This is a genomic window from Pigmentiphaga sp. MLSB6-MA01 (assembly GCF_058793475.1).
In genome coordinates this window covers 1-113,025 of record NZ_JBXAFV010000016.1, presented here as the reverse complement: position 1 = coordinate 113,025, position 113,025 = coordinate 1, and the positions used below count along the sequence as shown (strand labels likewise).

100 protein-coding genes, 1 tRNA gene and 1 pseudogene (1 of these 102 only partly in view) are annotated in these 113,025 nt (G+C 67.3%); 37 read left to right on the top strand and 65 right to left on the bottom strand.

The window, feature by feature from the left end; genetic code table 11:
• Positions 1-216, top strand: partial view of an amidohydrolase family protein gene (locus AC1Q6E_RS23415; protein WP_296555883.1) — the 3' end only. The gene continues 981 nt to the left of window position 1, outside the view; only the last 216 of its 1,197 coding nucleotides appear in the window; the start codon falls outside the window, past its left edge; its stop codon occupies positions 214-216.
• Positions 217-227: 11 nt separating this feature from the next.
• Entirely contained in the window at positions 228-1,619 is a 1,392-nt protein-coding gene (locus AC1Q6E_RS23410; protein WP_492573604.1) for an MmgE/PrpD family protein, read from the top strand.
• 99 nt (positions 1,620-1,718) lie between these two features.
• On the opposite strand, the gene AC1Q6E_RS23405 is transcribed toward AC1Q6E_RS23410, so the two are convergent.
• The 10 genes from AC1Q6E_RS23405 to AC1Q6E_RS23360 form a co-directional block, all read right to left on the bottom strand.
• Positions 1,719-2,480 carry an IclR family transcriptional regulator gene (locus AC1Q6E_RS23405; RefSeq protein ID WP_366058603.1) on the bottom strand — a complete coding sequence of 254 codons (762 nt, stop codon included), beginning with the start codon at positions 2,478-2,480 and terminating at the stop codon, positions 1,719-1,721.
• Between the two features lie 118 nt (positions 2,481-2,598).
• Positions 2,599-3,993, bottom strand: coding sequence for an MmgE/PrpD family protein (locus AC1Q6E_RS23400; protein ID WP_296555887.1), 1,395 nt, complete (start codon positions 3,991-3,993; stop codon positions 2,599-2,601).
• Positions 3,990-4,625, bottom strand: a complete 636-nt coding sequence (gene leuD / locus AC1Q6E_RS23395; protein WP_152792956.1) for a 3-isopropylmalate dehydratase small subunit — start codon at positions 4,623-4,625, stop codon at positions 3,990-3,992. The genes AC1Q6E_RS23400 and leuD overlap by 4 nt, the downstream gene beginning before the upstream one ends.
• 10 nt (positions 4,626-4,635) lie before the next feature.
• Positions 4,636-6,063: a 3-isopropylmalate dehydratase large subunit gene (leuC, locus tag AC1Q6E_RS23390; protein ID WP_152792957.1), complete on the bottom strand. Its 1,428-nt coding sequence runs from the start codon at positions 6,061-6,063 to the stop codon at positions 4,636-4,638.
• 23 nt (positions 6,064-6,086) lie between these two features.
• Positions 6,087-7,067, bottom strand: coding sequence for a Bug family tripartite tricarboxylate transporter substrate binding protein (locus AC1Q6E_RS23385; RefSeq protein WP_152792958.1), 981 nt, complete (start codon positions 7,065-7,067; stop codon positions 6,087-6,089).
• 39 nt (positions 7,068-7,106) lie between these two features.
• Positions 7,107-7,892, bottom strand: a complete 786-nt coding sequence (locus tag AC1Q6E_RS23380) for an SDR family NAD(P)-dependent oxidoreductase (protein ID WP_296555891.1) — start codon at positions 7,890-7,892, stop codon at positions 7,107-7,109.
• The gene (locus tag AC1Q6E_RS23375; RefSeq protein ID WP_152792960.1) at positions 7,889-8,860 is read right to left on the bottom strand and encodes a Bug family tripartite tricarboxylate transporter substrate binding protein; all 972 of its coding nucleotides are present in this window, start codon (positions 8,858-8,860) and stop codon (positions 7,889-7,891) included. The genes AC1Q6E_RS23380 and AC1Q6E_RS23375 overlap by 4 nt, the downstream gene beginning before the upstream one ends.
• Positions 8,857-10,224 carry an MmgE/PrpD family protein gene (locus AC1Q6E_RS23370; RefSeq protein WP_152792961.1) on the bottom strand — a complete coding sequence of 456 codons (1,368 nt, stop codon included), beginning with the start codon at positions 10,222-10,224 and terminating at the stop codon, positions 8,857-8,859. Before AC1Q6E_RS23370 ends, AC1Q6E_RS23375 begins: the two co-directional genes overlap by 4 nt.
• A 31-nt stretch (positions 10,225-10,255) precedes the next feature.
• Positions 10,256-11,644, bottom strand: a complete 1,389-nt coding sequence (locus tag AC1Q6E_RS23365) for an MmgE/PrpD family protein (RefSeq protein WP_492573603.1) — start codon at positions 11,642-11,644, stop codon at positions 10,256-10,258.
• A gap of 18 nt (positions 11,645-11,662) precedes the next feature.
• On the bottom strand, positions 11,663-13,264 hold the full coding sequence (locus AC1Q6E_RS23360; protein WP_152792963.1) for a rhodanese-like domain-containing protein: 1,602 nt from the start codon (positions 13,262-13,264) through the stop codon (positions 11,663-11,665).
• Between the two features lie 230 nt (positions 13,265-13,494).
• On the opposite strand from AC1Q6E_RS23360, the gene AC1Q6E_RS23355 reads away from it, so the two are divergent.
• Positions 13,495-14,460 carry a tripartite tricarboxylate transporter substrate binding protein gene (locus AC1Q6E_RS23355; protein ID WP_152792964.1) on the top strand — a complete coding sequence of 322 codons (966 nt, stop codon included), beginning with the start codon at positions 13,495-13,497 and terminating at the stop codon, positions 14,458-14,460.
• 48 nt (positions 14,461-14,508) lie between these two features.
• On the opposite strand, the gene AC1Q6E_RS23350 is transcribed toward AC1Q6E_RS23355, so the two are convergent.
• Positions 14,509-16,014, bottom strand: coding sequence for a fumarate hydratase (locus tag AC1Q6E_RS23350; RefSeq protein ID WP_492573602.1), 1,506 nt, complete (start codon positions 16,012-16,014; stop codon positions 14,509-14,511).
• Between the two features lie 63 nt (positions 16,015-16,077).
• A complete protein-coding gene (locus tag AC1Q6E_RS23345; protein ID WP_492573601.1) occupies positions 16,078-17,052 on the bottom strand; it encodes a Bug family tripartite tricarboxylate transporter substrate binding protein in 975 nt (324 codons plus the stop codon).
• Between the two features lie 103 nt (positions 17,053-17,155).
• Here AC1Q6E_RS23345 and AC1Q6E_RS23340 point away from each other — a divergent pair, with 103 nt between their 5' ends.
• Positions 17,156-18,064, top strand: coding sequence for a LysR family transcriptional regulator (locus tag AC1Q6E_RS23340; RefSeq protein WP_492573600.1), 909 nt, complete (start codon positions 17,156-17,158; stop codon positions 18,062-18,064).
• Here the strand turns inward: AC1Q6E_RS23340 and AC1Q6E_RS23335 are convergent.
• From AC1Q6E_RS23335 to AC1Q6E_RS23320, 4 genes are read right to left on the bottom strand one after another with little or no spacing between them, the layout of a single operon-like run.
• Complete coding sequence (locus AC1Q6E_RS23335) at positions 18,061-19,464, bottom strand: FAD-binding oxidoreductase (protein ID WP_152792968.1); 1,404 nt, start codon at positions 19,462-19,464, stop codon at positions 18,061-18,063. The genes AC1Q6E_RS23340 and AC1Q6E_RS23335 overlap by 4 nt on opposite strands.
• 19 nt (positions 19,465-19,483) lie before the next feature.
• Positions 19,484-20,248 carry an ABC transporter permease gene (locus AC1Q6E_RS23330; RefSeq protein WP_152792969.1) on the bottom strand — a complete coding sequence of 255 codons (765 nt, stop codon included), beginning with the start codon at positions 20,246-20,248 and terminating at the stop codon, positions 19,484-19,486.
• Between the two features lie 6 nt (positions 20,249-20,254).
• Entirely contained in the window at positions 20,255-21,061 is an 807-nt protein-coding gene (locus tag AC1Q6E_RS23325; RefSeq protein WP_152792970.1) for an ABC transporter ATP-binding protein, read from the bottom strand.
• Positions 21,054-22,070, bottom strand: a complete 1,017-nt coding sequence (locus tag AC1Q6E_RS23320) for an ABC transporter substrate-binding protein (RefSeq protein ID WP_492573599.1) — start codon at positions 22,068-22,070, stop codon at positions 21,054-21,056. Before AC1Q6E_RS23320 ends, AC1Q6E_RS23325 begins: the two co-directional genes overlap by 8 nt.
• Before the next feature lie 289 nt (positions 22,071-22,359).
• On the opposite strand from AC1Q6E_RS23320, the gene thiS reads away from it, so the two are divergent.
• Genes thiS through AC1Q6E_RS23305 form a run of 3 tightly spaced genes read left to right on the top strand, consistent with a single transcriptional unit; the run spans position 22,360 to position 24,188 of the window.
• Positions 22,360-22,560, top strand: coding sequence for a sulfur carrier protein ThiS (gene thiS, locus AC1Q6E_RS23315; protein ID WP_124690894.1), 201 nt, complete (start codon positions 22,360-22,362; stop codon positions 22,558-22,560).
• A 13-nt stretch (positions 22,561-22,573) separates the two neighbouring features.
• Positions 22,574-23,353, top strand: a complete 780-nt coding sequence (trmB, locus tag AC1Q6E_RS23310) for a tRNA (guanosine(46)-N7)-methyltransferase TrmB (RefSeq protein ID WP_492573598.1) — start codon at positions 22,574-22,576, stop codon at positions 23,351-23,353.
• 49 nt (positions 23,354-23,402) lie between these two features.
• Entirely contained in the window at positions 23,403-24,188 is a 786-nt protein-coding gene (locus tag AC1Q6E_RS23305) for a helix-turn-helix domain-containing protein (protein WP_296555904.1), read from the top strand.
• Here the strand turns inward: AC1Q6E_RS23305 and AC1Q6E_RS23300 are convergent.
• The 3 genes from AC1Q6E_RS23300 to AC1Q6E_RS23290 form a co-directional block, all read right to left on the bottom strand.
• A complete protein-coding gene (locus AC1Q6E_RS23300; protein WP_492573597.1) occupies positions 24,125-25,348 on the bottom strand; it encodes a CaiB/BaiF CoA transferase family protein in 1,224 nt (407 codons plus the stop codon). The genes AC1Q6E_RS23305 and AC1Q6E_RS23300 overlap by 64 nt on opposite strands.
• 137 nt (positions 25,349-25,485) lie before the next feature.
• Positions 25,486-26,709 carry an IscS subfamily cysteine desulfurase gene (locus AC1Q6E_RS23295; RefSeq protein ID WP_296555905.1) on the bottom strand — a complete coding sequence of 408 codons (1,224 nt, stop codon included), beginning with the start codon at positions 26,707-26,709 and terminating at the stop codon, positions 25,486-25,488.
• A gap of 116 nt (positions 26,710-26,825) precedes the next feature.
• The gene (locus tag AC1Q6E_RS23290; protein WP_492573596.1) at positions 26,826-27,818 is read right to left on the bottom strand and encodes a zinc-dependent alcohol dehydrogenase family protein; all 993 of its coding nucleotides are present in this window, start codon (positions 27,816-27,818) and stop codon (positions 26,826-26,828) included.
• Between the two features lie 202 nt (positions 27,819-28,020).
• Between AC1Q6E_RS23290 and aqpZ the strand changes: the two genes are divergently transcribed.
• Together aqpZ and AC1Q6E_RS23280 are read left to right on the top strand one after the other, a co-directional pair.
• On the top strand, positions 28,021-28,716 hold the full coding sequence (gene aqpZ / locus AC1Q6E_RS23285; protein ID WP_296555907.1) for an aquaporin Z: 696 nt from the start codon (positions 28,021-28,023) through the stop codon (positions 28,714-28,716).
• 76 nt (positions 28,717-28,792) lie between these two features.
• Positions 28,793-29,152 carry a VanZ family protein gene (locus AC1Q6E_RS23280; RefSeq protein ID WP_492573595.1) on the top strand — a complete coding sequence of 120 codons (360 nt, stop codon included), beginning with the start codon at positions 28,793-28,795 and terminating at the stop codon, positions 29,150-29,152.
• A gap of 141 nt (positions 29,153-29,293) precedes the next feature.
• Here AC1Q6E_RS23280 and AC1Q6E_RS23275 read toward each other — a convergent pair whose 3' ends face one another.
• Positions 29,294-30,307: a hypothetical protein gene (locus AC1Q6E_RS23275; RefSeq protein WP_152799452.1), complete on the bottom strand. Its 1,014-nt coding sequence runs from the start codon at positions 30,305-30,307 to the stop codon at positions 29,294-29,296.
• 567 nt (positions 30,308-30,874) lie between these two features.
• Positions 30,875-31,135, bottom strand: a complete 261-nt coding sequence (locus tag AC1Q6E_RS23270) for a helix-turn-helix domain-containing protein (protein WP_492573594.1) — start codon at positions 31,133-31,135, stop codon at positions 30,875-30,877.
• Between the two features lie 220 nt (positions 31,136-31,355).
• On the opposite strand from AC1Q6E_RS23270, the gene AC1Q6E_RS23265 reads away from it, so the two are divergent.
• Positions 31,356-31,922: a hypothetical protein gene (locus tag AC1Q6E_RS23265; protein WP_492573593.1), complete on the top strand. Its 567-nt coding sequence runs from the start codon at positions 31,356-31,358 to the stop codon at positions 31,920-31,922.
• A gap of 13 nt (positions 31,923-31,935) precedes the next feature.
• On the opposite strand, the gene AC1Q6E_RS23260 is transcribed toward AC1Q6E_RS23265, so the two are convergent.
• The 9 genes from AC1Q6E_RS23260 to AC1Q6E_RS23220 all read right to left on the bottom strand — a co-directional run bounded on the left by AC1Q6E_RS23260 (position 31,936) and on the right by AC1Q6E_RS23220 (position 42,753).
• Positions 31,936-32,403 (bottom strand): HNH endonuclease signature motif containing protein, encoded by a 468-nt coding sequence (locus AC1Q6E_RS23260; protein ID WP_492573592.1) that lies wholly within the window; start codon positions 32,401-32,403, stop codon positions 31,936-31,938.
• 165 nt (positions 32,404-32,568) lie between these two features.
• Positions 32,569-33,717, bottom strand: coding sequence for a hypothetical protein (locus AC1Q6E_RS23255; RefSeq protein ID WP_492573591.1), 1,149 nt, complete (start codon positions 33,715-33,717; stop codon positions 32,569-32,571).
• A 637-nt stretch (positions 33,718-34,354) separates the two neighbouring features.
• The gene (locus AC1Q6E_RS23250) at positions 34,355-35,374 is read right to left on the bottom strand and encodes a site-specific integrase (RefSeq protein ID WP_492573590.1); all 1,020 of its coding nucleotides are present in this window, start codon (positions 35,372-35,374) and stop codon (positions 34,355-34,357) included.
• Positions 35,375-35,487: 113 nt separating this feature from the next.
• Positions 35,488-35,562: transfer RNA gene (locus AC1Q6E_RS23245), tRNA-Val, on the bottom strand.
• Positions 35,563-35,624: 62 nt separating this feature from the next.
• The gene (gene dnaQ / locus AC1Q6E_RS23240) at positions 35,625-36,338 is read right to left on the bottom strand and encodes a DNA polymerase III subunit epsilon (RefSeq protein ID WP_492573589.1); all 714 of its coding nucleotides are present in this window, start codon (positions 36,336-36,338) and stop codon (positions 35,625-35,627) included.
• Positions 36,339-36,488: 150 nt separating this feature from the next.
• Complete coding sequence (locus AC1Q6E_RS23235; protein WP_152799456.1) at positions 36,489-39,596, bottom strand: efflux RND transporter permease subunit; 3,108 nt, start codon at positions 39,594-39,596, stop codon at positions 36,489-36,491.
• Between the two features lie 10 nt (positions 39,597-39,606).
• The gene (locus tag AC1Q6E_RS23230; RefSeq protein ID WP_152799457.1) at positions 39,607-40,713 is read right to left on the bottom strand and encodes an efflux RND transporter periplasmic adaptor subunit; all 1,107 of its coding nucleotides are present in this window, start codon (positions 40,711-40,713) and stop codon (positions 39,607-39,609) included.
• A gap of 109 nt (positions 40,714-40,822) precedes the next feature.
• The gene (locus tag AC1Q6E_RS23225; protein ID WP_492573588.1) at positions 40,823-41,794 is read right to left on the bottom strand and encodes a tripartite tricarboxylate transporter substrate binding protein; all 972 of its coding nucleotides are present in this window, start codon (positions 41,792-41,794) and stop codon (positions 40,823-40,825) included.
• Positions 41,795-41,874: 80 nt separating this feature from the next.
• On the bottom strand, positions 41,875-42,753 hold the full coding sequence (locus AC1Q6E_RS23220) for a fumarylacetoacetate hydrolase family protein (protein WP_492573587.1): 879 nt from the start codon (positions 42,751-42,753) through the stop codon (positions 41,875-41,877).
• 139 nt (positions 42,754-42,892) lie between these two features.
• On the opposite strand from AC1Q6E_RS23220, the gene AC1Q6E_RS23215 reads away from it, so the two are divergent.
• Positions 42,893-43,597, top strand: coding sequence for a FadR/GntR family transcriptional regulator (locus AC1Q6E_RS23215; RefSeq protein WP_152799463.1), 705 nt, complete (start codon positions 42,893-42,895; stop codon positions 43,595-43,597).
• Between the two features lie 15 nt (positions 43,598-43,612).
• On the opposite strand, the gene AC1Q6E_RS23210 is transcribed toward AC1Q6E_RS23215, so the two are convergent.
• On the bottom strand, positions 43,613-44,404 hold the full coding sequence (locus AC1Q6E_RS23210) for a class I SAM-dependent methyltransferase (protein ID WP_152799465.1): 792 nt from the start codon (positions 44,402-44,404) through the stop codon (positions 43,613-43,615).
• A gap of 16 nt (positions 44,405-44,420) precedes the next feature.
• Here AC1Q6E_RS23210 and gloB point away from each other — a divergent pair, with 16 nt between their 5' ends.
• The 3 genes from gloB (at position 44,421) to fabI (ending at position 47,951) form a co-directional block, all read left to right on the top strand.
• Positions 44,421-45,248, top strand: a complete 828-nt coding sequence (gene gloB / locus AC1Q6E_RS23205) for a hydroxyacylglutathione hydrolase (RefSeq protein ID WP_492573586.1) — start codon at positions 44,421-44,423, stop codon at positions 45,246-45,248.
• Between the two features lie 400 nt (positions 45,249-45,648).
• Complete coding sequence (locus tag AC1Q6E_RS23200) at positions 45,649-47,016, top strand: LysM peptidoglycan-binding domain-containing protein (RefSeq protein WP_492573617.1); 1,368 nt, start codon at positions 45,649-45,651, stop codon at positions 47,014-47,016.
• A gap of 140 nt (positions 47,017-47,156) precedes the next feature.
• On the top strand, positions 47,157-47,951 hold the full coding sequence (gene fabI / locus AC1Q6E_RS23195) for an enoyl-ACP reductase FabI (protein WP_152798677.1): 795 nt from the start codon (positions 47,157-47,159) through the stop codon (positions 47,949-47,951).
• Positions 47,952-48,029: 78 nt separating this feature from the next.
• On the opposite strand, the gene AC1Q6E_RS23190 is transcribed toward fabI, so the two are convergent.
• Together AC1Q6E_RS23190 and AC1Q6E_RS23185 are read right to left on the bottom strand one after the other, a co-directional pair.
• A complete protein-coding gene (locus AC1Q6E_RS23190; RefSeq protein ID WP_492573585.1) occupies positions 48,030-49,409 on the bottom strand; it encodes a sigma-54-dependent transcriptional regulator in 1,380 nt (459 codons plus the stop codon).
• Positions 49,409-51,316: an ATP-binding protein gene (locus AC1Q6E_RS23185; RefSeq protein WP_492573584.1), complete on the bottom strand. Its 1,908-nt coding sequence runs from the start codon at positions 51,314-51,316 to the stop codon at positions 49,409-49,411. Before AC1Q6E_RS23185 ends, AC1Q6E_RS23190 begins: the two co-directional genes overlap by 1 nt.
• Before the next feature lie 233 nt (positions 51,317-51,549).
• On the opposite strand from AC1Q6E_RS23185, the gene AC1Q6E_RS23180 reads away from it, so the two are divergent.
• Positions 51,550-52,899, top strand: coding sequence for a dicarboxylate/amino acid:cation symporter (locus tag AC1Q6E_RS23180; protein WP_492573583.1), 1,350 nt, complete (start codon positions 51,550-51,552; stop codon positions 52,897-52,899).
• 160 nt (positions 52,900-53,059) lie between these two features.
• Here AC1Q6E_RS23180 and AC1Q6E_RS23175 read toward each other — a convergent pair whose 3' ends face one another.
• Both AC1Q6E_RS23175 and AC1Q6E_RS23170 read right to left on the bottom strand, forming a co-directional pair.
• Positions 53,060-53,188, bottom strand: a complete 129-nt coding sequence (locus AC1Q6E_RS23175; RefSeq protein WP_296555939.1) for a hypothetical protein — start codon at positions 53,186-53,188, stop codon at positions 53,060-53,062.
• 71 nt (positions 53,189-53,259) lie between these two features.
• Positions 53,260-53,562 (bottom strand): hypothetical protein, encoded by a 303-nt coding sequence (locus tag AC1Q6E_RS23170; protein WP_152798681.1) that lies wholly within the window; start codon positions 53,560-53,562, stop codon positions 53,260-53,262.
• A 142-nt stretch (positions 53,563-53,704) separates the two neighbouring features.
• Between AC1Q6E_RS23170 and uvrA the strand changes: the two genes are divergently transcribed.
• Positions 53,705-59,500, top strand: coding sequence for an excinuclease ABC subunit UvrA (gene uvrA, locus AC1Q6E_RS23165; protein ID WP_152798683.1), 5,796 nt, complete (start codon positions 53,705-53,707; stop codon positions 59,498-59,500).
• A gap of 2 nt (positions 59,501-59,502) precedes the next feature.
• Positions 59,503-60,129 carry an aminotransferase class IV gene (locus tag AC1Q6E_RS23160; RefSeq protein ID WP_152798685.1) on the top strand — a complete coding sequence of 209 codons (627 nt, stop codon included), beginning with the start codon at positions 59,503-59,505 and terminating at the stop codon, positions 60,127-60,129.
• A gap of 9 nt (positions 60,130-60,138) precedes the next feature.
• Here the strand turns inward: AC1Q6E_RS23160 and AC1Q6E_RS23155 are convergent, their stop codons facing one another.
• Positions 60,139-60,942 (bottom strand): tRNA threonylcarbamoyladenosine dehydratase, encoded by an 804-nt coding sequence (locus AC1Q6E_RS23155; protein WP_152798687.1) that lies wholly within the window; start codon positions 60,940-60,942, stop codon positions 60,139-60,141.
• A 185-nt stretch (positions 60,943-61,127) separates the two neighbouring features.
• Between AC1Q6E_RS23155 and AC1Q6E_RS23150 the strand changes: the two genes are divergently transcribed.
• From AC1Q6E_RS23150 to AC1Q6E_RS23125, 6 genes are all read left to right on the top strand, one after another.
• Entirely contained in the window at positions 61,128-62,357 is a 1,230-nt protein-coding gene (locus tag AC1Q6E_RS23150) for an MFS transporter (protein WP_296556152.1), read from the top strand.
• Between the two features lies 1 nt (position 62,358).
• Positions 62,359-63,003, top strand: a complete 645-nt coding sequence (locus AC1Q6E_RS23145) for a gamma-glutamylcyclotransferase (protein ID WP_492573582.1) — start codon at positions 62,359-62,361, stop codon at positions 63,001-63,003.
• A 31-nt stretch (positions 63,004-63,034) separates the two neighbouring features.
• Positions 63,035-63,670, top strand: a complete 636-nt coding sequence (gene pdxH, locus AC1Q6E_RS23140; protein ID WP_152794220.1) for a pyridoxamine 5'-phosphate oxidase — start codon at positions 63,035-63,037, stop codon at positions 63,668-63,670.
• A gap of 7 nt (positions 63,671-63,677) precedes the next feature.
• Positions 63,678-64,763: a DUF72 domain-containing protein gene (locus AC1Q6E_RS23135; RefSeq protein ID WP_152794222.1), complete on the top strand. Its 1,086-nt coding sequence runs from the start codon at positions 63,678-63,680 to the stop codon at positions 64,761-64,763.
• Positions 64,764-64,827: 64 nt separating this feature from the next.
• Entirely contained in the window at positions 64,828-65,343 is a 516-nt protein-coding gene (locus AC1Q6E_RS23130) for a flavin reductase family protein (RefSeq protein ID WP_152794224.1), read from the top strand.
• A gap of 22 nt (positions 65,344-65,365) precedes the next feature.
• Positions 65,366-66,142 carry a hypothetical protein gene (locus AC1Q6E_RS23125; RefSeq protein ID WP_152794226.1) on the top strand — a complete coding sequence of 259 codons (777 nt, stop codon included), beginning with the start codon at positions 65,366-65,368 and terminating at the stop codon, positions 66,140-66,142.
• Positions 66,143-66,177: 35 nt separating this feature from the next.
• Here the strand turns inward: AC1Q6E_RS23125 and AC1Q6E_RS23120 are convergent, their stop codons facing one another.
• The 9 genes from AC1Q6E_RS23120 to AC1Q6E_RS23080 all read right to left on the bottom strand — a co-directional run bounded on the left by AC1Q6E_RS23120 (position 66,178) and on the right by AC1Q6E_RS23080 (position 76,807).
• Complete coding sequence (locus AC1Q6E_RS23120; RefSeq protein WP_492573581.1) at positions 66,178-67,173, bottom strand: L-threonylcarbamoyladenylate synthase; 996 nt, start codon at positions 67,171-67,173, stop codon at positions 66,178-66,180.
• A 4-nt stretch (positions 67,174-67,177) separates the two neighbouring features.
• Positions 67,178-68,353, bottom strand: a complete 1,176-nt coding sequence (locus AC1Q6E_RS23115; protein ID WP_152794230.1) for a 5-(carboxyamino)imidazole ribonucleotide synthase — start codon at positions 68,351-68,353, stop codon at positions 67,178-67,180.
• The gene (gene purE / locus AC1Q6E_RS23110) at positions 68,350-68,880 is read right to left on the bottom strand and encodes a 5-(carboxyamino)imidazole ribonucleotide mutase (protein WP_152794234.1); all 531 of its coding nucleotides are present in this window, start codon (positions 68,878-68,880) and stop codon (positions 68,350-68,352) included. Before purE ends, AC1Q6E_RS23115 begins: the two co-directional genes overlap by 4 nt.
• 92 nt (positions 68,881-68,972) lie before the next feature.
• Positions 68,973-69,848: a fumarylacetoacetate hydrolase family protein gene (locus AC1Q6E_RS23105; protein ID WP_296556155.1), complete on the bottom strand. Its 876-nt coding sequence runs from the start codon at positions 69,846-69,848 to the stop codon at positions 68,973-68,975.
• Positions 69,845-72,547, bottom strand: coding sequence for an aconitate hydratase AcnA (gene acnA / locus AC1Q6E_RS23100; protein WP_492573580.1), 2,703 nt, complete (start codon positions 72,545-72,547; stop codon positions 69,845-69,847). The genes AC1Q6E_RS23105 and acnA overlap by 4 nt, the downstream gene beginning before the upstream one ends.
• A 4-nt stretch (positions 72,548-72,551) precedes the next feature.
• Positions 72,552-73,568 carry a cupin domain-containing protein gene (locus AC1Q6E_RS23095; RefSeq protein ID WP_492573579.1) on the bottom strand — a complete coding sequence of 339 codons (1,017 nt, stop codon included), beginning with the start codon at positions 73,566-73,568 and terminating at the stop codon, positions 72,552-72,554.
• A 20-nt stretch (positions 73,569-73,588) separates the two neighbouring features.
• A complete protein-coding gene (locus AC1Q6E_RS23090) occupies positions 73,589-74,575 on the bottom strand; it encodes a Bug family tripartite tricarboxylate transporter substrate binding protein (protein ID WP_152794236.1) in 987 nt (328 codons plus the stop codon).
• Positions 74,576-74,847: 272 nt separating this feature from the next.
• Complete coding sequence (locus AC1Q6E_RS23085) at positions 74,848-75,591, bottom strand: IclR family transcriptional regulator (RefSeq protein ID WP_296556158.1); 744 nt, start codon at positions 75,589-75,591, stop codon at positions 74,848-74,850.
• Between the two features lie 127 nt (positions 75,592-75,718).
• Positions 75,719-76,807: a YeiH family protein gene (locus AC1Q6E_RS23080; protein WP_152794238.1), complete on the bottom strand. Its 1,089-nt coding sequence runs from the start codon at positions 76,805-76,807 to the stop codon at positions 75,719-75,721.
• A 118-nt stretch (positions 76,808-76,925) separates the two neighbouring features.
• Here AC1Q6E_RS23080 and AC1Q6E_RS23075 point away from each other — a divergent pair, with 118 nt between their 5' ends.
• Together AC1Q6E_RS23075 and trxA are read left to right on the top strand one after the other, a co-directional pair.
• Entirely contained in the window at positions 76,926-77,876 is a 951-nt protein-coding gene (locus AC1Q6E_RS23075) for a LysR family transcriptional regulator (RefSeq protein WP_296556192.1), read from the top strand.
• A gap of 48 nt (positions 77,877-77,924) precedes the next feature.
• A complete protein-coding gene (trxA, locus tag AC1Q6E_RS23070) occupies positions 77,925-78,767 on the top strand; it encodes a thioredoxin (protein ID WP_296556160.1) in 843 nt (280 codons plus the stop codon).
• Between the two features lie 253 nt (positions 78,768-79,020).
• Here the strand turns inward: trxA and AC1Q6E_RS23065 are convergent, their stop codons facing one another.
• On the bottom strand, positions 79,021-79,989 hold the full coding sequence (locus AC1Q6E_RS23065; RefSeq protein WP_296556161.1) for a Bug family tripartite tricarboxylate transporter substrate binding protein: 969 nt from the start codon (positions 79,987-79,989) through the stop codon (positions 79,021-79,023).
• A 150-nt stretch (positions 79,990-80,139) separates the two neighbouring features.
• On the opposite strand from AC1Q6E_RS23065, the gene AC1Q6E_RS23060 reads away from it, so the two are divergent.
• The 8 genes from AC1Q6E_RS23060 to AC1Q6E_RS23025 all read left to right on the top strand — a co-directional run bounded on the left by AC1Q6E_RS23060 (position 80,140) and on the right by AC1Q6E_RS23025 (position 88,430).
• A complete protein-coding gene (locus AC1Q6E_RS23060) occupies positions 80,140-81,132 on the top strand; it encodes an ABC transporter substrate-binding protein (protein WP_492573578.1) in 993 nt (330 codons plus the stop codon).
• 9 nt (positions 81,133-81,141) lie between these two features.
• Positions 81,142-82,080 (top strand): 3-carboxyethylcatechol 2,3-dioxygenase, encoded by a 939-nt coding sequence (locus tag AC1Q6E_RS23055; protein ID WP_296556162.1) that lies wholly within the window; start codon positions 81,142-81,144, stop codon positions 82,078-82,080.
• A 31-nt stretch (positions 82,081-82,111) separates the two neighbouring features.
• Positions 82,112-82,960 carry an alpha/beta fold hydrolase gene (locus AC1Q6E_RS23050; RefSeq protein ID WP_492573577.1) on the top strand — a complete coding sequence of 283 codons (849 nt, stop codon included), beginning with the start codon at positions 82,112-82,114 and terminating at the stop codon, positions 82,958-82,960.
• Between the two features lie 51 nt (positions 82,961-83,011).
• The gene (locus tag AC1Q6E_RS23045; protein ID WP_492573576.1) at positions 83,012-84,463 is read left to right on the top strand and encodes an aldehyde dehydrogenase family protein; all 1,452 of its coding nucleotides are present in this window, start codon (positions 83,012-83,014) and stop codon (positions 84,461-84,463) included.
• Between the two features lie 17 nt (positions 84,464-84,480).
• On the top strand, positions 84,481-85,311 hold the full coding sequence (locus AC1Q6E_RS23040; RefSeq protein ID WP_152794249.1) for a p-hydroxycinnamoyl CoA hydratase/lyase: 831 nt from the start codon (positions 84,481-84,483) through the stop codon (positions 85,309-85,311).
• Complete coding sequence (locus AC1Q6E_RS23035) at positions 85,308-86,501, top strand: CoA transferase (RefSeq protein ID WP_152794251.1); 1,194 nt, start codon at positions 85,308-85,310, stop codon at positions 86,499-86,501. The genes AC1Q6E_RS23040 and AC1Q6E_RS23035 overlap by 4 nt, the downstream gene beginning before the upstream one ends.
• Before the next feature lie 97 nt (positions 86,502-86,598).
• A complete protein-coding gene (locus AC1Q6E_RS23030; protein ID WP_296556166.1) occupies positions 86,599-87,609 on the top strand; it encodes a Bug family tripartite tricarboxylate transporter substrate binding protein in 1,011 nt (336 codons plus the stop codon).
• A gap of 89 nt (positions 87,610-87,698) precedes the next feature.
• Positions 87,699-88,430, top strand: coding sequence for a GntR family transcriptional regulator (locus tag AC1Q6E_RS23025; protein WP_492573575.1), 732 nt, complete (start codon positions 87,699-87,701; stop codon positions 88,428-88,430).
• A gap of 1 nt (position 88,431) precedes the next feature.
• On the opposite strand, the gene AC1Q6E_RS23020 is transcribed toward AC1Q6E_RS23025, so the two are convergent.
• The 7 genes from AC1Q6E_RS23020 to tkt form a co-directional block, all read right to left on the bottom strand.
• A complete protein-coding gene (locus AC1Q6E_RS23020) occupies positions 88,432-88,902 on the bottom strand; it encodes a CCDC90 family protein (protein WP_492573574.1) in 471 nt (156 codons plus the stop codon).
• A gap of 93 nt (positions 88,903-88,995) precedes the next feature.
• On the bottom strand, positions 88,996-89,883 hold the full coding sequence (locus AC1Q6E_RS23015; RefSeq protein ID WP_152794259.1) for a phosphoribosylaminoimidazolesuccinocarboxamide synthase: 888 nt from the start codon (positions 89,881-89,883) through the stop codon (positions 88,996-88,998).
• 197 nt (positions 89,884-90,080) lie between these two features.
• Complete coding sequence (gene fba, locus AC1Q6E_RS23010) at positions 90,081-91,145, bottom strand: class II fructose-bisphosphate aldolase (protein ID WP_492573573.1); 1,065 nt, start codon at positions 91,143-91,145, stop codon at positions 90,081-90,083.
• Positions 91,146-91,177: 32 nt separating this feature from the next.
• Entirely contained in the window at positions 91,178-92,626 is a 1,449-nt protein-coding gene (pyk, locus tag AC1Q6E_RS23005; protein WP_296556171.1) for a pyruvate kinase, read from the bottom strand.
• A 4-nt stretch (positions 92,627-92,630) separates the two neighbouring features.
• On the bottom strand, positions 92,631-93,833 hold the full coding sequence (locus tag AC1Q6E_RS23000; RefSeq protein WP_296556172.1) for a phosphoglycerate kinase: 1,203 nt from the start codon (positions 93,831-93,833) through the stop codon (positions 92,631-92,633).
• Between the two features lie 2 nt (positions 93,834-93,835).
• Complete coding sequence (gene gap / locus AC1Q6E_RS22995; RefSeq protein WP_152794266.1) at positions 93,836-94,846, bottom strand: type I glyceraldehyde-3-phosphate dehydrogenase; 1,011 nt, start codon at positions 94,844-94,846, stop codon at positions 93,836-93,838.
• Between the two features lie 58 nt (positions 94,847-94,904).
• Positions 94,905-96,953, bottom strand: a complete 2,049-nt coding sequence (gene tkt / locus AC1Q6E_RS22990; protein ID WP_492573572.1) for a transketolase — start codon at positions 96,951-96,953, stop codon at positions 94,905-94,907.
• 121 nt (positions 96,954-97,074) lie between these two features.
• On the opposite strand from tkt, the gene AC1Q6E_RS22985 reads away from it, so the two are divergent.
• Complete coding sequence (locus tag AC1Q6E_RS22985; RefSeq protein WP_152794819.1) at positions 97,075-97,818, top strand: 16S rRNA (uracil(1498)-N(3))-methyltransferase; 744 nt, start codon at positions 97,075-97,077, stop codon at positions 97,816-97,818.
• 181 nt (positions 97,819-97,999) lie between these two features.
• Here the strand turns inward: AC1Q6E_RS22985 and sodC are convergent, their stop codons facing one another.
• The 6 genes from sodC to AC1Q6E_RS22955 all read right to left on the bottom strand — a co-directional run bounded on the left by sodC (position 98,000) and on the right by AC1Q6E_RS22955 (position 103,981).
• Complete coding sequence (gene sodC / locus AC1Q6E_RS22980) at positions 98,000-98,527, bottom strand: superoxide dismutase family protein (RefSeq protein WP_152794270.1); 528 nt, start codon at positions 98,525-98,527, stop codon at positions 98,000-98,002.
• Between the two features lie 69 nt (positions 98,528-98,596).
• Positions 98,597-99,037 (bottom strand): barstar family protein, encoded by a 441-nt coding sequence (locus tag AC1Q6E_RS22975; protein WP_152794272.1) that lies wholly within the window; start codon positions 99,035-99,037, stop codon positions 98,597-98,599.
• Positions 99,038-99,040: 3 nt separating this feature from the next.
• Entirely contained in the window at positions 99,041-99,433 is a 393-nt protein-coding gene (locus tag AC1Q6E_RS22970) for a guanyl-specific ribonuclease (protein WP_152794274.1), read from the bottom strand.
• Positions 99,434-99,435: 2 nt separating this feature from the next.
• Complete coding sequence (locus AC1Q6E_RS22965) at positions 99,436-100,707, bottom strand: patatin-like phospholipase family protein (RefSeq protein WP_296556182.1); 1,272 nt, start codon at positions 100,705-100,707, stop codon at positions 99,436-99,438.
• Positions 100,667-102,988 (bottom strand): NADP-dependent malic enzyme, encoded by a 2,322-nt coding sequence (locus AC1Q6E_RS22960; protein WP_152794275.1) that lies wholly within the window; start codon positions 102,986-102,988, stop codon positions 100,667-100,669. Before AC1Q6E_RS22960 ends, AC1Q6E_RS22965 begins: the two co-directional genes overlap by 41 nt.
• Positions 102,989-103,057: 69 nt before the next feature.
• Positions 103,058-103,981, bottom strand: a complete 924-nt coding sequence (locus tag AC1Q6E_RS22955; protein WP_296556183.1) for an FAD-binding protein — start codon at positions 103,979-103,981, stop codon at positions 103,058-103,060.
• A gap of 144 nt (positions 103,982-104,125) precedes the next feature.
• Here AC1Q6E_RS22955 and AC1Q6E_RS22950 point away from each other — a divergent pair, with 144 nt between their 5' ends.
• Positions 104,126-105,283, top strand: a complete 1,158-nt coding sequence (locus tag AC1Q6E_RS22950; protein ID WP_296556184.1) for a pyridoxal phosphate-dependent aminotransferase — start codon at positions 104,126-104,128, stop codon at positions 105,281-105,283.
• 29 nt (positions 105,284-105,312) lie between these two features.
• Here the strand turns inward: AC1Q6E_RS22950 and AC1Q6E_RS22945 are convergent, their stop codons facing one another.
• Positions 105,313-106,242, bottom strand: a complete 930-nt coding sequence (locus tag AC1Q6E_RS22945; protein ID WP_492573571.1) for a transglycosylase SLT domain-containing protein — start codon at positions 106,240-106,242, stop codon at positions 105,313-105,315.
• A 615-nt stretch (positions 106,243-106,857) separates the two neighbouring features.
• Between AC1Q6E_RS22945 and ubiD the strand changes: the two genes are divergently transcribed.
• Positions 106,858-108,411 (top strand): 4-hydroxy-3-polyprenylbenzoate decarboxylase, encoded by a 1,554-nt coding sequence (gene ubiD, locus AC1Q6E_RS22940; protein ID WP_296556186.1) that lies wholly within the window; start codon positions 106,858-106,860, stop codon positions 108,409-108,411.
• Between the two features lie 22 nt (positions 108,412-108,433).
• On the opposite strand, the gene AC1Q6E_RS22935 is transcribed toward ubiD, so the two are convergent.
• The 5 genes from AC1Q6E_RS22935 to AC1Q6E_RS22915 all read right to left on the bottom strand — a co-directional run bounded on the left by AC1Q6E_RS22935 (position 108,434) and on the right by AC1Q6E_RS22915 (position 112,824).
• Positions 108,434-108,814: a DUF3318 domain-containing protein gene (locus AC1Q6E_RS22935; RefSeq protein WP_152794282.1), complete on the bottom strand. Its 381-nt coding sequence runs from the start codon at positions 108,812-108,814 to the stop codon at positions 108,434-108,436.
• The gene (locus tag AC1Q6E_RS22930; RefSeq protein ID WP_492573570.1) at positions 108,811-109,218 is read right to left on the bottom strand and encodes a phage holin family protein; all 408 of its coding nucleotides are present in this window, start codon (positions 109,216-109,218) and stop codon (positions 108,811-108,813) included. Before AC1Q6E_RS22930 ends, AC1Q6E_RS22935 begins: the two co-directional genes overlap by 4 nt.
• A gap of 10 nt (positions 109,219-109,228) precedes the next feature.
• Positions 109,229-109,540, bottom strand: coding sequence for an ElaB/YgaM/YqjD family protein (locus tag AC1Q6E_RS22925; protein ID WP_152794284.1), 312 nt, complete (start codon positions 109,538-109,540; stop codon positions 109,229-109,231).
• Positions 109,541-109,670: 130 nt separating this feature from the next.
• Positions 109,671-111,065: a D-alanyl-D-alanine carboxypeptidase/D-alanyl-D-alanine endopeptidase gene (gene dacB, locus AC1Q6E_RS22920; RefSeq protein WP_152794286.1), complete on the bottom strand. Its 1,395-nt coding sequence runs from the start codon at positions 111,063-111,065 to the stop codon at positions 109,671-109,673.
• A gap of 172 nt (positions 111,066-111,237) precedes the next feature.
• The gene (locus AC1Q6E_RS22915; protein ID WP_152794288.1) at positions 111,238-112,824 is read right to left on the bottom strand and encodes a methyl-accepting chemotaxis protein; all 1,587 of its coding nucleotides are present in this window, start codon (positions 112,822-112,824) and stop codon (positions 111,238-111,240) included.
• A 135-nt stretch (positions 112,825-112,959) separates the two neighbouring features.
• On the opposite strand from AC1Q6E_RS22915, the pseudogene AC1Q6E_RS22910 reads away from it, so the two are divergent.
• A pseudogene (locus AC1Q6E_RS22910) lies at positions 112,960-113,025 on the top strand (zinc-binding alcohol dehydrogenase); the annotation flags it as partial.

The window sequence follows — 113,025 nt, the reverse complement described above, 5'->3', positions numbered from 1 at the left end:
GAGGCCGAACTGCCCGAGGCCGTCAACCTGTTCGGCGCCTCGCAATTCCTGTTCGCCACCGACTATCCGCACGACGATCCGGGTGGACGCATGAAACACAAGGACGTCCAGTTGCTGGCGGCCAATCCCCACATCTCGGACGCCGACAAGGCCTTGATCCGTTCCGGCAACGCCGAACGGCTGCTGGCGCCCGCCCGGCCCGCGCAGGCCGCCTGAGCACCGCCGCCATGTCTCTCGACACGCTCTCGGCCCGGCTCGCCGCCCACGTCATCGACACCCCCTGGGACGCGCTGCCGCCGGCCGCCGTCCTGGCCGCCAAGCACATGGCGCTCGACACCCTGGCCGTGGCCTGGGCCGGCACCTCCGCGCCCGGCATTCCGCCCGTGCGCGAAACCATCGTCGACGAAGGCGGCAAGCCGCACAGCACCGTCTGGGCGACCCACGCGAAGATTCCCGCCCGGTCCGCCGCGTTCCTGAACAGTGCCGCGGCGGCGGCGCTCGATTTCGACGGCATGCGCGCCTCCGAACGCGGTAGCGTCCATTCGGACAGCGTCGTCCTGCCCGCGGCGCTGGCGGTGGCCGAGCAGCATGGCGCCACCGGACGCGAACTGGTGGCCGCGCTGGTCCTGGGCAACGACATCGTCACCCGCCTTGGTGCCGCATCGGCGCTGCCGCACCGGGGGTGGTACCAGACGGCGATCTACGGGATCCTGGGCGCCGCCGCGGCGGCGGCCCGCTTGATGAAACTCGATGCCGAACAGGCCATGCATGCCCTCGGCATCGCGGTGAACCAGGCCTGTTCGACGCAGTTGCCCAATATCGAGCGCAGTCTCGTCAAGCGCTATTCCTCGGCATTCGCCGCGCAAGGCGGAGTCTTGTCCGCGCTGCTTGCCTCGCGGGGAGTCACCGCCGCGCGCCAGGCCATCGAAGGCCGGTCCGGGTTCTACGACCTGTACCAGCCCGGGGAACCCGATCGCTTGCTCGACGGCCTGGGGGTTTCCTATCCGCACATGGAAACCGGCATCAAGCGCTTCCCCAGTTGCGCCTGCAACCACACCGCGATCGAGGCGGCGCTGCAACTGGCGCGCGAACACCCGGTCCACGCGTCCGAGATCACGGAACTCGACGTGACCATCTCGCCTTATGTGCATCGCCTGGTGGGCGCGCCGTTCGATCCCTCCACCGACCCGCAGGTGGCGGCGCAATTCAGCGTCCAGTACTCGGTCGCCGCGGCCCTGCTGCGCCGGCGCTTCGGCGTGGGCGACATCGAACCCGAGGCCGTGCTGGATCCGGCAACGCTGGCGCTGGCGCGGCGGGTCGCCGTCCACGTCGACGAAACCTGGGGCAACAGCCGCGCCGCCACCGTCACGGTCCGCACGCACGCGGGAGGCCGGCGCGAACGCCACGTCGCCCACATTCCCGGGTCACGGGAAGCGCCGCTGTCCGAGGCCGACCGCGGCGACAAGGCACTCGATTGCCTGCGCGCCGGCGCCTGCCCGCTCGATGCCGCACAGGCGCAGCGCCTGGTGGAACGGGTATTGGGACTGGACGAGCTGGCGAACGCCGGTGAACTGCTGAAGGGACTGGGGCCTGTCCACGCCGGATCCCCGTCCGCGTGACCGGGCCAGGGCATGGGCCGCGTTGCAGGCCCGTTGCGTACACCCGGTACGCCGCCCACCCGCGCCTTGCCCTGCGCGGCCTATGCCTTTGAACAGGCCCTAGCCTAGGACCTGCAAGGCCGGGTGGTAGCCAAGTTCGCGCGAGATCCGGACCGACACCTGCCTGAGCTCTTCGCCGAAGCGGACGAGCTTGGTGCGTGTCGTGCGCTCCTTCAGCGCGGAGATGCCGATGGCCGCCACGCCCTCGCGAAAGGCCGTATGGACCGGCGCGGCCGCGCCGCACACGCCCTCATGCCACTCGCCGTCGTTGGTGGCATACCCCTTCTTGCGCACCTCATCCAGCACCTTGCGCAGGTCGCCATCCTTGGTCACCGTCCGCGGGGTGTATTTTTCGAGCGGCGCCGCCAGGTATTCGTCGGCAAGCGCCTGGTTGTACGCCAGGAGCACCTTGCCCGACGCGCTGCAGTGCAAGGGTGCCGCGCTGCCGATGGACGCGTAGGTGCGGATGGGGTGCTTGCTGGCGATGACATCGAGATAGACGACGGCGCCGCTGCTCATCGATGCCAGATAGACCTGTTCACCCGTGGCTTCGCTCAGGCGCTTCAGATGGGGCTTGGCGATCTGGACGAAGTCCAGCCGGCTGAGCAGCATGCTGCCCAGCTCCCAGATCTTGAGCGTCGGGAAGTACTCGCCGCTTTCCAACTGCTGGACGTAGCCGGTCTCGACCAGCGTGCTGAGGATGCGGTGCGCGTTGCTCTTGGTGATGTCGAGCTTCGCGGCGAGCGCGCTGACCCCGATGGACTTTTCGATGCGACACATGTGTTCGAATGCGCGCAGGGTCTTGGCTGCGGTCTTGTCCAAAGCGATACGACATCGAAGGTTGAACGTGGATCGACTATAGCACGGAGGTCTTTTTGAAGAACGTCATTTCATATATTGGAATAGGCTCCAGAGCCTGGATCCCGCCCCTGCCGGCCGCTCATCGCCTACCTCCGATTGACGAGTCTTCGCGTTGCGACAACAGCTCCGCCGCCGAACCGCAGCGTTCCAGCGCGTTCAACCGGTCGAAGAGCGCGCGGGCATCCAGCGGCAGGCCGGACCACAGCGCGCAGTCCTCGAATTTCGTCCACAGCGCATCGGCCGAGAGCGGCGCCTGGGGGTCGCCGCGCGCGTGGCGCACGTGCGCGCTCTCGATCACCTCGCCCGCGGCGGTCTCGACGCGCACCAGGTCGTACGGCGCGTAGCCCGACGTGCCGGGCATCTCCTCGGATTCGATCTCGATGGACACGCGCGGCACCAGGCGCTGGATCGGCTCGCTCAGCACGAACTCGTCGACGAGATCGCGCAGCCCCACCCTGCCCGCCACCAGCGCGCAGGCCAGGGCGAACTCGATGCTGAACTTCGCGTCGATGGCCGTGCGTGGCCGATGATTCTTCAGGATCACCGAATGGGACGGACTGAACCGCACGGTGATCGCCCTGACGGCATCGGCCCGCAGGCCGCGGTCACGTACGAGCCCGAGCATGGCGTCGATCGCGCGGTGCGCGCGGTAGCAGACCGGATACTGCTTGATCGCCAGGCCCTGCTCGACCAGGCGCCAGCGCACGGGCGGCAGCGACGGCGCGCGTTCGCGGTCGATGTCGCCGGCGGGGGACAACGCCCCCAGATATCCCTGCTCATGCTCGATCGCATTCGGCGCGGCCGTCAGCCCGGCGGCGGCGAAACGCGCGGCGAGCAGGCCGCAGGCCGCCGCCTTGCCCGCGTGCATGGGCTTGGTCATGAAGCCCAGGTTCGCCATCACGCCGCTGGCCTGCGAGGCCGCGATACCCAGGGCGTGCGCCGCTTCCTGCGCCGTCGCGCCGCGCAGCGCCGCGCAGGCCGCCGCCGCGCCCACGGCGCCGAAGACGCCGGTCGGATGCCAGCCCTTGCGCTGATAGTTGCCACGGTCGCGCGAGATCAGCTCGCCCCAGGTTTCGAACCCGGCCGCATAGGCCCGCAGCATATCGCGCCCGCTCGCGCCGACCGCCTCGGCTTCGGCCAGGATGGCGGGCACCAGCACGGCGCTCGGATGGCTGCCCTTGAGCGCCACGTCGTCGTAGTCCAGCACGTGGGCGGCGGTGCCGTTCACCCAGGCCGCGACGTGGGCGGGCGCCCGCTCCGGACCGAAGCAGATCGACGAGCCGCCGCCGGCGGTGTCGGGCGCGAACCCGCGCCTGACCGCCGCGACGGCCGGCTCGGCCGATCCGGCCAGCATTACGCCCACGCAGTCGGCGATGCCCTGCTTGGCGATGGCCACGGCCGTCGCGGGGATGTCCTCATACCGGAGGTTCGCGACGAAATCGCCCAGCGCGGCGGTCAGCGGCACATGCGTCACGACGTCAGCTCCGCCAGTTCCTTGCCGGTCAGCCAGGGTGTCTCGGCTTCGAGCTTGCGCTCGAGGGCATCGCGCATCTGGGCGAACTCGCCCGTGGCCGCGATGTCGTCGATGCCGCCCAGCATGCGTTCCTTGCGGGCCGGCTCGATCTCGAAGCGGTAGTGCCTGCCCGCCGGATCGGTCACCGTCTGGGTGGCCAGATCAATGGTGATCTCGGCGCCGGGCGCGGCGGCCAGCTGTTCGAGCAGGCCACGCACCGCGTCCTCGGGCAGCACGACGGGCAGCAGCCCGTTCTGGTAGGCGTTGCTCGCATAGAACGGCCCGAAGCTCGACGCGATCACGGCGCGAATGCCGAAGTCGACCACGGCATACACCGCCCCTTCGCGCGTCGATCCGCAGCCGAAGTTCGGTCCCGAGACGATGATGCGTGCCTGGGTATAGGGCTCGCGATCGAGCAGGAAATCGCCCTTGAGTTTGCCGGCCGCGTCGTAGCGGTCGTTATAGAACAGGAAGCTGCGGTAGCCCACTGTCAAGGGCTTGCGCAGGAAGCGCTGCGGAATCAGCATGTCGGTATCGACGTCGGCGCGGTCCAGCGGCGCCGCGATGGCGGTCAGGCGGGTAAACGGCTCCATGCGGAATCTCCTAGCCCAGGTTGCGAACGTCGGTCAGCCGGCCGGTGACGGCGGCGGCCGCCGCCATCGCCGGACTCATCAGGTGCGTGCGCACGCCGCGGCCCTGCCGGTTCTCGTAGTTGCGCGGCGACGTCGACGCGCAACGCTCGCCCGGCAGCGCGAAATCGCCGTTCGATCCGACGCACATCGAACAGGCCGAATCGCGCCATTCGAAGCCGGCGTCCTTGAAGATGCGATCCAGCCCCGCCGCCTCGGCACGGCGCTTCACGTCGGTGGAACCCGGCGACACCATGGCCGGCACGACCGCATGCCGACCCCTCAGGATCTCGGCCGCCGCGGCCAGGTCCTCGAAGCGGGCGTTGGTGCACGAACCGATGAAGACGCGGTCGACCGTCACGTCGGTCAGCCTCATGCCCGGCTCCAGCTGCATGTAGGCCAACGCGCGCTCGTAGTGGCCGCGCTGCTTCTCATTGGCCGCCTCGTCGGGATGCGGCACCCTCGCGCTGATCGGCAGCGCATGCTCGGGCAGGTTGCCCCAGGTGACCATGGGCTCGATCCGCGAGGCATCCAGGGAAAGCTCCTGGTCGAATTGCGCGCCGGGTTCGGTCGGCAACCCGCGCCAGAACGCCAGCGCCTGGTCCCAGTATTCCGCCGAGGGCGCGTACTGGCGTCCCTTCAGGTAGGCGTAGGTGGTCTCGTCGGGCGCCACCATGCCGGCCCGCGCGCCCATTTCGATGGACATGTTGCAGATCGTCATGCGCTCGTCCATCGTCATCCCGCGGATGGCCGGACCGGCGTACTCGATGACATGCCCCGTCCCGCCGGACAGCCCCACCCTGCCGACCACCGCCAGGATCACGTCCTTGGCCGCCACGCCCCGGGGCAGGCTGCCCTCCACCGTGACCCGCATCGTCTTCGGCTTGCGGAACCAGAGCGACTGCGTCGCCAGGATGTGCTTGATCTCGGATGCCCCGACGCCGAAGGCCAGCGCGCCGAACGCGCCTATGCTGGTCGTGTGCGAATCCGCCGCCGTCGTGACCATGCCCGGCTGCACCAGCGCCAGCTCGGCGGCGACGACGTGCATGATGCCCTGGCGCGCATCGGTCATGCCGATCAGCGGCACGCCGAAATCGCGGGCGTTCTGTTCGAGCTGCTCGATCATCCTGCGGATGTCCGGATCCTGGATGGCCACCACGCCCGCCTCGCGGTGCTGCGTGGGCGCGTAGTGGTCGGCGATCGCGAACTGCTTGAGGGGGCGGTGGATCCTGCGGTTCTCCAGCCGCAGGCCGTCGAAGGCATAGAACGGCCCTTCATGCACGAAATTGCGGTCTATATAGATCAGCGACTCGCCGCCCTCGCGCTCGGCGATGACGTGGCGGGCCCAGATCTTCTCGAACATGCTGCGCGGGCGCTGCGCCGCACGCGTGGTGTCAACCATGGAATGCTCCTTGCTGCGGACGCTCAATCGCCCCGGATACCGGTTTCCCGGATGATCGTTCCCCACTTGCCGGTCTCGCTCGCGACGAAGCGGCGGAACTCGTCGGCCGGCATCACCGACGGCTCCGCGCCCGCGCTCTTCAACTGTTCGACGAACTTGTCCGACTTGCCGACCGCGAGCAGGGCCTGTTCCAGCTTGTCGCGGATGTCCTTGGGCGTCTTGGCGGCCACCATGAAGCCGTACCAGGAACCCGCGTCGTAGCCCGGCACGCCGGCCTCGGCGATGGTCGGCAGGTCGGGCAGCATCGGCGTGCGCTGGGCGCCACTGGTGGCCAGCGCGCGCAGCTTGCTGTTCGCGCCGCCGTTGATGAACGGCAGCAGCGCCGGGATGGGACCGATGGTCATGTCGACCTGTCCCGAACTGAGATCCGCGATGGATGGCGCATTGCCCTTGTAGGGAATGTGCAGGATGTCGGTGCCGGTCATGCTCTTGAACAACTCGGTCGACAGATGGGTGGAGCCTCCCGGACCGCCCGAGGCATAGCTCAGCCCCCCTGGCCTGGACTTGGCCAGGGCGACGAGTTCCTTCACGTTCTTCACCGGCAGGTTGGCGTTGACCACCAGTACGTTCTGCGTCGTCGCCAGCAGCGCGACGGGCGCGAAGTCCTTGACCGTGTCGAACTTCAGCTTCGAATACATCGTGGGCAGATAGGCGAACGACGAATTGACCAACAACAGCGTATAGCCGTCGGGCGACGACGCGGCGACCATCTCGTTGGCGATCAGCCCGCCCGCGCCCGGGCGGTTCTCCACCACCACCTGCTGGCCCAGTTTGGCGCCCAGCCCTTCAGCGGCCACCCGCGCCACGAGATCCGCGGCCCCGCCCGGCTGGTAGCCGACGATGACGCGAAGCGGGCGGGTGGGGAAACCGTCCGCCGCCGCCGAGCCGGCGGTGATGCACAGACACCCGGCCGCGAGCCGGGCAATGCCTCGAATGCTCCTCATCTCCTCTCCTTTTCGCGCCTGTTCCACGCGCTTTTCTCGCTATACGGTGGCGGTTCCGCCGCCATCCACGGGTAGGGTGATGCCGGTGATGAACGCGGCCGCCGGACTGGCAAGAAACAGCACCGCGTCGGCGACGTCCCGGGGTTCGCCCAGGCGCCCCACGGGCGGCAGCTTCTTCGAGGCGGGCGAGCCGACCCGGGCATTGCCCTGGACGATCTCCTGGTGACGCGGGGTATCTATCGGGCCGGGCGCGATGGCGTTGACCCGCACGCCGCGCGGACCGTAGATATCGGCCACGCCCTTCGTCAGGACGTTGACCGCCGCGTTCGCGCAGCAACCGGGCAGGTGGGCCGGTGTCGGCTGGCGCCCTCCGCGTCCGCTGATATTGACGATCGCGCCGGCTCCGCGCCCGGCCATCCCAGGCAGGACGGCCCGCATGGTCCGCATGTAGCCCAGCAGCTTGGCCTGCAGCACCGTGTCCCAGTCCTCGTCGTCGAGTTCGAGGAAGTCGCCGAAGACCGGCGCGGCGCTGCAATTGACCAGCAGGTCGATGCGCCCGAACCGCTCCTCGATCTCGTTCGCGGCCCAGTCGATCTTCGCGGCGGACACCAGATCGAGCGGAACCGCTCCCCGCGTCCAGATGCCGTCCGGCCCCTGGACCGGCCAGCGGCCTTCCACGCTGCGGGAGGACACGATCACCCGGGCCCCCGCCTCGGCCAGCGCCCCGGCTATCGTCTGCCCCAGGGAACCCGCGCCGCCGACCACCCAGGCCACGGCATCCTGCATGGGCCGGGACGACGCCGCGAAGGAATCCGGCGCGCTCATTCCGCCACCACGCCGGCCGTCTTGATCACCTTGCCCCACTTCACGGCATCGGTCTTGATCAGCGCCGCGAACTGCTCGGGCGTATCCGGCGCCGCATCGAGCCCCAGCTCCGTCAAGCGCTTGCGGATCGCGGGGTCCTGCAGCGTCTGCACCAGCGCGCCGTGAAGCTTGTCGATCACGGCGCGCGGCGTGGCGGCCGGGGCGAGCATGCCGTACCAGGTGTTGATCTCGAAGCCGGGCAGGCCCGACTCGCTGGCGGTGGGCAGGTCGGGAAAGAGGGGGTGGCGCTCTTCCGAGCAGACCGCCAGCGCCCTGAGCTTGCCGGCCTGGATGAAAGGCACCGCGGCCGGAATGGTCTGGAACACCAGTTGCGTTTCACCGGCCAGGACGGAGTTGAGCGCCTGCCCGCCGCTCTTGTACGGCACGTGCGTCATCTTCACGCCCGCCATCGTCTCGAACAAGACCGCCGAGATGTGGTTGAAGCTGCCGATGCCCGCGCTGGCATAGTTCACCTGCCCCGGCCGGGCCTTCAGATAATCGATCAGCTCCTTGACCGAGTTCGCCTTGATCGATGAATGCACCACCAGCAGGTTGGCGCTGGTGACGAGCCGCGTGATCGGCGCGAAATCGGCGACCGGATCGAACGACAGCTTGGCGTAGATGGCCCCGTTCATCGACTGGGTGCCCATGGAGCCGAGAAACAGCGTATAGCCGTCCGGGTCGGCGCGCGCCACGTTCGCCGCCGCGATGTTGCCGCCGGCGCCGGGCCGGTTGTCGATGATGACCGGCTGCCCGAGCCGGGTGCCGAGCTGTTCGCCCAGCACGCGCCCCAGGATGTCGACGGTCCCTCCCGGCGCGAACGGGATCACGATGCGGATCGGCCTGGACGGATAGCCGTCCGCCGGCCAGGCCGGTCCCACGGCCGCCACCAACGCGACGGCCAGCATGCCCTGCAATCTTCGTTTCATGGTCTCTCCTCCACCCCTATGGTCAGCACCGACCAAAGCTCCTCAAGCGTCTCGCTGGCGTCCAGGCGCCACAGAATGTCGAGCGCGCGGCGCGCGCCTGCCTCGTCCAGATGGCGTCCGGCCAGACGCAGGAACTTCTCTTCGACCTCGGCATCGTCCATGGGATTGGCGGCATGGCCGCGGGGATAGTCGACCGTCGCGACGTGGCGCTCGCCACCGTGCGTCACGATCTCCAGGCGACAGGGCACGAAGGCGGGAAAGCGCGCGCTCAACTCCGGGTCTTCCTCGACCGCCAGCCGGGATGCCAGCGCGTGAATGCGCTCGTCCGCCAGCCGCGCCGGCTCGAAGACGGCATCGCTGAAATCGCCGTCGATCAAGGTCGCCGAGATCATGTACGGCAGGCTGTGATCGGCGGTCTCGCGGGTGGTGGGCCGCCATTTCTCGGGCTCGTGACCGACTTCGCTCCAGGCGAAATGGTAGGTGTGCAGAATGATCCGCGCGATGTCGGCATGGGACACCTTGCGGGCCAGTTCGAGCGCCGCCGTGATCGGCGATTGCGCGTGGAATTCGGCCAGGAAGCGCTTGAGGTGCGCCTGGCCGATGCGAAAGCCCGCTCCGCGCGCGGTCAGTTCGGGCAGGTCGAAGCGTCCGACCAGTTCGCGCAAGCCGTGCGCGCCGTCGATGGCCTGTTCCGGCCCGGTCAGGCCTTCCCGCGCGAGCAGGGCCGCGAACAGGCCGTTGCGCGCCGCGTTGCCGGCCGCGCAGCCCTTCCATTCAGACAGCGCCCCACGGCGGGTGGCCTCCAGCGCGAGGTTGGGGGTCACGGCCAGCGCGATCGCCTGCGCGGTCCGCGCCGCGTCCAGGCCCATGACATTGCAGGCGCCGGCCGCGCCCGCCACCGCCGTGTAGAACACATGGTCGAGACCGCGCTCGCGCATGTTGACCGCGCGAAACAGCGCCGCGTAGACCTCGTAGGCCGCCACGATGGCCGTGATCGTCGCGCGGCCGTCAGCCTTGGCTTCCTGGGCGGCGGCCAGCACCGCCGCCATGACATCGCTCGGGTGGCCGCCACCGCCGGGAAAGGTGTCGTTGCCGTCCAGGTAGCGGATCATGACGCCGTTGGCGAAAGCCGCCAGCTCGGGCAGCGTGCGCCGGGCCGTTCCCAGCACCGGGGCGCCGTCCGGCAGCTCCACGCGGGCGGCCAGCTTGCGCGCGATGCGGGACGGCGGCGCGTCGAACGCGGCGACGCCGCAGCCCAGCGCATCGATGAGACGGCGCTTGCAATCGTGCGCCACGCTTGCGTCCAGATGTTCGAAGCGCAGGCCGGCGGCGAAATCCGCCAGGCGGGAAATACTGGTGTCCATCGATGCTTGTCCTGGCAACGGTCCTGGGGTGTTAGAGCACGCCGACGAAGAACGTCGACATGTCGTCGATGTCCTCGATGCGCCGGACGCGTTCGATCAGCGTCTTCCTCGCGGCCGGGGCCAGGGCGTCGCCGCCGTAGCCGAAGCAGGCATCGATCTTCGCGGCCAGTTCCTCGCCGCTGGGCGGCGCCTCCGCGCTCCAGGGGAACTCGCGCACCGTCCGCGACAGCCTGCCGTGCCGGGTCTGCATGGAGACCGTGGCGGGAGCGCGGGCGCTCTTGTTGTCCTCGTCGACCACGACGGCGATGCGGTCGGTGATGGCGCGGATGGCCGGATCGAGCACCGCGGCCTCCTGGATATCGTCGATGGCGACACGGCGGCGCATCAGCGCACTCGCCAGCGCATAGCGAACACTGAACTGCGCCGTCACCTGGGGGTTGCCCGAGGGATCGAAGGGCGCCCCCACCAGCCGATGCATCAACGGCGAGTGCACGACCTCGATCGCGCTCACGTCCTCTGGCTTCAGGTCGTATTCCCGGATCAGGGAGAACGCGGCGTCGAGCGCGGCATGACTACAGGCGCAGGTCGGGTATTTCTTGAGATTGGTCTGCTCCAGCGCGAAGGACAGGCCCAGGCCATCGAGCACCTTGAGCGGATTGCCTTCCTGGTAGAGCTGGAACAGCCCGAACTTGCCTTCGAAGGCCTCGCGCGGCGCGGTCACGCCGCGCGAGGCCAGCAGCGCCGAGAAGACCCCGGCCCGCGCCGCGAAGGCCGATTGCAGCCGCTTGGTCAGGGCCTGTTCGATATTGGCCTGCTGGGTACCCGAGGCCTGGCTCAGCGCGATGCCGAAAGCATGGGCGATGGTCGCCTCGTCCAGCCGCAGCAGGCGGGCGGCCGCGGCCGTCGCGCCGAACACGCCGTAGATCGAGGTGGTGAACCAACCCCTGTGCTGCCCGGTGATCGAACCGCCCAGCCGCGAGGCCAGATCGGCGCCCAGCGCGTAGGCCGCCAGGAATTCCTTGCCGCTCGCGCGCTGCCGCTCCGCGACCGCCAGGGCCGCCGGCAGCACGCAGACATCCGCGTGGACGGTGTTCACGGCGTCATAGTCGAGCGCCGCGCCGAACAGGCTGTTCAGGAAGGCCGCGGAGGCGGCGGGCAGCTTTCCGCCATAGCCCCATACCGTGGCTTCGGGCGTGCCGCCATCGGCCGCGACGAGACCATGCGCCTCGGGCGCGCCCGGCGCATCACGGCCGGCCCAGGCACAGGCCAGCGTATCCAGCATCAATCTCTTGGACGCCTCGACGGCGCCGGGCGGCAGCGCATCGTGACGCAGCCCGGCGACATGGGCGGCAATTCGCTGCGACACCGAGCGCGCGTCGGCGCCCCCCTCGTTCTTCACGATTGCGGAGTTCTGGCTCATGCGGATTCCTTTGTTGTCCTATTCAGCGATGGGATAGCGGCGAAAACCGGCGTCGTCGTCGCGCCCGATCTGCGTCATGAGATCGACTTCCCAGCTCAGGTAGTCCTTCATGGCCTGGTCACGGTTTTCAGTACGATCGTGCACCTTCACCCAGACGTCGTCCGTGTCGTCGGTCAGCCGCGTCTCGCCCTCTTCCATGGGATGGCCCGCCGCGCGCCAGGCCTGGGTGCCGCCCTCCAGCACGCGGACGTCGCCGCCCGTGATCGCCGCGATCTCGGGCGCGGCAAGCATCGCCACGACGCCGTCGGCCGAGGTCACGACGATGCCCCCCCCGGCGGGCAGCCGGGCAAGATTGCGTGCCAGGTTGGCGCGAATGCCATGCCAGGCGCCGGGGATGTGGCCGTCGCGATAGCGCGGCTTGGAATCGAGGTCGAGGATGCTCGCTCCCTCGATGGACAGCGCCGCGAGCGCCTGGGGAGAAATCCTTTCGCACCGGACGTCGGCCAGGCCCAGGACCTCGGGCGCCGGCGACTCGCTCACCCACTCGCCATATGCCTGCGCCTCGCGCAGCACGTACACCTCGTCCCAGCCCATCTGCATCAGCCACGAGGCGGTCATCGTCGCCCGCACGCCATGATCGTCGATCAGCACCAGACGGGCATTGCGTACCGCCACGTAGGTATCGGTAGTCTGTACGAGCTGGCCGCCGGGTGCCGACACGCTGCCCCGCAAGTGGCGGCTCGCGTATTCCTCCGGACTGCGCACGTCGAGCAGGTAGACCGTGCGCGCGTCCGCCTCGCGCAGGAACGCATCGAGGCCGGCGGCATCGAGAAACCGGACGCCGAACCGCCCCGCGACCCGCGCCGCCGATTCGCGCGCCTTGCGCAGGCCGGCCTCGGTCGGAGGCGGCGCCATCCTGTCCTTGCCGTTGTCCACCGGAAAACCGGCCAGGTGCCATCCCATCGTGCCGTTCTTCAACGCGACGACACGGTTGGGAATACCCGCATTGCGCAGCGACTGCGCGCCGATGATGCTGCGCGTGCGTCCGCCGCAGTTCACGACGACAAGCGTGGCATCGGATTTCACCAGGTCGTGAACGCGATAGGCCAGTTCCGCGCCCGGACAGTCGATGGCGCCAGGAATGCTGACCTTGCGGTATTCGGCCAGGGGCCGGCTGTCGAGGATCACCATGTCGTCGCCGCGGTCGGCGCGCGCCTTGACGTCGGCGGCTTCCATGCGGGGGGTCTCGTCGTGCCGCTCGACGTATTCGCCGAAGGCCTTGCTGGGCACGTTCACCCCTGTGTACACCTCGTGCCCGGCGTCGATCCAGGCCTGCAGGCCGCCTTCGAGCACCGAGACGTCGCCATAGCCGTACCTGGCCAGCGTCGCCGCCGCGCGGCCGGCCAACCCCTCGCCGCCGTCCGTCACCACGATGCGCGTCGAACGGCGCGGCACGAGCACGGGTACGCGGATTTCGAGCTGGGACAGCGGAACCGGGGCGGCCAGGAACATGTGGCCCTTGGCGAACACGCCTTCTTCCCGCACATCGAGCAACGCGATCTCGCCGCCGTCGTGGAGCATGCGCTTCAGGGTTGCCGCATCGACGACGCCTTGACTCATGGACTGCTCCTCCTGATGGCGGGGAATACCCTCGGGCGCGATGCGCGTGGAGCGATCAGGCCACCCTCTGGCTGCGTAATGTACGGTTCAATTCCCGCGCATGTCAATTTTTTAGAAAAGCGTTCTAATATTTAGAAATACCAGTTGCGCTGCCGATTTTCCGAAAGTAGCCTAGGCGACGCGATGCCTTGACACTCGATGCGACGATTCAACTATTCAAGGGGACAACCATGAAAGCGATTGCCGTCGTAGTTGCCGTACTGGGACTTGCCGCCGCCGTCCCCGCCTGTGCCGCGGGCTATCCGGACAAACCGATAAAGATGCTCGTCGGATTCCTGCCGGGGGGCGGCACCGACGTCACCGCCCGCCTGCTCGCGACCAGGCTTTCCGAGAAGCTCGGGCAATCCGTCATCGTGGAAAACCGGCCCGGAGCGGGCGGAATGATCGCGACGGCAGCCGTCGCGCGCTCGGCACCGGACGGCTACACCATGCTGATGGCCTCGGCCGCCGACGCCGCCCAGCACCTGATGCACAAGGATCTTTCGTACGACCTGTTGAAGGATTTCGCGCCCGTGTCGCTGGTCGTGACCGTGCCGTTCGCGCTCGTCGCCAAGCCGGCCCTGCCCGTCGAGAACGTGGCCGGGCTGATCGAGCTGGCACGCGCCCATCCCGGCGAACTGCGCTATGCGTCGTCCGGCATGGGCAGCGCGGCGCACCTGTCGAACGAACTGTTCAACACCATGGCCAAGACCCGGATCGTGCACATCCCGTACAAGGGTGTCGCGGAAGGGGTCACGGCGGTCGCGTCCAACCAGATCGACATGGTGTTCGCCAGCTTCCCGTCCGTCATGCCCCTGGCCGCCGCCAAGAAGGTCAAGCTGCTGGCCGTCAGCACGCCTTACCGCACCGCCGTGATGCCCGACCTGCCCACCGTCGCGGAATCCGGCCTGCCGGGATACGCGCGCTACGGCTGGTACGGGGTCGTGATGCCGAAGAACGTGCCGTCCGACATCATCGACCGCATGAACGCCGCCATCGTTGCGGTGGTAAGCGCGCCGGACGTCAAGCAGGCGTTCATCAAGCAGGGGCTGGAGCCCAAGAGCACGACGCGCGAGGAGTTCGCCGGTTTCCTCAAGGACGAGGTCGACCAGTCGACGGCGCTGGCCCAAGCCTCGGGGCTGGAGGCCGCACGCTGAAAAAAAGGACGCGACGCGTCCACCGGGGGACGGTGGCGCGCCGGTCCATCAATACTCGCTGCGTATCGGGATGTAGCGATGCAGGGAGGCGCCCGTGGCATCCACGCCGACCGTGACGGGGAAATCCCGGACCTCGAACTCGTAGATGGCCTCCATGCCCAGGTCCTCGAATGCCACCACGCGGGAGGCCACGATGCAGCGCGAAGCCAGGTAGGCGGCGCCCCCCACGGCGACCAGGTAGGCCCCCCGATGGCGACGGATCGCATCGACCGCCGGCTGCGTCCTTTCCGCCTTGCCCACGGTGGCGAGCAAGCCCAGGCCCATCATCTCGTCCAGGTAGCCGTCCATGCGCGCCGAGGTGGTCGGGCCGGCAGGGCCGATGACTTCGTCCCTGACGGCATCGACCGGACCGACGTAGAACAGCACGCGGTCGCGCAGATCGACGGGCAGCGGGTCGCCCCGCTCCAGCATTTGATGCAGACGTTTGTGGGCGGCATCGCGGGCGGTCAGCAGCGCGCCGTTCAGCAACAGGGTCTGGCCCCGCCGCCATCCGGCGACGTCGCCCTTGGCCAGCGATCGCAGGTCGACCCGTATCCCGTCGGGCACCGACAGTTGATCGGGGATATCGTCCCAGGCCGCGTCGTCCTCGGCCTCGAAGCGGGCGGGCCCCGTGCCGTCCAGGCTGAAGCGCACGAAGCGTGTCGCCGCGCAATTGGGGATCAGCGCGACCGGCAGCATGGCGGCATGACAGGGCGCCGATGCGACCTTGACGTCGAGGACCGTGGTATCGCCGCCCAGGCCCTGGGCGCCGATCTTCAGGTCGTTGATGCGCTGGTAGAGCTCCACGCGCAGCGACTCCTCGGGCGTCTCGGCGCCCTTGGCCAGCAGGCTCTCGATGTCGATGGGGGTATAGAGCGCCTCCTTGGCCAGCCGCATGGTTTCATCCGGCCCGGCTCCGCCTACGCCTATCCCGATCACGCCGGGCGGGCACCAGCCGGCGCCCAGCGTGGGAATCTCGTTCAGGATCCAGTCGACGATGGAATCGCTGGGGGTGAGCACCTTGTAGCGGGCCTTGACGTCGCCGCCGCCTCCCTTGGCCGCGACGACGACCTCGATCGCATCGCCCGCCACCAGCTCCACATGGACCAGGCCGGGGGCATTGTTGCGGGTGTTGCGGCGCCGGCCCAGCGGATCGGCCACCACGGTGGCGCGCAGCGGATTGGCGGGATCCGTGTAGGCCCGCCCCACCGCGTCGTCGATGACATCCTGCAAGCCCGGGACGGCGCCGCCGCTCTTCGTGGCCAGCCGGACCTCGACCCCCAGCTTCAGGTAGACGTTCGCGATCCCCGTGTCCTGGCAGACCGGCCGCCGCGCCTCGCGGCTCATCCTGCTGTTGACCAGCAGTTGCTCCAGCGCGCCCCGCGCCGCCGGCTGCGTTTCGCGATCGCGCGCGCGCCTCAGCGCGGCAACGAAATCGGCGGGATGGGTATGGCTGACCTGTTGCAGCGCGGCGGCCACGCTGGCCGCGAGGTCTTCGACGTACAGTGTCTTCATGATCCGGTTCGTGATGAATGGGAAGTCGGATGCGGCCGGCGCGCGGCCAGCCGCGCGGGCGCCCTATTGGGGAGGAATACCCGCGGCCTTCACCACTTTCGCCCAGCGGCCGACCTCGGCGCCGGTCAGGGCCTGGAAGGCCTGCGCGCCATATTCGTCGCGCTTCAGCAGATGCAGGCCCCGCTCCGAAAGCTGGGCTTGCAGCGCGGGGTCGGACATCATCCTCAGGTAGGCCTGGTTGATCGTCCGGACCACCGCGTCCGGTGTGCCCGCGGGGGCGTACAGACCGTACCAGGTCGTGGCCTCGAATCCGGGAATGATGCTGGCGATGGGCGGCACGCCGGGAAACTGGGCCATGGGGCCTTGCGTGCCGACGCCAAGCGCCCTGACGCGGCCGCCGGCCACGGCGGCGCCGGCCGTGTTGCTCTGGTCGAACACGGCATCCAGGCGTCCGGCCATCAGGTCGGCCAGCGCCGGTGCATTGCCGCGATACGGCACGGACTGGATCTTCACGCCCAGTTCGGAAGCGAACAATTCGGCCACCAGGTGCGAGACCGATCCGACGCCGGCGGTGCCGAACGTGATGCCCGTTGCGCTGTTGCGCGCGGCCTGCACGAGCTCCGCAAGCGTCCGGTACTTGGAGTCCCTGCCGACCAGCAATACCGCCGGGGTGTCCGGAAAGCGGACAACGGCGGTGAAATCCTTGACCGGGTCGTAGCGCAGCGATTTGTACAGGGCCGGCCCCGCCCCCATGAAACCCATGTGGCCCACGACGAAGTGGTAGCCGTCCGCCGGATTGGACGCGGCCTTCGTGGCCCCTATCGTGCCGCCGGCGCCGGCCACGTTCTCGATCACGATCGTCCCCTTCAACTGTCCGGCGAGCTTGTCCGCGACGGTACGCGCCAGCGTATCCGCGGGCCCGCCCGCGGCCAGTGGCACAATCCAGTTCAACGGCCGGGCGGGATAGTTATCCGCCCAGGCCGGTCCGGCCGCGGCTGCCGCCAACAGGACGGACAGGCCACCTAGTGCGCTGCGCATGCGCTCCCCCTTGTTCTCTTGTATGCGATGAAGGCGGGGATCCTAGCAGCGGCGCCAAATGGCGGTCCAATACATCCTTTTCGACAACCAATAAAATATTTATATGATCAGCGAGAAGATCCTGAGGCAATTCATTGCCGTTGCCGAATCGCTGAATTTCGGCCGTGCCGCCGAGCGGCTGCACATCGCGCAGCCCGCCTTGAGCTACGCCGTCGGCAAGCTCGAACGCCACCTGGGCGTACGCCTGCTGCACCGCGGGCGAGGCGGCGTCAGCCTGACTCCGGCGGGGCACACTTTCCTGGCGGAAGGCGAACGCCTGTTGCAGCAGATCGGCCATGCCGTCGAACAAACGCGCGCCGCGGCGCATGGCAAGGCGGGCAAGCTGACGATCGGCTTTCTGGGCACCTGTGGATACGGGCTCATGCCCCGGCTCGTGGAACACTTCCGCGGGGTCTGTCCGGACGTCGAGCTGCAATTGTTCGAAATGAGCACGCTGGAACAGCTCGCCGCCTTCGCCGACCAGCGCATAGACCTGGGCCTCCTGCGCACACCGTTCTTCGGTCCCCAGGACGATCTGGAGACGCATCTGCTGACGACCGACGAACTGGTGGCCGCGCTGCCGGCCGGCCATCCACTGTCGGGCCGGAAACGGATCACCATCTCCGACCTGCGCGATGCCAGATTCGTCGTGTTCGGCCGAGATCACGTTCCCGCCGCCTATGCCTCGCTGATGGCCCTGTGCCTGGGATCCGGCTTCCATCCCACCATCATCCAGGAGTGCGCGCAGGTCTCGAGCATGCTTTCGGTCGTTGCCGCGGGGACAGGCGTGGGCATCGTCCCGGGCGACCTGCTCGCGCTCAGGCACCAGCGCGTCAGGTTCGTGCCCCTGTCGGCCACGCACCCCGCCGCCCGGGTCGAGGTGTCGCTGGCCTGGCGCAAGGACAGCGACCATGCGGGCGCGCGCAACTTCGTCGCCAGCGCCCGGGCCTGCCTGGAAGCGAATGCCGGCTAGCCGGCCGCAGCCACCACTTTCCCCGGATTCATGATTCCCAGCGGATCCACCGCGGCCTTGATCGTACGCATCAGCGCGATCTCGGACGCCGAGCGGGAATAGTGCAGGAACGCCCGCTTGTGCAGCCCGACGCCATGTTCGGCGGCAATGGAACCTCCCAGCGCCTGCACGCAGCCGTAGACCACTTCTTCGATCTCGTGCACGGGCAATGGCCGGTCGTCCACCTGTACGATGAAATGGATATTGCCATCGCCGGCGTGGCCGAAGGCAATGGTGCGCAGGGACGGCCACCCCGCGCCCAAGCGCTCGCGACAAGTGTCGACGAAATCGCCGATCCGGCCCGTGGGGACGCTGATATCGAACCCCACGCGCGGGCCGAGCGCGGGCAGGAAGTCGCTGCCGGACTCGCGCAGTTCCCAGAAGGCCTGGGTGTCGCGCAGCGACTGCGCGAGCGCGGCGTCCTCGACCAAGCCTTCCTCGATCGCCGCCTCGATCAGCGCGGTGAACGGGTCGGCATCCCTTTCCGGTTCGAAGCCCGAGGACTCGATCAGCAGGTAGAGTCCGTGATCCGCCGCCAGTGGCGCGGTCCCGCGGCCCTGGCGCGCGGCATGCGCCAGCGCCAGCCCGTAGAAATCCGGCCACATCAATTCGAACGCCGACAGCGCCGGACCCAGCCTGGTGCGGGCCAGGCGCAGGAGGCGGCTCGCGGCGGCGTAGCCGGTCAGCGCGCACAGCGCGGTGTTCTGGCTGGCGGGCCGGGGCACCAGGCGCAGCACCAGGCGGGTGATGACGCCCAGCGTGCCCTCGCTGCCGATGAAAAGCTGCTTCAGGTCGAAGCCGGCATTGTTCTTCTGCATCCGATTGAGCGAGGATACGATGGTGCCGTCGGGCAGCACCGCCTCCAGCCCCAGGACCAGGTCGCGCATCATGCCGTAGCGCAGCACGCGGTTGCCGCCCGCGTTGGTGGCGGCATTGCCGCCTATGCTGCACGAACCGCGGGCGCCGATGTCGAGCGGGAACATCCAGCCGGCGGCTTCGGCCGCCTCCTGCACGCGCTGCAGGGGCGTACCGGCCAGCACGGTCAGGGTGCCCGACCCGGCATCCGTTTCCTCGATGCCCTGCATGCGCTGCAGCGACAGCAGCACGCAGCCATCCACGGGCGTCGCGCCCCCGGACAACCCTGTCAGGCCGCCCTGCGGCACGACGGGCACCCGCAACCGGGAACAGCAGGCCAGCAGGCGCGAGACCTCGTCGGCCGTACGCGGCAGGGCCAGGGCCAGCGGCTCATCGCCGGGCCCGGCGGCGACCACCCAATCGCGCAGATGGCGCTCGGGAATGTCGGCGGCGGACCGGACGACATCCCCGCCCACCGCCGCCCGCAATTCGTCCAGCGCCCGCATCAGTGGCGATGCCCGGTCATCAGATCGAGACCCGGTTGGCGGACTCGTGCCAGGGAATCATCACCTTGCGCAGCGAACCCACGGCGAAATACAGCGAGAAGCCGATGGCCGCCAGCAACAGCACGACGGCGAACAAGGTGTCGACCTCGAGCTCCTGCAGCTTGATGGTGGCCAGGTAGCCCAGGCCGCGCGTGCCGGCCACGAATTCGCCCACCACCGCGCCGATGATGGCCAGCACGATGGCCATTTCCATCCCGGTCAGGATGTAGGGCAGCGAACTGGGAACGACCAGCAGGCGAAAACGCCGGGACTGCGTGGCCCGCCCCACCGTGAACACCTCGGACAGGCCGCGGTCCACCGATTTCGCGCCCAGGTAGCTGTTGGCGAACACGGGGAAAAAGGCCAGCACCGCCGAGACGATGATCTTGGATTCCAGCCCGAAGCCGAACCACAGGATGAACAACGGGATCAGCGCGACCTTGGGCGTGACCTGCAAGGCGATCACGAAGGGCTTGAACACGGTGTCGAGAATGGCGACGCGGCCCAGGAGCTGACCGACGATGGTGCCGAACACGATGGCGAACAGGAAGCCCCCGAGGCATTCGGTCAGCGTAATGCCCAGGTGGTAATAGGTGTCCGTGGAACCGAGCAGGCGGAACAGGGCCACCACGACCAGTTCGGGCGCCGGCAGCACCAGCGGCGACACCTCGAAGAAATGCACGTATCCCTTCCAGATCAGGAAGAACGCCGCCACGGCGGATACTTGTAGAGCGAGTCGTTTCATGTCGGGTCAGAGCTCCAGTTTTTTCCGGATATCGCTGCACAACTTGCCGAACTCGGGCGAACCGAGGGCTTCCGTGCGGGGACGCGGCAGGTCGATCTTGAATTCGGCCACCACGCGGCCGGGACGGGCCGACATCACGATCACGCGGTCGGCCAGGTGCACGGCCTCGCTGATCGAGTGGGTGATCAGCAGCGCGGCGAACCCCTGCTCGGTCCAGATGCGTTCGGTATCGGCGGTGATCTGCTCACGCGTGAGCGCATCCAGCGCGCCGAACGGCTCGTCCAGGAGCAGCAGCTCGGGATCGGTGAACAGCGCGCGCGCCACCGAGGCGCGCTGCTTCATGCCGCCCGACAGTTCGGCCGGACGACGCTTCTCGAACCCGGTCAGGCCGACCAGCTTGCACAACGCGCGCGCGCGGTCGACGTCGGCGGCCGAGGCCCGGCCCTGCATGAGCCGGGGCAGCATGATGTTCTGCTCGACGCTGAGCCAGGGCAGCAGGCGATGCTCCTGGAAAGCCACGCCCATGCGCGGCGCCTGGCCTTCCCGGCCCCAGTCGATCTTGCCCTGGGTGGGCTCTTCGAGGCCGCACAGGATGCGCAGCAGGGTCGACTTGCCGCAGCCCGACGGCCCGACGATGGCGACGAACTCGCCCGCGCCGATGGACTGGCGGATGCCTTCGAGGGCCTGGACCGTGCCCGACTTGGTTTCGAAGCGCTTGGACACGCCGTCCACGCGGACCACTGGTCCGCGGCCGGCGTCCAGGGCATGCACGTTACCGGCCGGCGGTACCGCGCGCACGGCGTTGTCAGCCATTGGCGGCCTCCCAGATGTCGTTGGTGTACAGCGGCTTGGTGGTCGGCTGCTTGAGCAGGCCGGCCTGGCGCAGCAGCGACTCGCCCTCGGTCCACTGCGCCTCGTTGCAGCGCAGGACCTGCCTGGGGTTCGCGGCCGCCCACAGCTCGCGGTTGGCGCGCATGTCGGCCAGCGCGATCGGCGTGTTGTCCGATCCGGGGATGTCGTACTTGCCGCGCATCAGCGCCACGGCCTTCTGCAACGCCGCGTCGTCCATCGCGATCAGTTCCTGGGCCGAGCGATAGGCCGCGCGCAGGAAAGCCACGTAGGCGTCCTTGTTGGCGGCCAGTTCGGCTTCCTCGGCCACGTACACCTGCCCCGGCACGCCGTCATCCATCTGCATGGTCGAGACGGGGAAGTTCTGGGCGGTCAGGCGGATGGCCGAGCTGGCATTGCCCAGGAAGCCCTGCACACGCTTGGACTGGATCATGCCGAAGGAGGCGGCGGAGTCGGCCACCCGCTCGCGGCGCACCGACTTGGGATCGACCTTGGCACGCATCAGCATCAGGTCCAGCGTGGCTTCCATCGAGCCGCCCGCCGACTGCACTCCGATGACCTTGCCCGCCAGGTCCTGCGGCGTGCGGATCGGGGCGTCCTTGGATGAGATCACCGCGAACGGCGACCGCTGGGCGATGGTGGCGATGGCGATGACCGGCGCATTGCTGTTGACGCGCGCCATCATGTAGTTGGCGCCGCCGGTACGGCCGGTCTGCACCTGCTTGGCCGCGGTCAGCTGGACGACCTGGGCGGCGCCGCGTCCGGCCTCGACCTTCAGGTCCAGGCCTTCCTTGGCGAAGTAGCCGGCCACCGACGCATACAGCACCGGCGAGAAGGCCAGCGAGAACGACGACGGCGTCAGGAAGGTCAGCTTGCCCTTGCCCTGGGCGTGCACCACGGACACCAGTCCCGGCAGCGGCAACAGCGTGGCGGCGGCGGCAGCGGCGCTGCCGAGGAATTCGCGACGTTTCATGAAAGGACTCCAGTTGTGGCCACCGGCGATCGCGGCGGGCCCGGCATGGCGCGGGAAGCATCCCGCCGGCAAAGGATAGGAAGAAAACCGAATGATTCCGGTTTGTGCCACATATAAAACGATGATTTATATATGGCATAAATACATAGTAGGTCACACCTGGAAACGGGTCCATAGGGTTAACCCCAGTAAAACAGTCGGATGAATGACCCCCACATTCCGCACTCCGTTACCGACCTGACTCGGAGCTTGCCGCACCACTCGCCCCAGACCGACTAAAATCGCGCTCATGAATATCGTATTGAACGGGGAACCGCGCACCATCGAGGCAGCCTCCTCGGTGGCCGATCTGATCCAGGCGCTGGGCTACGCGGGCAAGCGCGTGGCCATCGAGCGCAATGGCGAAATCGTCCCGCGCAGCGCGCACCAGCACACCCTCATCGCCAACGGCGACCGGCTCGAAATCGTCGTCGCCGTCGGCGGAGGCTAGGATCACGATGACCATGACCACGTCTTCCCCCGCCCTGCCCACCCTGGCCGCCGATCCGGCCCTGGCCGGCGGCGAACCGCCCAAGGCCACGCGGCCGGGCACCCACATCCGCAGCTTCGTCCACCGGCGCGGCCACATCACGCTCAGCCAGAAAGAAGCGCTGGAAACGCTGACCGGTGCCTGGTCCCTGCCCTATACGGACCGGCACGTCTCGTTCGCCCAGGTCTTCGGCCGCGAGGCGCCAACCGTGCTGGAGATCGGCTTCGGCATGGGCGAAACCACCCAGAAAATCGCCCTGGCCCAGCCCGAGCGCAATTTCCTGGGCGTGGAGGTCTTCAACGCCGGCGTGGGCGCCATGCTCCGGCGCATCGAGGACTCGGGCCTGCGCAACGTGCGCATCGTCCAGCACGACGCGGTGGAAGTCATGCGCGACATGATTCCGCCTGCCTCGCTGGCGGGCGTGCATATCTATTTTCCCGACCCGTGGCCCAAGAAACGGCACCACAAGCGACGGTTGATCCAGCCCGCTTTCATCGAACTGCTGGCCACCCGCCTCGCTCCGGGCGCCTATCTGCATTGCGCGACCGATTGGCAGCCGTATGCGGAACAGATGCTGGAAGTGCTGAGCGGCGAACCCCGGCTGTGCAATACCTGCGAAGGCTATGCCGAGCGTCCGGCCTGGCGGCCGCAGACCAAGTTCGAGACCCGCGGCCTGAGGCTGGGCCACGGCGTCTGGGACCTGATCTTCGAACGGCCGCCGGTCTCCCGCTATACCCCGCGGCGCGATGCCTGAGCACAGGGCGTCCGGCGCGCCCGCGCGGACCTGACCGAGCACGGCGGCGATGATACGGTCCATCTCCCGGGGGCTGGCGGTACTGCGCGCGATGAACGCGCGCATGCACTCCACGCTGGCGGACCTGCACCGGGACACGGGCCTGCCCAAACCCACCGTCTTCCGCATCCTGGAAACGCTGCGGGAAGAAGGCTACGTGCGCGAAGTGGACGCCCGGGGCAGCTACCAGCTGACCGGCAAGGTGCGCGACCTGAGCGACGGCTGCTCGGAACGGCTGCTCATCGTGGACGCGGCCATTCCCTGCATGATCCGGGCAACGCGCCGCATCAAATGGCCGCTGGGCCTGTCGACCCTGGACGGCGACCGCATGGCCGTGCGCTACAGCACCATGCCCTACAGCCCCCTGGCCTACCTGCCCACCACGTACGGACGCCGCCACCCGATGACGCACTCTTCGGTCGGCCTGGCCTACCTGGCCTTCTGCTCGGAACCCGAACGGCGCTTCCTGCTGCCCGGAGGCGCGTCCGCCGAACTCCAGGCCGTCCTGGACACCACGCGGACCCGCGCGTATGCGGTCCGACAGCCCACCGCGCAGTGGGATAGCGCGACCTGCGCCGTGCCGGTGGCCGAAAACGGCGAACTGCTGGCCGTGCTGAGCATGACCACCTTCGGCTCAACGATGACGCCGGACTTCCTGGACCACCACATCCCCATCCTGCGGCAGACCGCGGCGGAAATTCTCGAGGCCCACGCCCCGCTGCGGGACCCGGATCAGGCCGCCGATGGCCCCAGCGCGCCGGCCCCGGCCAACGCCACGATCTCTTCCGGCGAATAACCCGCCTCGGCCAGGATCTCTGCGCCATGCTCGCCCAGCTTCGGTGCCGGCCGGGACGGCGCGTCGTCCCGGCCGCTCATGCGCGTGGGATCCGCCAAGTCCCACATTTTCCCTTCGGTGGGATGCTCGATCTCGCGCAACAGGCCGGAGGCCACGATGTGCGGATCCGAACGCAGGCTGTCCAGCGTGTTGTAGGGCATGGCCGGGATATCCGCCTCCTTCAGCAACGCCAGCCATTCGGCGGTCGTGCGCCGGGCAATCGCTTCCGCCCGGATGCCGAAGTACTCGCGGCTGTGGGCGGCGCGGGCCTGCTTGGTGCTGAAGCGCGGGTCGGCCTGCATCTCGGGATGCCCCATGACCCGCATCAGCGCGAAAGCCTGGGCGTCGGTATTGGTCGTCAGGCAGACGTAGCCGTCCGCCGTCTTGACGGGGCTGGCCTGCGGATCGATCAGGCGCAGGTCGCCGGGCGGCGACAGCGGCGGCTCGAAGGTCGCGCCATACAGATGCTCGCTCAGCATCAGGGCCGCCATGTTCTCGAACATGGGGACTTCCACGCACTGGCCGGCGCCGGTGCGTTCCCGCTGGAACAGCGCCATCATGACGGCATTGAGGGCCATGAGGCCCACGGTGCGGTCCGCCACCACGTAGGGCACGTAGCGAGGCACGCCGGTCGCCATCTCGGACAGCGCGGCGACGCCGGCGCCACCCTGGATGATGGAATCGTAGGCCGGCGTGTCGCGGTAGGGCCCGGGGCCGAAGCCGACCATCGCGCAATACACCAGCCGCGGGTTGGTACGCGCCACGCTGTCGTAGTCCAGCCCGAGGCGCTCGACGGCCTGCGGCCGCATATTGACCAGCAGCACGTCGGCGCGCGCCACCAGCCTCATGACGGCCTCGCGGCCTGGCGGCTGCTTCAGGTCCAGCACGATGCTGCGCTTGCCGCGGTTCAGGTGCACGAATTTGCCCGACATGCCGGGTGTGGGGGAAGGCCCGGCGATCCAGCGGATGACGTCGCCATCGGCGGCCTCGACCTTGATCACGTCGGCACCATGATCGGCCATGATCTTGGCGGCGTAGGGCCCGACCACCGCCGAGGTGAGATCGAGGACGCGGATGCCGGACAGGGCGCGCCGGGCGCGGGAAACGGAAGAATCGGACATGAGAGGCAAGGCCGCGCTGCGCGGCGGGAAACGACGGACCTTCGCAGCATAGCCCCGCCGGCCTTGGGCACGCCGGGGTTTCTTCAACTATTTCGACAGACGAAATGGCGGCCGCGCCGCCGGCCCGGCCCTGCCGCTCAGTGGGCGGCCCACTGGATGGTGCTCAGGTCCACGCCGTCCTGGTACATCTCCCAGAGCGGGCTGAGTTCGCGCAGCCTGGCGACCTTGCCCTTGATCAGGTCGACGACGAAATCGACTTCCTGCTCGGTGGAGAAGCGGCCCAGCGTGAAGCGGATCGAGCTGTGCGCCAGTTCGTCGCTGCGGCCCAGGGCGCGCAGCACGAAAGACGGCTCCAGCGATGCCGAGGTACAGGCCGACCCCGACGACACGGCGACGTCCTTGATCGCCATGATGAGCGATTCGCCTTCGACGAAGTTGAAGCTCAGGTTGAGGTTGTGCGGCACGCGATGTTCGAGGCTGCCGTTCACGTAGACCTCGGGCATCTCCGACAGGCCGGCCAGCAGCTTGTCGCGCAGCTTGCCGACTCGGGCCGATTCCAGCTGCATTTCCAGCCTGGCCAGCCGGAAGGCCTCGCCCATGCCAACGATCTGGTGCGTGGCCAGCGTGCCCGAACGCATGCCGCGCTCGTGGCCGCCGCCGTGCATCTGCGCCTCGATGCGCACGCGCGGCTTGCGCCGCACGTACAGCGCGCCTATGCCCTTGGGACCATAGACCTTGTGCGCCGTCACGGTCAGCAGATCGACCGGGAGCGCCTGGACGTCGATGGGCACCTTGCCCGCCCCCTGTACCGCGTCGCAGTGGTACAGCACCCCGCGCTCCCGGCACAGCTTGCCGATGGCCTCCACGTCCTGGATCACGCCGATCTCGTTGTTGACCAGCATGACCGAGACCAGGATGGTGTCCGGCCGGATGGCCGCCGCCAGGCGCCCGATCGGCAGCAGGCCGTCCTCGTCCACCTCCAGGTAGGTAGCCTCGAAGCCCTGGCGCTCCAGTTCGCGGAACGTATCCAGCACCGCCTTGTGCTCGGTCTTGACCGTGATGATGTGCTTGCCGCGCTCGGCGTAGAAATGCGCGGCGCCCTTGATGGCGAGGTTGTTGCCTTCGGTGGCGCCCGAGGTCCAGACGATCTCGCGGGGATCGGCGTTCAGCAGCGCCGCGACATGGCCGCGCGCGGCCTCGACGGCCTCCTCGGCCTCCCAGCCGTAGGCGTGGCTGCGCGAGGCGGGATTGCCGAACTTCTCGTAGAGATAGGGCACCATGGCGTCGACGACGCGCGGGTCCACCGGCGTCGTGGCGCTGTAGTCCATGTAGACGGGCAGGCGCATGGGGGCTGGGGGCATGTTTCGCTCCTGGAACGTGCGGTATCGCGGATGGCCGCCATAGTAGCCTGCCCCCCTCCCCCATCAGGCAATACCCCGGCTGCCAGCATTGAAACCCGGGCCGGCTTTCCCAGGGGTCAGGGGACCAGGATGATCTTGCCTATGGTTTCGCCGGCATCGAGGATGCGATGGGCATCCCGGACGGCATCGAGCGGCATGCGGGTGGCCGCGGGCGGCGTGATGCGGCCTTCGGCCATCAGGCCGATCAGGCGCTCGGTGGCCGCGCGCCGCGTGGCGCGGTCATGGTCGAAGCTATGGATGGAAAAGCAGCGCAGCGCGAGGCTGCGGCCCACCAGCTTGCGCAGTTCCCCGAAGATCTCCGGCTGCGGCGGTCCGCCCACGATGTTGTAGGAGACGGCCATCCCGAACGGCGCCAGTGCGCGCAGGCAATCCACCAGGATGCCCGCGCCGATGTGATCCAGGGCCAGGTCCACGCCTTCGCCGCCGGTCAGCGCCATGACACGCTCGGGGATGGATTCGTGCAGGCGGTCGATCACGTGCGCGGCGCCCATGGCCATGGCAAAGGCCGCCTTGTCGGCGGAACTGACTACGCCAATGACCTCGCTGCCCTGCAGCCGGGCCAGCTGGATGACGGCCGACGCCACACCGCCGGCGGCACCGGTCAACAGGACACGCCGCGCCCGCACGCCCGGATTGCAGCGATTCAACAGCGCATCGGCCATCAGGAAGTTGGGCAGGCTGAGCGCGGCCTCGAAAGGGATGGCCGCCGGCAATTCGAACGGCGCATCGGCCGGCACGCAGATCGCTTCGGCATAGCAGCCGCCGCGCTGGGCCAGCTCCCGCGCGCTGACCAGCACGCGCCGGCCGGCCAGTTCCGGCGCGACCCCCTCGCCCACCGCATCGATCACGCCGGCCATCTCCCCGCCCGGCGTCGCCGGCAGCGGCGGCATCCATTTGTAGGTGCCGTTGCGCATCAGCACGTCCGGCCGGCCCACGCCTATGGCGCGCGCGGCGACGCGGACCTGCCCCGGGCCGGGCTCGGGCTCCGTCACGGTGGAAATGACGAGCGCATCGGGCCCGCCGGGCTGGAAGATCTGCACGAGTTTCACGGTTCTATGCCCTGGAGTCGAAGGGTGGACGCAGTTTAGCGCCGGGCCTGCCCTTGCCGCCTGGCGGCCGTACGCTAAACAAGCCCAAACGCCGCGCCATCCGTTGCGCGCCGGCCCCATAGAATCACGGCGCGATTGCGCATGAACCGCAGTGGGAGCATGCTCCGCGTGCTACTCAACCATTGCACGACAGGGGGGAGATATGAGCAAACGGCTTTGCGCGGAATTCCTGGGTACGTTCTGGCTGGTGTTGGGTGGCTGCGGCAGCGCCGTGCTGGCCGCGGCGTTTCCGGAGCTGGGCATCGGATTCGCCGGCGTGGCGCTGGCCTTCGGGCTGACGGTGGTGACCATGGCCTACGCGGTCGGACACATTTCCGGCGGGCACTTCAACCCGGCGGTCACCGTGGGCCTGGTCGCCGGCGGCCGGCTTCCGGCCAAGGACGCCGTGCCCTACATCATCGCCCAGGTCGTGGGCGGCATCGCCGCCGGCGGGGTCCTGTACCTCATCGCCAGCGGCAAGGCGGGCTTCGATGCCAGCGCCGGCTTCGCGTCCAACGGCTACGGCGAACACTCCCCGGGCGGCTATACGCTGGCCGCGGCCATCGTCTGCGAACTGGTGCTGACGGCCTTCTTCCTGATCGTGATCCACGGCGCGACCGACAAACGCGCGCCCGCGGGCATGGCGCCGCTGGCCATCGGCCTGACGCTTACCCTCATCCACCTGATCAGCATCCCGGTCACCAACACCTCGGTCAACCCCGCCCGCAGCACCGCCGTGGCCGTGTACCAGGGCAGTTGGGCGCTGGAGCAGTTGTGGGTGTTCTGGCTCGTGCCGCTGATCGGCGGCGCGATCGGCGGACTGATCTACCGGCACCTGCTGGAAAAAGAAACGAACTGACACCGGGCGTTCTCGAAGCACGGCGATAATGAAGGGCGGGGAAGCTTCCCCGCCCTTCGCCTGACTTCGGACACCGATGAATCTACGCCTGACCGCCTTCGGCGGATGGAAGCCGCTGTTCTGGGCGGCCCTGCTGGGGATACTCGTGCTATCCCTCCTGCCCTCCGCGACGCCCCTGCCCACCACGGGGTGGGACAAGACCAATCACCTGCTGGGCTTCGGCGTGCTTGCCGCGCTGACGCGCCTCGCCTATCCGGGGCCGGCGCTGCCCCGCCTGCTGGGCCTCCTGGCCTATGGCGCGCTGATCGAAGTGCTGCAGTCGTTGACACCCGACCGGTCGGCGGAATGGGCGGACCTGTTCGCCGACAGCCTGGGCATCGCGATCGGCTGGTGCGTGGCCTGGGTGGTCATGATCGGGTTGCAGCGGCGGGCCTGAACGCCTGGCCGCATGACGCCGCCGCAGGCGGACAGGACGCAGATGCACGCCGCGGCGAGACTCTCGCGCGCCATGGACGGAACAAGCTGTTCCACGAGCAGCACTCCCTGCGGAATGAATGGGAGCCCGGGAAAAACCGGATCAGCGGGCCTTGCCGATCTCGCCAACCAGCGCGCTGTTGGCGTCGGCCAGCAGCTTGGTCGCGATCTCGCGGTAACGATCGGGATCGGCATGGATTTCGAGATCCTTGCGCGAGAAGCTCTGGCCGCTGAGCAGACCGGAAATGACGCCGATCGTATTGACGGCGGAGTTGGTCACGTCCTGGGTAGAGCCATAGGCTTCTTCGGCATGAACGGCCTGGCCGAGCTTCACGGAGGTGGTGGCATCCGGGCAATAGCCGACGCACCGGCTGCCGCGCAGCGTGGTGTAGGTCATGCCGCTGCCCGCCCGCACGGAAAGCCCCTGTCCCATGGAGACGACGGCGTTTCCGCCCGCGACCATCGATTTGCCGCTGCTGGATGCATTGAGGAAATCGATGTAATACGTGATCTGGGCGACCCCGGCGTTCTGTTCCTTGACGAGATCGGAGAAAACGCGTGGAGGACTGTTGGCGTCGAATCCACCGAAGGCGGAAGCGACCCCCTCTTCGCCCGGAAGAAGCACGAGCTTGACGCCTCCGGGCGACACCATGAGCACGTCGCCGGTCGTGGAGGAATCGAGCGCCCGGGGGCTGGGCACGCCGGCCATCCGCGTGTACGCCGGCGACGCGGCCAACGCCGGCGGCTCGACCACGGCGAAGCCGGCCGCGCGCAACTTGCCGACGAAATCGGCATAGGCGGCGTCGGCGATCGCCTGGTAATGGCGACTCTCCAGGCCCATGAGCTTGCCGCTCATGTGGGCCGCCGCAGAACCGGTGCTGAATAACGAACTGCGCTGCGAAGATGCCTTGGTCGTCTGGTTGAAGGCCACGCGGAAGGCTCCGATGACGATCTTGTCCTCGCCCTTGACGTAGCGCATGCCCGAAGCCTGGATGCCGTCGAGCGGAACGCCGAACGCGCCGCGCTGCACGTCGGGCTTGTTGGTGTCGGTGGTCACGCAAGCCGCGAGGGCAAGCGCCGGGGCAAGCGCCGCCAGGCGCGGCCAGAACATCGTCATCGCAAAAACCTCCAGGACATATTCAGCCAGCTGTCAGGTGGCCGGCCTGGAGATTCTGACGATCCTCCACCACGGAGCCAATCCCGCGAACACGGGACGTCCCACGGGAAAGCGCGCAAAAAGCAAAAGCCAGGCTGTCATGGACAAGCCTGGCTTTTTTATCCTGGTGGGCGGTACTGGTTTCGAACCAGTGACCCCTGCCGTGTGAATCTCTGTGGGCACCATGCCCAGCAAGCTATTCCAGTTCTTCCTGAGCTGTTTGTCCCACTCAAAAGGACAAGAAAAGGACAAGGAATTACACGTCTCCTAGCCCGTACAACCAGAGCTAAGAACGCCTTAAATTTTACAGAAAACCGTCTAAACAGCATAGCCCCCGGGTAGGGGGAAAAGAGCCTGGAAGACAAATTTACGAATTGCACCTTGCTACGGCGCAACCAAATTTTGAAAAAGGCCCCCTTCGCAACTGCCCCTGAGACGCCCAGGACGAGCCTGGAGGCTCCCAACACTCTCGAAATTCAGACTTAGCGTGTACGTCTTGACAGGCCTATCACGACTGCCTAGAGGCTTCTAATGGGCATCGCCGTTACTGTCCAAGTCTCTGAAGAACTCCGATGGCTGGACACCTAGCGCCGCAACAATCCGCATGATGTTGATCAGAGCAAGGTTGTGCTCTCCTCTTTCGATTCCACCCATGTAGCTGCGATCTATGCCGCACACATCTCCGAAGGCCTCCTGTGAGTACCCAAGCTCCTTGCGACGACGACGAACCGCAGCACCGAAAGCCACCAAGAGGGGATGCCTGCCCGTTTGAAGAGAAGATCTTGCCATACCCCATGGTTATATTTTGCTCCATAAAACACCACGGTATATAATTACACGGTATATGATTACCAAATCATCTAATATTTCGCTGCTATCGGCCTCATGACCTCCGATACGCAGCACGTTATGAGTCGTTTTTTAGGCGATAGCACAAATGTCAAGCAAGAAATATCAGAATGCGTATACCCGGCTAAGATTTAGCTTCGTGGCGTATATCGGATGCTTCATGAGCTTCATAATTCTTGCAATACATAAAGCCGTGCCTCCCGTTCTGTCTGGAGGTTTAATCATACTTTGGGCTGCATCTGGCCTGACTTATCTCCATGCATTAGGCGTTCTCGCAGCGAAAGCAAACAAGAGTGTCCCTATATGGGTAGGCAGCGCTATTCTCTTCCATATCATAGGTGTCACAGCAACATTTATCCGGCTGCAGAACTGGCCTATAGCCTATGAATGGCGATCTCGCCAACAACATAAAATAAACGGCTGGGACAGGTTTGGAATAGTTTTGTCTTGCCTCTGGACGCTAACCCTCATTGGCTGCGCACTCGCTGGAGTACATTACATCCCATCTGCATCAATCCCACCGATCAAATGGTTTATTTATTTTTCCCCATCTGAATGGCGATCTGCCGACATTCCGAAAGGTTTTGTGGAAATAGTCCCTCATATCAATTTCACCCGGCTTTTTGTTGGAATTTCTTTTCCATTGTTTATTGCCTGGATTCCAGTAAGAGCATCAGCGAAATGGATCACGAAGGGTTTCCAAGTGGAAAATTCGAAGCACCCCTAACCCATTTCTGCTCCTAGCTTATGTTATGCAGCCCTTTCCAACGCCTACCGCTATCAAGGTGATCAGTGATCGTCTTTGATAAACCCAATGCATCTCTTGCCGCCTTCGCACTGTACCTCTCTCCCCTCTCTTGAGAAATCGCCTGCTTCAACTGTCTATATTCGGCCACTTGAGCAAAGGTCAGCTTCGCATTGGGATGTCGCTCGCCCTGCACCTGCCTACCCTTGGCATTTCTGTCTACCGCATTGTCTTGATGCGTACCTAGGAACAGATGATCGGGGTTGATACAGGCCCGGTTATCGCACTTGTGCAGGACCAACAATCCTCCTTCAATCAGCCCTATAAAGGCCTCGTAGGAGGCTCTGGATGCTCTATGCATCTTCCCTTGATGCCAGACATAGCCATACCCGTCCTCATTTTTCCCCCTGAGCCAGTTCCAACACCCTGTTGTGGCATCAACTGCCATGTTCTCCTCTGCCATCAACTTATCCTTCAATGACACGTCCAATAGAAACTCTCCTGAGTAATGGTAAATGGTTCAATACACACACACCCATATCTCTATATATATGTAGTAGTCATAGCGCACAAAAAGTACTACATGCTTTCGAACCAACAAAACTCAAAGCAACTAAGTCATTGATTTTCATAGAACTTTGTACTCACATCGAAAGCCTTTAGAACCTTCTTTACCGTACTTGGCAACAGCGTCAGCCCAAGCGCTTTTCATTGTTTCCTCCAATAGATCCTTATCCTCCTCTTTCGCTAGAAATGAGTCATGGACTATCAACACCGGCTTATCTAGATCGGTGAATTTCTCCATGATCTGAGCAGCAATTTCTGACTCTACGAACATGAGAAACATGCCATCTATAGAACTCCAATCCAATCGTTTGTGAGGGCCATCGACCCCTAGAAATCGCTCCAGATACTCCCTCAAAGTGATTCCATACGGATAACTCGTGGGAAACATTGCATCGTTTTTGGCTCGAGATTGATTGATTTCTCGCTGCAACGCTTGCCGAGTCGTTTCTATAACCTGCCCTACAGGTACACCCGGCTTAGCATTCATTAGATGTATACACAGCATCCTTTTTTGCAAATTCCGAACCTGCTCTATCTGGTCCTCCAGCAGAAAGCTGTAGCCCTCAAAGAAGTATGGTTCGCTCATCGGCTTAGGCAACCGCTTATCACACTCACTCCAGTAATCAATCCCTTGGATGTTGTACGCCAATGTGGGAAAAGTTGCCGTGTAATCAATTTCAACCACTGGACTATCATCTAGCAGCAACCCTCTCCGATCTTCCTTCCTCATATGCTGGTAGGATGCCCCATAGAACCTGCCTCCAGATTGCCAATCTTGATTAAAAATACGATGTAGAGCCGCACGAGAAACGCTAATATCCTCACAAAACGCCCCAGCATGCCCAACCGTATGGTTTTTCATCATGTTGTTATAGATCTCAAGCTTTCTCCTAGCTTCGATAACAAACTCCGTATCTTCATAGAAAACATACTTACTCTTATTTTCTTTTAACCGAATGAGGTCTGCTTCATCACTGACCGACATATAAAGCTCGTTCGGTTGCCCATCAAACCCCCTGAGCATTTGGGCGAGCCTCTCTGTCATCCGAATGCGAGAACGTCTCTTGAAGTTTTCAAAGTACTTGCCCGAAACAATTTCTACATACCCAGCTCTCTCAAGAACGTCCGCACACGTCACGACCTCCTTAGTAATTGCCCCGAACTGATTGAACCAATTTCTGCTTGTATAAAGATTGTTGTCTCGGCTCATGATTACGTACTTCCTGGAATCTTCTGCATAAGCACAAATTAGAGCAATTAGGAGCCTACGAAGATTATTCTTCATGCAAAGAACATGACTCCTACTTCGCATCAAGCTTGTGAATTCCCTGTGCGGCCACTCCAGCTCTCCATACAGCCTATTAGCTAGTCTGACTAAAGGCGTATAGACGCTATGTTTATGCAACAGAAACACTGTGGCGTTTTCATAGTCGGCCTCATGTTTGGAACTTTCCTCTACATCTGTCGGCCAACGATCGTTTCTTGGTACTTCTTCAGAATCGTTGAACCATGGCTCATACATTTTCATGTGTAGCCCTTTCCTTACGGGTTTAGGCCCTTCTTCTCACCTGACAAGCTATTCATATCGTCCAAGTCAAGTGCTATGGAGACGATAAAAGCAGCCCGTACGGACGAAAAACGCCGCAACAAGGCTGTGCAGGAAAGATAGAAGAGATGTGAAGGACCTAGAACCACCAATTTTGGTGGCAGGTCAGCCCCTCCCCAGCAAAGGAGGAGAGACTATTAGGCGTAGCTAGACACCTAAGCTCTGGTCATTTCTGATAATTTTTTGACCGTTACTAACATTATACCATGACTGATTAATAAAATCAACCAGAAATTGACAATCATGCTAGCTTCTTAGCTAAGTCCTCTGCTCGCAGGTGGGTGTATCGCTTCAACATAGCGAGGCTCTTATGGCCAGTGATCGCAGCCACTTCCATAATATTGAGCCCCCTCTCAAACAGCCGAGAAGTGGCCTCATGACGCAGATCATGAAAATGTAGATCGGCGATATTCGCTCGATGAACAGCCCTCTGGAATCCCCGTTTGATGGCATCACTTGTCGTTGGAAATACCGAACCGTCAATGGTTCGTGGGAGACGGTCCAACGTGCTCCTAGCGACAGTAGATAAGGGAACCATTCGACGCTCACCGTTCTTGGTATCCTCCAGAGTTGCAGTACGTTTCCAGAGGTCAACATTCCGCCACTGCAAGGACAGGAGCTCCCCCCTTCGCATGGCCGTTTCTAACGCTAGGACAACAATCGGAGCCAGCCAAGAGTTCTGAGTACCCCCTGGTACGTATGTCCCCCCAAGCGACCGCCCGACAAGCGCAAGCTCACCAAACAAGGCCAGTTCTTCCTGAGCAGACAACCTTCGATCCCTGGACCTGTTCAGCTTAGGCCGCTGGATGAGAGCGATTGGATTGTCTATGTGAATGCCCCATTCCTTACGGGCAATGTTCACTGCATGGCTAAGGAGATTGAGTTCCCGATTGACAGAACTACCTGACACTTCGCTTAGTCGTTTATCTCGCCACTCTGCAAGCAGTTTGCTGGTTAGAGCCGTTGCCTTGTAGTTACACAAAGCCTCGTCTCTCAAGAATCTATTGATGCGCGTAGCTTCAATGCTCCCAGCCTTCTTGCCTGGACTGATTTCCCGCTTATAGCGTTCGAGAATGTCACCAAGGGTGTTGCACTCTGCCTCGGTGCGATCAATAAAGCCGCCTAGGTCTATCTCGACCTCAATGCGCTTAGCCCAAGCCTTGGCATCCGCTTGAGTAGAAAATGTCTTGGAAATATCGGGGTAGCCCCTGCGCTGGATACGTACGTTCCACTTGCCGCTGCGTTTGCGGAAGGTTGCCATGCTCTACTCTCCGTAGGACAGGAGCAGGACAAACGCTAGGGATAGAGAAGAAGGTTCAGACTGGCAGAACGCCGTAACCGATTGACTTTCTTCGCAAAGGTACTGGAATGAAATGGTGGGCGGTACTGGTTTCGAACCAGTGACCCCTGCCGTGTGAAGGCAGTGCTCTACCACTGAGCTAACCGCCCGAAGAGAACCTTCGGTTTCTGCCGCCGCACTGGCGACAGCCCACGACTATAGCATAGTTTTTTTATTCAGCGGGAAGCGGCGCCCATTTCCGCCACAGGGTCTGCCCCTTGGACTCCTTGTCCAGCCCCGCCAAGTAGGCCTGATGGGCCGCCAGATCCGCATCGTCCACCGGCATCACCTGCAAGACCGAGGCATCGAAGGCACCGAAGCTGGTCGTGGCCTGCCCGCCGGTATCGCCCAGGTCGATCACCAGGCTGTCCTGGCCGCGCGTCATCGCCAGCCAGACCTCCGCCAACAGCTCCGAGTCGAGCAAGGCGCCGTGCAGCACCCGGTGGGCATTGGAGATGCCGTAGCGATCGCACAGCGAATCGAGTGAGTTGCGCTTGCCGGGGTGCAGTTCGCGCGCATGCATCAGCGAATCGACGACGCCCGCGCACTTGTCACGGAAACCGCCGCGCTGCAGCCGGGCCAGCTCGGCATTCAGGAAGCGGATGTCGAACTCGGCGTTGTGGATGATGACGTGGCCGTCCTGGACGAAGTCCAGGAACTCGTCGACCTTGTCCTCGAACCGGGGCTTGTCGGACAGGAACTCGGTGGTCAGTCCGTGCACTTCCAGGGCGCCCGGATCGCTGTCGCGGTCGGGATTCAGATAGGTGTGGAAGTGGCGTTGCGTAACCCGGCGGTTGACGATCTCCACGCAGCCGATTTCGATGACGCGATGCCCCTGGAGCGGATCGAGGCCGGTGGTTTCAGTATCCAGGACGACATAACGCATTGCGGGGCACCAGGGAGAAATTGCGGGAGCCCCCCAGTTTAGGATATTTGGGTGGGCCCGTCGTCGGCAATGGCTGGCGGCCAGCCCTTGCCGATGACGTTTCCCCGCCCTGGCCCGGTCACGCGGGCGGGGATTCGGCGTGAACCGGCCCTAGCCCACCGACTCCGGAGCCGCCGCGACCGGGGCGGCGTGGTGATCCGGCTCCTGCGGATGTTCACCCACCGGCAGCGGACGCTTGCGCTTGCCGGCGACCAGCGCGTATACGCAGGGCACGACGAACAGGGTCAGGACCGTTCCCAGGCTCATGCCGCCCACGATCACCCAGCCGATCTGCACGCGGGATTCGGCGCCCGCCCCCGTGGCCACCGCCAGCGGGACGGCGCCCAGCACCATCGCGCCGGTCGTCATCAGGATAGGACGCAGCCGCAGCACGCTGGCCTCGGACACCGCCTCGATCAGTTCCTTGCCCTGGTCGCGCAACTGGTTGGCGAACTCCACGATCAGGATCCCGTGCTTGGTGATCAGGCCCACCAGCGTGATCAGGCCGATCTGGCTGTAGATGGACAGGGTTCCGCCCGAGAACCACAGCGCGAGCAGCGCGCCCGTCATCGACAACGGCACCGACAGCATGATGATGAACGGATTGCGCCAGCTCTCGAACTGCGCAGCCAGCACCAGGTAGATGAAGGCCACCGCCATCGCGAACACCAGGTAGATACTGCCCGAGGAGTCGCGGAACTCGCGCGACTGGCCGTTCAGGTCGGTCTGCGCGGTCGCGGGCAGCACGCGGGCGGCGATGCCGTTCATCACGTCCAGCGCCTCGCCCAGCGCGTAGCCGGGCGCGAGCGATGCCGAGATGGTGACGGCGCGCATGCGGTTGAAGTGGTTCAGTGTCTGCGGCGATACGCCTTCGCGGACGGACAGCAGGTTGGCGAGCTGCACCATCTCGCCGCTGCGGGGCCGGACGTAGATGTCGGCGATGTCGGCGGGATTGGAACGGTCGCGCGGAATCACCTGCACCAGGACGTCGTACTGCTCGCCGTTGTCCTTGAAACGCGTCACCTGCCGGCCGCCCAGCATGGATTCGAGCGTGCGGCCGACGCGGTCCACATCGACGCCGATATCGGCCAGCTTGTCGCGATTGACCTGCACCCGCAGTTCGGGCGTGTTCAGGCGCAGGTCGGTCTGCACGTTCTGCACGCCGGGGTATTTCGCCAGTTCCGCCAGGAAAGTGTCGGCCATCGTGGCCAGCTCGGGATAGGACACCTGGCTCATGATGACGAACTCGATGGGCGAGGAACGCGGCGACTGGCCCAGCGACGGCGGGTTCGTGGGAAATGCCTGCACCCCGGGCAGCGCGGAGAATTTCGGCTGGAGCGACCGCGCGACCTCCTGCTGGCTGCGGGTCCGCTCTTCCCAGGGCTTGAGCCGCAGCACGGCGTTGCCCTCGGTCACCACCGGGAAGCCGGCCACCGCCTGGTAGGCGGCCATCTCGGGGATGTCCTTGTAGATCTCTTCCATGCGCTCGAGGTAGCTGGTGGTATAGCCGACGGTCGCGCCCTGCGGGGCGACGATCCGGCCGTAGATGACCCCGCGGTCCTCCACCGGCGACAGCTCGCTCTTGATGGTCTTGAACAAGGGCGCGCTGCAGGCGCCCACCGCCAGGCCCAGCACCACCACCCATCCGCGGTGGGCCAGCGCGAACGACAGCGCGCGACGGTAGCCGCGGGTCAGCGCGTTCAGCCCGCTCTCGATGAAGTTGTACAGCCAGCCATGCGACTCCTGGTGGCGCAGCATGAGCGAGCACATCATGGGCGTGAGCGTCAGCGCGACGAAGCCCGATACCAGCACCGCGCCCGCCAGGGCCAGCGCGAACTCGATGAAAAGGCGTCCGGTGCGGCCGGTGGCGAAGGCCAGCGGCGCGTAGACCGTGACCAGCGTCAGCGTCATGGCGACGACGGCGAAGCCGATCTCGCGCGAGCCCAGCAGCGCGGCCTGCATGCGCGACTTGCCTTCCTCGATGTGGCGGAAGATGTTCTCGAGCACGACGATGGCGTCGTCCACCACCAGGCCGATGGCCAGCACCATGGCCAGCAGCGTGAGCGTGTTGATCGAGAAGCCGAACGCGTACATGAGCGTGCAGGCGCCGATCAGGGACACGGGAATGGTGACGATGGGGATCAGGCTGGCGCGCAGGTTGCGCAGGAACAGGAAGATCACCAGCACCACCAGCACGATGGCCTCGCCGATGGTGTGGAACACCGATTCGATGGACTTCTCGATGAAGACCGAGGTGTCGTACGCCATGTTCAGCTTCATGCCGTTCGGCAGCGTGGCGTTCATCTCTTCGATCTCGGCCCGCACCGCCTTGGACAGGTCGAGCGGGTTGGCCGTGGACTGCTTGATCACGCCGATGTTCAGCGCCGGCTTGCCGTTGAAACGCGAGGTGACCCGTTCGTCCACCGGCCCCAGGCCCACCGAGGCGACGTCGCCGACGCGCACGCTGTAGCCGCCGACGTTGGCGATGATGACGTTCTCGAACTGCTCCCGGGTGCGCAGGTTGGTGGCGGCGACGATGGAGAATTCCCGCGCCATGGACTCGATCCGGCCCGAGGGGATCTCGACGTTCTGCTTGCGCAGCGCGTCCTCGACGTCCTGGACGGTCAGCCGGTAGGCGGCCAGCTTGCCGCGATCGACGTTGATGCGCATGGCCGGCAGGCGCTCGCCGAACACCCGCACCTCGGCGGCGCCCGGCAGCACCGACAACCGGGGCTTGATGAAGCGGTTGATGTAGTCCGAGGTCTCCATCGCGGACAGCGACCCGGACTCGACGGCCAGATACATGACCGGCTGGGAGTCGGCCTCGACCTTGGCGATGATCGGTTCGTCGATTTCGTCGGGCAGCCGGCCTCGCACCCGCGCGACCTTGTCCCGCACATCGGCCGCGGCCGAGTCAGGCGATATCGACAAGCGGAAGCGGACGTTGATGTTGCTGCGCTCGGAACGGCTGGTGGAGGTCATGACCTCCACGCCCTCGATGCCCGACAGGGAATCCTCCAGCGGCTTGGTGATCTGGGATTCGATCACCTCGGCCGAGGCGCCCTTATAGACGGTGCCGACGGATACGACGGGCTCGTCGATCTGCGGATATTCCCGCACGGTCAGGCGGGAATACGAGATCAGGCCCACCAACAGGACCAGCAGCGACAGCACCGTCGCGAAGACGGGCCGCTTGATGCAGACTTCGGACAGGACCATGTGCCGGACCTCAGAGCGCGGACGCCGTGGCGCCGGCGAGTTTCACCGGCACGCCGTCGCGCAGCTTCTGCGCGCCCGCGACCACGATCACGTCATCCTCGGCCAGCCCGGACACGATCTCGACCATGGCTTCGCGCCGCTGGCCGACCTCGACCTGGACCCGCTCGGCGCGGCCGTTCTGCACGCGGTAGACGAACTGGTTGTCGCCCACCGGCACCAGCGCCGCCTCGGGCACGGCCAGCGCCTGGGCGGGCGTGTCCAGCAGCAGCTTCACGCGCGTGAACATGCCCGGGCGCAGTTGCCCGCCGGGGTTCTTGACCTGGGCACGCATGACGATGGAACGGCCACCGGTATCGATGACCGGGCTGATGGCGTAGACGGTGCCGCCGAAGGCCTTGTCGGGCATGGCGTCGAGCGCGATCTGCAGGGTCTGGCCGGTGCGGATCTGCGACAGATAGATTTCCGGGATGCGGAAATCCACCTTGAGCGGATCGATGGCCTCGAGCGCCACCAGGTCCTGGCCCGCGCCGACGTAGTCGCCCACCGAGACATTGCGCAGGCCGATCACGCCGCCGAACGGAGCGCGGATATCGTTCTTGTCGAGGCGGACCTGGGCCAGCACCATGGCGGCCTGCTGCACCTTCATCGCATTGTCGGCCTCGTCCTTGGCCTGCTTGCTGATGAAACCCTTCTGCTGCAGTTCGATGGAGCGGTCGTAGTTGCTCTTGGCCAGCGTGAAATTGGCGCGGGCCTGTTCGAACTCGGCGCGTGGCACGGAATCGTCCAGCCGGATCAGCACGTGGCCCTTCTCCACCCGCTGGCCCTCGGTGAAGCGGATTTCGCTGATGCGGCCCGCCACTTCCGGACGCAGCGTGACGGACTCGTAGGACCGCAGGCTGCCGACGGCGGTGATGCCTCGCTCGAACGGCTTGCGCGCGACCTTCTGGACCTCGACCAGGACCGCCTGCGGCCCCTTGGCCTTGGCTTCATCGGGCGCCGCGGCGCCCGGGGCGCCGGCGGGGGCGCCACCGTTGAACAGGCGGGGGGAAAAATAGCCGGCCCCTGCCCCGACTGCGAGGGCAACCACCACGGCGGAAACTAACGAACTCTTCTGCATACTGGCGAGCGGAAAACGCAACAAGGTGTATCGCTCACTGTAGCATCGGACCATGACGATTGCGCGGGAACCCGTGCTTTTCCGGCCCCGCGAAAACCCTCGCTTTCCCTTATTCGACCTTGCCTATCCGCTGGACGGCCTCGGCCAGCGCCTTGGCGTCGGTCTGCCAATACGCGGCGAACTCCGGCGCGTCCATGTACATGACCGGGCTGCCCGCGCCCTGGATCGTCTTCAAGACCTTCGGATCCGTGGCCGCGGCCTTGGCGGCGGCGCGCAGGCGGTCGACCACCGGCGCCGGCGTGCCGGCCGGGGCGAACACGCCGGACCATTGCGCGAACTGGACCGGATGTCCCAGTTCCGTCAGGCTGGGAACGTCGGGCAGGGACTCCAGGCGCCCGGTGCCCCAGTGCGCCAGGGCCCGGACCTTGCCGCCCTTGACATGCTGGAGCACTGAGGCCGGCCCCGTCGACAACGCCTGCACCTGGTCGGCAAGCAGCGCCACGATGGCCGGACCGGCGCCGGTATAGGGCACGTGCAGCAGGCGCAAGTCCGCCTCGCTGCGCAGCATCTCCATCGGCACGTGCATGGTGCCGTAGTTGCCCGAGGAACCGTAGGCCACCTCGCGGTCCCCCTTTTTCTGCGCGGCGATGAACTCCTGCGCCGTCTTCCAGGGACTGTCGGCCCGCACCACCAGCACGGTCGGATCGGCCGTGAAGCGGGCGATGGGAGTGAACTGGGACAACTGGTACATCGGCTCCCTGCCCAGCAACTTGTCGGCCACGGGCAGGATGGAGATGGACGACAACGCCATCATGATGGTGTAGCCGTCGGCCGCCGACTTGGCGACGTGCCCCATGCCGACGCCGCCGCCCGCACCGCCGCGGTTCTCGACCACGACGGTCTGGCCCAGGAAGCGGCTCATGGATTCGGCCACCGGGCGGGCGACGGTATCCGCCACACCCCCCGGCGGGAAGGGCACCACCATGGTGACGGGCCGGGTCGGCCAGGACTCCTGCGCGGCGGCCGGCGCGCCGCCAAGGGCGGCGCAGCAGGCCGCCCAGGCCAGCAAAGTGCGTTTCATGTCGTCTCCTCGCTTCGGGTTGATGCCCGCCCCCGTGTATCCGGGAATGCCGGGCGGCGCGGGGCCAGCGCCCCGCGCCTTCAATCGACGGCGTTTTCCAGCACGCCTATGCCCTGCACTTCGATGCGGATCACGTCGCCGCGCTTGACGAAGCGCGGCGGATTGAAACCTATGCCCACGCCCGCCGGCGTGCCGGTGGCGATCACATCCCCCGGCTCCAGGGTGATGCCGGCCGAGATCGTCGCGATCAGCGTCGGGATGTCGAAGATCAGTTGCCGGGTATTGGCGTTCTGGCGCAGTTCGCCGTTGACCCAGCAACGGATGTCCAGATTCGCGGCATCCAGTTCGTCGGCGGTGACCAGCGCCGGCCCCATGGGGCAGAAACCGTCCAGCGATTTGCCCAGGAACCACTGGCGATGGAGCTTCTGCAGGTCGCGCGCCGTGAAGTCGTTGACGATGGTGTAGCCGAATACGTAGTCCAGCGCCCGCTCGCGCGGGATGTTCCGGCCCGCCTTGCCGATGACCACGGCCAGTTCGGCTTCGTAGTCGAGCTGGGAGGTGACCCCCTCGTGCGAGGGAATCGCCGCGCCGGGCCCGATCACGGTGTTGCAGGCCTTGGTGAACACCACGGGAGCTTCCGGCGCGTGCTCGCCTTCTTTGGCGCTGGAATCGAAGCCCGACTTGCTGAATTCCGCCGCATGCTCGAAATAGTTCTTGCCGACGCAAAAGATGTTGCGCCGGGGCCGGTCGATGGGCGCCAGCAGCCGGGCTCCGGCCATCGGCCGCCCTTCTCCGCGCGCGGACAGACGAGGACGGATGCTTTCGAAATCACGAACCAATTGGACCATGTCCCCGGAGAATCCGGGAACCAAGTCGGCCAGCGGCCAATAATGCCGCATGTCGGCATCGACCAGGGCAATGGCGGGGGTACCGCCGACAATCAGGTGAGCGAATTTCATGTTGCTTGAACAGATCCAATTGGTGATTTCTTATACCAATATAAAACCAAATTGGCCCTCCATCAAGCATCAGCGCTCACTTTATTTGACCAATTGGTACTATTGAATTAAGGTAGCGGCAGAACGAGGGACAGCCACCATGGACGAATCCGCAGCGCACGGCCCCATTTCGCGCGCCCCCGGGGCCAAGGAGCTCATGCATCACCTGTTGGGCGAAATCTCGAACGGCAGGCTGCACGTGGGCGTCAAACTGCCGCCCGAACGCGAACTCAGCCAGCGTTTCGCGATCTCGCGCGGGTCGGTGCGCCGGGTGCTGGCGGACTTGCGGACGCGCGGCCTGATCGTCCAATCCGTCGGTAGCGGAACCTTCGTCGCCGAGGGCGCCCAGGCCCTGGCGGGCGGGCCCTCGCCCGCGCCCGAGGTCAGCACCAGTCCGGCGGAACTCATGGAAGCACGGCTGCTGATCGAGCCCCTGATGCCGGCCCTGATCGCGCGCAACGCCAACGCCGCCGACTTCGCCCGCATGCAGCAATGCGTGGAGGAATCGGAAATCGCCGCCAGCATCGAGGCCTTCGAGCACTGGGACGGCGAACTCCACAAGTCATTCGCCGAAGCCACCCACAACTCATTCTTCCTGCAGATCCTGGAACTGACCAACCGCGTCCGCGAACAGGGCGAGTGGGGCCGCCTCAAGCGCCGGTCGCTCACGCCCGAACGGCGCGAGCAATACCAGCGGCAGCACCGCGCCATCGTCGAGGCCCTGAAAGACCGCGATGCCGCCCAGGCCCGCGATCTCTTGCTGGGCCACCTGCAGCAGATCCGCCAGAACCTCTTCGACGCCTGACGCCCGCGGCCCGGTTCACCGCGTGGGCGTGCGCCCGATCCGCAGGGGATGGACCTCGCGGGCCGTGGCCACCGCGGCCCGGCGCGGCGCCTTCTGCTTTTTCCAGGCGGGACCGATCAGCCGCATGCCGGCCGTGCGCTTGACCGCCGACACGACGTACAGGCCGCCGCACACCGGCCACCAGCGCTCGCCGGCGCTTTCCATGAAGGCGTAGCGGCGCAGCCATTTATCGGTGCGGCAAGCCGGTGCGTAGACGCCGAACCGGCCACTCTCGACCTCGAACGACAACAGCTTGAGCCAGTCCTTCAGCCGCGCCGGCGACAGCGGCTGGATGCCGGGCGGCAGGAAGGAGCGGCGCCGGCCCAGCAGACGGCCCGCGCCCCACAGGCTCCAGGGATTGAAACCCGTGATCACCAGCCGTCCTTCGGGGATCAGCACCCGTTCGGCCTCGCGCAGGACCTGGTGGGGATCCTCCGAACACTCCAGCGTATGGGGCAGGACCAGCAGGTCCAGGCTTTGCGCGTCGAACGGCAGGGCCTCGAGCTCGGCCAGCACGAAGGCGTTCCAGCGCGTCCGCTGCGCCTCAGGCGGCACGGCGCCAGCGACATAACCCTTGAAAGGCATGCGATTGGCGCGCAGCGCGTCCAGCTCGGCCAGGCCGGCCTGGACGGCATGGAAGCCGAATACGTCGGAAACCGCCTCGTCCAGCCGTGCCTGCTCCCAGGCGAGCGCGTGGCGGCCGGGATCGGTCGCCAACCACGCGGCAAGCTCTACAATCGGGGAATCCTGGACGTCGGACGGCAGCATCGGAATGAAAGACTCGGTGAAAGGAAGCAAGCGATCGGCCGGCACGCAAGATGGCGGCCCGGCAGCCGGCATAACCGGCATTCCCGCCTTCAATGACAACTACCTGTGGCTGATCCGGCAGGGCACGCTGGCGGCCGTGGTGGACCCCGGCGACGCCACGCCGGTCCTGGCCTCGCTGCAGCAGCAGCGCCTCCAGCTCCGTGCCATTCTACTGACTCACCACCACAAGGACCATGTCGGCGGGGTCCTGGAACTGGTCGAACGCACCGGGGCCACGGTATTCGGCCCCGCGGGCGAGAAACTGCCCCACTGCGACCGCCGCCTGGTCCAGGGCGACCGGGTCGCGCTGCCCGAACTGGACCTGGACCTGGAAGTGCTGGACGTACCGGGGCATACCGCGGGCCACATTGCGTATGCCGGCCGCGCGGCGGGCGTGGAACCCCTGGTGTTCTGCGGCGACACGCTGTTCGCCTCGGGATGTGGCCGCCTGTTCGAAGGAACGCCGCAACAGATGAAAGCCTCGCTGGACAAGCTCGCCGCGCTGCCCGGCAAGACGCGCGTCTATTGTGCCCACGAATACACCTTGTCCAACCTGGCCTGGGCGGTCGCGGTCGAACCCGACAACGCGGCGCTCCAGGTGTGGCACCGGCAGGCCCGCCACCAACGCGAACAGTCGCAGCCCACGGTTCCCACCACGCTGGACCTGGAACGCCAGGTCAACCCCTTCCTGCGCACCTCGGTTCCCGAAGTGGCGGCGGCCGCGGCGGCCCACGCCGGCCGGCCGCTGGCGGACGCCGTCGAGGTTTTCGCGGCGCTGCGCGAGTGGAAAAACGACTTCCGGTAGCGCGCGCCGCATCTTGCGGCGATTTGCGTTCAATCACCGCCAAAAGCTTCGAATTTGTAAAGCGGGTTGACGGAAACCATTCTCGATTCGTACTATCCCGCGCTAAATACGCCGTGAGCCGCGCCGGTTCCCCGAGCCGGGGCCCCGCCCCTCCTCCCGGAAAGCGCCGCGACTCCAAGTTGAAACTGCCTGGCTGGGCCCCGTCCTCCTGGACGAGGCCCAGCCAGGCACGTGGTCAAGGACACGAAACATGCAATTGCGCCCCCGCGGCGTCTGGAATCTGCGGGCGGGCGTCCGCGATGGTCGTCCAGCCTCCCTGTACAAAATCCTGATCGCCGGGTGCGTGATGGTCCTGGCGGGCTGCGCTTCGATGGAACGCCCCGCCGCAACCAGCCCGGACATGCAAGGGGCGGCCGCCGCCCCCGCCCGCACCGAAAACCCGGCCGGATTCTCCTCCTCCCCCCGTACCGCCCAAGCCTCCCGCCCCATCGGCCACCGCCTCGACGCACCGTTGAGCCTGCACACGCCCGACGACGGCCTGGAACCGCGCATGGTCGACCTGACCGTGCAGCCGGCGGACATCTGGACCCGCATCCGGCGCGGCTACGCGGTGCCCAACATCGACACGCCGCTGGTGAAGGAGTGGGAAAGCTTCTACGCCTCGCGCCCGGACTACATCCAGCGCACGGCGGAACGCGCCGGCAAGTACCTCTATTACATCGTCGAAGAAATCGACCAGCGCGGCATGCCGACCGAACTGGCGCTCCTGCCCTTCGTCGAAAGTTCCTACGACCCCTGGGCGCTGTCGCGCTCGCAGGCATCCGGCCTGTGGCAGTTCATCCCCGCCACCGGCCGCGGCTTCAACCTGAAGCAGGACTGGTGGCGCGACGAGCGGCGCGACCCCATCGCCTCCACCCGCGCGGCCCTGGACTACCTGCAGTACCTGTTCGATTTCCACGGCGACTGGCACCTGGCGCTGGCCTCCTACAACTGGGGCGAAGGCTCGGTCAAGCGCGCCATCGACAAGAACACGGCGCGCAGCCAGGCGACCGACTACCTGTCGCTCGACATGCCGGACGAAACGCGCAACTACATCCCCAAGCTGCAGGCGATCAAGAACATCATCGCCAACCCTGCCGCCTACAACATCGCGTTGCCGTCGATCGACAACCAGCCTTACTTCGTCACGATCACCAAGAGCCGCAACATCGACGTGAAGCTGGCCGCCCAACTGGCCGAAATGCCGCTCGAGGAGTTCAAGGCGCTCAACCCGTCGTTCAATCGCGGCGTGATCCTGGGCAGCCACGAACCAACCCTGTTGCTGCCGGCCGACCGCATCGGCATCTTCGAAGCCAACCTGCGCGCCTACAGCGGCTCGCTGTCGTCCTGGCACACGCACGCACTGGCCCACGGCGAAACCCTGACCACCGTCGCCCGCAAGTACGGCACCTCGGTGGCCACGCTGCGCAAGGCCAACGGCCTCGGCACCCGCTCGCACATCGGGTCCGGCGACATCCTCATGGTGCCCACCAGCCGCCAGGCCGAGCCGACCCTGGTCGCCAGCGCCGGCATCACCCCCGTGCGCGCCGCCGCCCCGAGCAACAGCCGCGCGAAAAAGACCGTCCAGGCGCGCACGTACAAGGTCCGCAAGGGCGACACCCTCGGCTCCATCGCCCGCCAGTACGACGTCTCGGTCGACCACCTGCGCGCCCTGAACCGCATCAAGGGCTCCGCCATCCCCGTCGGCCGCACGCTGAAGATCCAGTAAACTCCACCTCCCACGCCCCCATCAGCCCCAGGCCGTTGCCCGGGCACCGTGGATCCGGCTCCGCCGGTCCACCAGTGCCGCCCCCTGGGGGGCGCGCGCAGCGCGCAGGGGGGGTACATTCTTTTACAGGGACCCTCGACATGGGCTTTCTCGCCGGTAAACGCATCCTGGTCACCGGGGTGCTGTCCAATCGCTCCATCGCCTACGGCATCGCCAAGGCCTGCCGCCGCGAAGGCGCGGAGCTCGCCTTCACCTATGTGGGTGACCGCTTCAAGGATCGCATCACCGAATTCGCGGCCGAGTTCGGCAGCCAGCTCATCTTTCCGTGCGACGTCGCGGACGACGCGCAGATCGAAGCCGTGTTCGCCGACCTGGGCAAGACCTGGACCAAACTCGACGGACTGGTGCACGCGATCGGCTTCGCGCCGCGCGAAGCCATCGCCGGCGACTTCCTGGACGGACTATCGCGCGAAGGCTTCCGCATCGCGCACGACATCTCGGCCTACAGCTTCCCCGCCATGGCCAAGGCCGCCCTGCCGCTGCTGCAAGGGCCGGAAGGCAACGGCACCGGCGCGGTGCTGACGCTCAGCTACCTGGGCGCCGAGCGCGTCGTCGACAACTACAACACCATGGGCGTGGCCAAAGCCGCGCTGGAAGCCGCCACGCGCTACCTGGCAACGTCGCTGGGCCCCAAGGGCATCCGCGCCAACGCCATCTCGGCCGGCCCCATCAAGACACTGGCGGCCGCCGGCATCAAGGACTTCTCGAAGATCCTGAACTTCGTCGAGACCTTCGCGCCGCTGCGCCGCAACGTCACCATCGACGACGTGGGCAACGTCGCCGCCTTCCTGCTGTCGGACCTGGCCGCCGGCGTCACCGGCGAAGTAACGCATGTAGACGCCGGCTTCTCCACCGTCGTCCCCGGCATCGGCTAAAAAAGATAACCCCAGGACCCAGGATGCGGTGGATCCGGCTCCGCCGGTCCACCCGCATCGCCCCCCGGGGGGCGCGCGTCAGCGCGTAGGGGGGATCAGATACTCACTGCGGTCTATGCCGTGGCGTTGCAGCTTGTCGTAGAACGTCTTGCGCGGGATGCCCAGGGTTTGCAGGGTGGCCTTGATGTCGCCCCGGTGGCGGGCCAGCGCTTCGCGGATCAGGTCGGCCTCGTAGCGCTCCAGGCGCTGCGGCAGCGACGCTTCGGTCTCCGGTGCCTGGGGCGCCGCCTCCTCCACGCCCAGCACCACCCGTTCGGCGTAGTGCATCAATTCCCGGACATTGCCGGGCCACGCATGGGACCACAGGTGCTGGCGCACCGCCGGCGTGATGCCGGGCGGGTCGATCTTGAAGCGGGCCGCCGCGCGCGACACGAAATAGGAAAACAGCAGCGGGATGTCGTCGCGGCGCTCTCGCAAGGGCGGGATACGGACGGTGACCACGTTCAGGCGATGGAACAGATCGGCGCGGAACGAGCCCCGCTGGGCCGGGTCGCTCAGGTCGGTCTTGGTGGCCGCCACCACCCGCAGGTCCACCGGCCGGATGTCATTGGTACCCAGCGGTGAAACCTCCCGCGTCTCCAACACCCGCAGCAGCTTGATCTGGGCCGACAGCGGCATGCTTTCGATCTCGTCCAGGAACAGCGTCCCGCCGCTGGAATGCTCGATGCGCCCGACGCGGCGGCGCTGGGCCCCGGTGAATGCCCCCGCTTCGTGGCCGAACAGTTCGCTCTCGATGACCGTATCCGGCAAGGCACCGCAATTGAGCCCGACGAAAGGCCGCGCACGGCGTTCGCCCCAGGCATGCAGGGCCTGGGCCACCACTTCTTTGCCCGCCCCGGTTTCTCCCAGCACCAGGACGTCGACGTCGGCGCTGGCCAGATGGCCCAGGGTCTTGCGCAGACGCTGCATGACCGGTGTCTCGCCGATCAGCGGCAGGCTTTCGCCCGCGTCGCGCGCCAGCCGCTTCAGCCGGCGGTTGTCGAGCACCAGGCGCCGCTTGTCCAACGCGTTGCGGGCGGCGGTCGCAAGCCGCTCGGCCGGATAGGGCTTGGCCAGGAAATCGTAGGCGCCCTCGTGCATGGCGGCCACCGCCATCTCGACGTCGCCGTGGCCCGTGATCAGGATGACGGGCAGGTCCGGATCGCGCTCGCGCAGTCGCCGGAACAGCTCCAGGCCGTCGACCACCGGCATGCGCACGTCCGTGACGACGACGCCCGCGAAATCGGCCGGAATCCGGTCCAGGGCCTCGGCGGCCGAAGCGGCGGCCTCGACGCGGAAACCGGCCAGCTCCAGTGTCTGCAGGTTGGACTCCCGCATGGCGGGATCGTCGTCGACGAACAGCACGCGATCGACCGGCTCGGTGCCCGGCAGCGCGGGGTCCATGGGGAAAGCAGCCATCACGAAGCGACCTCGGGAAGACGAATGGTGAAACACGTGCCGCGGCCCGGCGCGGTCTGCACGGACAACGTGCCGCCGAAGTCGGCGACGATGTCGCGGCTGATGACCAGGCCCAGCCCCAGGCCGCGCGGCTTGGTGGTGACAAAGGGGGTGTAGAGGGCCGCCATGACGCTGTCGGGCAAGCCCGGGCCGTTGTCGCCGACCTCGATGGCGACCAGGTCCGCCTCGTGCGCGGCGCGTATCCATATCCGCGGGCCGGGCGTCTGTTCCAGCGCCTCGATGGCATTCTGCAAGAGGTTGACCAGGACCTGCTCCAGCCGCACGCGTTCGGCGCGCACCGCCAGGCCGTCGCCGATGCCGAGGCGTTCGAGTTCGATGCCGTGCCGGCGCATCTGGGCGCCGACCAGCGTCAACGCACCGTCGACGACGGCGTCCACCGGGACGGGGCCGGGGGAGGCGCCCGAGGTCTTGCGCGAGAAGGTCCGCAACTCATTGGTGATGACGCCTATGCGCTGCGTCAGGGCGGCGATCGACGCCATGTTGCCGCGGACCCGCTCGACATTGCCGCGGTCCAGGTAGGCGGCCGAATTATCAGCGTAGCTGCGGATCGCCGCGACCGGCTGGTTGATCTCGTGTGCCACGCCCGCGGTGATCTGGCCCAGGAAAGCGAGCTTGTTCGCCTGCACGAGCTCCTCCTGCAGTTTGTGCAGTTCGGTTTCGGCGCGGCGCCGATCTTCCATCTCGGCCCGCAACTGGTCGTTGGCGGCGCGCAGTTCGCCCGTGCGCGCCGCCACGCGCGACTCCAGTTCCTGCCGCGCCGCCGCCTGCGCCAGCACGACATCCTGGGCACGATGCCGGCGATGCAGCCAGACCCCCGCCAAGAACAGGGCGCACAGCACGAACAACGCCGCGGCCACCCGGGCCGACGCCGCCGCGCGCGCCATGGCTTCGCGCGTGGCGCCCAGCAGATGGAACTGCCACGGCGTGCCCGGCACTGGTTCCTGCACATGCACGTACCACTGGGCGGCCTGTCCCGGCAGGCTCGCCGCCACCTGCCCCTCGCGCGCCGGGGCCTCCTGCACCGGCAGGGGCGACAGCGGCGCGCCGCCGAACTGCAGGCTGGCCCGCAGCGCGTCCCGCCCCGCCGCCGGCAGCGCGCCGTAGACCAGGAACCGCCACTCGTCCTGCGACGACAGCAGCACGACGCCATGCTCGTCGGTCACGAACACGGGGTCCGGAAAACGCCGCCACCCCGCCTCGACGCCGTCGAACTCCACTTTCACCACCACGACACCCAGCGTCCGGCCGCCCTGCTCCAGTTGCCGGCTCAGGTACAGGCCGGGATGGTTGCTGACGTTGCCGAGCGCGAAATACTCTGCCTGGCCGGCGTGCGCCGCGCCCTGGAAGTAGGGCCTGAACGCGTAGTCCGAGCCCACGAAACTGGTGGGCTGGTTCCAATTGCTGGCGGCCACGCCCACGCCGCGCGGATCGAGCAGGTAGATGACCGCGGCGCCCGTATCCCGGCTCAACGCCTCGAACTTGAGATTCAGCGCGCCATAGCGCCCCGGGTCGCCGGTGGCCAGCGCGGTCCTGACCTCGGAATCCTGCGCCAGCACGAATGGCAGCGAGCGTTGCTTGTCGAGCTCCGCGGTCAGCAGCGCGACCTTGAGCGCCGCCGCGTTGCGCGCGGCCGCCATGGCCTCGGCATAGGCCTGCTCGCGGGCGATGCCCCCCGCCGCCCATAGCGCCGCCGCCAGCACCGCCGCCCCGATGAGGACGAAACAGGCCCAGGCCCGGCCGTGGCCGGGCACCCGGAAGGACGGCGGTGGCGGGCGGACGTCCTGGGCCGACGGAAAAAGTGGGGGCATGACCATGGATAGCAGATTGATGTGCGAATTTTCGCACATCAATTTTCATGGCGGGCGAAAAACCGCACAAACAACCCGGCCACCCCCACCTCCCGACATGAATTTCTTCAATAAATCAAAAACTTACGAATTCCCTACCGATACGGCAAGCGGGCATGCCGATTGCATAGAGACCGCCAACGAAGCTCCCCCGGGGCTTCGCAACCGTTGAAAACGAGGCCTCGCCCCCGCCAAGACGCGGCGGGCAACCGGCCACTGGAAGGGACATCCCGATGATCGACATACCCGGCACGGCGCAGGCGCCCGTGCGCAAGAAAAAGTTCTATCAGATCCTGTATGTGCAGGTGCTGTTCGCCATCACGGTGGGCATCCTGCTCGGCCACTTCTATCCCCAGATCGGGGAATCGATGAAACCCCTGGGCGATGCCTTCATCAAGCTGGTCAAGATGATCATCGCGCCGGTCATCTTCCTGACAGTCACGACCGGCATCGCCGGCATGCGCGACCTGCAGAAAGTGGGCCGCGTCGTGGGCAAGGCCATGATCTATTTCCTGACCTTTTCCACGCTGGCCCTCATCATCGGCATGATCGTGGCCAACGTCGTGCATCCGGGCACGGGCCTGCACATCGACCCGGCTTCGCTGGACGCCAAGGCGGTGGCCTCGTACTCGGCCAAGGCCCATGACCAGACCTTGACCGGTTTCCTGATGAACATCATCCCGGACACGGTGGTCAGCGCCTTCGCCAGCGGCGACATCCTCCAGGTGCTGTTCTTCTCCGTCCTGTTCGGCATCTCGCTGGGCGCCGTGGGCGACAAGGGCGCGCCGGTCCTGGATTTCCTGCAATCGATTTCGTCGGCGTTCTTCAGGCTGGTCGCCATCCTGATGAAGGCCGCGCCCATCGGGGCCTTCGGCGCCATGGCGTTCACCATCGGCAAGTACGGCATCGGCTCCATCGCCAACCTGGCGCTGCTGGTCGGCACCTTCTACCTGACCTCGCTGCTGTTCGTGCTCGTCGTCCTGGGCGCGGTGGCCCGCTACAACGGCTTCTCCATCCTGAAACTGATCCGCTACATCCGCGAGGAACTGCTGCTCGTGCTGGGCACGAGTTCGTCCGAGGCGGCGCTGCCCACGCTCATGGAGAAGATGGAACGCGCCGGCTGCTCCAAGCCCGTGGTCGGCCTGGTCATCCCCACCGGCTACTCCTTCAACCTGGACGGCACCAACATCTACATGACGCTGGCGGCCCTGTTCATCGCCCAGGCGACGGACATCCATCTGTCGCTGGCGGACCAGATCCTGCTGCTGCTCGTCGCGATGCTCAGTTCCAAGGGCGCCGCCGGCATCACCGGCGCCGGCTTCATCACCCTGGCCGCGACGCTGTCGGTCGTGCCCTCGGTCCCGGTGGCCGGCATGGCGCTGATCCTGGGCATCGACCGCTTCATGTCCGAATGCCGCGCGCTGACCAATCTGGTGGGCAACGCGGTGGCCAGCGTCGTCGTGGCCCGCTGGGAAGGCGAGCTGGACCAGGACCGCCTGGACCGGGCCTTGAGCACCGCCGGCGCCCGGCAGATCGAAGCCGAGCTGGAGGACGGCGAAACGCTGCTGGCCGTGCACCGTTGATTGGCCGCGCCCGCCCGCTGCCCCACGCCAAGGGGCGGCGGGGGCCAAAAAAAAGCCCCCACGCGAGTGGAGGCTTTCCAGGTCCAGGACCCGGTAGATCCGGCTCCGCCGGTCCACCAGTGCCGCCCGCACGCGCAAGCGCGTAGGGGGCGACGCCCCGTCAGGCCTTCTTGACCTTCTCGAGCATCTTGAAAATGCCCTTGGGCGCCCCAACAAAAAGACGCTTGAAGGCCTTGCCCAGGCAACGGCGCTCAAGCGTATTGCGGCGCGTACGTTTCTTTTCCGCCATGTCGATCTCCAGTCATTGAATCCGGCTAACCCGCTATTCTAGCGGATATTCCGGCGCTGCCGTCAAGCCGGTCAATGCTGGGCAGCGCCTCCGGCGACACCGCCGACGACTTCCGTTGTTTTCTGTTCGGCCTTGCCCAGCACCCGCCCCAGGGCTTTTTCGGTCTGGTGCGAAACGACCCGCCAGGTATGGCCGACCTCGGGAATCGTATGGACGGCGACGGTGCCGGCCGTCAGGGCAAGCGCGATCGCAACCAGCACCGCCACGCGCAGGCTGCGCGGCGGAGGCGGGACGTCGCCGAGCGTAGGCGGCGGGATATACATGCCCGCCTCGGCTCCCAACAGATCCAACGGAGAGGATTTGCGCTTGCTCATAGGTCATATCGTAACCCGGCCGCCCGGTTATCGCCGTACCTTCCTGTTACCCAATCTTGTCAAACGTTGCGATTTTCGCAGCACCCGCTAAACGGCTACGATTGAAGAATCGCCGGCCTTCTTCCGGCACGTGAACCGAACGATGTCCTCCGCCCCCTCCTCTCCCGATTCTCCCCAGGAAACCGCCGCCGAACCCGAGATCCGGGTGGTCGGCGCGCGCCAGAACAATCTCAAGAACCTGAGCCTGACCATCCCCACCAACGAACTCGTGGTGGTGACCGGCGTGTCCGGCTCGGGCAAGAGTTCGCTGGTCTTCGACACCCTGTACGCCGAAGGCCAGCGCCGCTACGTCGAGACCTTCTCGCCGTACGCGCGCCAGTTCCTGGATCGCATGGACAAGCCCCAGGTCGACCGCATCGAGGGCATCCCGCCCGCCATCGCGATCGACCAGACCAACCCGGTGCGCACCTCGCGCAGCACGGTCGGCACCATGACCGAGCTGAACGACCACCTGAAGCTGCTGTACGCGCGGGCCGGCCGGCTGTTCTGCCGCCAGTGCGCGCGGCCCGTGCAGAAGGACACGGCCGACTCCATCCACGCGTCGCTGGCGCGCCGCTCGGCCGAGGCCGGCGACCCGCGCCTGGTCGTGACCTTCCCGGTCCAGGTGCCCGCCAACTACAACGAGGACGAGATCCGCGGCTTCCTGGAACGCCAGGGCTACACGCGGGTACACGCCAAGCGCAAGGTCGGCACCGGCAAGAACGCCGTGCAGTTGCTGGACGTGGTGCAGGACCGGTTCCGCTTCGGCAACGCCGAGCGGGCGCGCGTGATGGAAGCGCTGGACGCCGGGCTGCGGCTGGGGGCCGGCAGGGTGGACGTGCGCGTGGTCGACGATGAAGGCAAGGAAACCGCGCTGTGGAAGTTCAGCGACGAAATCCATTGCGCCGACTGCGACATCGCCTATTCCACCCCCACGCCCAGTTCGTTCTCGTTCAACTCGCCACTGGGCGCCTGCGAGGCCTGCCGCGGCTTCGGCCGGGTGATAGGCGTGGACTACGGCCTGATCATCCCCGACGAGAGCAAGACCCTGCGCGGAGGCGCCATCCGCCCCTGGCAGACGGCCAGCTACAAGGAATGCCAGGACGAACTGGTGAAGTACGCGGCCCGCGCGGGCATCCCGCTGGACGTGCCGTGGCGCAAGCTGACCGACGCCCAGCGCGAGTGGGTGCTGCAGGGCACGCCCGACTGGAAGGGCGGCAACGACGCCTGGAAACACCAGTGGTATGGCGTGAAGCGCTTCTTCGACTGGCTGGAGACCAAGGCCTACAAGATGCACATCCGCGTGCTGCTGTCCAAGTATCGCGCGTACACCCCGTGCACGGCCTGCAACGGCGCCCGCCTCAAGCCCGACTCGCTGCTGTGGCGGGTGGGCACCAAGGCCGAGGCCGACCAGGTGCTGCCCGAGGCCGACGGCCGCTACGCCCGCTTCCGGCCGGTGAACGTGTCCTGGAGCAACGCCACGCTGACGGCCCTGCCCGGCCTGTCCATCCACGACCTGATGCTGCTCCCCATCGAGCGCGTGCGCGCCTTCTGCGACGCCCTGCACTTCGAGGGCGTGATGGATGCCGCCACCGAGCTGCTGTTGCAGGAAGTGCGCGCGCGGCTGAAATTCCTGTGCGACGTGGGCCTGGGCTACCTGACGCTGGACCGCCAGAGCCGCACCCTGTCAGGCGGCGAGGTACAGCGGATCAACCTGACCACCGCCCTCGGGACATCCCTGGTCAATACCTTGTTCGTGCTGGACGAGCCGTCCATCGGCCTGCATCCGCGCGACATGAACCGCATCGTCGAGGTCATGCACCGGTTGCGCGACGCGGGCAACTCCCTGGTGGTGGTGGAACACGATCCCCAGGTCATGCTGGCGGCCGACCGCGTCATCGACATCGGCCCGGGGCCTGGCGAGCGCGGCGGCCACATCGTCTTCAATGGTTCGCCGGCACAGTTGCGGAAGGCAGACACGCTGACCGGCGACTACCTGTCGGGCCGCCGCCACGTGGCGGCGCCCCGCCCCATGCCGGTCAACGCCAATACGCCCCGGCTGATCGTCGAGGGGGCCCGCGAGCACAACCTGAAGAACGTGACGGTGGAGTTCCCGCTGGGGCGCCTGGTGTGCGTGACCGGCGTGTCGGGTTCGGGGAAGTCGACGCTGATCCAGGACGTGCTCTACCCCGCGCTGCTCAAGCTCAAGGGCAAGCCCACCGAGGCCGCCGGCGCGCACGACCGCCTCCTGGGCGACGACTGGATCACCGAGGTGGTCATGGTCGACCAGTCTCCCATCGGCAAGACGGCCCGCTCCAACCCGGCCAGCTACGTGGGCGCGTTCGACGGCGTGCGCAAGCTGTTCGCCCAGGCGCGGCTGTCCAAGGAACGCGACTACACCCCCGGCATGTTCAGCTTCAACGCCGGCGACGGCCGCTGCCCGACCTGCGGCGGCACCGGCTTCGAGCATGTCGAGATGCAGTTCCTGTCCGACGTCTACCTGCGCTGCCCCGACTGCGACGGCACCCGCTTCCGTCCCGAGATCCGCGAAGTCACCATCGAGCGCAAGGGCCGGGCGGCCTCGATCTCCGACGTGCTGGAAATGACGGTGACCGAAGCCCTGGACTTCTTCGAAGGCGAACGCGACATCCAGTACGGCCTGGCGCCGCTGGCCGACGTGGGCCTGGAATACGTGCGCCTGGGCCAGCCCGTGCCGACCCTGTCGGGCGGCGAGGCGCAGCGCCTGAAGCTGGCCGGCCACCTGGCCGAGGCGGCGCGCTCGGGCATCTCCACCATCGGCGCCAAGCTGTCGAAGAAGGGCAGCCTGTTCCTGTTCGACGAGCCCACCACCGGCCTGCACTTCGACGACATCTCGCGCCTGATGGGCGCCTTCCGCAAGCTGCTGGCGGCCGGCCATACGCTGGTCGTGATCGAGCACAACCTGGACGTGATCCGGGCCTCGGACTGGCTGATCGACCTGGGTCCGGAAGGCGGCGACGCCGGCGGGGAAGTCCTGGCCACCGGCACGCCGCAGGCCATCATGGACCACCCGGCCTCGCACACCGGCCGCGCGCTGCGGGAATACGAGGCCGAGATCGGCAGCCTGGCCGACGCCCAGGCCGCGGCCGCCACCCGGCCTATCGCCGTGGCCGAGCGCTTCGAACCTTATGTGGTCGCGCGCAACGACGAGCCCGAGGGCGTGCCGCTGCAGAACCTGCTGTCCCGGCGCCGCCACGCCGCGCGCGCGATCGAGATCAAGAACGCGCGCGAGCACAACCTGAAGAATATCGACGTCGAGATCCCGCGCAACACCTTCACGGTCATCACCGGCGTATCGGGATCGGGCAAGTCGACGCTGGCCTTCGACATCCTGTTCAACGAGGGACAGCGCCGCTACCTGGAATCGCTGAATGCCTACGCGCGCTCCATCGTCCAGCCCGCGGGCAAGCCGGACGTGGATGCCATCTTCGGCATCCCGCCCACCGTGGCGATCGAGCAGCGCACCAGCCGCGGCGGCCGCAAGTCGACCGTGGCCACGATGACCGAGACCCACCACTTCTTGCGCCTGCTGTACATGAAGCTGGGGACCCAGTACTGCCCCAACTGCGACATCCCGGTCGAACCCCAGACCTTCGACCTGATCGTCAGCCGCATCATGCGCGAGCTCAAGGGCCAGCACATCGGCGTGCTGGCGCCGCTGGTCAGCGCGCGCAAGGGCTACTACACCGACCTGGCCAAGTGGGCATCGAACAAGGGCTATACCCACCTGCGCGTGGACGGCGCGTTCATCCCCACGGCCAAGTGGCCCCGGCTGGACCGCTTCAAGGAGCATGACATCGACCTGCCGGTGGCCGACCTCATCGTCGATCCGGCGAACGAAGCCGCGCTGCGGGCCGCCGTGCACGAGGCGCTGGAACACGGCCACGGCGTGATGAGCGTGGCCTGGCCGCTGCAAAAGCTGCGCGTGGCCATGGCCAGCGGCGCCGAGGCGCCGGCGCCCGACCTGGAACAGCGTGTGTTCTCGGTCAAGCGCGCTTGCCCTTCGTGCGGCCTGAGCTTCCCCGAGCCCGATCCGCGCATGTTCTCGTACAACTCCAAGCACGGCTGGTGCACGTCGTGCTTCGGCACGGGCCTCAAGCTGCAAGGCTTCGACGCCGAGCAGACCGGCGAGGAAACCGCCTGGAATGCCTGGTACGAAGGCGAGGCCCAGCCCTGCGGCGAATGCCACGGACAGCGCCTGAACCGCAATGCGCTGGCGGTACGCTGGCGCGACCGCTCCATCGCGCAATTGTCGTCGCTGGCGGTGCGCGATGCCGGCACTTTCTTCCGCGACCTGGAAACCCACGGCCGCGAGGCCGACATCGCGCGGGACATCCTGGCCGAGCTGCGCAGCCGGCTGGAATTCCTGGAGGAAGTCGGACTGGGCTACCTGGCGCTGGACCGCGCCGCGCCCACGCTGTCGGGCGGCGAAGCCCAGCGCATCCGCCTGGCCGCGCAACTGGGCTCCAACCTGCAGGGTGTGTGCTATGTGCTGGACGAACCGACCATCGGCCTGCACCCGCGCGACAACCGCATTCTGCTGAACGCCCTGTCGCGGCTGGAAGGCAAGGGCAACACGCTGGTGGTGGTCGAGCATGACGAGGACACCATCCGGCGGGCCGCCCACGTGATCGACATCGGCCCGGGCGCCGGCGTGCGGGGCGGCACCGTCGTCGCCCAGGGAAGCGTGCAGGACATCATCGCCAACCCCGCCTCGCTGACGGGCAGATACCTGGCCCACCCGCTGCAGCATCCCTTGCAGCCCCGCCGCGCGGTCGACGGCGAGACACCGCGCATCACGGTGCGCAAGGCGCGCCTGCACAACCTGCGCGACGTCGACGCCAGCTTCCCCGTCGGACGGCTGACCGTCGTGACCGGCGTGTCGGGCTCGGGCAAGTCGACGCTGGCGCGCGACGTGCTGCTGGACAACCTGCAGCGCCGCGTGGGCAAGGACGCGACGGAACAGAACGGCTGGACCGGCTGCGCCGGCATCGACGGCTGGAAGGGCATCGACCGCGTGCTGGAGGTCGACCAGACCCCGATCGGCAAGACGCCGCGGTCCTGCCCCGCCACCTACGTCGGTTTCTGGGACACCATCCGCAAACAGTTCGCCGATACGATGGAGGCGCGCATGCGCGGCTGGGCCGCCGGCCGCTTCAGCTTCAACACCGGCGAGGGCCGCTGCCCGATCTGCGAAGGCCAGGGCATGCGCACCATCGAGATGAACTTCCTGCCGGACGTCAAGGTGCCGTGCGACGCCTGCAACGGCGCGCGCTTCAACCGCGAGACCCTGGCCGTGCATCTGCGCGGCAAGAGCGTGGGCGAAGTGCTGGCGATGGAGATCGACGACGCCGTCGAATACTTCGCGGCCCATCCGTCCATCCTGAATCCGCTGCAACTGCTGCAGAGCGTGGGCCTGGGCTACCTGACGCTGGGCCAGCCGTCGCCCACGCTGTCGGGCGGCGAGGCCCAGCGCATCAAGCTGGTGACCGAACTGGCCAAGGCCAGGCTGGACGAAGGCACGATGCGCACCGGCCGCGCCTACAAGGCACCGCACACGCTGTACGTGCTGGACGAACCCACCGTGGGCCTGTCCATGGCGGACGTGGAGAAGCTGATTCGCGTGCTGCACCGGCTGGTGGACGCCGGCAACACGGTGGTGGTGATCGAGCACAACCTCGATGTCATCGCCGAGGCCGACTGGCTGCTGGACATGGGGCCCGAAGGCGGCAACGAGGGCGGACTGGTGGTCGTGCAGGGCACGCCCGAGCACGTCATGGCGCAGCGCACGCGCTCGCATACCGGCCGGGTGCTGGCCGAATTCATGGCGCCGCAGGAAGCGGCCGCCAAGGTGTCCTGAACATGCGGCCGCAATTGATCGAGACCATCCGGGTCGAGAGCGACGGACGCATGCCGCTGCTGCCCTGGCACCTGGAGCGGCTCGGCGCCTCCTGCTCCGAACTCGCCTACCACTGGTCGGTGGACGCGGTGCAGCGGGCCATCGCCCGGGCTGCGGCCGCGCTGCCCGAAGGCACCGGGCACCGCCTGCGCGTGCTGGTCGCGGACAACGGCGCCGTCGAGGTCGAGACCTCGGTGCTGCCGCCGCTGCCGTCCCGCCCCCGGGTGGCGCTGGCCGCCGAGCGCCTGGATTCTGGCACGGCGCTGCTGCGCCACAAGACCACGTGGCGGCCCTGGTACGACGGCGCGGCGGCCTGGCTGGCCGGCCATCCCGACCACTTCGACGTGTTGTACCTGAACGAACGCGACGAGCTGTGCGAAGGCAGCCGTACCAACGCCTATCTGCTGCTGGACGGCCGCTGGCTCACGCCGCCGGTGTCCTGCGGCCTGCTGCCCGGCGTGCAGCGGGCGGCCCTGCTGGACGAGGAAAAGGTCGAGGAAGCCGTGGTGACGCGTGCCGACCTCGGCCGCGCGCAGGGACTGCGGCTGTCCAACGCCCTGCGCGGCTGGTTCGACGTGGTGCTCGATTAGGGCTTCCCGCTACGCCGGGAACACCACCCTCAGCACCTCATGCGCCGCCGCCAGCCCCATGGCGGCGGTCACCGTGACCGCCGACCCGTAGCCCGCGCAGGACAAACCCTGCGGCGCGCCGGCCGGCGCGTCCACGTCCTGGGTCCAGGCCGCCGGCAACCGGGCCGGCTGGTCCACCCACAGGGCGCGCACCTTCATCTTCGGCACCCGGCGCGCCGGCTTGCCCGCCGCGGTCGCTGCCTTGGGATAGCCGTGCTGGCGCCGAAGCTGGTTGCGTATCTTGGCCAGCAGGGGGTCGTTGACGGCTTCCGACAGGTCGCCCGCGCGCAGCGCCAGCGGATCCGTCTTGCCGCCCGCGCCGCCGCACACCACCAGCGGCGCGCCGCTGCGCCGGACGTGCAGGATCATGGCGATCTTGGCCGACACCTGGTCGGTGCAATCCAGCACCACGCTGCCTTCGTCCGCCAGCAGCCGCGCGGCATTGTCGGGATCGAGGAAATCATCGACCAGGTTCAGCGCGCACCGCGGGGAGATATCCCGGATGCGATCGGCCATGGCCTCGACCTTGGCCTGCCCCAGCGTGCTGTCCAGGGCGTGGACCTGGCGGTTGACGTTGGATTCGGCGATATGGTCCAGATCGATCAGCGTCAGGGTGCCGATGCCGCAGCGGGCCAGCGCCTCGGCCGCCCACGAGCCCACCCCGCCCAGCCCCACCACGGTGGCGCGCGCGGCGCGCAGGGTATCGAGGGCACCCGCCCCGTACAGGCGGTCCAGCCCGCCGAAGCGGCGCTCGGTGTCGATGTCGCAGCTCATGACGGAGACTCCGGGGGGAAAAGACGAGAAGACATGGAAACAGCCTGCCGGCGGCCGGAACGAGAACGGCTCCGATGTTAGCAGCCCGCCGGGCCGCCCCCTTCCCCGGGCACGGGGGTAGAATGGACCCCGACACAAGAAACCGCCGCGAGACCACGGCGACATTTTCCCGCTCCCGCCCCACCTTGCCTGCACCCACGTCGCGCCATGACGTCCCCGCCCCCGAGCCCCACGCCAGGCCGCTCGACGACCGTGGTGTCGCCGTCTTCTGTACGCTGGCGATCCTGAGCCACATGGCGCTGACCGGCGGACGGGTGACCGTATCGCTGGGCGCGCTGGCGCAGGGCGCCTCCAGCTTCACCGTGGGCGTGTTGATGGCGCTGTTCGCGCTGGTCCCCATGCTGCTGTCGGTCCACACCGGCCGCTGGGTGGACCACATCGGCGCGCGGCGGCCGCTGCGCATCGGCGTGGGCCTGCTGATTACCGGCAGCCTCCTGCCCTTCGCCGTGCCGGAAACGCAGGTGCTGTTCCTGTCCAGTTGCCTGACCGGCATCGGCTGCATGGTGTGCCAGATCTCCGTGCAGAACGTCATGGGCATCCATGCCTCGCCCGACCGGCGCATCGTCAATTTCTCGCGGCTGTCCCTGTCGCTGTCGATCTCGGGCTTCGGCGGCCCGCTGGTGGCCGGGCTGTCCATCGACCACCTGGGCGTGCGCTGGGCCTTCGGCGTGCTGCTGCTGTGCCAGTTGGGCGCGCTGGGGCTGCTGCTGCGGCAACAGCACCGGCTGCCCCGCGCGGCCGGCAACGCCCGGCCCGCCGCGCGCGAACAGGTCAGCGACCTGCTGGCCAGCCCCACGCTGCGCCGGGTGCTGGTCGCCACCGCCCTGCTGTCCGGCGCCTGGGACCTGAACTCGTTCATGGTGCCGATCTTCGGGGCCTCCATCGGTTTGTCGGCCACCACCATAGGCGTCATCCTGTCGGCCTTCGCCGTGGCCACCTTCGTCATCCGCATGCTGCTGCCGTGGATACAGCGGCGCCTGGCGCCCTGGACCCTGCTGCGCACCGCCATGTTCACCGCCAGCGCGGTCTACGTGCTGTACCCGTTTTTCCGCGACGTCTCCATCCTGATCATGCTTGCCTTCCTGCTGGGCCTGGCCCTCGGCAGCGGCCAGCCCAGCCTGCTGGCGCTGCTGCATACGCATGCGCCGCCCGGCCGCGCCGCCGAAGCGCTGGGCCTGCGCATGGCGACCATCAACGGCGGCCAGTTCGTGCTGCCGCTGGCCTTCGGCAGCCTGAGCGCGCTGGCCGGCCTGGGACTGCCCTTCTGGACCGTGGCCGCCTGCCTGCTGGCTGGCGGCATCTTCAACCGCTCGCCGAAGCGGTCCGTGGCCACGCGGCGCGGCGAGGCCCGCTGACGTGTCCCCCGAGGCGTTTCCACCCGAATACCGCCCGCTGCTCCTTAGCGAAGCCCAGCGCCAGGCCTCCATCGACGCGGCCCTGGGCGCCTGGCGCCCGCGCGACGACGTCTGGCTGTACGCCTACGGCTCGCTCATCTGGAATGCCGGTTTTCCGCTGCAGGAGCGGCGCCAGGCCGTCGTGCGCGGCTATCACCGTTCGCTGTGCCTGTGGTCACGCATCAACCGCGGCACGCTGTCCGCGCCGGGACTGGTGTTCGGGCTGAACCGGGGCGGCAGTTGCCGGGGCTTCGCGCTGCGTATCGCCGCCGCCGACGTCCGGTCCGTCTTCGCGGCCCTGTGGGAACGCGAGATGATGATGGGTTCGTACCTGCCCCGCTGGCTGCGCTGCGAAACCGCGCAGGGGGCCATCGACGCGCTGGCCTTCGTGATCGACCGGCACGGTTCGGGCTACGCCGGCGGACTTCAGGAAACGGAACTGCTGGCGGCGATCCGCCAGGGACATGGCCGCTACGGCGCCTGCGTGGACTACGTGCTCGACACCGCGCGGGCGCTGCGCGCCCACGGGATACGCGACCGCGCGCTCGAACGCCTCGCGCGCCGCCTGGCCGCCCCGCGCGAAGACGGGGACGGCAACCCGGTATAGTGAGGGCTGGAGCTTTTTCTTTCCGCCGACCATGTCCATCGCCGACATCCGCCAGAACTACCAGCAAGGCGCCCTGCTGGAAGCCGACGCGCCCGCCTCGCCGTTCGCATTGTTCGGGGCCTGGTTCGGCCGCGCCGTCTCCGACCAGTTGCCCGACCCCAACGCCATGGCACTGGCCACCGTGGACGAACGCGGCCGCCCGGCCGCCCGCACGGTGCTGCTCAAGGGCTACGACGAACGCGGCTTCGTGTTCTACACCAACTACCAGTCGCGCAAGGCGCGCGACCTGGCCCATCAGCCCTATGCCAGCCTGCTGTTCTTCTGGCCCCTCCATGAACGGCAGATCCGCATCGAAGGCCGTGTGGAACCAACCTCGGACCAGGAATCGGACGCCTATTTCCACAGCCGGCCGCTGGGCTCGCGCATCGGCGCCTGGGCCTCGGACCAGAGCACCGAGATTCCCGACCGCGACGTGCTGCGCGAGCGCGAGGCACGGCTGCGGGCCGAGCTGGGCGAGCATCCCCCCCGCCCCGCCCACTGGGGCGGATACCGCGTGGTACCGGACGCCATCGAATTCTGGCAGGGCCGGCCGTCCCGCCTGCACGACCGCCTGGTCTATCGCCCCCTGCCCGAAGGGGGCTGGCGCATCGTGCGCCTGGCGCCGTGACCGCCGTATGATCCCGCGGGATCCGTCGCCCCACCCGGACGAGCCGGCGGACGACGAGAACGGCGCGCAGCGCTCGTTCTTCGGCGACGCGCCCGCTCCGCCGCCAGCCAAGGCCAGGAGCCGGACCAAGGCCATCCCGGCCGCCGAACACCCCGACGCGCTGCGGCAGTTGGGCGCCGCGATGCCCGGGCAGTTGCACCTGGGCACCTCGTCGTGGGCCTTCGCCGGCTGGAACGGCATCGTCTACGGCGCCAAAGCCAGCGAATCGCTGCTGTCGCGCGAGGGCCTGCCGGCCTACTCCTCGCACCCCCTGCTCAACAGCGTCAGCCTGGACCGCACCTTCTACGCGCCCTTGAGCGCCGAGCAGTACGCCCACTACGCGAACCAGGTGCCCGTGGGCTTTCGCTTCGTCGTCAAGGCGCCCAACCTGGTGACCGATGCCGTGCTGCGCGACGACCGCGGCGCGCCGGCCGGCCCCAACCCCAGTTTCCTGGATCCGGTGCTGGCCACCGATCATTTCGTGGTCCCCTGCCTGGAAGGCCTGGGCACGAAGGCGGGCCCGCTGGTGTTCCAGTTTTCGCCGCTGCCGCCCGAGATCCTGGGCGACCCCGCTGGCTGGGTCGCCCGCCTGTCGGCCTTCCTGGCCGCGCTGCCTGCGCTGCCCGCCTCGCAAGGCCATGAACACCCCTTCTATGCGGTGGAGTTCCGCGATGCGCAGGCGGTCACGCCCCGCATGATGAAGATGCTGGCCGAGCGCGGCGTGCGCTACTGCGTCGCCATCCACGCGCGGATGCCGTCGGCGGCGCGCCAGATGCAGGCCGTGGCCGCCACCGGCCCCGGCCCGCTGGTGGTCCGCTGGAGCCTGCTGGCCGGACAGCGCTACGAAGCCGCCAAGGCGCGTTTCTCGCCCTTCGACAAGATCCAGGTCGAAGACCCCGAGACGCGGCGGGTCCTGGCCGAAGCCGCGCTGGCCGCCCACGCATCGGGCCAGCCGGCCTGGATCGTGGCCAACAACAAGGCCGAGGGCAGCGCTCCCCTGACGCTCGAGCTGCTGGCAAGGGAAATCGCGACACGCGCCGCGCCGCCCGGATAGAATGAGGGTTTACAGCAATATCAGCCACGCAACCCGCAACCTGGGTGCGTCAGCCGCCCCCTGGATGCCTGCAGCCCTTCCGGATTTCGACTCCACCGCGTTCCGCTCCGCCCTGGGCCGATTCGCCACCGGCGTGACCGTCGTCACCGCCATGGGCGCCGATGGGCGCCCTGTCGGCCTGACGGTCAGTTCGTTCAATTCCGTCTCGCTGTCCCCGCCCCTGGTGCTGTGGAGCCTGTCGCTCACCTCCGGGTCCCTGCCGGTGCTCGAAGCCGCCAGCCACTACGCGGTGAACGTGCTGGCGGCCGACCAGATCGATGTCGCCCGGCGTTTCGCCACGCGCGGCACCCCCTCCGAGCGCTTCGCGCACGTCTCCTGGCGGCCTGGCCGCCGCGGCGCCCCGCTGATCGACGGTTGCACGGCATGGTTCGAATGCTATAACCGCAGCAGGTACCGCGAAGGCGACCACTGCATCTTCGTCGGCGAAGTCGAGCATTGCGATCACACCGACGCCATGCCGCTGGTGTTCCATGCAGGAGGCTTCGACCTGACGCCCCAGCGGCCGCGCAAAACCCTCTGACCCCCTACCCGCCAGGCCTTCCATGCATCGTCGCACCGCCCTCTGCTCCCTGCTCTGCGCCTTGACCCTGACGGCCTGCAACGGCTATTTCGGCTCGGCCGAAGGCGATGGCGGAGGCGGCAGCGGCGGCAACAGCGACGCCCAGGGCATCTGGACCGGCAACCTCACCAGCGACACCTTGTCGCTGAGCATGCTGGTCACGCCCAGCAACGAACTGTGGGCCATGTCCTGGAGCGAGGGCTTCAGCCAGGTGCGACGCATGACCCGCGGCACGGGTTCCTTGAACGGCAAGGCCTTCTCCGGCACGGGCAAGACCTTCGGCACCGGCGACACCACGGTCGAGACGGCCAACCTGACCGGCACGGTCACCAGCGCGTCCAGCTTCGACGGCAACCTGGGCCAGAACGTCACCTTCACGTCCAGCTTCAGCAGCCAGTACAACGATGCCTTCGACCTGGCCAACTATGCCGGCACCTGGACCGGCCGTGACAGCACCAGTTCGGCCGTCACGATCACGCTGCAGTCCAATGGCGACTTCTCGGCGCGCTCGTCGATCAGCGGCCGTCCGGACACCTGCAACATCAACGGCGCGCTGGCCAAGGCCTCCTCGGGCAAGAACTATGCGACCACGACCTTCTCGTTCGGCAACGCCACGAACTGCCTGAGCCAGCACGCGGGCGCCAGCATGCAGGGCGTGGCGGTACGATTGACGGAAAAGGACAAGCAGCCGCTGCTGCTGATCATGGCCACCAACAGCGGCCAATCGGCGGCCTGGTTCGCCTACGCACGCAAGCAGTAGAACTGCCTGCGCCCAGGACGGAACCCGGGCCCGGCTCAGGCCTCGCCCGACCCCACCGCCGCCCGTCCCAGGCGGTCCCGCACCGCCGTCCAGGCGGGCGCCGCGGGCGGCTGTTCGAACAGCAGGACGTCCACACCCTTGCCATCCAGCTCGCGCAAGGCCGCGTAAAGCGCCCGCGCGTACCGCTCCGGATCGGCGGGCGCCTCCAGCCAGCAGGCCGCGCCGCCCGGATCGCGCCGGGCCCAGACACCCACCGAGCGGCCACGCGCCGCCTCCGCGGCGATCTCGTCCGCTAGCCGGCCCGACTCGACCAGCCTGAGCGGCGTGCGCGGCGCGTAATGCGCCGACAAAGACCCCGATACGCGCGGCACCGGACGCTGCGCGTCCATCTGGGCGCGGGTCAGCACGGCGCAGCCCAGCACCTCGGACAGGGCCAGCGCCGAGATATGGCCCGGACGCAGCAGGATGGGAATCTGGGTGGACACGTCGACGATGGTCGATTCGATGCCGACTTCGCAGGGCCCGCCGTCCAACACCAGCGGCACCGCATCGCCGAACTCGTCGGCCACGTGTCCCGCGGTGGTCGGACTGACCCGGCCGAAGCGATTGGCCGACGGCGCCGCCAGCCCGCCGCCGAAGGCGGCCAGCACGGCCTGCGCGGCCGGATGCGCGGGGCAGCGCAGGCCCACCGTGTCCTGTCCGCCCGTGACGGCATCCAGCACGCCGGCGGCGCGCGGGAGTATCAGCGTCAACGGTCCCGGCCAGAACGCATCCATCAGCCGGCGGGCGGCATCGGGAATACGCGCGGCCCAGCACGACAGGTCGGCGCCCGCCGCGACATGCACGATGACGGGATGGTCGTTGGGCCGGCCCTTGGCGGAAAAGATGCGTGCGACCGCCGCCGCATCCGAGGCGTCCGCGGCCAGGCCATAGACGGTCTCGGTGGGCAGGCCCACCAGTTGTCCGGCCCGCAGCAGGGCCACCGCCTGCGCGATGGCCTCGGGCGTGGGCGGCAGGATGCGCGCGCTCATGCGGCTACGGATAGGCGATGCCGAGCGCCGCCGCCACCTGCGCGGCGCTGCGCTCGGCCTGCGCCCGGTCGGTGCCCAGGCAGGTCACGTGGCCCATCTTGCGGCCGCGCCGCGCCTCGACCTTGCCATACAGGTGCAGTTTGGCGGTAGAGGCTTGCAGGGCCTGGCTCCAGGCCGGTTCGACAGGCTGTTCGCCCGCCTGCAACCAGATGTCGCCCAGGATGTTGAGCATGACCGACGCGGCCAGCGGGTCCGACGACCCCAGCGGCTGGCCCGCCAGCACCCGCGCCTGCTGCTCGAACTGGCTGGTGACGCAGGCATCGATGCTGTAGTGGCCGCTATTGTGCGGCCGCGGCGCGATCTCGTTGACGATCAGGCGGTCGCCGGGCAGCACGAAAAACTCGACGCACAGCACGCCGCAATACTCCAGTCCGGCCGCGACCTGCAACGCCGCGGCGCGGGCGCGGCCCACGATGTCCTCGGAGGCGCGCGGCGACGGCACGGTCGAGATCGCCAGGATCCCGTCGCGATGCACGTTCTCGGAAACGGGATAGGTCACCACTTCGCCGTCGAAACCGCGCGCGACGACGACGGAGATCTCGAACTCCAGCGGCAGCCGGGCCTCGAGCACGCAGGGCACGTTGCCGAACGAGGCGAACGCGGCGCGGGCCTCGTGGGCGGACTCGACCCGGGCCTGGCCCTTGCCGTCGTAGCCCAGGCGGGCGGCCTTCAGGATGCCGGGAAACAGCGAGGCGGAAGCGGCCGCGATATCGGCCTCGGAACGGATCTCGGCATAGGGCGCGACAGGCACGCCTATCGAGGCGATGTAGCCTTTCTCGGCGATGCGGTCCTGGGCAATGGCCACCGCCTCCGCGGCCGGGCTGACCTGGCAGCGCCGGGCCAGTTTCTCCAGGCTGGCGGCCGGAACGTTCTCGAATTCGGTGGTGACGGCGGCGCAGCGTTCGGCCAATTGCGCCAGGCCGGCTTCGTCGTCGTAGCCGGCGCGGATATGCAGATCGGCCACCGCGCCGGCGGGACAATCGGCGATCGGGTCCAGCACCGCGACGCGATATCCCATGCTTTGCGCGGCATGGCAGAACATCCGCCCCAGTTGCCCGCCGCCCAACAGCCCCAGCCAGCCGCCGGGCTGCACCACGCGCGCCTTCGTGCCCGCGCTCATGCCTGGCCTCCCGGAGGCAGCGCCATCGCGCGCGCGGCCTCGGTCTGGCGGGCACGGAAGGCCTCGAGCTTCTGCCGCAGCGCCGGATCGGTACAGGCCAGGTTGGCCACCGCGTGCAGCGCCGCGTTGGCCGCGCCCGCCTCGCCGATGGCGAAGGTGGCGACCGGCACGCCCTTGGGCATCTGCACGATGGAAAGCAGGGAATCCTCGCCGCGCAGGTACTTGGAGGGCACCGGCACCCCGAACACCGGCACCGGCGTCAGCGCCGCCAGCATGCCCGGCAAGTGGGCCGCGCCGCCGGCGCCCGCGATGATGGCGCGCAACCCCCGGCGGGTGGCCTCGGCGCCGTACTCGACCATGTCGAGCGGCATGCGGTGGGCCGAGACCACGCGGGCCTCGTGCGCCACGCCGAATTCATCGAGCACGGCGACGGCATGCTTCATGATCTCCCAGTCGCTGGAAGACCCCATGACGATGCCGATCTGCACCGCCCCGGGGGAAGAAGAGGAAGAAGGGGAACTGGACATGTGGGACCTTGCAGGCACCCGGCGTGCCGGGGCAGCGGGCGAGCGTCGAAAAACGCGATTTTAACCTGCGCCGGCCCGGCGGAACACCGTGCCTAGGCAGGCTGCCGAAACAGCGGCCCGCGGCCCGAGTCTCCTTGGACGACACCGATCACCATCGAGCCGACCCGTTCGAACTCGATGCGGACCCGGTCACCGGGTTTTATCGGCCCGACGCCGGCCGGCGTGCCACCAGCGATGATATCGCCGGGTTCGAGCGTCATGACCTGGGATGCCATTTCCACCATGCCGGGGATGTCCAGGACCAGATCGCGGTTATTCGCGTCCTGCCGCAGTTCATCGTTTACCCACAGCCGCCCGCGCAACCGCGAGGGGTCGCCCACTTCATCCGCCGTGACTATCCATGGCCCCATGGGACAGAACGTGTCGAACGCCTTGCGCGCGACCCTCTCTTCCTTGCCGCGAACCACGACGTCGATCAGGCACGAATACCCGAAAACATGTTCCTGCCACTTCTCCCGGGGAATGTCACGTCCGCGCTTGCCGATGACGATTGCCAGTTCGCATTCATGGTCCACACGACGCGAGGCGTCAATCGCCGGCAGGACGATGGGTTCACCGGCGCCGGACAACGACGATGGCGGCTTCAGGAAAAAACCCTGCGCGGGCGCGCGGACGGACTGTCCCATTTCCCTGGCGTGGTCGTCGTAGTTCACCGGGTAGGCGATCACCTTGCTGGCGGCCGGCACGGGCGCCAGCAGGCGGACCGCGTCGAGCGACAGGCTCGTCGACGCCGACAGGGTGCGTTTCTTCAAAATCGGCTCATATTGCGCATACATGTCGATCAGCCGGTTCATGGCAACGGGAGGCGAACCGGGCAGATCTGGCCCGACGACGTCGGATACATCGATCACCCGGTCCCCTTCCGCCACGATACCGATACGCCCTTCGTCAAATCTGATCAGCTTCACTTTCTCTCCTGGATGTTCACGGCGACAGCTGCCGTCAATTCTCGCAATACCTGGGGAATCAAGCCGCCCTGGCGGTAGCACTCGACCTCCTCCACGGTGTCCAGCCGGCACCGGACCGATATTTCCGCGCGGGTACCGTCGGTTCTCATGATCGACAATCGCAGGATCGCGCCCGGCGTGAGGACGGGTTCCATACACCAGAGATCGAAAATCTCCGTCCCGTCGATCTTCAACGACCGACGGGTCTCGCCACTCAGGAACTCCACGGGCAAGACCCCCACATTGACCAGGTTCGCGCGGTGTATACGCTCGAAACTCTCGGCCAGCACAGCCTCCACGCCAAGGAGCCGTACCCCCTTCGCGGCCCAGTCGCGCGATGAGCCGGCTCCGTACTTTTCGCCAGCCACGACCAGGGAGCCCACGCGCCGCTGCCGATAGGCGGTTCCCGCTTCGAATACCGTGACCAGCCTGCCATCCGGCTGGAGCCGGGTCACACCGCCCCGTTGTTCGCCCGCCATCTCATTTCTCAAATGCGGGTTGACGAAAATCGAGCGGATCCCCAACTCATGATTGCCGCGCCGAGTGCCGTAGGTATTGAAATCCGACGGTCTGACGCCATGGTCCAGAAGATACTGGCCGGCCGGGCCGCTGGCCGCGATCTCGCCATTGGGCGCGATATGGTCGGTGGTGATTTCATCACCCAGCACGAGCAGCGGCCGCAGACCCGACAGAGGAAGGTCCCGAGGCACGGCCATGTCGGGCTCGACGAAGGGCGAGGGCCGAAGATAGGTGCTGGCAGCGCTCCACGAATACCGATCGTCCGACGTGGCCAGCGATCGCCATCTGGCATCGCCTTCGGCGGCCGTCTGATAGTGACGCGCGTACGAACGCGGATCCACCAGATCCGCCATGGCCCGTCGGATCTCTTCGCGAGACGGCCAGAGATCGTCAAGATGAACGTCCCGGCCGTCGCTGTCGACGCCAAGCACATCACGCAGGGGATCGATGGTGGTTCGCCCCCAGAGCGCGTAGGCGATGACCAGGGCAGGTGACGCCAGAAAGGCCGCACTAACCCTGGGATGGATGCGTCCTTCGAAATTGCGGTTGCCGGACAGCACCGCGCACGTCCAGATGCGACGCCTCCCGATCTCTTCCTCCAGCTCCCTGGACAAGGAGCCCGAATTTCCGTTGCAGGTCCCGCAGGCGTAGCCGACGACATGAAAACCCAGTTGCTCCATTGGCGCGAGCAGGCCGCTTTGTCTCAAATACTCGGTCACGGTCCGGGATCCCGGCGCCAGCGAAGTCTTCACCCACGGCTTGGGCTGGAGGCCCCTCGCGACCGCGTGCCGAGCGAGCAGCCCGGCGGTCACCATCCCCTCGGGGTTTGCCGTGTTGGTGCAACTCGTGATCGCCGCGATAAGAACCGCGCCATCCGGTATGCCGCCATCGGCCGCCGGTTGTTCCATCGGCCGTTCATGACCGGCGACCAGATCGGCCATCGTTCGCGCGGCCTCGGTCAACGGTATCCGCTGGTTGGGACGCGCCGGGCCGGCCAGGCAGGGTTCGACCCGGCTCAGATCGAAATCGACGACCTCGTCGAACTCGGGCTCGGGCATGCCGTCTTGCCGCCATAGGCGTTGCGCCTTGCAATAGGACTCGACCAGCGCAACCTGGTGTTCATCACGACCGGTGGATCGAAGATAGTCGATGCAACGTCCGTCAACCGGAAAGAACGCACAGGTCGCGCCATATTCCGGCGCCATGTTCGCAATGGTTGCGCGATCCGCCGACGTCAGCGAGTCCAGGCCGGGACCACAGAACTCCACGAACTTGTTGACCACCTTCCGTGCTCGCAACACTTCGGTCAGGCTAAGCACGAGATCGGTCGCGGTGGTTCTCCCCCCCAGCGCACCGCCAAGCCTGACCCCGACGACGGGAGGCACCAGGATCGACAACGGCCGGCCCAGCATCGCGGCTTCGGCATCCAGCCCGCCTACCCCCCAGCCCAGCACGCCGATCCCGTTCACCATGGTGGTATGGCTATCCGTACCGATCATCGTGTCGGGATAGACCCAGGCTTCCCCGTCCTCCTCACGGGTCCAGGCAACACGGGCCAGCGTTTCCAGATTGACCTGATGCATGATTCCCGTCTCGGGAGGAAAGGCCCGGAAATTCCGGAAAGCGCGCGAGCACCAGGCCAGGAAAGCCAACCTCTCCCGATTGCGCCCATACATCAGATCGACATTGCGCGCATGGGCATCGGCGGTGCCCGCATGCTCGGAAATCGTCGAGTGATCGATGACGAGGTCCACCGGAATCCTGGGGTCGACGCTACGCGGGTCGCCACCCGCGCGAGCCACGGCATCCCGCAGCGACGCCATGTCCACCATCGCGGGGACCCCCAGGAAATCCTGCAGCAGGATGCGGCCGGGAAAGAACGGCACTTCCAGGTTCCGTTCACCGGCGGCCACTCTCCGCGCGAGCGCAAGGCGAACGTCGCTGGAGGCCGCGCGTCCGGTCATGCCGCCACGCAAGACGTTTTCGCAGAGCACGCGCAGGCTATAGGGCAGGCGCGCCAATGCCGCGCCATCCACCGCGGCTGGCAGATCGCAGTAACGGTAGAGCTGGCCTTGCACCCGCAGCATCGCGGTGGCGGGATCCCGCGGGGCGGTCGCCGCCCGATGTGAAGAATTGGCCATCACGTCACCCCTGCGCTTCGCGCCACAGCCCGACCGCCTTCAGAAGCGGGGCGTTCGACACCGAGAAAACGAAGCTTTGCCGCACGGCTTCGAGCCGCAGCTCGGTCCATGACGGCACCAGCAGCATGTCGTGAAGACCCAGGAGGTACGAACGTCCTCCAAGGCTTGCGCGCACCTCTCCTTCCGTCACGACCAACAACGACGTTTCCGTGCTCTTCAGCGGCCGGGTAACCATGCCGCCGGGCAAGGCCTGGAGATGGGCGGCAATGGTCGGCAGCACGGCCCCACCGCTGCGAGGGTCGATGTACTGGAGCTTGACGCCTCGCCAGGGATCGAGCTCCCCGGCACTCATCAGTTGCATGACGGCCGCGCGTGATCGCGTGTAGGCATAGCGCTTCAAATAGCGTCCGTCCGTCAAGGCGGCATCGATGCCGCCGGTTGGCAACATGCCTTGGCCGAACATGGCTTCCGAAGTACCCGGCGGCGACGACAACTGTTGGCGCTCGTCACCTCCCCATTCACGGAACTCCGCATCCAGGGTCGCCACCAGCGGAACGTCGAGCACGTCCAGCCAGAGAGCGGGGTCCTGGCCGTCATGGCCATGGTCATGCCACGCCCAGCGCGGCGTGACGAGCAGGTCGCCTGGTTCGATCGGCAGGCGTTCACCATCGATCGCCGCGTGGGCGCCGTTCCCTTCGAACGCGAACCTGAGTGCCGCCTGCGAATGACGGTGCACCGGAGCCACCTCCCCCGGCAGCAGCAACTGCACGCCGGCGAACAGCGTCGGCGACATGCTCCATGTACCGGACATCGCCGCATTCTCGAGGATGAGGACTCGCCGCTCGCACTCCGCGTGCGACATGTGCGGCGCCGCGCGCAGCAACAAGCTCCTTATGGCCGCGTACGACCAACTTTGCGGCGCGCATCGGCTTTCCGGCTGCCCGCGCATGCCGGGGCGCCTCCACATCGGCGCCAGACCCGCGGCCCGCGCTTCGCTTTCCAAGACATCGAGGGGCTTCATGGCCGTTCCCGTCGCCGCGCTCATTCGGAACGCATCCCGGCATCCCGCGCGACCTGGGAGAGACGCTCGAGGTCGCGCGCCATGAGGTTCTCGAGCTCCTGTGGAGAACTCGTCTGCGCTTCGAACATGAGATCGGCCAACTGCTGCTTGAAGCCGGGATCTTTCAAGATTGCCTGCAAAGCCGTATTGAGCCTCGCCGTCACCGCCGGCGGCATCCGCGCCGGCCCCAGGAAACCGTACCAGGCGGTCAGCTCCACGCCCGGAAAGCCCAGTTCGGCGAATGTCGGCGTATCGGGCAACAACGACGAACGCGTGGGCGCGGTCACGGCCAGCGGTACCAGCTTGCCCGCTCGGGCCAGCGGGACCGCGTCCGGCCCGAAGAGGTAGATGAGAGGAACATGGCCGCCCAGCGCATCCGTGATGGCTTGCGTGATCCCCTTGTATGGGACGTGCTGCAAGGGAACGTTCGCCGCGCGCCGGAAAAGCTCGCCGGCGAGGTGGCCCGCCGTGCCGATGCCCGCGGAGGCGTAGTTCATCCCTCCCGTAGAAGCCTTCGCCTTCTTGATGAGGTCGGAGACCGAGGCAATGTCCGCGCCGGGATACGCCATCAGCACGGAGGGGGTGTACCCCACCAGCGAGATCGGCGTGAAGTCTCGCAGCGGATGGTAGGAGAGTTTGCCGTTGATGCTGCCATTGATGACGTGCACGACATTCGCGCTCAGGAGCGTGTAGCCGTCGGGGGCCGAATGGGCCACGGCCTGCGTGCCAATAATCGCGCCCGCCCCCGGCCGGTTGTCAATGATCATGGGCTGGCCCAGCCGGGATGCCAGTTGCTCGGCGATCCGGCGTACCAGCAGGTCGTTGGCGCTTCCCGGGGGAGCGGGTACGACCACCTTGATGGGCTTCGAGGGATAGCCCGGGTCCCCCTGCGCCCCGCAGGCAAAAGGCAACGATAGAGCGAGGGCGAAAGCCCCCGACACGGCACGTCTTGCACGGTCTTTTTTCATGAAGTCTCCGTTGAGAACGGGCGTTTGCGGCCGCCCTGGCGACAGCCGATTGCACGCGTCACCATTATTTTAGAACGCATTCTATTTTATGATCCACCTATTTTCAAGGGGAACGGCGTCGAAACACGAGGGACGAAAAGCGGCCGGCCCGATCGCCGGATCAATGACCCGGGAGCCTCACTTCAAATGAACAAGGGATGCGAAGGAGCCGTCACCGTCCGTGCGGGGCATGATCCACGCCGGACGCTGGGAAGCCTCGTGCGGAGGCTGTGCTATTGCTGGGGTGCGAGCACGGCGTCGAAACGCTCGGCGGGGCCGCCCAGGCCCTGCGTAAGCTCGGCCGCTGCTTCCAGGACTTTGCGGGAAATGAGCTGGACCGCCTCTGGCGTAAAGCGAAACCGGGGGCCGCTGACGCTCAAGGCGCCCGCGAGGTCGCCATCCAGTCCGAACACGGGAGCTCCTATGCCCGCCATGTCCTTTTCGATCTCGCCGACCGCCACTGCCAGCAGGTTGTCGCCGGCCGGCCTGTCCGTGCGGGCACCAGCCGCGAATGTCGTCAGGACCCGACCCGCGGAACCCAGTCCCATCGGACGCACATCGCCGGCATACAGGTGATCGCGAATGATCTGTTTGGAATCGACCCGGAAGAGCACCACGCGAACGTTGTCTTGCACGATGTTGAACGAGGCGCTTTCACCGGTCTCGTCGGACAGGCGCTCGAGGACCGGCATGATCAATTCCCGGGGGCGCAGGTTGCGCTGGTAGTGCGCACCCAGCCGAAACGGCTTGGCCCCCACCTGATAGGCGCCGTCGGCATGCCGAAGAATGTAGCCGCGAGCCGCCAGGGTCTGGGTCAGGCGAAGAATCGTGCTTTTGTAGAGTCCGGTCCGTTCAGCCAGCTCCGCCAGGGACAGCGTTTCCCGCGTGGTCAGGAACGCGTCCAGGACGTCGAGGGCGCGCTCGACCGCGGCGACGGTCTTGGCCCCGCCGTCCTGGTCGGATACGTCGACCGACACAGCCTTCTTCGACTGCGACTCTCGTTTTTCTCGAACCGTCATACCCTTGCAACACCCCAGTTAGCCGAGCGAGCCGAGTAGTCTATCTCACTCCGGCACGGCTTTATGGCGTTGCTGGGTCCCGGTCCTAGCCGATCAGCGCATTGACCAGCGCGCCGCCGCCCACCAGCCAGACGAACAGCAGCCCCGCCAGCAGCAACGGACGCATCCCGGCGCGGCGGATGGCGCCGACATGCGTCGTCAACCCCAGCGCGGCCATCGCGATGGCCAGCAGCAAGGTATCGAAGTCGATCGCGGCCGACATCAGCCAGTCAGGGATCCGCACCAACGAATTGAACACCACCATGGCGATGAAACCGACGGCGAACCAGGGGATGCACAGGCTGCTGCCTTCGCCCTTGCCTTCGGCCTTGCCCCGGGCGCCCTCCCAGGCCAGCCAGGCGGACAGGCCCAGCAGGAACGGGGCCAGCATCATGACCCGCACCATTTTCGCGATCACGGCGGTGTCTGCCGCCTCGGTTCCCACCGCGCGGGCCGCGGCGATGACCTGGGCCACCTCGTGCACCGTGGAGCCGACGTAGACGCCGAAGCCGTGCGTGCCACCGGGTATCAGGCCCCATTGCTGGTTCAGCTCATACAGGAAAGGGTAGAGAAACATCGACACCGTGCCGAACACCACTACCGTCGCGACCGCCACCGCGACCTGGTCGGCCTTGGCGCGCAACACCGGCGCGGTGGCCATGACCGCGGCGGCGCCGCAGATGGAGCCGCCGGCCCCGATCAGCCAGGCCGATGTCCGGTCGAGCTTGAACACCCGCGTCCCCACCAGCCAGGCCAGGCCGAAGGTCGACAGCAGCATGACCGCGTCGATGGCCACGCCCGCGGCGCCGACGCCGCCTATGTCCTGCCACGTCAGGCGCAGGCCATACAGGATCACGCCCGCGCGCAGCAGGGTCTGCTTCGCCACCCCTACTCCGGCCGCGCTGGGCGCGGCGATGCGCGGATAGACGGTGTTGCCCACCAGCATGCCCAGCACGATGGCCAGCGTCAGCGCGCTGAGCCCCCGGCTGGCGAAGAAATCCCACCCTGCCAGCCCCATCGCGGCGACTCCGATGGCGGTCGCCAGCAGCAGGCCGGGGGCCACCTGCCGGAAGAATCCGGCCTTGCCCTGGGAAGAACGGCCGGCGGCGACATGGGTGGCAGACGAATTCGACATAAGCTAATAACTTCCGGAATGAATGCCCTCCACTCTAAGGAAGTCCTTCGATACGGCAAAACGGTTTATTTTTGTATATTCAAGCTGGAAAACTGGTAATTCGAGTTATATGGAAGCCTTGCGCCTGACCCTGCGCCAATTGCAGATATTCGCCGCCGTCGCGGACACCGGCAGCACCAGCGCCGCGGCCGCGGCCGTGGCGCTGTCCCAGTCCGCTACCAGCGCGGCGCTGAACGACCTGGAGCGGGCCCTGGAAATGGCCCTGTTCGACCGCGTGGGCAAGCGCCTGGTGCTCAACGACAACGGCCGGGAACTGCTGCCCCAGGCCCGGGAACTGCTCGACCGCGCCACCGCGATCGAGCGTTGGGCTCGCGACGGCCAGGGCCACGTGGGCGTGCTGCGCATCGGCGCCAGCACCACCATCGGCAACTACGTGCTGCCCACCCTGCTGGCGGGCTTCCAGCGCGAACTGGCGGACAGCGGACAGCCGCAATGGACCGCCCATGTCGCCATCGCCAATACCCTGGCCATCGCCACCCAGGTGGTGAATTTCGAGCTGGACCTGGCCCTGGTCGAGGGGCCTTGCGAACAGCCCGAACTGACCGTGGAACCCTGGCTGACCGATGAACTCGTGATCGTGGCCGGAGCGCGCGACCCCGTCGTCCCGCCGCCAGGCGGCCGGGTCTCGACAGCCCAACTGCGCGCCGCCACGTGGCTGCTGCGTGAAGAAGGTTCCGGCACCCGCGAGACCATACGCGAAGCACTGACCCCGCATCTGCATCACATGAAATCGGGCATCGAGTTCGGCAACTCGGAAGCGATCAAGCGCGCCGCCGCCGGCGGGCTGGGCATCACCTGCCTGTCGCGCTGGGTGGTCAGCGACATGCTGGCGACCGGGGAACTGGTCGAACTGCCCACGGAGCTGCCCCGTCTCGACCGCTCGTTCTACCTGATCTCCCACTCGCGCAAACTCGCCACGCCCGGCGTACGGCGCCTGACGGCCTACCTGCGGGACTTCGCGCAAGACCCGGCGGCGGCCGGGGCCCCGGCCCGCCCTCGGGAAAAATGAAGCACAATCTCTGTTTGCTTACTGCTTCATAGCCATAGGATTCCCGGTATGGATGTCACGCTAGCCAATTTCGAAGCCGAGGTTCTACAGGCCTCGCGCGAAAAACCGGTTCTGGTCGATTTCTGGGCCCCCTGGTGCGGCCCCTGCCGTTCGCTGACCCCCATCCTCGAAAAGCTGGAGCGCGACTATGGCGGCGCCTTCAAGCTGGTCAAGGTCAACGTCGACGAAAACCAGCAACTGGCCGCCCATTTCCAGGCACGCAGCATTCCGCTGGTGGTGGCCATTCTGGGCGGACGTCCGGTCGACCAGTTCAACGGCGCCTTGCCCGAAGGCCAGATCCGCGCCTTCATCGATCGCCTGCTGCCGCAGCCCCACGAACAGGAACACCAGCAGGCCATGGCGGCCATGCAGGCGGGCGACGTCCCCACCGCCGAGAAACACCTGCGCGCAGCGCTCGTCCTGGACGCGGCCTACGATCCGGCGCGCATGGACTACGTCGAACTGCTGCTGACCACCGGCCGCCCCGAAGACGCCAAGGCCCAGTTCGCGCTGCTCACGCCGCAGGCCAAGGCGGACCCGCATTACGCGAACCTGGAGACCGCCCTGAACGCGGTCGAGCAGGCGCAAGACACGCCCGAGGAAACCGAGCTGCTGGCCCGCATCGAGCAGAACCCCGCCGACCTGCAGGCGCGCCTGGACCTGGCCAACAAGCGCATCGCGCGCCGCGCCTGGGCCGGCGCGATGGACGAACTGCTGGAAATCGTCCGGCGCGACCGCGCCTTCCAGGAAGAGATCGGCCGCAAGACCCTGATCGCCGTCTTCGACATGGCCTCGGCCCAGCCCGAGCTGGTCTCGCAATACCGCCGGAAACTGTCGACGGTATTATTTTAGCCCCCCTACGCGCTCACGCGCGCCCCCAGGGGCGATGCGGGTGGACCGGCGGAGCCGGATCCACCGCATCCTGAGTCTAGTTCGTCTATCTTGGGTTGAGGCACCGGTGCTTCGCTGGCTGCCAGCGGTAGCAACGGTGTGGCGTACCAAGAAACAGGTACTAGACCCAGGGCGCCGCGGATCCGGCTTTGCCGGTCCGCCAGCGCCGCCCCCTTGAGGGGGCCCGCGAAGCGGATAGGGGGTGGGTCTACCTCTACTCGACTTTTATGCCCGTGTCGGCGACGACCTTGCCCCAGCGCTGCGTTTCGTCGGCCACCAGCTTGGCCAGTTCCGCGGGTGAGGACGGCGCCGGGTCGGCATAGACGCCGGACAGTTTCTCGGCCACGGCGGGTTCGCGCAGCGCGGCCGCCACCATCTTCGACAACGAATCCACGGCGGCCTGGGGCGTGCCCTTGGGAGCGAACAGCGCGAACCAGCCGCCCGACTCCAGGCCCGACACGCCGGATTCGGCGAAGGTGGGAATGTCCGGCGCGAAGCGCGAACGCTGGGTGCCCGTCACGGCGATGGCCTTGATGCGGCCGTCCTTGAGCAACGGCATGGCCGGCGGCAGGCCGGCCACCACCAGGTCCAGTTCGCCGCGCGCCAGCGCCGGCAGGGCCTCGGCGAAGCTGCGGCTGTACGGGATGTGCAGCAGCTTCAACCCATAGTTGTTTTGCAGGTAGGCGGCGGCCAGGTGCAGGTTGGTGCCGATGCCGGGCGTGCCGTAGCGCAGTTCCTTCTGCCTGGCCAGCGCGATGAACTCCTGCGGGTTCGAGGCCGGCAGCTTGGGGCTGGCCAGCAGCACGTTCTGGATACGGGCCAGCAGCGCGACGGGCGCGAAGTCCTTTTCCGGCTTGATGCGCCAATCGGGATACAAGTGGGTCAGGATGCCGTGCGTGTCCTTGCCGCCCAGCAGCAGCGTATAGCCATCGGCCTTGGCGTCGGCCACGGCCTCGGTGCCGATCTTGCCGCCGGCGCCCAGCTTGTTCTCGACCACGAAGGACTGGCCGGTCTGGCGCGACAGCTGTTCGCTCACGACGCGCGCGATCAGGTCCGGCGCCGTGCCCGGCCCATAGGGCACGACGACGCGCACGGGCCGGTCGGGATAGGAAGGTTTCTGGGCCGCCGCGGACGCGCAGACGAACACGGCGGCGAGCGCGCAACGCGCGATGGATCGGTGCATGGAAGTCTCCTCGTATACGCACGCCGATGTCGTTCGAATGGGTGGTCCGGTGTGCTCAGACACGATGCTAAACCTACAAAGCTCAAAAATCTATACTTTTGATTTTTTGAGGTCTAGAATGAGCGCCGACGATAGAACCGCAGGAGCATCATGGCCCGCCTACCCATCACCATCGCCACCTGGGACTATGACCGGGTCCGTCCGCTGTTGGACGGCCGCGTCACGGTCGAAGGCTGCGAGGTCAACTACCTCCCCATGCCGGTGGAAGAGTGTTTCCATCGCGCCTATTTCCACGGCGAATTCGATGTCGCCGAGATCGGCTTCAGTCCCTTCCTGATCGCGCTGTCCCGCGGCATCGCGCCCTACGTCGCCCTGCCCGTTTTCCTGTCGCGCACCTTCCGCCACTCCGCCATCTACATCCGCAACGACCGCGGCATCGCCAGCGCGGCCGACCTGCGCGGCAAGCGCATCGGCCTGCCCGAGTACCAGATGTCCGCCGTGCTGTGGGTGCGAGGCTTTCTGAAGGACGAGTACGGTATCGAGGCCGCCGACATCGACTGGGTCCAGGGCGGGTTGGAACAGTACGGCCGCAAGGACAAGTTCCCGCTCAATCTCCCGCCGGGCTTTCCGCTGGAAAGCGCGCCTGAAGGCCGCTCGCTCTCCAACCTGCTGGCGGCTGGCGAACTGGACGCCGTCATCTCCGCTCGTGCGCCTTCCTGCCTGATCGAGGGCCATCACCAGGTACGGCGCCTGTACCCGGATTACCGCGCCGTCGAGCAGGCGTATTTCGCCCGCACCGGCCTGTTCCCCATCATGCATGCGCTGGGCGTGCGCCAGGATCTGGCGCAAAAGCATCCCTGGCTGCCCGCCAGCCTGTACAAGGCGTTCGCCCAGGCCAAGGAGATCGCCGAACGCGATCTGCGCGAAGTCACCGCGCTGAAGATCGGACTGCCCTGGGTAACCGCCGAGCTGGAATCCACCGAGGCCGTCATGGGCCGGGATTTCTGGCCCTACGGCGTGGAGGCCAACCGCAAGACGCTGGAAGCGATGACGCGCTATTCGTACGAACAAGGGCTGGCCGTCCGGCAACTGGGCGCGGACGAACTGTTCGCGCCCAGCACCCTCGATCCCGTCCACATCTAGGAGCCGTCCATGCCCGCGCAACTGATCTGCTGCTCGCACAGTCCGCTCATGCTGACGGACATCGAGGCGTCCGACCTCGAGGGCCAGCGCGCTTTCTTCGCCGAGATGGAAACGATCTCGCGCGAAGTCCATGCCTTCTCGCCGGACCTCGTGGTCAGCTTCGGCCCGGACCATTTCAATGGTTTTTTCTATGACCTGATGCCGGCGTTCTGCCTGGGACTGGCGGCCCACGGCACGCGCGACTGGGGGCTGCCCGGCGGCCCGCTGCGCGTGCCCACCGAGCTGGCGCTGGAATGCGCCCGGGCACTGCATCGCGAAGACCTGGACACCGCCATTTCCTACGACATGTGCGTGGACCACGGCAACGCCCTCTCGCTGACGCAACTGACCGGCGCGCTGGCGCGCTACGACGTGCTGCCCATTTTCCTGAACTGCGCCGCCGACCCGCGCCCGTCCATGCGGCGATCGCGCCTGTTCGGCGAAGCCGTGGGCCGCTTCCTGGCCACGCGCGGCCTGCGCGTGACCATCATCGGCTCGGGCGGCCTGTCGCACGACCCGCCGACGCCGCGCCTGCGCCAGGTGCCGCACGACATCGCGCAGCGGCTGGTCAAGCGGCACACCCCCACGCCCGAGGAGCTGGCCGGGCGCGAGGCCCGCGTGATCCAGGCCGGCCGCGACCTGGTCGCCGGCAAGGGGCCCTGCATGCCCCCCGATCGAGAATGGGACGAGGCCTTCATGGCCACGCTGTGCGCTTACGACACCGATGCCCTGGACCGCATCGACGACGCCGGGATCGATCGCAGGGGCGGCTTCGGCGGGCACGAGATCCGGGCCTGGGTCGCGGCGGCCGCCGCCGCGCGCGCGATCGAAACGCATCCCATGCAGGTGCGCTACTACCGGATCATTCCCGAGTGGCTGACCGGCATGGGCATCGTCACCGCCGGCTGAAGCACCGACCACGAACCGACCAGGACACACCATGGCCCTCACCGCCCATCGCACCGGCACCGCCCGCAGCGGCGACGTCGATATCTTCTACCGCCGCTTCGGCGCACCCGGCGCCACGCCCGTCCTCATCGCGCACGGCCTGTCGTACTTCTCGTACGACTGGACCGGCATCGCCGAGGTCCTGGCCGCCGACCGCGAGGTGGTCGCCGTCGACCTGCGCGGCTTCGGCGACTCCACCCGCAGCCCCGACCGGCACTACGACCTGCGCGACTTCGCCGACGACCTCGTGGCCGTGCTCGACCACCTGCACTGGCCACGCGCCGTGCTGGCCGGCCACTCCATGGGCGGACGAATCTGCCTGTGCGCTGCCCACTGGTACCCCGATCGGGTGGCGGCGCTGGCCTGCCTGGACTTCGCGCCCGACGTTGCCGCGGCGGGCCGCCGCAACGTCGCCCTGCGCATCGGCAACCAGCCGGATGTGTTCGCGTCCGTGGACGAGGCGCTGGCCTACCACGGACTGCCCGCCGACCTGCCAGCGGACGCTCCCGCCAGGAAGCGCTACGAGGCCTTCCTGCGGCCCGTTGCCGGCGGCTACGAACTCAAGCGCGACCTGCATTTCCGCGACAGCTTCCGCCAGACCCTGCAGGGCAAGCCCACCGCGCCGGGACCGGACCTGTGGGCCATGGTCAGGGAACTGCGCGTGCCCGCGCTATTCGTGCGCGGCAGCCGGTCCGACATGTTCGAGGCGCCCACGCTGGACAAGCTGCGGCTGGCCAATCCGCGCGGCCGCGCCGAAGAAATCGACGGCAGCCACGACCTGGCCGGCGACAACCCCGGGGACCTGACGCGCGTGCTGCGCGCCTTCCTGCCCGCGGACTGAAGCGGCCGCCGGCCCGATACGACACGACAACAACGACCCAGGAGGAAGACCATGTCCATCGAGAAACTGCTGCCGAAGCATCGCGACCTCTATTACGGCGGCGCCTGGCATCGCCCGGAGGGGGGCTATGCCGACTCCTTCAGCCCGTCCACCGGCGAGAACCTGGGCCCCTGCGCGGTGGCCAGCCGCGCCGACGTCGACGCCGCCGTGCGCGCCGCGCACGAGGCGTACCGCTCGTGGCGGCGCACCGCGCCCGGCGAACGCGCCACGGTGCTGCGCCGCATCGCCCAGGTCATGCGCGAACACCGCGAGGAACTGGCCATGATCGACGCCATCGACTGCGGCAACCCCGTGTCCGCGCTGATGCACGATGTCGACATCGCCACCCAGCTCATCGACTACTTCGCCGGACTGGTCCATGAGCTGCGTGGCTCCACCATCCCCATGGGCGAAGGCGTCATCGACATGACGGTGCGCGAACCCTACGGCGTCTGCGCCCGCATCGTCGCCTACAACCACCCCATGATGTTCACCGCCAGCCGGCTGGCGGCGGCGGTGGCCGCCGGCAACACCGTCATCATGAAGCCACCGGTGCAGGCGCCGCTGTCGGCCTACCGGCTGATGGAGCTGATCGACGGCATCGCGCCGCCCGGGGTCATCAACGTGCTGTCAGGCGGCACCGAATGCGGGCAGGCGCTGGTGGATCATCCTCTGGTGCCCAAGGTCACGCTGATCGGCAGCATCGCCACGGGCAAGGCCATCGCCCGCGGCGCGGCCGAGCATCTCAAGCACGTGAGCCTGGAGCTGGGCGGCAAGAACGCGCTGGTGATCTATCCCGACGCGGACCTGGAACGCGCGATCAAGGGCGCCGTGGCCGGCATGTGCTTCACCTGGTGCGGCCAGGCCTGCAGTTCGACCACGCGGCTGTTCGTGCACGAGTCGGTCTACGACCGGGTGGTCCAGGGCGTGCTGGAAGGCGTGCGCGCCTACCGGCCCGGCCTGCCCACCGACAAGGCGACGACCATGGGCGCCATCGTCTCGCGCGAGCAGTACGACAAGATCATGCACTACATCGAACTGGGCAGGCAGGAAGGCGCCCGGCTGGCCGCAGGCGGCAAGCATCCCGATGGCGCCGAGCTGGCCGGCGGCCATTTCATCGAACCCACCGTCTTCACCGACGTGACCATGGACATGCGCATCGCGCGCGAAGAGATATTCGGCCCGGTGCTGTCCATCCTCAAGTGGTCGGACGAGGACGAGATGTTCGACCAGGTCAATTCGCTGGAGTACGGCCTGGCCGCCGGCGTCTACACCACGCGGCTCGATACGGCCCACCGCGCCGCCGGACGCTTCGAGGCGGGCTACGTCTGGGTCAACAACGCGGCCAGGCATTTCTTCCCCGCCCCCTTCGGCGGCTACAAGCAGTCCGGCAACAATCGCGAGGAATCCTTCGAGGAACTGGTGTCCTACACGCAGTTGAAGAACGTCTACATCACGCTTTGAATCTGGAGGAGACAAGCATGCAATTCGATCAGTTGAAGAACGTCAAAGTCGAGATCGCCAACGGCATAGGCTGGGTCACGCTGAACCGCCCGGACAAGCGCAACGCGATGAGCCCGGACCTGCACTTCGAGATGGTGGACGTGCTCAAGGAACTGGCCGAGGAACCCGCGGTGCGCGTGCTGGTGCTGACCGGCGCGGGCGACAGCTGGTGCGCCGGCCAGGACATCGGCCTGTTCTTCCGCGCGCTGGACGACAAGCCCAAGCAGCGGCACCTGGCCCGGCTGGCCAACCACGAATGGCGCTGGACCCTGCTCAGCAGCTTTCCCAAGCCCACCATCGCCATGGTGAACGGGCACTGCTACGGCGGCGCCTTCGTGCAGTTGTTCGCCTGCGATTTCGCCATCGCGGCCGACGAGGCGCAGTTCGGCCTGTCCGAGGTGAACTGGGGCATCCTGCCCGGCGGCCTGGTGGGCAAGGTCATCGTCGACGGGCTGGCCTACCGCGACGCCGTCTACTACGCGATGACGGGCGATCCCTTCAACGGCAAGACGGCCGCGCAGATGCGGCTGGTGACCGAATCGGTGCCGCTCGACCGGCTGCGCGCGCGCACCGAGGAGCTGGCCGCCTCGCTGGCGCGCAAGAATCCGCAGACGCTGCGCACCATCAAGGAAAGCCTGCGCCTGGTGCGCGGCATGAGCGTGGACCAGGCCGCCGACTACCTGCTGGCCAAGGAACGCGAGATGCGCTTCATGGATACCGAGGGCGGACGCGAACAGGCCATGACCCAGTTCCTGGACGACAAGACCTACCGCCCCGGGTTCGGCGAATACCGGCGGGCCGCGCAATGAACGCCGCGTCCGCGCCCGCCTCCGGCGACGTCCTGCAAGGCATCCGGGTGCTGGAGCTGGGCAACTTCATCACCGGCCCCTATGCCGGCCTGATGCTGGCCGACCTGGGCGCCGACGTGATCAAGGTCGAGCGGCCGGAAGGCGATCCCTTCCGCGCCTTCCGCGACGGCCAGTACAGTCCGAACTTCGTCGCGTTCAACCGCAACAAGCGCAGCGTGAAGCTGGACCTGGCCACCGAGGCCGGACGCGGCGCCCTGCTCCGGCTCGTGGATACGGCGGACGTGCTGATCGAGAACTTCCGGCCCGGCGTCATGGACAGAATGGGGCTGGGGTGGGAGACGCTGCGCGCGCGGCGGCCGCAACTGGTCTATTGCGCGATCGGCGGCTTCCTGCCCGGCAGCCGGCACGAGGGCCAGCCCGCCTTCGACACCATCGGCCAGGCCCTGAGCGGCATGCTGGACACCTTCCTGGATCCGTCCAATCCGCAGGTGCGCGGCCCCACCATCTCGGACCAGCTGGCGGGCATGTACGCGTGCCAGGGCATCCTGGGCGCGCTGTTCGCCCGGCAGGCCAGCGGACGGGGCCGGCTGGTCGAGGTCAACATGATCGAGGCGTCCATGTCGTTCATGCCCGACTTCTTCGCCAGCTATACCCGCGACGGCACGCGCATGCGGTCGACCACGCGCGCGTCCTACTCGCACAGTCTCGCGTTCGAGTGCGCCGACGGCGCCCGCATCGGTTTGCAGCTTTCGTCTCCGTCGAAGTTCTGGGAAGGCCTGGTGCGGGCCGTGGACATGCCCGAACTACGGAACGATGCGCGCTTCGCCACCCGCGGCGCGCGCATCGCCAACTTCGCCGCGCTGTCCGACCTGCTGCGGGACCGCTTCCGCGCGCGGCCCCAGGCACACTGGCTGGCCGCGCTGCGCGCCGCCGACGTGCCGCATGCGCCGGTCCTGACCGTGCCCGATATCCTGGACGACCCCGAATTCGCGGCAGCCGGCAGTTTCCACGAGCTGCATCACCCGGAGATGGGATCGGTACGCGCGTTGAGCCGGCCGATCCGCTACGACGGCCAGCGTCCGCCCAGCCGCTATCCTCCCCCCACGCTGGGCGAGCAGACCACCGCGATCCTGGCCGAAGCCGGCGTGCCGGAGCAGGAAATCGCCGCCGCCCGGGGGCCGACACCCTAGGATCCGCCCATTTCAAGCAAGATCCCGCCCACGGCCGCGCGCAGACACGGCCTGGACGGACCACCGGCCGACACCGGCCATGGAAAGGAGACACCGCATGCAAGACCATCGCGACACCTCGATCACCCGCCGTGGCTTCATCGCCACCGGTGCCGGCCTCGCGCTGGGCGCCGCCGGCACCGCGCACGGCCAGGGCCAGGGCCAGGCCTATCCGGCTCGCGCCATCCGCGTCATCGTGCCCTTCCCCGCCGGCGCCGGCGCCGACTCCAACGCCCGGCTGGTATCTCAGCAACTGGCGGAAAAGCTGGGCCAGCCAGTCGTGGTCGACAACCGGCCCGGGGCCAACGGCCTGATCGGCACCGAAGCCGTGGCCAAGGCCGCGCCCGACGGCTACACCCTGCTGTTCGTCGACCGCGGCGCGCTGGGCATCAACCCCAGTTTGTACAAGAAGCTGCCCTACGACCCGCTGAAGGACTTCTCCTACGTGGGTATCGCGGTCTGGGGCCCCTATGTGCTCGTGGCCGGCTCCAAGCAATCGGCCAAGACCATCCAGGAGCTCGTCGCCGCCGCGCGCAAACAGCCCGGCCACCTCACCTACGCCAGCTTCGGCAACGGCAGCATGACCCAGCTGGGCACCGAGTCGCTGTGCTCTCGCCTGGGCATGCAGCTGACCCACGTGCCCTACAAGGGCGGCGCCCCGGCGCTGACCGCCGCCATGGCCGGCGAGGTCGACATGGCGCTGGTGACGATCGGGCCGGCCCTGGGCGCGATCCGCGAAGGCCGCGTGCGGCCGCTGCTGGTGGGAGGCAGCCACCGCTTCCCGCTGCTGCCGGACGTGCCTGCCGTCAGCGAGATCGGCGGCGACGAGAACACCATACCCAACACCTATTTCGGCTTCGCCCTGCCCGCCGGCACGCCCGCCGCGATCCGCGACCGCCTTTCGGGCACCATCCGGCAGGTACTGGCCGACGCAGCGATCCGCGCCAAGCTGGCCGACAGCGGCTTCCAGCCGGCCCAGGGTACGCCCGAGGAGATGCGGTCCACGGTGGAGCGGGACATCACGGCCTTCGGCCGGCTGGCACGCGAGCTGAATATCCAGCCCGAATGACGGACGGTCCGCAGGATAATGGCAGGGATGGAATAATCGCGGTCGGCCTTCCCGCGCCGACCGCCGTTCCCGAACCAGGCTCCCGACCCATGTCCTCCTTCACCGACACCACGCTAGACCGGATGGCGCGCTATCTGCAACTGGCATCGCTGTTCCGCAACAAGATCATCACCGGCGACTGGCCGGTGGGCGGCCGCATTCCTAACGTCGCGGACCTGGCCGTGGACTTCGAGGTGGCGCGCGGCACCATACGCGAGGCGCTGGGCGTGCTGGAGGACGAGGGCCTGATCGAGCGTTTCCGCGCCAAGGGCAGTTTCGTGCGCAGGACGCCCAAGGAGCGCAGCGCGCACCGGCTGGCCATCGACTGGGCCTCGCTGATCTCGGCCCACGAGGGCGCGGACATCGAGGTCCTGGAGCAGCGCGACCTGGACGAACTGCCCGCGTTCGCCACCGGCGAAGGCGAACCGGCCGAGCACTACACCATGATGCGCCGGGTACACGCGCGCGACGGCCACCCCTACCTGGCGGCCCGCTTCATCCTGGACAGCGAGTTGTTCAGGCAAGGCCCACCCGAACGGTTCCGGCACGAGGCCACCCTGCCCATCCTGCACGAGATCGCCGGCAAGCGCATCGCGCGGGCCAACCAGATCATGACCCTGGGCAGCGCCGACCGCGAGATGGCCGCGCTGCTGGAACTGCCGCTGAACGCGCCGGTGGCGCACGTCGTGCGGCGCGCCATCGACACGTCGGGCAAGCTGATCTACGTAGGGGAAGGGATATACCGGGGGGATGCGGTCAGGCTGGAGATCGCGCTGATCTGATTCAGAGCAGCTTGTCGAGCACCGCCATGACGCCCACGGCCACGACCAGCATGGAACCGAGCTTGATGGTCATGCGCTGTTCCAGCAGGCGCAATTCCGAGCGAAATTCCGATCTCAGCTGACCCTCGGTGCTGATCAACCGGTTTTCCAGCGCGTGGATGTCTCCTTTGAGGCTGGTTTCCACCCGCTCGAGATCGGTACGCGCTGCCAGAGAGACCCGTTCGAGATCGGCTCGTGTGGTCTGTGTGACCCGTTCGAGATCGGCCCGTGTGGCCTGTGTAACCCGTTCGAGATCGGCTCGCGTAGCCAGCGTGACCTTTTCAAGATCGGCTCGCGTAGCCAAGGCGTCCATGCCGGTTGTCAACACCTGCGCCAGCGCTTCGGCTTGCGCATCCGCCAAGGGCGCAGCCACGCCCGCCTGCTGCAGGCGCTTGGAATACTGCAAGGTGTCGAAGGCAAGGGCGGCGGTCATGCAAATATTCTATGTCATGACATCCAAAAGAAAAACGGCGGGCAGGATGTTTCCATCCTGCCCGCCATCACCCTGCCTTGCGCAAGCCGGCGATCAAACCCCGACCAACCGGACCCGCGCCTCGCGGTACTTGTCCGACGTGCGCTCCAGCACGTTCTGCGGCAGCCGCGGCGCGGGAGCGGTCTTGTCCCAGGGCTGGGTTTCCAGCCAGTCGCGCACGAACTGCTTGTCGAACGACGGCGGGCTGCTGCCCGGCACGTAGGAATCGGCCGGCCAGAAGCGCGACGAATCGGGGGTCAGCACCTCGTCCATCAGGTGCAGCACGCCGTTCTCGTCCAGGCCGTATTCGAACTTGGTGTCGGCGATGATGATGCCGCGCTGGGCGGCATATTCGGATGCCAACTGGTAGATGCGCAGCGAGACTTCGCGGATCTGCTCGGCCAGTTGCGGGCCGACTTCCCTGACCACGTGCTCGAAGCTGACGTTCTCGTCGTGCGAGCCCAGTTCCGCCTTGGCCGCCGGCGTGAAGATGGGCGCGGGCAGCTTCTGCGCCTGCACCAGGCCGACCGGCAGCTTGATGCCGCAGACGCCGCCGGTGTCCTGGTAGTCCTTCCAGCCCGAGCCGATCAGGTAGCCGCGCACCACCGCTTCCACCAGCACCGGCTTGAGCCGCTTGACCACCACCGCCCGGCCCGCGACCTGGTCGCGCTCGTCGGCGGCGACGACGCTCTCGGGCTCGACGCCGGTCAGGTGGTTGGGGATGATGTTGCCGAGCCGGCCCAGCCAGAAATTGGTGAGCGAGTTCAGCACCTCGCCCTTGCCCGGGATCGGATCGTCCAGGATGACGTCGAAGGCGGACAGGCGGTCGGTGGTGACGATCAGGAGCTTGTCGTCGCCGACGGCATACATGTCGCGCACTTTGCCGCGCGCCAGCAGCGGCAGGGAACGGATGGTGGACTGGTAAAGCGGCGGTACGGCCATGATTCGATGCTCTACAAAGCGCGTTGGCTTCAGACCCAGGATGCGGGGGGATCCGGCTTTGCCGGTCCCCGCGCATCGCCCCCAGGTCCGGCGCCGGGCCGCCCCAAGGCGGGCCTGGCTCCCCCCGGGGGCTGCCGCGTAGCGGCTGGGGGTCACTATACTGCGGGGCGCGCGAAAGCGCGTAGGGGGTGGACTTCTTACTTTACGATTTGAGCCAGTTTGCCCGAGGCGTAGTCGGCGGCGATCTGCGACAGCGCCACGGCCTTGATCTTGCTGGCGTTGCCGGCGGTGCCGAACTGGTTGTAGCGTTCGACGCAGATCTTCTTGGCGGCGACGCGCGCGGGCTTGAGGTACTCGCGCGGGTCGAACTTCGAGGGGTTCTCGGCCAGGAAGCGGCGGATCGCGCCCGTCATCGCCAGGCGGATGTCGGTGTCGATGTTGATCTTGCGCACGCCGTGCTTGATGGCTTCCTGGATTTCCTCGACCGGCACGCCGTAGGTTTCCTTCATGTCGCCGCCGAATTCGCGGATCTCGGCCAGCAGGTCCTGCGGCACGCTGGAGCTGCCGTGCATCACCAGGTGGGTGGTCGGCAGGCGGCGGTGGATTTCCTTGATGCGCTCGATGGCCAGGATGTCGCCGCTGGGCTTGCGCGAGAACTTGTAGGCGCCGTGGCTGGTGCCGATGGCGATGGCCAGCGCGTCGATCTGGGTGCGCTTGGCGAAGTCGGCGGCCTGCTCGGGATCGGTCAGCAGTTGTTCCCGGGTCATGGTGCCCTCGGCGCCGTGGCCGTCTTCCTTGTCGCCCTTCATGGTTTCGAGCGAGCCCAGGCAGCCCAGTTCGCCTTCGACCGAGATGCCCTGCACGTGGGCCATCTGCACCACCTTGGAGGTGACGTCGACGTTGTAGTCGTAGTCGGCGATGGTCTTGCCATCGGCCAGCAGCGAGCCGTCCATCATCACGCTGGAGAAACCCATGGCGATGGCGCCCTGGCAGACGTCGGGCGACTGGCCGTGGTCCTGGTGCATGACGACGGGAATGTGGGGATAGGATTCGACGGCTGCAGCGATGAGCGCCTTCAGGAAGCCTTCGCCGGCATATTTGCGGGCGCCGGCCGAGGCCTGCATGATGACCGGGCTGTTGGTCTCGTCGGCGGCTTCCATGATGGCCTGGACCTGCTCCAGGTTGTTGACGTTGAACGCCGGGATGCCGTAACCGTGTTCCGCCGCATGGTCGAGCAGTTGACGCATGGAAACGAGTGCCATTGTGAACTCCTGAATAAGAAAAGGTTGGGGGTTCAGCCGTGCTGGCCTACCCTCACGATTTTTAGAGTATTGGTTCCGCCCGGCGAGCCCATCGGCTCGCCCACGGTGAAGACGACCAGGTCGCCCGGCGCCGCCACGCCTTTTTCCACAAGCAGCTTCTCGGCCGCCAGCAGCGACGCGTCGCGATCACCGGATTCCTCCAGCTGCAGGGTCTGCACGTTGCGGTACAACGCCACTTTGCGCTGGGTCGCCACACGCGGGGTCAATGCGTAAATGGGTGTCGCGCCATCGTGCCGGCTCATCCACAAGGTCGTCGCGCCCGAATGCGTCAGCGCGCAGATGGCCTTGCAGCGCATGTGGTGCGCCGTGAACAGCGCCGCGTAGGCGATGGACTGGTCCACCCGGTGGAAGGTCTGGTCCAGGAAATCCTTGTCCAGTTCGAAGTGCTGCGACTTCTCGGCTTCCAGGCAGATCGAGGCCATGGCCTCGATCGTTTCCACGGGATAGCGCCCGACCGCGGTCTCGGCCGACAACATCACCGCATCCGAGCCGTCCAGCACCGCGTTGGCGACGTCCGACACTTCGGCGCGCGTAGGCATGGCGTTGACGATCATGGATTCCATCATCTGCGTGGCCGTGATGACGGTGCGGTTGTGCGAGCGCGCCAGCCGGATCATGCGCTTCTGCAGCGCGGGCACGGCCGCGGCGCCGACCTCCACCGCCAGGTCGCCGCGCGCCACCATGATGCCGTCCGAGGCATCGATGATTTCCTCCAGCACGGCAATGGCCTCGGCCCGCTCGATCTTGGCGATGAGCTGGGGCCGCACGCCCGTGGGCGCGCCGGCGATGGCCACCAGTTGGCGGGCCATCTCCATGTCGGTGCGATTCTTGGGGAAGCTGATGGCGATGTAGTCCACGCCCATCTGCACCGCGGACCGGAGGTCTTCCATGTCCTTGCCGGTCAGCGCCGGCGCGGTCAGGCCCCCGCCCTGGCGGTTGATGCCCTTGTTGTTCGAAAGCTCGCCCCCGACCAGCACCTCGGTGTGGATCTCGGTGCCGGCGACCCGTATCACCAGCAGGCGGATCAGGCCGTCGTTCAGGAGCAGGATGTCGCCCGCCCGCACATCGCGCGGCAGGTCGGGATAATCCAGGCCCACCTTGCCCTCGTCGCCCAGCTCGCAGGCGGCATCGAGGATGAAGGGCCGGCCCGGTTCGAGCAGCACCTTGCCGTCGGCGAACTTGCCGACGCGTATCTTGGGGCCCTGCAGGTCGGCCATGATCGCCACTTCGCGGTCACAGGCCGCCGCAGCCGCGCGGACCAGGGCGGCGCGCGCCGCATGGTCTTCCGCGGTGCCATGCGAGAAATTGAGCCGTACTACATCGACGCCGGCGCGGATCATCCGCGCCAGGGTGTCGGCCGAGCTGGAAGCCGGCCCGAGTGTAGCCACGATCTTCGTGGCACGAGCGGAAGGTGTGTCCACAGGGTCAGGCGCCGCGGACGGCGCGCTCCTCCAAGATGGCGACCGCGGGCAGGGCCTTGCCTTCCAGGAACTCGAGGAAAGCGCCACCACCGGTCGAGATGTAGCCAACCTGGTCCGCGATGCCGTACTTGGCGATCGCCGCCAGCGTGTCGCCACCGCCGGCGATCGAGAACGCGGGCGAGGCCGCGATGGCGCGGGCCAGCGTTTCGGTGCCGTGCGAGAAAGCGTCGAACTCGAACACGCCCACCGGGCCGTTCCAGACGATGGTGCCGGCGGACTTCAGCAATTGCGCCAGGCGTTCGGACGTGGCGGGACCGATGTCGAGGATCAGGTCGTCGGCCGTCACGGAATCGGCGGCCTTGATCTCGGCCGGCGCATCGGCGCCGAAGCGCTTGGCGCACACCACGTCGGTCGGGATGGGCACGGCGGCGCCGCGCTTTTCCATGGCCTCGATGATGGCCCTGGCCTCGTCCAGCAGGTCGGGCTCGGCCAGCGACTTGCCGATGGGCAGGCCCTTGGCCAGCATGAAGGTATTGGCGATGCCGCCACCGACGATGAGCTGGTCGACCTTGTCGGCCAGGCTCTTGAGGATGGTCAGTTTGGTGGAGACCTTGGAGCCGGCCACGATGGCCACCAGCGGCCGCCTGGGCGCGCTCAGCGCGCGGCCCAGGGCGTCCAGCTCGGCCGCCAGCAGCGGACCGGCGCAGGCCACCGGCGCGTAGCGGGCGATGCCGTGCGTGGTGGCTTCCGCGCGGTGCGCGGTACCGAAGGCATCGTTGACGTAGACGTCGCACAGCGCGGCCATCTTGCGCGCCAGCCCGTCATCGTCTTTTTTCTCGCCCTTGTTGACGCGGCAATTCTCGAGCAGCACGACTTCACCGGGCGCGACGGACACGCCATCGACCCAGTCCGCCACGAGCCGCACGGGCTTGCCCAGCAGCTCGGACAGGCGCTTGGCCACCACCGCCAGCGAATCGGCGGGCGTCAGGGTGCCTTCGGTGGGACGACCCAGGTGCGACGTCACCATGACGGCGGCACCGCCGTCCAGCGCCAGGCGGATGCCCGGCACCGACGCGCGGATGCGCGTGTCCTCGGTGATGTTGCCCTGGTCGTCCTGGGGCACGTTCAGATCGGCGCGGATGAACACCCGCTTGCCGTCCAGTTTTCCCTTGGCCGCCAGATCGGCCAGCGTGATGACCTTGCCCATGCTTACTTGGCCGACATCAGCGCCACGGTGGTGTCCAGCATGCGGTTGCTGAAGCCCCACTCGTTGTCGTACCACGACGAGACCTTGACCAGGTTGCCGTTGACCTTGGTCAGCGTGGCATCGAAGGTGCTGGAGGCGGGGTCGTGGTTGAAGTCGGACGACACCAGCGGCTCGGTGTTGTAGTTCAGGATGCCCTTGAGCGAGGTTTCCGACGCTTCCTTCAGGATGGCGTTGACTTCTTCGACAGTGGTATCGCGCTTGGCGACGAAGGTCAGGTCGACGATCGACACGTTGATGGTCGGAACGCGGATGGCGTAGCCATCCAGCTTGCCGTTCAGCTCGGGCATCACCAGGCCGACCGCGGCGGCTGCGCCGGTCTTGGCGGGGATCATGTTCTGGGGGGCCGAGCGGGCGCGGCGCAGGTCCTCGTGGTAGACGTCGGTCAGCACCTGGTCGTTGGTGTAGGCGTGGATGGTGGTCATCAGGCCCGAGACGATGCCCAGCTTGTCATGCAGCGGCTTGACCAGCGGGACCAGGCAGTTGGTGGTGCACGAAGCGTTCGAGATGACGGTGTGCTCGGCCTTCAGCACGCCGTGGTTCACGCCATAGACGATGGTGGCGTCGACGTCCTTGCCGCCGGGGGCCGAGATCACGACCTTCTTGGCGCCGCCCTTCAGGTGGGCGCCGGCCTTTTCCTTGCTGGTGAAGAAGCCGGTGCACTCGAGCACCACGTCCACGCCCAGCTCGCCCCAGGGCAGTTCGGCCGGGTTGCGGTTGGCCAGCACGCGGATCTTGTCGCCGTTGACGACCATGTAGTCGCCCTCGACCGTGACGGTGCCCGGGAACTTGCCATGGGCCGTGTCGTAACGGGTCAGGTGGGCGTTGGTCTTGGGGTCGCCCAGGTCGTTGATGGCGACGATTTCGATGTCGTGCTTCTTGCCGCCTTCGTAGTGGGCACGCAGGACGTTGCGGCCGATGCGGCCATAGCCATTGATCGCGACACGGATGGTCATGGTGTTTTCCTTTGCTTTGATGAGAAGAATCTGTGACGTTGGCGGACGATGGCCCCGCTCAGCCCACCAGCTTCCGGACGGCTTCGACGACCCGTTCGGTGGTGAATCCGAAATGCTTGAACAACACGCCGGCCGGCGCGGATTCACCGTAGGTGTCGATCCCCACGACCTCGCCGTCCAGTCCTACATACTTGCGCCAGTAGTCGGTAACCCCGGCCTCGACCGCCACCCGCGGCAGGCTGCGCGGCAGCACGTGCTGGCGCCAGGCGTCGTCCTGCCGGTCGAAGACCTTCGTGCACGGCATGGACACCACGCGCACGAAGATCTCTTCCTTGGCCAGCGCCTCTTGCGCGGCCAGCGCCAGCGCGACTTCCGAACCGGTGGCGATGATCACGGCGCGCGGGTTGAGCGCGTCGCGCAGCACGTAGCCGCCGCGCGAGATGTTCGCGATCGTGGCCTGGTCGCGCTCGACGAAGGGCAGGTTCTGGCGCGACAGCAGCAGCGCCGACGGACCGCCGGCATGCACGTCCATGCCGATGCTGGTCGGACGCTCCACGGCCGCGCCCCAGGCCACCGCGGTTTCGGTGGTGTCGCAGGGACGCCAGACCGCCAGGTTGGGAATCAGGCGCAGGCTGGCCGCGTGCTCGATGGACTGGTGGGTGGGGCCGTCCTCGCCCAGGCCGATGGAGTCGTGCGTGAAGACGTGCACGACACGCTGCTTCATCAGCGCCGCCATGCGCAGGGCATTGCGGGAATAGTCGGAAAAGGTCAGGAAGGTGCCGCCGAACGGCAGGTAGCCGCCGTGCAGCGCGATGCCGTTCATGATGGCGGCCATGCCGAACTCGCGCACGCCGTAGTTGATGTGGCGCCCGAACTCGATGCCGTCCTTGCCGGCACGCACCGGCGCCACGCCCTTCCAGTCGGTGTAGTTGGAACCGGTCAGGTCGGCCGACCCGCCCAGCAGCTCGGGCAGCATGCCGGCCAGCGCCGTGATGCTGAACTGCGAGGCCTTGCGGGTGGCGACGGTTTCCTGCTTCTGGTTGGTCTCGGCCAGGAATTGGGCGAACTTCTCGGCGAACTCGGCCGGCAGGTCGCCGCGCATGCGGCGCTCGAACTCGGCGGCCTGCCCGGGGAACTGGGCGGCGTATTTGGCGAACAGTTCGTTCCAGGCGCCTTCGGTCTGCGCTCCCTTGGCCTTGCCATCCCAGAACGCGTAGACCTCGGCCGGGATCTCGAAAGGCGCGCAGGGCCAGCCGATGGCTTCGCGGGTGGCGGCGATTTCCTTGTCGCCCAACGGCGAGCCGTGGACCTTGTCGGTGCCCGCCATGGTGGGCGCGCCCTTGCCGATGACGGTGCGGCATTCGATCAGCGTGGGGCCGCCGTGCCTGCCCGCCTGGGCCTTGGCCTGGGCGATGGCGGCATCGACCGCCTGCGCGTCGTGGCCGTCGACGTCGCGGATCACGCTCCAGCCATAGGCCTCGAAGCGCTTGGCGGTGTCGTCGGCGAACCAGTTCTTGATCTCGCCATCGATGGAGATGCCGTTCGAGTCGTACAGCACGATCAGCTTGGACAACTTGAGCGTGCCGGCCAGCGAGGCGACTTCATGCGAGATGCCTTCCATCAGGCAACCGTCGCCGACGAAGGCATAGGTGAAGTGGTCGACGATGGGCAGGCCCGGGCGGTTGAACTCGGCCGCCAGCAGCGCCTCGGCCAGCGCCATGCCCACGGCGTTGGACACGCCCTGGCCCAGCGGGCCGGTGGTGGTCTCGACCCCCGGGGTGATGCCGACCTCGGGGTGGCCCGGGGTCTTGGAATGCATCTGGCGGAAATTGCGCAGTTCCTCGATGGACAGGTCGTAGCCCGTGAGGTGCAGCAGCGAATAGATGAGCATGGAGCCGTGGCCGTTGGACAGCACGAAGCGGTCGCGGTCGGCCCAGGCGGGATTCGCCGGATTGTGGCGCAGGTGTCCGTGCCAGAGCGCGAGAGCGATTTCCGCCATGCCCATGGGCGCCCCGGGATGGCCCGAGTTGGCCTTCTGGACGGCGTCCATGGACAGCGCGCGGATGGCATCCGCCATATTGAGTTGAGGGGCGGCTTGATTGCTCATGAAGACACTCGTCCGGCGGGAAAACCCGCTGCTACAAAGCTTTCGAGTTTAACATTCGTCCAAGTCCCCCGCCTTTCCGGCGGCCAGGATGCTTGTCAAAAGTTACATCGCTCTCCTATCCATGCCCTTGCCCCGCTTCCACGTCGACCTTCCCCTGCAAACCGGTGCCCGCATCGCCCTGCCTGCGCCGATCGCCCATCATGCCCTGCGCGTGCTGCGCCTGCGCGACGGCGAGGAGATCGTCCTGTTCGACGGCCAGGGTGGCCAATACCCCGCCCGGCTGGAAGTGGACGGCCGGGAGGCGGTGGCCCAATTGGGTACCCACGACCCGCGCGAGGCCGAACTGCCGGGCCGCATCGTGCTGGCGCAGGCCATCCCGTCGGGCGACAAGATGGACTGGGTGGTGGAAAAAGCCGTGGAAGTGGGCGCCCACGCCATCCAGCCCCTGGCGGCCGCCCGCAGCATCCTCAAGCTGTCCGGCGAGCGCCTGGAAAAGCGGGTACAGCACTGGCAGCGGGTCGCCGTCGCCGCCTGCGAACAGTGCGGCCGCAACCGCGTCCCCACCGTCGCCGCTCCCCTCACGCCCGAGCAATGGCTGTCGCGCCCCGTCCCCGACGGTACCCGGCGGGTGTTCTGCGACCCCGACGCCGACGTCCGGCTCACCCAATGGCTGGGCGACCTGCCCGCCCCCCCGGCCGACCTGGAACTGCTGGTCGGCCCCGAGGGCGGCTGGTCGCCCGAAGAATATGCGCTGGCCACCCGCCACGGCGTGCGAGCCGTCCGCTTCGGCGACCGCATCCTGCGCACCGAAACGGCCGGCACCGCGCTGATCTCGGCCCTGTCGGCCAAGCTTGACTGGATCTGACCCCATCCCCCTCAGCCGGGGATCCCCCCAGGAAACCGCGGATCCGGCTCCGCCGGTCCGCCAGTTTCGCCCCCTGGGGACCCGGCGTCGGGCCGCCCCAAGGCGAGTCCCCGCCCCCTGGGGGGCTGCCGCGCAGCGGCTGGGGGCTCATCATGCCGGGCGCGCGTAGGCGCGTAGGGGGTCAGATCACGCCGCAGGCCATCCTGGCGCCGCCGCCGCCCAGCGGCATGGGATGGTCCGCATGGTTGTCGCCGCCCTGGTGCACCATCAGCGACCTGCCCTGCACTTCCGACAGCTTCTTCAGTTTGGGCGCCAGCACCGGGTAGTCCGCCTTGCCACTGGCGTCCACGTACAAGGCGGGCAGGTCGCCCAGGTGGCCGCCGTCGTCCCAGGGCTCGCTGTGCTTGCCCGTCTTCTTGGGGTCGTAGTGGCCGCCCGCCGCCAGCGCGGCCACCGGCTTGCCGTCCTGCTGGCCGGGATCGCAACTGGGATTCTGGTGGACGTGGAAGCCGTGAAGCCCCGGCGCGAGGCCGGTCAGCGCTGGCGTGAACACCAGGCCGTAGGGCGTCTCCCTGACCGTGACCTTGCCGATGTCCTGGCCCTTGCCCTGGGCATCCACGGTGGTCATCGGAATCGACAGGTCGGCCAGGGCCGGCGCGCAGAGCGTGGACGTTCCCAGGAACAGCATGACTGCAATGTGATGCTTCATGGATCCTCCTTGCCTTGGACGAACGAAATACCGCTGCCTGGGATGAGCGGCCCCCGGCGGACCGCCGCTTCAGGCACCCAGCCGGGACGATGCGACCTCGCCGTCGGCCTTGTCCAGGACGAAGGTGAAGGCCTTGCCGTTCTCGCGCGCGAACTCGACCACATCCTCGCCCACCTGGGAAATGGCGGCCGCGTGCTCTGACAAGCCAGGATCGTCCTGGTGCAACTGGCGCAGCGCCAGCACCATGCCAGCCGGCTGATCGAGCACGGTGTCGCACAGGCAGTCGTACAAAGCGTCGAGATTGCCACCGAAATGCTCGGGAAAATCGACCGCGTTGGCGATCGCCCGCAACACCGCCGATTTGCTCTTGGCCCGCGAACAGTCGACCTCGTAGACAGCCAGCTTCAGGTGCCGCGCGGCCTCGAGCAAGGCCTTCACATCGAGATCCGGGTCAACCAGGGCACCGCCGGTCTTGAGGCATTCGTTCAGATTTCTCGCATTCGGGGACATGGATCACTCCTGGATGCGCCGGAACGACGCGTAGTGATCGGCGGTATACCAGTATTCCCCGCTGGTGGCGGGATCGCCCGTATCACCCTTGCCGGCGACGATACGCCGGGCGCCGCGGTTGCGCGCACCGGGCGTGGGCACGGTGTACTCGGTATAGTACCCACGCGACCGCACGGGCAAAAGGCGTTCTCGGTTATAAAACGTCACGCCGTCGCGGACGTGCTTGAACGGCCCGCCCTGCCGGATCTGCGCCAGCACCTGGCGCGCCTCGGGCGGCAGCTCGCGGGCGTCGACCGTGCCGGGCACGGGGCCCCGCGCCCAGGCGCCGGCTCCCAGCACCAGCCATAGCAGCCCGATCGCGAGCCCGCGCAGGAAACGGCCCAGTGTCCAAGACATCGCTATTCCTCGTCGGTACGGAAGAAAGCCAGCACCTCATCGCTGCGGATGAGCGTATCGCCAAACCCCAGGGCGATCAACTCACGTGTGTAGCCAGGTTCAAACAACAGGTAGGACGCCAGGGACGCGCCTGTCAGCTCGCCCGGACCAGACGATACGCCCATGCCCCGCATCAGCGTGCGCATCGCCGGGGGCAGGCTGTCCAGGTGGCGGCCGGCGATCTCATCCAGGCGCTGGCTGGGTGAGATCGATAGCACGCGGATGGGGCGCAGCGCGCCGCGCCAGCGCTCCTCGGCCGGCAGCCGCGACAGGGTCTGGTTGATGCGCTGGATGCGCTCGATGTCGGCATCCAGGCTGTCCAGGAAGATATTGGACAAGGCATGGCCGCCGATCTGGGCCAGCGTCGGATAGGTGGGCGCCCCGGCCCTGCGCCGGGGGTCCGCCTCGGAATGGCCGCCGCCGATGATCAGCACGCGGCCGGCGCCCAGATGGATCGCGGGGCTGATGGGGGCGAGCTGCCGCATGGAACCGTCGCCGCACCACTCGGGCTCTCCGTGCACCAGCAGCCGGCGGGCCGGGAACACGAACGGGATCGCGCTGGACGCCAGCAGGTGCTCGACGCCGATCTCGGCGCGCACCGCCACGCGCAGCGAACGGCGCCACGGCTCGATCTCGTAGGCCGACTGGTAGAACGTGATGTGCTGGCCCGAGGTATAGCCGGTGGCGGCAATGGCCACCGCCTGGACCACGCCGTCGGCCAGGTTGGCGTCCAGCCGCCCGAAATCCAGCACGCCGCGCAGCAGTTCGCCCAGCGGCTGGTTGTCCAGCAGCGCGGGCTGCCTGCTCCGGCCCACGCGGGCCATCATCAGCGCGAACGACAGCATGGACAGCCATCCGCCCCCGCCGCGCACGGTGCGCAGCACATCGGTCCGATAGACCTGGGCGGCGTGGAAATTCTCCCAGACGTCCAGCATGTGCTCGATCGTCTGCGGCAGGTGGTGGGCGCCGCAGGCCAGCACGGCCGCATTGATGGCGCCGGCCGAGGTGCCGCACAAGACGTGGAAGGGATTGGCATGCAGGCCGCCTGGACGCTCGCCCAGGATGCGGACGATGGCCTTGAGCACGCCTACCTGGTAGGCGGCGCGGGCGCCGCCGCCGGCAAGCACGAGGCCGGTGCATGCGGGCCGCAGCACCGGCACGGTGGAGGCCGCGTGCGCGGCCCCCGCGGCGGAATCAACGCCCGCCGCTGCCATCCAGGCGCGAGGCGTTGGCATCCATGACCGTCAGCGCGGTCATGTTGATGATGCGCCGCACTGTCGAACTGGCGGTCAGGATGTTGACCGGGGCCTTGCAGCCCAGCAGGATGGGGCCGATGGCCACGTTGTTGCCAGCCGCCGTCTTCAGCAGGTTGTAGGCGATGTTGGCCGACTCGATGGTGGGACACACCAGCAGGTTGGCTTCGCCCTTGAGCGTGCTGTCGGGCATGATGCGGTTACGGACCGCCTCATCGATGGCGCAGTCGCCATGCATTTCGCCATCCACCTCCAGCCACGGCGCGCGCTCCTGGATCAGCGCCAGGGCCTGGCGCATCTTGACCGCCGACGGCGAGTCGCTGGAGCCGAAGTTCGAATGCGACAGCAGCGCGGCCTTGGGCTCGACGCCCAGGCGCTTCATTTCCTCGGCCGCCATGATGGTGATCTCGGCCAGCTGCCCGGCGTCGGGGTTCTCGTTCACGTGCGTGTCCACCAGCACCACCGTGCGCTGCGGCAGCACGAGGAAGTTCATCGCGGCGTAGACCTTCGCGCTGGCATTGCGGCCGATGACCTCGTCGATGAACTGCAAGTGGTTGACGTAGGGGCCGACCGTGCCGCAGATCATGCCGTCGGCGTCGCCCTGGTGGACCATCATCGCGCCGATCAGCGTCAGGCGCCGGCGCATCTCGATCTTCGCGTATTCCTTGGTGATGCCCTTGCGCTTGGTCATGTCCCAGTAAGCCTGGGAATAGTTGCGGTGGCGCTCGTCGAACTCAGTGTTGGTGACCTCGACGTCCTGCCCCAGGCGCAGCCTCAGGCCCAGCTTCTCGATGCGCTTGGCCAGCACCGCCGGACGGCCGACCAGGATGGGCCGGGCCAGGCCGTCGTCCACGACCGCCTGCACCGCGCGCAGCACGCGCTCGTCCTCGCCCTCGGTGTAGACGATGCGGGCCTTGCCGCCTTCGCGCACCGTGCGGCGCGCCGCGCCGTACAAGGGACGCATGAAAGCGCCCGAGTGATAGACGAACTGCTGCAGCTGTTCGACGTAGGCATCCATGTCGGCGATCGGCCGCGTGGCCACGCCCGAATCCATGGCCGCGCGCGCCACGGCGGGCGCGATGCGCACGATCAGGCGCGGATCGAAGGGCTTGGGTATCAGGTATTCCGGGCCGAACGCGAGATCCGACACGTCATAGGCGGCCGCGACGATCTCGCTCTGCTCCTGGCGGGCCAGTTCGGCGATCGCATGCACGGTGGCGATCTCCATCTCGCGCGTGATGGTGGTCGCGCCCACGTCCAGGGCCCCCCGGAAGATGTACGGGAAACACAGTACGTTGTTGACCTGGTTCGGATAGTCCGAACGCCCGGTGGCGATGACGGCATCGTCGCGCACCGACTTCACGACCTCGGGCAGGATTTCCGGCGTGGGGTTGGCCAGCGCCAGGATGAGTGGCCGCTTGGCCATGGTCGCCACCATCTCCGGCTTGAGCACGCCGCCCGCTGAAAGGCCCAGGAACACATCGGCTCCGGCGATCACCTCTCCCAGCGTGCGCTTGTCCGTTTCCTGCGAGAAACGCTCCTTGTCGGGATCCATCAGCGTGGTGCGCCCCTTCCAGACCACGCCTTCGATGTCGGTCACCCAGACATTGGCCAGGGGCAGGCCCAGGTCGACCAGCAGGTTCAGGCAGGCCAGCGCCGCGGCGCCCGCGCCCGAGGCGACCAGCTTGACCTCGTCGATTTTCTTGCCGACCACGGTCAGGCCGTTCAGGACGGCGGCCGCCACGGTGATGGCCGTGCCGTGCTGGTCGTCGTGGAACACGGGGATGTTCATGCGCTGGCGGGCCTTGCGTTCGACCGCGAAGCACTCCGGCGCCTTGATGTCTTCCAGGTTGATGCCGCCGAACGTCGGCTCGAGCGCCGCGATGATGTCGACCAGCTTGTCGGGGTCGGTCTCGTTGACCTCGATGTCGAACACGTCGATGCCGGCGAATTTCTTGAACAGGACCGCCTTGCCTTCCATGACCGGCTTGGAAGCCAGCGCCCCGATCGCCCCCAGGCCCAGCACCGCCGTGCCGTTGGAGATCACGCCCACCAGGTTGCCGCGCGCGGTGTAGCGGAACGCTGCGGCGGGATCGTCGACGATGGCTTCGCACGCCGCCGCCACCCCCGGGGAATAAGCCAGGGCCAGGTCGCGCTGGTTGACGAGTTGCTTGGTCGGGGCAATGGAAATCTTGCCCGGACGGCCGTGCTCGTGATATTCGAGGGCGGCCTTGCGCAGGTTGGGATCGAGGGGTTGAGCCATGGAAAGATAGCGCCGCGGGGCGATCACACGAAGTTATGCGAGGAGCGGATTATCCGCTCCCGGCACGGGTTAGACAACCGACGAGGGGAAAACACTCCCCGCGTCGAACGTGGCCTTGACCATGGCGTCGAGCCGGTCGGCCGGGGTTTCCCGTCCCGAGGCCCGGTCTTCGCGCTCCTGGACGGACAGCACCGGCGGCGCTTCCCCGGCATCGCGCAAACGCAGCCGGAACCGGCCCGCCCAGGCCAGGGTGCCTTCGCTGCCCAGCAGGAAGTGGGCGGGGTTGGGCACCGGTTCTCCACCCGCGACGGCACGCGGCACAAGCGCGTCGATCCGGTAGCCGGCCGGCCAGACCGGCAGCTCCAGCATCGCGGCGACGGCGGAATCGGTGGCCAGCTGGAACAGGTCGGACACCAGGCGGCTGCCCGACGCGGAGCGCAGCGCCTGGGTGGACTCGACCCCGAAAGGACCCAGTTGTTCGAACGCGCCATCGGCCAGCAACACCTGGGCGGCCTCCAGGCCCGAATCCCGGCAGCGGCCCGGCAGCCAGCCGCGGGTACGCAGCAGCCAGGCCCCGATGGACTCGCGGTCGGCGCCCGCGTGCCAGCGCCACGGCGTTCCTGCCAGCCGCTCGCGCAACTCCCCCATGGAACAGCCCGCCTGCACCACGACGGTGCCGGAACGCTCGTCGAAAGACTCGATCGCCGCCAGTTGTGACGCATCCAGCCGCAGCCAGCCGCGCTCGGCCGGCAGGACCGCCTCGCGCGCACCGGGTTGCACCAGCAGCACGCCGAATTCGCGGCATAGCGCGGCGGCGTGATAGACGTCTTCTTCCCTGGCCACGACCAGTCGAGCCCGTCCGGGCGCATCAGCCTGCGGCGTCTCGTCGCTGACCTGGCCGCGCGCCATGCGCGCCAGGCGCTGGCAGAAAGCCGGCCAAGGCGCATCGGAAAGCATGCGGGGCAGGAAGAAAGCGCGGCGGCCGGGCTTCATGGCAACAGGACGGGGAGAACCATGCTTCGCATTGTAACGGCGCGGCCGACCGGACGGCCACCGGCGCCGGCCCGCGGCGCGGCGTATCATGAACGACCCGGGACGCCGACGGCCCCCCTCCCCATGACTTCCCGTTCGACCGCCATGCTTCGCCTCTCCCCCCGCATTGCCCGCATCGCTCCCTTCTATGCCATGGAGGTCGTCAAGCAGGCGGCGGCCCTGCAGGCCGCGGGCCGCGACATCGTGCAGATGAGCATAGGCGAACCCGACTTCACCGCTGTCCCGGCCGTGGTCGAGGCGCTGGAGCGCACCGCGCGCGAAGGCCGGACCCAATACACCGAGGCGGTCGGCATCGCCCCCCTGCGCGAGGCGATCGCCGGCTTCTATCAAACGCGTTTCGGCGTGGCCGTCGATCCGGCCCGCGTCATCATCACCGCCGGCGCCTCGGGCGCGCTGCTGCTGGCCTGCACCGCGCTCGTCGACGCCGGCGCCCAGGTGCTGATGCCCGACCCGACCTATCCCGCCAACCGCCACATCGTGACCGCGGCCGGCGGCGAGCCCGTGCTGATCCCGGCCGGCCCCGGCGACCGCTTCCAGCTCGCGGCCGAACACATCCGGCGCCACTGGACGCCGCGCACCGCCGGCGTGATCGTGGCGTCGCCCGGCAACCCCACCGGCACGTCCATCGCGCCGCAGGCGCTGGCCGAACTGATCCGCGAGGTGCGCGGCCGGCAGGGCTTCACCCTGGTCGACGAGATCTACCTGGGCCTGAGCTACGAGGGCGACCGCCGCTCGGCGCTGGCATTGGCCGACGACCTCATCATCGTCAACAGCTTCTCGAAATACTTCCACATGACCGGATGGCGCCTGGGCTGGCTGGTGGTGCCGCCGCAACTGGTCTCGGTGTTCGAGAAGCTCGCGCAGAACCTGGTCATCTGCCCGTCGACGCTGGCCCAGTACGCGGCGCTCGCGTGTTTCCAGCCCGAATCGCTCGACATCTTCGAGGCTCGCCGGGAAGCCTTCCGCCAGCGGCGCGACTATCTCCTGCCCGAGTTCGAACGCCTGGGCCTGACGGTTCCGGTCAAGCCTGACGGCGCCTTCTATATATATAGTGATGTGCGCGCTCATGCGTCCGACAGCGCGGCCTTCGCCACGCGACTGCTGCACGAGGCCGGCGTGTGCGCGGTGCCGGGACGCGATTTCGGGAATGCCGAGACCGCGTCCTATCTGCGCTTCTCGTATGCCACCGACCTGGCACGGTTGCAGGAAGGGGTGGCGCGCATGGAACGGCTGCTCCGGTAAGCCGCCCGGGCCGGAGCCCGGGAACGGACCTACATGACCGCGGGGGTACCGGGTTCGGTGTTCTTGACGGACACCGCTTCCGAAGACGGATCGGTGGGAATGGGCATGGGCTTGGCGGACGCGGAACGCGCCGGCGTGGCCGGAACCGCGCCCGGCGGCAGCTCGGCGTTGACGCCCGCGGCCGAGGCCAGCCGGCGCCGTTCGGCCAGGACCCTGTCGCCATACGGGCTGGAACCGTCAGGCCCCACCCCCACGTACATGCGCAGGCCGGCCGTCAGCGAACCGCCGCGCTCGATGTATTCCTTCAGGATCGAGGCGCCGACACGGATGTTGGCCACCGGGTTCCAGGCAGCCTGGCTGCCACCGAACGGCTCGAACCGCTCGGTGTGGACCCGGGTCAGGACCTGCATCAGGCCCTGCGCGCCGACGTGGCTTTCGGCGAAGGGGTTGAAGCTGGACTCGATGGCGATGATGGCCAGGAGCAGCAGCGGATCCAGGCCCATTTCCTGCCCCACGCCATAGGCGGTGGAAATCAGCATCCGGGTGGCCTCGTTCGAGACCCGGTATTTGCGCGCGATATAGCGGCCCAGGGACTCGGCCTGCACGGCCGACACCTTGGTCGCATGCGGTTTCTGCGCCGGCTTGGCGGCATTGCCCGTCGAACTCAGGAAGGACGTCGCCTGGGCATGGGGCTGCGCATTGTCGACCATGGCGGCGGCCACGGCGGCGGCCGCAAGGACCTCGGCCGGGGCTTGCTCGACCACGGACGCATCAGCGCCGTTGAACGCTGTAAACAGGGAAACCTGGTCACGCAGACCAGGAACGGACCAGATCACGGCGGCCATGACGAACACGGCCAAACCTACATAACTATTGATGGAGCGGCACCAATCCACTACTCCCGGTCGAGGCCGGGGGTCGGGCTGCTCCGTCGACGAGCTCGACTGCGCGTCGGGCATGCTTACCTCCTTGCAACGGCGGGCCACAAAAACACTGCATCCGGAAGCGATCGAAAGACGACTCCAGACATCGAGGCCACAACCTGCTTGGCTGCACATCGCGCCGCTGTCAGGACGACGGCGGCACACCTGCATGATCGCTATCGCAGAGATAGCTCGGGACCATGCCTGTTTCGGGCAGTGGGCGCGTTCGCGCCGCTAAGAGAACTCCAGTATGGTGGGCGCCCGATGGCCCGTTGAGCAGCCCGGGGGTCTTGTCCGGCCCCACGTGGGGCGGCGATCAGGACGACGGCACCGGGCACACGCTGAAAGTTGGCGGATTGTAGAAATGCGATCTGCCCAGGTCAACCGTAAAAATTCATCATTCTGGTGCGGCACAAGGACAATCGCCGTCATTGTGATTTTCTATCGATTCCCATGCGACCACATATGGAAATATTGAGAAAAGTGAGTATGTACTATCGCTGCGACCGAATCAGCTTCAGAAACATATGTAAAATTTGTCTCGACCGTCGGGCTTCGCGCCATATCGCGCCCCGCGCACCGCGCTCCCCGGCCGCGGCGGCGGGTTAAAGTGACCGCTCCCCGGCTTCCTCCCATCAAGGTGCTCCGCCCGTGAAATACCGCGACCTCCGAGACTTCCTGCGCCAACTCGAAGCGCGCGGCGAGCTCAAGCGCATCCCGACCGCCGTATCGACCCACCTCGAGATCACCGAGATCTGCGACCGCGTGCTGCGCGCCGGCGGGCCGGCCCTGCTGTTCGAAAACGCCCGCCAGCCCGGCCGCGACAAGGCCGACATGCCCGTGCTGGCCAACCTGTTCGGCACCGCCCGCCGGGTCGCGCTGGGCATGGGCGCGGAAGACGTGGGCGCCCTGCGCGACGTGGGCGAGCTGCTGGCCTCGCTGCGCGAACCCGAGCCGCCCCGCGGCCTGCGCGATGCGCTCGGCAAGGTGGCGATGCTGAAGTCGGCCCTCTGGGACATGGCGCCGCGCGAGGTCCGGGGCGCGCCCTGCCAGGAGATCGTGATCGAGGGCGACGACGTCGATCTCGGGCGCCTGCCCATCCAGCACTGCTGGCCCGGCGACGTCGCCCCGCTGCTGTCCTGGGGGCTGGTCGTCACCCGCGGCCCGAGCCGCAGGCGCCAGAACCTGGGCATCTACCGGCAGCAGCCCATCGGCCGCAACAAGCTCATCATGCGCTGGCTGTCGCACCGGGGTGGTGCGCTGGACTTCCGGGAGCACATGCTGGCCCATCCCGGGCAGCCCTTCCCGGTCGCGGTCGCGCTGGGCGCCGACCCCGCCACCATCCTGGGCGCCGTGACGCCAGTGCCCGATGCCCTGTCCGAATATCAGTTCGCCGGCCTGCTGCGCGGCGGCCGCACCGAAGTGGTCCGCTGCGTGGGCAGCGCCCTGTCCGTGCCCGCCTCGGCCGAGATCGTACTGGAAGGCCACCTGCTCCCGGCCTCCGATCCGCGGGCAATCCCCGCGACACCCGCCCCCGGGGTCGCCGCCCCGCCCGACAACGGCTACGAGATGGCGCTGGAAGGCCCCTATGGCGACCATACCGGGTACTACAACGAACAGGACTGGTTTCCCGTCTTCACCGTCGACCGCATCACCATGCGGCGCGACCCCATCTACCACTCCACCTACACGGGCAAGCCGCCCGACGAGCCCGCCGTCCTGGGCGTCGCGCTGAACGAGGTATTCACCCCCTTGCTGCGCCGGCAGTTGCCGGAAATCGTCGATTTCTACCTGCCGCCCGAGGGGTGCAGCTATCGCCTGGCCATCGTCTCCATGCGCAAGCAGTATCCCGGCCACGCCAAGCGCGTGATGTTCGGCATCTGGAGCGTGCTGCGCCAGTTCATGTACACCAAGTTCATCGTCGTGGTGGACGAAGACATCGACGTGCGCAACTGGCAGGAAGTGGTCTGGGCCATCACCACACGGATGGACCCTGTCCGCGACACCCTGCTGGCCGACCGCACGCCCATCGACTACCTGGACTTCGCGTCGCCGGTCTCGGGGCTGGGCGGCAAGATGGGCCTGGACGCCACCAACAAGTGGCCGGGCGAGACCGACCGGGAATGGGGACGTCCCATCGTGATGGATGCGGACGTGAAGAAACGGGTGGATGGCCTGTGGCAGGAACTGGGACTGCCGGACTGAACCCGGCGGCCCCGGTCCGGTGCTAGCGTGGATCGGGCCGGCTGCGGTCTTCCTTGATGGCCCGCCAGAGCTTGTAGGCCTGGTAGGCCGCCAGCGCAGCGCCGCCCAGCTTCGCCAGGCGGAAAACGCCGCCCAGCCGCACGCGGGCCAGCAGCATCGAGGCGGCGGACGACACGATGGGATAGCGCCGCAGGAAACGCCAGGCCTGCATGGCGGCGGCCATGCCGCCACGGCCGCCCAGACCGGGCAGGACCGACTTGAGCACCTGCCCCGGCGTGACCGCTTCCCTGATCTGATGCAGATGGGCCGCCAGCTCCATGCGTTCGATGGACGAACGGGCCAGCAACAACTCCTTGCGGGCCTCGATGTCGCCGGCGTCCCGCGCCTTGCGCCGCCCGGTCATCGGGGCCCCCGCTTGCCATCGGCATCGGCGACCGCGGCGAGCATGTCGCGGTCGCGCTCCAGTTCGGCCAGGGTGTCCTCGAACACGAGAGGCGCATGCACGGCCTGCCGGCGCACCATGATCAGCATGGCGACGCCGACCAGCAGATAGGCCGCCCCGACCAGCGCGATGGCCAGATGACGGTATTCGGTATCCCAGAACGCCACGACGATCAGGAACGAGAACATCATCAACCCGAGCGTCAGGCACAGCAGGGCCGCCAGGGCGACCAGCAACATGCCCAACAGGCGCGATTTTTCTTCCGCCAGTTCGATGGCGACGAGTTCGAGCCGGGTGCGCAGGATGCCGATGGAGGTGGCAGCCAGCGCCCGGAGCGAACCCAGCAGATGCGGCGACGCGGACACGCTACGCGTATCAGCGGCGGCTGTTGACCAGCAGGCCGGCCAGGAAGCCGACCGCCGCGGCCACGCCGATGGCGCGCCAGGGACTGTCGTGCACGAAGTCGTCGGTGGCGCGGGCGGCCGCCTTGCTGCGTTCCAGCATGGAGTCCTGGACGTCCAGGAGCTTTTCGCGCGCGCGCTTGAGGGAAGTCAGGGCGCGTTCGCGGAGTTCCACGGCGCGGTCGCCGGTGCTGGAAGCGGCTTGCTTGAGCAGGTCTTCCGCATCGTTCAGCACGACCTTGACGTCAGAGATGAGTTTTTCCTTGCCTGCGGTGCTGGTAGTCATCGTGTTGCGCTCCCTGCGTTGTTTTTACGATTGGACGATCCGATGATAGCAGCCGCCCCCGCATACCGGAACCCTTGCATCCGGGAGGCAGCATCGGGTAACACCTGCAACCGCGCGTTTGCATCCGGCATCACTGGCTGGCCAGCCAGGCGATGAGCTTGTCGTTGAAGCCGTTGGCCAGTTGCGCGCGCTCGTCGTTGACCACGCTGACCACCAGATAGCGATGCCCGCTGGCCGACAGCACATAGCCCGCCAGGGCGCGCACGTCGCGCAGCGACCCGCTTTTCAGATGGGCAAGCCCCGCCGCGTCGGAGTTGCGCAGGCGGCGCCGCACCGTCCCGTCCATGCCCGAGATGGCCAGCGACGAAACGAACTCCGGCATGACCGGCGAACGCCAGGCGGCGGCCAGCAGGCGGGCCAGGCTGTCCGCCGAGATCCGGCCGTCGCGGGACAGCCCCGAGCCGTTGTCCAGCACCAGTTCGGGCAGCTTCAGCCCCCGCGCCGCCAGGATCCCGTCGACCGCGCGGTCGCCGCTGTCCACCGTGGCCGGGCCCGGTTCGTAGGCGGCGCCCAGCGTCAGCAACAGCAGGCGGGCCATGACATTGTTGCTCTGCTTGTTGATATGGCGCACCACCTCGGCCAGCGATGGCGAATCGTGGGTGGCGAACAGGATGGCGTCGCCGGGCACGGCCCCTTCGCGTATCCGGCCCGCCACGCTGCCGCCCATTTCCTGCCACAACACGCGGAAAACCGCCTCGGCGTGCCGCGGCTGGGACAGCGCCAACCGGTACAGGCTGAACTCGCCGCAGCCCCCGGACACGGTTCCCGACACCCGCAGCGACACGCCGGACGAGGTCAGGAACGGTTCGGTCTGCACCACGGGCGAGCCGGGGCACGGATTGTCCGACCATTTCAGCGCGCCTTCGACCTTGACGCCGGGCAGGGCCGGATCCACGGTCGCCCGCCATTGGCGGCCGCGCAGGTCCGGCGTGAACAACAGGCGCACCGCGCCGAAGCCGACCATCCAGGCGTCGGGGCTGGCGTTGTAGGGCCGGGAGCGATCGCCGTCGAAGGCGCCGGGGTCGATGCCCACCGGCCCGAACACCGAACGGTCCACGACCAGTTCCGGAATCCTGCGCACGCCGCGCACGCGCAATTCGCGCAGCAATTGCCAGAGATCTTCCAGCTTGAAGTAGGGATCGCCGCTGGCCCGCAGGTACAACGGGCCGGACAGGGCGCCGTCGGCCGAAATGGTGGTGCCCGGCTCCACCAGCAACTGGGTGCGCCAGACGTGCGCCGGCCCCAGGCTGTCCAGGGCGGCGAAGGTGGTCACGAGCTTCATGACCGAGGCGGGATTGCGCGGCTGGCCGGCGTTGACCGCCACCATGCGCGGGCCGTCGACCGGTTCAACCACCACCGACAGCGCGCTCTCGGGCAGCCCCGTGGCGGCCCAGGCCGCCGACAATTCCGCAGGCAGCGCCTGCGCCCGCGCCGTCGTGCATAGCAGGCCGGCGAGCAGCGCCATCGCCACCCGCTTCCATCCGCCCGGCCTGCCGCTCGTATTTTCCGTCCCGCGCCGGCCCTCGGCCCGGCCGGCTCGCGCGCCACTCTGCAACAACGCCTGCTCCCTTGTTCCCGTACCGTGATTCGAACAGGCTAGAGCATAACGGTTCCCGGCCCGGCCGCCGGCATGCGGTTCAATGATGGAGCGAGGCCTCGTAGCGCACCAGCAACTGGCGCATGTCGCCCACCGTGCCCTTGAGCGCCTCGGTGGCCTGGGCCAGCGAGGCGACCGACGCGGACGTGCGCTCCACCTCGCCGGAGATACCTTCCATGCTGTCGGCGACCTCCTGCGAGGCGGCCGACTGCTGCTGCAACATGCCGGAAATGTCGCGCGCCCGCTCCACCACCAGCGACGACGAGCGCCGCACCCGCTCGAAGAAGCCGGCGCTTTCGCGGATCTGCTCACCGCTGTATTGCACCGACGCCACCGCCTCCTGCATGGAGGTCGAGGTCTCGGTGGCGAAACGGGTGATGGCCTGGAGCGCGTGGCCGATGTCGCCCGTGCTGCCGGCCGTGCGGTCGGACAGGGTACGCACTTCCTCGGCCACGACACCGAAGCCCCGGCCGTTCTCGCCCGCCCGGGCAGCCTCGATGGCCGCGTTCAGCGACAGCAGGCGGGTCTGGTTGGCGATCTCGCTGATGGCCTGCGTCACGCCGGAAATCGTCGAGACCAGATCGTGCAGCGAACCTATCTGTTCGTTGGTACGGCCGACGGCTTCGGCCACCGAATGCGTGCCGCGCACCGAATCGCCGATCTTGGCTTCCGCGGTATCGACCTCGCTCAACGCCGACTCGGACAGTGACAGGGCCGTGCCGGTGTGCTGCGACGCCTCGCGGATGGCGACGCTCATCTGCTCGACCGCGGCGGCGATGCGCGTCAGGCGGTCGCGCTGCTCGTCGATGACCTGGCGGATCGCGGCGATCTCGCCATTGACCCGGTCGGCGTTGCCATCGACCGCCTGCGCGACCTGCAGCACGTCGCACAGCGTGGAGCGCAGGTGGATGCGGGTCGATTCGATGCGCATGGGCAGGCCGCCCAGGTCGAACTGGTGGCGGCCTTCCACGGCGACCGACAGCATGCCCTCGCCCATCGCGGCCAGCGTGCCGTCGACGCGGCGCAGCGGCGCCGAGACCCGGTACCGCCACACGGCCGCCGCGGCGCAGACGGCCGCGGCCTGGCCCAGCATCCAGCCCCAGTGCGGCAGCAGCCATGCCCCGAGCGCGGTGCCCAGGGACAGGACGGCCGCCCCCGCGCCCCAGGGGGTGGGGGCGTGCCACCAGCGCGGGCGCGGGGTGGCGGGAAATGCTGCCCTGCCGGCCGACACGTCGGCATACAAGGCCTGCGCGCAGGCCACTTCGGCGCGGTCGGGCGCATTGCGCACCGACATGTAGCCGACATGCCGGCCGTTCTCGTGCAGCGGCGTGACATACGCCTCGACCCAATAGAAACCGCCGTCCTTGCAGCGGTTCTTGACCAGCGCCCGCCACGGCTGGCCGCGCTTGATCGTCTGCCAGAGGTCGGCGAAGGCCTCGGACGGCATATCGGGATGCCGGACGACATTGTGGGGCTGGCCGATGAGTTCATCGCGCGAGAAACCGCTGACTTCGATGAACGCGGGGTTCGCATAGGTGATGCGCCCCTTCAGGTCGGTGGTGGTCACCACGGGGCGGCTTTTCTCGACGAAGCGCTCGAGCGACGTGACGGGCAGATTCTTGCGCATGGCTCTTGGTATGGACAACGGCTCATGACCGTTGACGGCAGCAACGCGGCCGGACTTTAGGACTATTTGCCGGCCGGCCCCCGTGCCGCCCCACTACAATCCCGGCTGACACCGTCGATAGCCTAGGAGCAGCCCATGAAGACCAAAGCCGCGATCGCCTGGAAGGCAGGCGCGCCCCTGACCATCGAAGAAGTGGACCTG

Excerpts from the sequence above, each read along its gene's own strand:
- AC1Q6E_RS23115 (WP_152794230.1), bottom strand. The coding sequence starts at position 68,353 with ATGAGCGCGGGCACGAAGGCGCGCGTGGTGCAGCCCGGCGGCTGGCTG.
- trxA (WP_296556160.1), top strand. The coding sequence starts at position 77,925 with ATGGATGTCACGCTAGCCAATTTCGAAGCCGAGGTTCTACAGGCCTCG.
- AC1Q6E_RS22960 (WP_152794275.1), bottom strand. The coding sequence starts at position 102,988 with ATGGCTCAACCCCTCGATCCCAACCTGCGCAAGGCCGCCCTCGAATAT.
- AC1Q6E_RS23080 (WP_152794238.1), bottom strand. The coding sequence starts at position 76,807 with ATGTCGAATTCGTCTGCCACCCATGTCGCCGCCGGCCGTTCTTCCCAG.
- AC1Q6E_RS23305 (WP_296555904.1), top strand. The coding sequence starts at position 23,403 with ATGATACGGTCCATCTCCCGGGGGCTGGCGGTACTGCGCGCGATGAAC.
- AC1Q6E_RS23325 (WP_152792970.1), bottom strand. The coding sequence starts at position 21,061 with ATGGCTGACAACGCCGTGCGCGCGGTACCGCCGGCCGGTAACGTGCAT.
- thiS (WP_124690894.1), top strand. The coding sequence starts at position 22,360 with ATGAATATCGTATTGAACGGGGAACCGCGCACCATCGAGGCAGCCTCC.
- trmB (WP_492573598.1), top strand. The coding sequence starts at position 22,574 with ATGACCACGTCTTCCCCCGCCCTGCCCACCCTGGCCGCCGATCCGGCC.
- AC1Q6E_RS23250 (WP_492573590.1), bottom strand. The coding sequence starts at position 35,374 with ATGGCAACCTTCCGCAAACGCAGCGGCAAGTGGAACGTACGTATCCAG.
- AC1Q6E_RS23035 (WP_152794251.1), top strand. The coding sequence starts at position 85,308 with ATGAACGCCGCGTCCGCGCCCGCCTCCGGCGACGTCCTGCAAGGCATC.
- AC1Q6E_RS23175 (WP_296555939.1), bottom strand. The coding sequence starts at position 53,188 with ATGGCGGAAAAGAAACGTACGCGCCGCAATACGCTTGAGCGCCGTTGC.
- AC1Q6E_RS23265 (WP_492573593.1), top strand. The coding sequence starts at position 31,356 with ATGAGCTTCATAATTCTTGCAATACATAAAGCCGTGCCTCCCGTTCTG.
- tkt (WP_492573572.1), bottom strand. The coding sequence starts at position 96,953 with ATGAGCAATCAAGCCGCCCCTCAACTCAATATGGCGGATGCCATCCGC.
- AC1Q6E_RS23155 (WP_152798687.1), bottom strand. The coding sequence starts at position 60,942 with ATGAGCTGCGACATCGACACCGAGCGCCGCTTCGGCGGGCTGGACCGC.
- dnaQ (WP_492573589.1), bottom strand. The coding sequence starts at position 36,338 with ATGCGTTATGTCGTCCTGGATACTGAAACCACCGGCCTCGATCCGCTC.
- AC1Q6E_RS22925 (WP_152794284.1), bottom strand. The coding sequence starts at position 109,540 with ATGACTACCAGCACCGCAGGCAAGGAAAAACTCATCTCTGACGTCAAG.
- AC1Q6E_RS23300 (WP_492573597.1), bottom strand. The coding sequence starts at position 25,348 with ATGTCCGATTCTTCCGTTTCCCGCGCCCGGCGCGCCCTGTCCGGCATC.
- AC1Q6E_RS23090 (WP_152794236.1), bottom strand. The coding sequence starts at position 74,575 with ATGAAAAAAGACCGTGCAAGACGTGCCGTGTCGGGGGCTTTCGCCCTC.
- AC1Q6E_RS23380 (WP_296555891.1), bottom strand. The coding sequence starts at position 7,892 with ATGAGCGCGCCGGATTCCTTCGCGGCGTCGTCCCGGCCCATGCAGGAT.
- AC1Q6E_RS23340 (WP_492573600.1), top strand. The coding sequence starts at position 17,156 with ATGATCAGCGAGAAGATCCTGAGGCAATTCATTGCCGTTGCCGAATCG.
- AC1Q6E_RS23360 (WP_152792963.1), bottom strand. The coding sequence starts at position 13,264 with ATGAGTCAAGGCGTCGTCGATGCGGCAACCCTGAAGCGCATGCTCCAC.
- AC1Q6E_RS23030 (WP_296556166.1), top strand. The coding sequence starts at position 86,599 with ATGCAAGACCATCGCGACACCTCGATCACCCGCCGTGGCTTCATCGCC.
- AC1Q6E_RS23295 (WP_296555905.1), bottom strand. The coding sequence starts at position 26,709 with ATGCCCCCAGCCCCCATGCGCCTGCCCGTCTACATGGACTACAGCGCC.
- AC1Q6E_RS23135 (WP_152794222.1), top strand. The coding sequence starts at position 63,678 with ATGATCCCGCGGGATCCGTCGCCCCACCCGGACGAGCCGGCGGACGAC.
- AC1Q6E_RS23095 (WP_492573579.1), bottom strand. The coding sequence starts at position 73,568 with ATGAAGCCCCTCGATGTCTTGGAAAGCGAAGCGCGGGCCGCGGGTCTG.
- AC1Q6E_RS23125 (WP_152794226.1), top strand. The coding sequence starts at position 65,366 with ATGCATCGTCGCACCGCCCTCTGCTCCCTGCTCTGCGCCTTGACCCTG.
- dacB (WP_152794286.1), bottom strand. The coding sequence starts at position 111,065 with ATGGCGCTGCTCGCCGGCCTGCTATGCACGACGGCGCGGGCGCAGGCG.
- AC1Q6E_RS23055 (WP_296556162.1), top strand. The coding sequence starts at position 81,142 with ATGCCCGCGCAACTGATCTGCTGCTCGCACAGTCCGCTCATGCTGACG.
- AC1Q6E_RS23370 (WP_152792961.1), bottom strand. The coding sequence starts at position 10,224 with ATGGACACCAGTATTTCCCGCCTGGCGGATTTCGCCGCCGGCCTGCGC.
- fabI (WP_152798677.1), top strand. The coding sequence starts at position 47,157 with ATGGGCTTTCTCGCCGGTAAACGCATCCTGGTCACCGGGGTGCTGTCC.
- AC1Q6E_RS23330 (WP_152792969.1), bottom strand. The coding sequence starts at position 20,248 with ATGAAACGACTCGCTCTACAAGTATCCGCCGTGGCGGCGTTCTTCCTG.
- AC1Q6E_RS23225 (WP_492573588.1), bottom strand. The coding sequence starts at position 41,794 with ATGAAACGCACTTTGCTGGCCTGGGCGGCCTGCTGCGCCGCCCTTGGC.
- AC1Q6E_RS23220 (WP_492573587.1), bottom strand. The coding sequence starts at position 42,753 with ATGAAATTCGCTCACCTGATTGTCGGCGGTACCCCCGCCATTGCCCTG.
- AC1Q6E_RS22945 (WP_492573571.1), bottom strand. The coding sequence starts at position 106,242 with ATGCCCGACGCGCAGTCGAGCTCGTCGACGGAGCAGCCCGACCCCCGG.
- AC1Q6E_RS23065 (WP_296556161.1), bottom strand. The coding sequence starts at position 79,989 with ATGCACCGATCCATCGCGCGTTGCGCGCTCGCCGCCGTGTTCGTCTGC.
- AC1Q6E_RS23410 (WP_492573604.1), top strand. The coding sequence starts at position 228 with ATGTCTCTCGACACGCTCTCGGCCCGGCTCGCCGCCCACGTCATCGAC.
- AC1Q6E_RS22935 (WP_152794282.1), bottom strand. The coding sequence starts at position 108,814 with ATGACCGGGCGGCGCAAGGCGCGGGACGCCGGCGACATCGAGGCCCGC.
- aqpZ (WP_296555907.1), top strand. The coding sequence starts at position 28,021 with ATGAGCAAACGGCTTTGCGCGGAATTCCTGGGTACGTTCTGGCTGGTG.
- leuD (WP_152792956.1), bottom strand. The coding sequence starts at position 4,625 with ATGGAGCCGTTTACCCGCCTGACCGCCATCGCGGCGCCGCTGGACCGC.
- AC1Q6E_RS23335 (WP_152792968.1), bottom strand. The coding sequence starts at position 19,464 with ATGCGGGCGCTGGACGAATTGCGGGCGGCGGTGGGCGGGGATGTCGTC.
- AC1Q6E_RS23020 (WP_492573574.1), bottom strand. The coding sequence starts at position 88,902 with ATGACCGCCGCCCTTGCCTTCGACACCTTGCAGTATTCCAAGCGCCTG.
- AC1Q6E_RS23200 (WP_492573617.1), top strand. The coding sequence starts at position 45,649 with ATGCAAGGGGCGGCCGCCGCCCCCGCCCGCACCGAAAACCCGGCCGGA.
- AC1Q6E_RS23025 (WP_492573575.1), top strand. The coding sequence starts at position 87,699 with ATGTCCTCCTTCACCGACACCACGCTAGACCGGATGGCGCGCTATCTG.
- AC1Q6E_RS23130 (WP_152794224.1), top strand. The coding sequence starts at position 64,828 with ATGCCTGCAGCCCTTCCGGATTTCGACTCCACCGCGTTCCGCTCCGCC.
- AC1Q6E_RS23015 (WP_152794259.1), bottom strand. The coding sequence starts at position 89,883 with ATGGCCGTACCGCCGCTTTACCAGTCCACCATCCGTTCCCTGCCGCTG.
- AC1Q6E_RS22955 (WP_296556183.1), bottom strand. The coding sequence starts at position 103,981 with ATGAAGCCCGGCCGCCGCGCTTTCTTCCTGCCCCGCATGCTTTCCGAT.
- AC1Q6E_RS22950 (WP_296556184.1), top strand. The coding sequence starts at position 104,126 with ATGCTTCGCCTCTCCCCCCGCATTGCCCGCATCGCTCCCTTCTATGCC.
- AC1Q6E_RS23120 (WP_492573581.1), bottom strand. The coding sequence starts at position 67,173 with ATGAGCGCGCGCATCCTGCCGCCCACGCCCGAGGCCATCGCGCAGGCG.
- AC1Q6E_RS22985 (WP_152794819.1), top strand. The coding sequence starts at position 97,075 with ATGCCCTTGCCCCGCTTCCACGTCGACCTTCCCCTGCAAACCGGTGCC.
- AC1Q6E_RS22915 (WP_152794288.1), bottom strand. The coding sequence starts at position 112,824 with ATGCGCAAGAATCTGCCCGTCACGTCGCTCGAGCGCTTCGTCGAGAAA.
- purE (WP_152794234.1), bottom strand. The coding sequence starts at position 68,880 with ATGTCCAGTTCCCCTTCTTCCTCTTCTTCCCCCGGGGCGGTGCAGATC.
- fba (WP_492573573.1), bottom strand. The coding sequence starts at position 91,145 with ATGGCACTCGTTTCCATGCGTCAACTGCTCGACCATGCGGCGGAACAC.
- AC1Q6E_RS23215 (WP_152799463.1), top strand. The coding sequence starts at position 42,893 with ATGGACGAATCCGCAGCGCACGGCCCCATTTCGCGCGCCCCCGGGGCC.
- AC1Q6E_RS23000 (WP_296556172.1), bottom strand. The coding sequence starts at position 93,833 with ATGGGCAAGGTCATCACGCTGGCCGATCTGGCGGCCAAGGGAAAACTG.
- AC1Q6E_RS23045 (WP_492573576.1), top strand. The coding sequence starts at position 83,012 with ATGTCCATCGAGAAACTGCTGCCGAAGCATCGCGACCTCTATTACGGC.
- AC1Q6E_RS23230 (WP_152799457.1), bottom strand. The coding sequence starts at position 40,713 with ATGCAGAAGAGTTCGTTAGTTTCCGCCGTGGTGGTTGCCCTCGCAGTC.
- AC1Q6E_RS23060 (WP_492573578.1), top strand. The coding sequence starts at position 80,140 with ATGGCCCGCCTACCCATCACCATCGCCACCTGGGACTATGACCGGGTC.
- AC1Q6E_RS23365 (WP_492573603.1), bottom strand. The coding sequence starts at position 11,644 with ATGAGCCAGAACTCCGCAATCGTGAAGAACGAGGGGGGCGCCGACGCG.
- AC1Q6E_RS23160 (WP_152798685.1), top strand. The coding sequence starts at position 59,503 with ATGCGGCCGCAATTGATCGAGACCATCCGGGTCGAGAGCGACGGACGC.
- AC1Q6E_RS23260 (WP_492573592.1), bottom strand. The coding sequence starts at position 32,403 with ATGGCAGAGGAGAACATGGCAGTTGATGCCACAACAGGGTGTTGGAAC.
- sodC (WP_152794270.1), bottom strand. The coding sequence starts at position 98,527 with ATGAAGCATCACATTGCAGTCATGCTGTTCCTGGGAACGTCCACGCTC.
- acnA (WP_492573580.1), bottom strand. The coding sequence starts at position 72,547 with ATGGCCAATTCTTCACATCGGGCGGCGACCGCCCCGCGGGATCCCGCC.
- AC1Q6E_RS23185 (WP_492573584.1), bottom strand. The coding sequence starts at position 51,316 with ATGTGCGAAAATTCGCACATCAATCTGCTATCCATGGTCATGCCCCCA.
- AC1Q6E_RS23040 (WP_152794249.1), top strand. The coding sequence starts at position 84,481 with ATGCAATTCGATCAGTTGAAGAACGTCAAAGTCGAGATCGCCAACGGC.
- AC1Q6E_RS23235 (WP_152799456.1), bottom strand. The coding sequence starts at position 39,596 with ATGGTCCTGTCCGAAGTCTGCATCAAGCGGCCCGTCTTCGCGACGGTG.
- AC1Q6E_RS23190 (WP_492573585.1), bottom strand. The coding sequence starts at position 49,409 with ATGGCTGCTTTCCCCATGGACCCCGCGCTGCCGGGCACCGAGCCGGTC.
- AC1Q6E_RS23280 (WP_492573595.1), top strand. The coding sequence starts at position 28,793 with ATGAATCTACGCCTGACCGCCTTCGGCGGATGGAAGCCGCTGTTCTGG.
- uvrA (WP_152798683.1), top strand. The coding sequence starts at position 53,705 with ATGTCCTCCGCCCCCTCCTCTCCCGATTCTCCCCAGGAAACCGCCGCC.
- AC1Q6E_RS23375 (WP_152792960.1), bottom strand. The coding sequence starts at position 8,860 with ATGAAACGAAGATTGCAGGGCATGCTGGCCGTCGCGTTGGTGGCGGCC.
- AC1Q6E_RS23320 (WP_492573599.1), bottom strand. The coding sequence starts at position 22,070 with ATGAAACGTCGCGAATTCCTCGGCAGCGCCGCTGCCGCCGCCGCCACG.
- AC1Q6E_RS23350 (WP_492573602.1), bottom strand. The coding sequence starts at position 16,014 with ATGAAGACACTGTACGTCGAAGACCTCGCGGCCAGCGTGGCCGCCGCG.
- AC1Q6E_RS23210 (WP_152799465.1), bottom strand. The coding sequence starts at position 44,404 with ATGCTGCCGTCCGACGTCCAGGATTCCCCGATTGTAGAGCTTGCCGCG.
- AC1Q6E_RS22965 (WP_296556182.1), bottom strand. The coding sequence starts at position 100,707 with ATGCCAACGCCTCGCGCCTGGATGGCAGCGGCGGGCGTTGATTCCGCC.
- AC1Q6E_RS23255 (WP_492573591.1), bottom strand. The coding sequence starts at position 33,717 with ATGAGCCGAGACAACAATCTTTATACAAGCAGAAATTGGTTCAATCAG.
- AC1Q6E_RS23050 (WP_492573577.1), top strand. The coding sequence starts at position 82,112 with ATGGCCCTCACCGCCCATCGCACCGGCACCGCCCGCAGCGGCGACGTC.
- AC1Q6E_RS23275 (WP_152799452.1), bottom strand. The coding sequence starts at position 30,307 with ATGACGATGTTCTGGCCGCGCCTGGCGGCGCTTGCCCCGGCGCTTGCC.
- AC1Q6E_RS22975 (WP_152794272.1), bottom strand. The coding sequence starts at position 99,037 with ATGTCCCCGAATGCGAGAAATCTGAACGAATGCCTCAAGACCGGCGGT.
- pdxH (WP_152794220.1), top strand. The coding sequence starts at position 63,035 with ATGTCCATCGCCGACATCCGCCAGAACTACCAGCAAGGCGCCCTGCTG.
- AC1Q6E_RS23180 (WP_492573583.1), top strand. The coding sequence starts at position 51,550 with ATGATCGACATACCCGGCACGGCGCAGGCGCCCGTGCGCAAGAAAAAG.
- AC1Q6E_RS23355 (WP_152792964.1), top strand. The coding sequence starts at position 13,495 with ATGAAAGCGATTGCCGTCGTAGTTGCCGTACTGGGACTTGCCGCCGCC.
- AC1Q6E_RS23345 (WP_492573601.1), bottom strand. The coding sequence starts at position 17,052 with ATGCGCAGCGCACTAGGTGGCCTGTCCGTCCTGTTGGCGGCAGCCGCG.
- leuC (WP_152792957.1), bottom strand. The coding sequence starts at position 6,063 with ATGGTTGACACCACGCGTGCGGCGCAGCGCCCGCGCAGCATGTTCGAG.
- AC1Q6E_RS23170 (WP_152798681.1), bottom strand. The coding sequence starts at position 53,562 with ATGAGCAAGCGCAAATCCTCTCCGTTGGATCTGTTGGGAGCCGAGGCG.
- AC1Q6E_RS22970 (WP_152794274.1), bottom strand. The coding sequence starts at position 99,433 with ATGTCTTGGACACTGGGCCGTTTCCTGCGCGGGCTCGCGATCGGGCTG.
- AC1Q6E_RS23270 (WP_492573594.1), bottom strand. The coding sequence starts at position 31,135 with ATGGCAAGATCTTCTCTTCAAACGGGCAGGCATCCCCTCTTGGTGGCT.
- AC1Q6E_RS23385 (WP_152792958.1), bottom strand. The coding sequence starts at position 7,067 with ATGAGGAGCATTCGAGGCATTGCCCGGCTCGCGGCCGGGTGTCTGTGC.
- gap (WP_152794266.1), bottom strand. The coding sequence starts at position 94,846 with ATGACCATCCGTGTCGCGATCAATGGCTATGGCCGCATCGGCCGCAAC.